Annotated in this window: 99 protein-coding genes, 2 pseudogenes and 1 riboswitch (2 of these 102 only partly in view); of the genes and pseudogenes, 74 read left to right on the top strand and 27 right to left on the bottom strand. The window is 35.0% G+C overall.

Annotation, left to right across the window (positions count from 1 at the left end; genetic code table 11):
• The 12 genes and pseudogenes from AC0ONG_RS14740 to AC0ONG_RS14685 form a co-directional block, all read left to right on the top strand.
• Positions 1 to 364 carry the 3' portion of an S-layer homology domain-containing protein gene (locus AC0ONG_RS14740; protein WP_033668942.1) on the top strand. The gene continues 1,436 nt to the left of window position 1, outside the view, so only the last 364 of its 1,800 coding nucleotides appear in the window; its start codon lies beyond the left edge, outside the window; its stop codon occupies positions 362 to 364.
• Between the two features lie 455 nt (positions 365 to 819).
• A complete protein-coding gene (locus tag AC0ONG_RS14735) occupies positions 820 to 1,596 on the top strand; it encodes a DnaD domain-containing protein (RefSeq protein ID WP_127725878.1) in 777 nt (258 codons plus the stop codon).
• Between the two features lie 112 nt (positions 1,597 to 1,708).
• Positions 1,709 to 5,122 (top strand): DUF4132 domain-containing protein, encoded by a 3,414-nt coding sequence (locus tag AC0ONG_RS14730; protein ID WP_474203612.1) that lies wholly within the window; start codon positions 1,709 to 1,711, stop codon positions 5,120 to 5,122.
• A 102-nt stretch (positions 5,123 to 5,224) separates the two neighbouring features.
• The gene (locus AC0ONG_RS14725) at positions 5,225 to 7,615 is read left to right on the top strand and encodes a penicillin acylase family protein (RefSeq protein ID WP_127725876.1); all 2,391 of its coding nucleotides are present in this window, start codon (positions 5,225 to 5,227) and stop codon (positions 7,613 to 7,615) included.
• A 552-nt stretch (positions 7,616 to 8,167) separates the two neighbouring features.
• Positions 8,168 to 8,995, top strand: a complete 828-nt coding sequence (locus AC0ONG_RS14720; protein ID WP_000762792.1) for a helix-turn-helix transcriptional regulator — start codon at positions 8,168 to 8,170, stop codon at positions 8,993 to 8,995.
• Positions 8,996 to 9,288: 293 nt separating this feature from the next.
• Positions 9,289 to 9,528: a cupin domain-containing protein gene (locus tag AC0ONG_RS14715; protein ID WP_000997179.1), complete on the top strand. Its 240-nt coding sequence runs from the start codon at positions 9,289 to 9,291 to the stop codon at positions 9,526 to 9,528.
• Between the two features lie 201 nt (positions 9,529 to 9,729).
• Positions 9,730 to 10,797 carry a glycoside hydrolase family 113 gene (locus AC0ONG_RS14710; RefSeq protein ID WP_000739768.1) on the top strand — a complete coding sequence of 356 codons (1,068 nt, stop codon included), beginning with the start codon at positions 9,730 to 9,732 and terminating at the stop codon, positions 10,795 to 10,797.
• Positions 10,798 to 10,886: 89 nt separating this feature from the next.
• A complete protein-coding gene (locus AC0ONG_RS14705) occupies positions 10,887 to 11,078 on the top strand; it encodes a DUF378 domain-containing protein (protein WP_000670804.1) in 192 nt (63 codons plus the stop codon).
• Positions 11,079 to 11,285: 207 nt separating this feature from the next.
• Positions 11,286 to 12,368, top strand: a complete 1,083-nt coding sequence (gene serC / locus AC0ONG_RS14700; RefSeq protein ID WP_000442926.1) for a 3-phosphoserine/phosphohydroxythreonine transaminase — start codon at positions 11,286 to 11,288, stop codon at positions 12,366 to 12,368.
• A 12-nt stretch (positions 12,369 to 12,380) separates the two neighbouring features.
• On the top strand, positions 12,381 to 13,553 hold the full coding sequence (locus AC0ONG_RS14695) for a 3-phosphoglycerate dehydrogenase family protein (RefSeq protein ID WP_000490235.1): 1,173 nt from the start codon (positions 12,381 to 12,383) through the stop codon (positions 13,551 to 13,553).
• A gap of 13 nt (positions 13,554 to 13,566) precedes the next feature.
• On the top strand, positions 13,567 to 14,814 hold the full coding sequence (locus tag AC0ONG_RS14690; protein ID WP_098437320.1) for a DUF1015 domain-containing protein: 1,248 nt from the start codon (positions 13,567 to 13,569) through the stop codon (positions 14,812 to 14,814).
• Positions 14,815 to 14,901: 87 nt separating this feature from the next.
• Positions 14,902 to 15,102: pseudogene (locus AC0ONG_RS14685) on the top strand (hotdog family protein); the annotation flags it as partial.
• A gap of 61 nt (positions 15,103 to 15,163) precedes the next feature.
• Here AC0ONG_RS14685 and AC0ONG_RS14680 read toward each other — a convergent pair.
• The 3 genes from AC0ONG_RS14680 to AC0ONG_RS14670 all read right to left on the bottom strand — a co-directional run bounded on the left by AC0ONG_RS14680 (position 15,164) and on the right by AC0ONG_RS14670 (position 16,902).
• Positions 15,164 to 15,559, bottom strand: coding sequence for a DUF3224 domain-containing protein (locus AC0ONG_RS14680; RefSeq protein WP_000454103.1), 396 nt, complete (start codon positions 15,557 to 15,559; stop codon positions 15,164 to 15,166).
• 75 nt (positions 15,560 to 15,634) lie between these two features.
• On the bottom strand, positions 15,635 to 16,666 hold the full coding sequence (locus tag AC0ONG_RS14675; protein ID WP_127725875.1) for a S66 family peptidase: 1,032 nt from the start codon (positions 16,664 to 16,666) through the stop codon (positions 15,635 to 15,637).
• A complete protein-coding gene (locus AC0ONG_RS14670; RefSeq protein WP_098829102.1) occupies positions 16,660 to 16,902 on the bottom strand; it encodes a hypothetical protein in 243 nt (80 codons plus the stop codon). The genes AC0ONG_RS14675 and AC0ONG_RS14670 overlap by 7 nt, the downstream gene beginning before the upstream one ends.
• 35 nt (positions 16,903 to 16,937) lie before the next feature.
• Here AC0ONG_RS14670 and AC0ONG_RS14665 point away from each other — a divergent pair, with 35 nt between their 5' ends.
• Positions 16,938 to 17,579, top strand: a complete 642-nt coding sequence (locus AC0ONG_RS14665) for a F0F1 ATP synthase subunit alpha (RefSeq protein ID WP_016077469.1) — start codon at positions 16,938 to 16,940, stop codon at positions 17,577 to 17,579.
• A 331-nt stretch (positions 17,580 to 17,910) separates the two neighbouring features.
• Positions 17,911 to 18,750, top strand: coding sequence for a YitT family protein (locus AC0ONG_RS14660; RefSeq protein ID WP_000747488.1), 840 nt, complete (start codon positions 17,911 to 17,913; stop codon positions 18,748 to 18,750).
• 213 nt (positions 18,751 to 18,963) lie between these two features.
• Here AC0ONG_RS14660 and paiB read toward each other — a convergent pair whose 3' ends face one another.
• The 3 genes from paiB to AC0ONG_RS14645 are packed head-to-tail and all read right to left on the bottom strand — an operon-like array spanning position 18,964 to position 20,607.
• On the bottom strand, positions 18,964 to 19,587 hold the full coding sequence (gene paiB, locus AC0ONG_RS14655; protein WP_000275827.1) for a protease synthase/sporulation negative transcriptional regulator PaiB: 624 nt from the start codon (positions 19,585 to 19,587) through the stop codon (positions 18,964 to 18,966).
• 23 nt (positions 19,588 to 19,610) lie between these two features.
• On the bottom strand, positions 19,611 to 20,129 hold the full coding sequence (gene paiA, locus AC0ONG_RS14650) for a spermidine/spermine N(1)-acetyltransferase (protein ID WP_000207056.1): 519 nt from the start codon (positions 20,127 to 20,129) through the stop codon (positions 19,611 to 19,613).
• Between the two features lie 25 nt (positions 20,130 to 20,154).
• Entirely contained in the window at positions 20,155 to 20,607 is a 453-nt protein-coding gene (locus tag AC0ONG_RS14645; protein ID WP_000658986.1) for a MarR family winged helix-turn-helix transcriptional regulator, read from the bottom strand.
• A 114-nt stretch (positions 20,608 to 20,721) separates the two neighbouring features.
• Between AC0ONG_RS14645 and AC0ONG_RS14640 the strand changes: the two genes are divergently transcribed.
• The 4 genes from AC0ONG_RS14640 (at position 20,722) to AC0ONG_RS14625 (ending at position 24,277) form a co-directional block, all read left to right on the top strand.
• Positions 20,722 to 21,387 (top strand): YczE/YyaS/YitT family protein, encoded by a 666-nt coding sequence (locus AC0ONG_RS14640; protein WP_000878286.1) that lies wholly within the window; start codon positions 20,722 to 20,724, stop codon positions 21,385 to 21,387.
• Between the two features lie 161 nt (positions 21,388 to 21,548).
• Entirely contained in the window at positions 21,549 to 22,226 is a 678-nt protein-coding gene (locus AC0ONG_RS14635) for a response regulator transcription factor (RefSeq protein WP_000781960.1), read from the top strand.
• Between the two features lies 1 nt (position 22,227).
• Positions 22,228 to 23,604: a sensor histidine kinase gene (locus AC0ONG_RS14630; protein ID WP_097825870.1), complete on the top strand. Its 1,377-nt coding sequence runs from the start codon at positions 22,228 to 22,230 to the stop codon at positions 23,602 to 23,604.
• Between the two features lie 202 nt (positions 23,605 to 23,806).
• The gene (locus AC0ONG_RS14625; RefSeq protein ID WP_000831311.1) at positions 23,807 to 24,277 is read left to right on the top strand and encodes a DinB family protein; all 471 of its coding nucleotides are present in this window, start codon (positions 23,807 to 23,809) and stop codon (positions 24,275 to 24,277) included.
• A 133-nt stretch (positions 24,278 to 24,410) separates the two neighbouring features.
• Here AC0ONG_RS14625 and AC0ONG_RS14620 read toward each other — a convergent pair whose 3' ends face one another.
• Together AC0ONG_RS14620 and AC0ONG_RS14615 are read right to left on the bottom strand one after the other, a co-directional pair.
• Positions 24,411 to 25,670, bottom strand: a complete 1,260-nt coding sequence (locus AC0ONG_RS14620) for an MFS transporter (RefSeq protein ID WP_127725874.1) — start codon at positions 25,668 to 25,670, stop codon at positions 24,411 to 24,413.
• Between the two features lie 69 nt (positions 25,671 to 25,739).
• Positions 25,740 to 26,363, bottom strand: coding sequence for an ArsR/SmtB family transcription factor (locus AC0ONG_RS14615; protein WP_127726078.1), 624 nt, complete (start codon positions 26,361 to 26,363; stop codon positions 25,740 to 25,742).
• A 184-nt stretch (positions 26,364 to 26,547) separates the two neighbouring features.
• On the opposite strand from AC0ONG_RS14615, the gene AC0ONG_RS14610 reads away from it, so the two are divergent.
• On the top strand, positions 26,548 to 27,612 hold the full coding sequence (locus AC0ONG_RS14610) for an ABC transporter permease (RefSeq protein ID WP_000477741.1): 1,065 nt from the start codon (positions 26,548 to 26,550) through the stop codon (positions 27,610 to 27,612).
• Complete coding sequence (locus AC0ONG_RS14605) at positions 27,612 to 28,283, top strand: ABC transporter ATP-binding protein (protein ID WP_000202594.1); 672 nt, start codon at positions 27,612 to 27,614, stop codon at positions 28,281 to 28,283. Before AC0ONG_RS14610 ends, AC0ONG_RS14605 begins: the two co-directional genes overlap by 1 nt.
• Before the next feature lie 50 nt (positions 28,284 to 28,333).
• Here the strand turns inward: AC0ONG_RS14605 and AC0ONG_RS14600 are convergent, their stop codons facing one another.
• Together AC0ONG_RS14600 and AC0ONG_RS14595 are read right to left on the bottom strand one after the other, a co-directional pair.
• Positions 28,334 to 29,437 (bottom strand): LPXTG cell wall anchor domain-containing protein, encoded by a 1,104-nt coding sequence (locus AC0ONG_RS14600; RefSeq protein ID WP_000850999.1) that lies wholly within the window; start codon positions 29,435 to 29,437, stop codon positions 28,334 to 28,336.
• A 150-nt stretch (positions 29,438 to 29,587) separates the two neighbouring features.
• Positions 29,588 to 30,169, bottom strand: coding sequence for an ATP-binding protein (locus tag AC0ONG_RS14595; RefSeq protein ID WP_474203611.1), 582 nt, complete (start codon positions 30,167 to 30,169; stop codon positions 29,588 to 29,590).
• A 215-nt stretch (positions 30,170 to 30,384) separates the two neighbouring features.
• Here AC0ONG_RS14595 and AC0ONG_RS14590 point away from each other — a divergent pair, with 215 nt between their 5' ends.
• From AC0ONG_RS14590 to AC0ONG_RS14565, 6 genes are all read left to right on the top strand, one after another.
• Positions 30,385 to 31,305 carry a class I SAM-dependent methyltransferase gene (locus tag AC0ONG_RS14590; protein WP_000337839.1) on the top strand — a complete coding sequence of 307 codons (921 nt, stop codon included), beginning with the start codon at positions 30,385 to 30,387 and terminating at the stop codon, positions 31,303 to 31,305.
• 362 nt (positions 31,306 to 31,667) lie between these two features.
• Positions 31,668 to 32,426: a DUF975 family protein gene (locus tag AC0ONG_RS14585; RefSeq protein WP_000620770.1), complete on the top strand. Its 759-nt coding sequence runs from the start codon at positions 31,668 to 31,670 to the stop codon at positions 32,424 to 32,426.
• A 171-nt stretch (positions 32,427 to 32,597) separates the two neighbouring features.
• The gene (locus AC0ONG_RS14580) at positions 32,598 to 33,011 is read left to right on the top strand and encodes a DUF6892 domain-containing protein (protein WP_001232168.1); all 414 of its coding nucleotides are present in this window, start codon (positions 32,598 to 32,600) and stop codon (positions 33,009 to 33,011) included.
• A 302-nt stretch (positions 33,012 to 33,313) separates the two neighbouring features.
• Complete coding sequence (locus AC0ONG_RS14575) at positions 33,314 to 34,546, top strand: DUF4073 domain-containing protein (protein WP_000754274.1); 1,233 nt, start codon at positions 33,314 to 33,316, stop codon at positions 34,544 to 34,546.
• 353 nt (positions 34,547 to 34,899) lie between these two features.
• Positions 34,900 to 35,895: a D-cysteate sulfo-lyase gene (gene cuyA, locus AC0ONG_RS14570; protein WP_001046576.1), complete on the top strand. Its 996-nt coding sequence runs from the start codon at positions 34,900 to 34,902 to the stop codon at positions 35,893 to 35,895.
• A 258-nt stretch (positions 35,896 to 36,153) separates the two neighbouring features.
• Entirely contained in the window at positions 36,154 to 36,708 is a 555-nt protein-coding gene (locus AC0ONG_RS14565; RefSeq protein WP_001201794.1) for a hypothetical protein, read from the top strand.
• A 130-nt stretch (positions 36,709 to 36,838) separates the two neighbouring features.
• Here the strand turns inward: AC0ONG_RS14565 and AC0ONG_RS14560 are convergent, their stop codons facing one another.
• The gene (locus AC0ONG_RS14560; RefSeq protein ID WP_000554429.1) at positions 36,839 to 37,432 is read right to left on the bottom strand and encodes a hypothetical protein; all 594 of its coding nucleotides are present in this window, start codon (positions 37,430 to 37,432) and stop codon (positions 36,839 to 36,841) included.
• A gap of 395 nt (positions 37,433 to 37,827) precedes the next feature.
• Here AC0ONG_RS14560 and AC0ONG_RS14555 point away from each other — a divergent pair, with 395 nt between their 5' ends.
• Both AC0ONG_RS14555 and cypD read left to right on the top strand, forming a co-directional pair.
• Positions 37,828 to 39,306 (top strand): DHA2 family efflux MFS transporter permease subunit, encoded by a 1,479-nt coding sequence (locus tag AC0ONG_RS14555; protein WP_000005102.1) that lies wholly within the window; start codon positions 37,828 to 37,830, stop codon positions 39,304 to 39,306.
• A 584-nt stretch (positions 39,307 to 39,890) separates the two neighbouring features.
• The gene (cypD, locus tag AC0ONG_RS14550; protein ID WP_474203610.1) at positions 39,891 to 43,088 is read left to right on the top strand and encodes a bifunctional P-450/NADPH--P450 reductase; all 3,198 of its coding nucleotides are present in this window, start codon (positions 39,891 to 39,893) and stop codon (positions 43,086 to 43,088) included.
• Between the two features lie 211 nt (positions 43,089 to 43,299).
• Here the strand turns inward: cypD and AC0ONG_RS14545 are convergent, their stop codons facing one another.
• Positions 43,300 to 45,411, bottom strand: coding sequence for a TerD family protein (locus tag AC0ONG_RS14545; RefSeq protein ID WP_000798032.1), 2,112 nt, complete (start codon positions 45,409 to 45,411; stop codon positions 43,300 to 43,302).
• 742 nt (positions 45,412 to 46,153) lie between these two features.
• On the opposite strand from AC0ONG_RS14545, the gene AC0ONG_RS14540 reads away from it, so the two are divergent.
• The 8 genes and pseudogenes from AC0ONG_RS14540 to AC0ONG_RS14505 form a co-directional block, all read left to right on the top strand.
• Positions 46,154 to 46,513: a DUF5412 domain-containing protein gene (locus tag AC0ONG_RS14540; RefSeq protein WP_033669673.1), complete on the top strand. Its 360-nt coding sequence runs from the start codon at positions 46,154 to 46,156 to the stop codon at positions 46,511 to 46,513.
• A 364-nt stretch (positions 46,514 to 46,877) separates the two neighbouring features.
• Positions 46,878 to 47,828, top strand: coding sequence for a class A beta-lactamase (gene bla / locus AC0ONG_RS14535; RefSeq protein ID WP_000636467.1), 951 nt, complete (start codon positions 46,878 to 46,880; stop codon positions 47,826 to 47,828).
• A 191-nt stretch (positions 47,829 to 48,019) separates the two neighbouring features.
• Complete coding sequence (locus AC0ONG_RS14530) at positions 48,020 to 48,706, top strand: response regulator transcription factor (protein WP_000444082.1); 687 nt, start codon at positions 48,020 to 48,022, stop codon at positions 48,704 to 48,706.
• A complete protein-coding gene (locus AC0ONG_RS14525; protein ID WP_000800283.1) occupies positions 48,703 to 49,779 on the top strand; it encodes a sensor histidine kinase in 1,077 nt (358 codons plus the stop codon). The genes AC0ONG_RS14530 and AC0ONG_RS14525 overlap by 4 nt, the downstream gene beginning before the upstream one ends.
• 247 nt (positions 49,780 to 50,026) lie before the next feature.
• Complete coding sequence (locus AC0ONG_RS14520; RefSeq protein WP_000595169.1) at positions 50,027 to 50,788, top strand: ABC transporter ATP-binding protein; 762 nt, start codon at positions 50,027 to 50,029, stop codon at positions 50,786 to 50,788.
• 16 nt (positions 50,789 to 50,804) lie between these two features.
• On the top strand, positions 50,805 to 52,634 hold the full coding sequence (locus AC0ONG_RS14515; protein WP_000897824.1) for an FtsX-like permease family protein: 1,830 nt from the start codon (positions 50,805 to 50,807) through the stop codon (positions 52,632 to 52,634).
• 567 nt (positions 52,635 to 53,201) lie between these two features.
• On the top strand, positions 53,202 to 54,548 hold the full coding sequence (locus AC0ONG_RS14510; protein ID WP_000964999.1) for an FAD-binding oxidoreductase: 1,347 nt from the start codon (positions 53,202 to 53,204) through the stop codon (positions 54,546 to 54,548).
• Positions 54,549 to 54,590: 42 nt separating this feature from the next.
• Positions 54,591 to 54,785, top strand: a pseudogene (locus tag AC0ONG_RS14505) (alpha/beta hydrolase); the annotation flags it as partial.
• 473 nt (positions 54,786 to 55,258) lie between these two features.
• On the opposite strand, the gene AC0ONG_RS14500 reads toward AC0ONG_RS14505, so the two are convergent.
• From AC0ONG_RS14500 to AC0ONG_RS14490, 3 genes are all read right to left on the bottom strand, one after another.
• Positions 55,259 to 57,046 carry a helix-turn-helix transcriptional regulator gene (locus AC0ONG_RS14500; RefSeq protein ID WP_103623571.1) on the bottom strand — a complete coding sequence of 596 codons (1,788 nt, stop codon included), beginning with the start codon at positions 57,044 to 57,046 and terminating at the stop codon, positions 55,259 to 55,261.
• Positions 57,047 to 57,160: 114 nt separating this feature from the next.
• Positions 57,161 to 57,739: a sensor domain-containing protein gene (locus AC0ONG_RS14495; RefSeq protein WP_000836849.1), complete on the bottom strand. Its 579-nt coding sequence runs from the start codon at positions 57,737 to 57,739 to the stop codon at positions 57,161 to 57,163.
• Positions 57,740 to 58,097: 358 nt separating this feature from the next.
• Entirely contained in the window at positions 58,098 to 59,435 is a 1,338-nt protein-coding gene (locus AC0ONG_RS14490) for an erythromycin esterase family protein (RefSeq protein WP_136997156.1), read from the bottom strand.
• Positions 59,436 to 59,794: 359 nt separating this feature from the next.
• On the opposite strand from AC0ONG_RS14490, the gene AC0ONG_RS14485 reads away from it, so the two are divergent.
• From AC0ONG_RS14485 to AC0ONG_RS14475, 3 genes are all read left to right on the top strand, one after another.
• Positions 59,795 to 60,679: a CPBP family intramembrane glutamic endopeptidase gene (locus tag AC0ONG_RS14485; protein WP_000600467.1), complete on the top strand. Its 885-nt coding sequence runs from the start codon at positions 59,795 to 59,797 to the stop codon at positions 60,677 to 60,679.
• Between the two features lie 638 nt (positions 60,680 to 61,317).
• Complete coding sequence (locus AC0ONG_RS14480) at positions 61,318 to 62,763, top strand: L,D-transpeptidase family protein (RefSeq protein ID WP_001064071.1); 1,446 nt, start codon at positions 61,318 to 61,320, stop codon at positions 62,761 to 62,763.
• A gap of 347 nt (positions 62,764 to 63,110) precedes the next feature.
• Positions 63,111 to 63,326 carry a hypothetical protein gene (locus tag AC0ONG_RS14475; RefSeq protein WP_001104104.1) on the top strand — a complete coding sequence of 72 codons (216 nt, stop codon included), beginning with the start codon at positions 63,111 to 63,113 and terminating at the stop codon, positions 63,324 to 63,326.
• Between the two features lie 193 nt (positions 63,327 to 63,519).
• On the opposite strand, the gene AC0ONG_RS14470 is transcribed toward AC0ONG_RS14475, so the two are convergent.
• Together AC0ONG_RS14470 and AC0ONG_RS14465 are read right to left on the bottom strand one after the other, a co-directional pair.
• Positions 63,520 to 64,893, bottom strand: a complete 1,374-nt coding sequence (locus AC0ONG_RS14470; protein ID WP_474203609.1) for a sensor histidine kinase — start codon at positions 64,891 to 64,893, stop codon at positions 63,520 to 63,522.
• Complete coding sequence (locus tag AC0ONG_RS14465) at positions 64,890 to 65,564, bottom strand: response regulator transcription factor (RefSeq protein WP_001264526.1); 675 nt, start codon at positions 65,562 to 65,564, stop codon at positions 64,890 to 64,892. The genes AC0ONG_RS14470 and AC0ONG_RS14465 overlap by 4 nt, the downstream gene beginning before the upstream one ends.
• A 271-nt stretch (positions 65,565 to 65,835) precedes the next feature.
• Here AC0ONG_RS14465 and AC0ONG_RS14460 point away from each other — a divergent pair, with 271 nt between their 5' ends.
• The 3 genes from AC0ONG_RS14460 to AC0ONG_RS14450 all read left to right on the top strand — a co-directional run bounded on the left by AC0ONG_RS14460 (position 65,836) and on the right by AC0ONG_RS14450 (position 69,740).
• Positions 65,836 to 66,306 (top strand): hypothetical protein, encoded by a 471-nt coding sequence (locus tag AC0ONG_RS14460; RefSeq protein ID WP_474203608.1) that lies wholly within the window; start codon positions 65,836 to 65,838, stop codon positions 66,304 to 66,306.
• A gap of 20 nt (positions 66,307 to 66,326) precedes the next feature.
• Positions 66,327 to 66,650: a PepSY domain-containing protein gene (locus AC0ONG_RS14455; RefSeq protein ID WP_042598269.1), complete on the top strand. Its 324-nt coding sequence runs from the start codon at positions 66,327 to 66,329 to the stop codon at positions 66,648 to 66,650.
• 1,014 nt (positions 66,651 to 67,664) lie between these two features.
• Positions 67,665 to 69,740, top strand: a complete 2,076-nt coding sequence (locus tag AC0ONG_RS14450; RefSeq protein ID WP_042598267.1) for a serine hydrolase domain-containing protein — start codon at positions 67,665 to 67,667, stop codon at positions 69,738 to 69,740.
• A 315-nt stretch (positions 69,741 to 70,055) separates the two neighbouring features.
• On the opposite strand, the gene AC0ONG_RS14445 is transcribed toward AC0ONG_RS14450, so the two are convergent.
• Both AC0ONG_RS14445 and AC0ONG_RS14440 read right to left on the bottom strand, forming a co-directional pair.
• Entirely contained in the window at positions 70,056 to 70,379 is a 324-nt protein-coding gene (locus AC0ONG_RS14445; RefSeq protein ID WP_000528636.1) for a hypothetical protein, read from the bottom strand.
• A 135-nt stretch (positions 70,380 to 70,514) separates the two neighbouring features.
• A complete protein-coding gene (locus AC0ONG_RS14440; RefSeq protein WP_001145295.1) occupies positions 70,515 to 70,907 on the bottom strand; it encodes a VOC family protein in 393 nt (130 codons plus the stop codon).
• Between the two features lie 111 nt (positions 70,908 to 71,018).
• Between AC0ONG_RS14440 and AC0ONG_RS14435 the strand changes: the two genes are divergently transcribed.
• The 13 genes from AC0ONG_RS14435 to menA all read left to right on the top strand — a co-directional run bounded on the left by AC0ONG_RS14435 (position 71,019) and on the right by menA (position 85,592).
• A complete protein-coding gene (locus AC0ONG_RS14435) occupies positions 71,019 to 73,328 on the top strand; it encodes an AAA domain-containing protein (protein WP_474203607.1) in 2,310 nt (769 codons plus the stop codon).
• A 75-nt stretch (positions 73,329 to 73,403) separates the two neighbouring features.
• A riboswitch (SAM riboswitch) is annotated at positions 73,404 to 73,505 on the top strand.
• An 88-nt stretch (positions 73,506 to 73,593) separates the two neighbouring features.
• A complete protein-coding gene (locus AC0ONG_RS14430) occupies positions 73,594 to 74,799 on the top strand; it encodes a M20 family metallopeptidase (RefSeq protein ID WP_000501375.1) in 1,206 nt (401 codons plus the stop codon).
• A gap of 351 nt (positions 74,800 to 75,150) precedes the next feature.
• Positions 75,151 to 76,407 (top strand): MDR family MFS transporter, encoded by a 1,257-nt coding sequence (locus tag AC0ONG_RS14425; protein ID WP_000871750.1) that lies wholly within the window; start codon positions 75,151 to 75,153, stop codon positions 76,405 to 76,407.
• A gap of 168 nt (positions 76,408 to 76,575) precedes the next feature.
• Positions 76,576 to 76,881 carry an arsenical resistance operon transcriptional regulator ArsR gene (gene arsR / locus AC0ONG_RS14420; protein WP_000046018.1) on the top strand — a complete coding sequence of 102 codons (306 nt, stop codon included), beginning with the start codon at positions 76,576 to 76,578 and terminating at the stop codon, positions 76,879 to 76,881.
• A 100-nt stretch (positions 76,882 to 76,981) separates the two neighbouring features.
• On the top strand, positions 76,982 to 78,022 hold the full coding sequence (gene arsB / locus AC0ONG_RS14415) for an ACR3 family arsenite efflux transporter (protein WP_042598263.1): 1,041 nt from the start codon (positions 76,982 to 76,984) through the stop codon (positions 78,020 to 78,022).
• A 24-nt stretch (positions 78,023 to 78,046) separates the two neighbouring features.
• Complete coding sequence (arsC, locus tag AC0ONG_RS14410) at positions 78,047 to 78,451, top strand: arsenate reductase (thioredoxin) (RefSeq protein ID WP_000428371.1); 405 nt, start codon at positions 78,047 to 78,049, stop codon at positions 78,449 to 78,451.
• A gap of 308 nt (positions 78,452 to 78,759) precedes the next feature.
• Entirely contained in the window at positions 78,760 to 79,416 is a 657-nt protein-coding gene (locus AC0ONG_RS14405; protein WP_000359529.1) for a uridine kinase family protein, read from the top strand.
• Between the two features lie 321 nt (positions 79,417 to 79,737).
• The gene (locus AC0ONG_RS14400; RefSeq protein ID WP_042598261.1) at positions 79,738 to 80,721 is read left to right on the top strand and encodes a phosphotransferase; all 984 of its coding nucleotides are present in this window, start codon (positions 79,738 to 79,740) and stop codon (positions 80,719 to 80,721) included.
• Positions 80,722 to 80,775: 54 nt separating this feature from the next.
• Positions 80,776 to 81,375 carry a DJ-1/PfpI family protein gene (locus tag AC0ONG_RS14395; RefSeq protein WP_042598259.1) on the top strand — a complete coding sequence of 200 codons (600 nt, stop codon included), beginning with the start codon at positions 80,776 to 80,778 and terminating at the stop codon, positions 81,373 to 81,375.
• A 368-nt stretch (positions 81,376 to 81,743) separates the two neighbouring features.
• Positions 81,744 to 82,493, top strand: a complete 750-nt coding sequence (locus AC0ONG_RS14390; RefSeq protein WP_000503231.1) for a metal ABC transporter ATP-binding protein — start codon at positions 81,744 to 81,746, stop codon at positions 82,491 to 82,493.
• Positions 82,490 to 83,356, top strand: a complete 867-nt coding sequence (locus AC0ONG_RS14385) for a metal ABC transporter permease (RefSeq protein ID WP_000706183.1) — start codon at positions 82,490 to 82,492, stop codon at positions 83,354 to 83,356. Before AC0ONG_RS14390 ends, AC0ONG_RS14385 begins: the two co-directional genes overlap by 4 nt.
• A 17-nt stretch (positions 83,357 to 83,373) precedes the next feature.
• Positions 83,374 to 84,309 (top strand): manganese ABC transporter substrate-binding protein/adhesin MntA, encoded by a 936-nt coding sequence (gene mntA, locus AC0ONG_RS14380; RefSeq protein WP_000669597.1) that lies wholly within the window; start codon positions 83,374 to 83,376, stop codon positions 84,307 to 84,309.
• Between the two features lie 371 nt (positions 84,310 to 84,680).
• Complete coding sequence (gene menA, locus AC0ONG_RS14375) at positions 84,681 to 85,592, top strand: 1,4-dihydroxy-2-naphthoate polyprenyltransferase (protein ID WP_000526088.1); 912 nt, start codon at positions 84,681 to 84,683, stop codon at positions 85,590 to 85,592.
• Positions 85,593 to 85,690: 98 nt separating this feature from the next.
• Here menA and satA read toward each other — a convergent pair whose 3' ends face one another.
• On the bottom strand, positions 85,691 to 86,248 hold the full coding sequence (gene satA / locus AC0ONG_RS14370) for a streptothricin N-acetyltransferase SatA (protein ID WP_001050464.1): 558 nt from the start codon (positions 86,246 to 86,248) through the stop codon (positions 85,691 to 85,693).
• 395 nt (positions 86,249 to 86,643) lie between these two features.
• Between satA and AC0ONG_RS14365 the strand changes: the two genes are divergently transcribed.
• The 11 genes from AC0ONG_RS14365 to AC0ONG_RS14315 all read left to right on the top strand — a co-directional run bounded on the left by AC0ONG_RS14365 (position 86,644) and on the right by AC0ONG_RS14315 (position 100,662).
• The gene (locus AC0ONG_RS14365) at positions 86,644 to 87,486 is read left to right on the top strand and encodes a polysaccharide deacetylase family protein (protein WP_000665156.1); all 843 of its coding nucleotides are present in this window, start codon (positions 86,644 to 86,646) and stop codon (positions 87,484 to 87,486) included.
• Between the two features lie 348 nt (positions 87,487 to 87,834).
• Positions 87,835 to 89,427, top strand: coding sequence for a spore germination protein (locus tag AC0ONG_RS14360; RefSeq protein ID WP_002082521.1), 1,593 nt, complete (start codon positions 87,835 to 87,837; stop codon positions 89,425 to 89,427).
• Positions 89,424 to 90,611, top strand: coding sequence for a Ger(x)C family spore germination protein (locus tag AC0ONG_RS14355; protein WP_000052107.1), 1,188 nt, complete (start codon positions 89,424 to 89,426; stop codon positions 90,609 to 90,611). Before AC0ONG_RS14360 ends, AC0ONG_RS14355 begins: the two co-directional genes overlap by 4 nt.
• A gap of 27 nt (positions 90,612 to 90,638) precedes the next feature.
• Complete coding sequence (locus AC0ONG_RS14350) at positions 90,639 to 91,727, top strand: GerAB/ArcD/ProY family transporter (RefSeq protein WP_044798223.1); 1,089 nt, start codon at positions 90,639 to 90,641, stop codon at positions 91,725 to 91,727.
• A 354-nt stretch (positions 91,728 to 92,081) separates the two neighbouring features.
• Positions 92,082 to 92,444 carry a Na-translocating system protein MpsC family protein gene (locus AC0ONG_RS14345; RefSeq protein ID WP_000798170.1) on the top strand — a complete coding sequence of 121 codons (363 nt, stop codon included), beginning with the start codon at positions 92,082 to 92,084 and terminating at the stop codon, positions 92,442 to 92,444.
• A gap of 606 nt (positions 92,445 to 93,050) precedes the next feature.
• Complete coding sequence (locus tag AC0ONG_RS14340) at positions 93,051 to 94,583, top strand: NADH dehydrogenase subunit 5 (protein ID WP_474203606.1); 1,533 nt, start codon at positions 93,051 to 93,053, stop codon at positions 94,581 to 94,583.
• Entirely contained in the window at positions 94,583 to 97,189 is a 2,607-nt protein-coding gene (locus tag AC0ONG_RS14335) for a DUF2309 domain-containing protein (protein ID WP_044798030.1), read from the top strand. Before AC0ONG_RS14340 ends, AC0ONG_RS14335 begins: the two co-directional genes overlap by 1 nt.
• Positions 97,190 to 97,252: 63 nt before the next feature.
• Positions 97,253 to 97,765: a carbonic anhydrase gene (locus AC0ONG_RS14330; RefSeq protein WP_001086244.1), complete on the top strand. Its 513-nt coding sequence runs from the start codon at positions 97,253 to 97,255 to the stop codon at positions 97,763 to 97,765.
• Between the two features lie 85 nt (positions 97,766 to 97,850).
• On the top strand, positions 97,851 to 99,281 hold the full coding sequence (locus AC0ONG_RS14325) for a cryptochrome/photolyase family protein (protein WP_016077499.1): 1,431 nt from the start codon (positions 97,851 to 97,853) through the stop codon (positions 99,279 to 99,281).
• A 111-nt stretch (positions 99,282 to 99,392) separates the two neighbouring features.
• Positions 99,393 to 99,848 carry a TspO/MBR family protein gene (locus AC0ONG_RS14320; protein WP_474203605.1) on the top strand — a complete coding sequence of 152 codons (456 nt, stop codon included), beginning with the start codon at positions 99,393 to 99,395 and terminating at the stop codon, positions 99,846 to 99,848.
• A gap of 103 nt (positions 99,849 to 99,951) precedes the next feature.
• On the top strand, positions 99,952 to 100,662 hold the full coding sequence (locus AC0ONG_RS14315) for an alpha/beta hydrolase (protein WP_000759148.1): 711 nt from the start codon (positions 99,952 to 99,954) through the stop codon (positions 100,660 to 100,662).
• Positions 100,663 to 100,749: 87 nt separating this feature from the next.
• On the opposite strand, the gene AC0ONG_RS14310 is transcribed toward AC0ONG_RS14315, so the two are convergent.
• The gene (locus AC0ONG_RS14310; protein WP_000714889.1) at positions 100,750 to 101,115 is read right to left on the bottom strand and encodes a YxeA family protein; all 366 of its coding nucleotides are present in this window, start codon (positions 101,113 to 101,115) and stop codon (positions 100,750 to 100,752) included.
• A gap of 575 nt (positions 101,116 to 101,690) precedes the next feature.
• Here AC0ONG_RS14310 and AC0ONG_RS14305 point away from each other — a divergent pair.
• From AC0ONG_RS14305 to AC0ONG_RS14285, 5 genes are all read left to right on the top strand, one after another.
• Positions 101,691 to 103,229 carry an alpha/beta hydrolase gene (locus tag AC0ONG_RS14305; protein WP_042598252.1) on the top strand — a complete coding sequence of 513 codons (1,539 nt, stop codon included), beginning with the start codon at positions 101,691 to 101,693 and terminating at the stop codon, positions 103,227 to 103,229.
• A 335-nt stretch (positions 103,230 to 103,564) separates the two neighbouring features.
• The gene (locus AC0ONG_RS14300) at positions 103,565 to 103,951 is read left to right on the top strand and encodes a YflT domain-containing protein (protein WP_000549431.1); all 387 of its coding nucleotides are present in this window, start codon (positions 103,565 to 103,567) and stop codon (positions 103,949 to 103,951) included.
• 74 nt (positions 103,952 to 104,025) lie between these two features.
• Positions 104,026 to 104,427 (top strand): hypothetical protein, encoded by a 402-nt coding sequence (locus tag AC0ONG_RS14295; RefSeq protein WP_000683213.1) that lies wholly within the window; start codon positions 104,026 to 104,028, stop codon positions 104,425 to 104,427.
• A 35-nt stretch (positions 104,428 to 104,462) separates the two neighbouring features.
• Positions 104,463 to 105,488, top strand: coding sequence for a ParM/StbA family protein (locus AC0ONG_RS14290; RefSeq protein ID WP_016077503.1), 1,026 nt, complete (start codon positions 104,463 to 104,465; stop codon positions 105,486 to 105,488).
• A 305-nt stretch (positions 105,489 to 105,793) separates the two neighbouring features.
• Positions 105,794 to 106,744: a magnesium transporter CorA family protein gene (locus tag AC0ONG_RS14285; protein WP_016077504.1), complete on the top strand. Its 951-nt coding sequence runs from the start codon at positions 105,794 to 105,796 to the stop codon at positions 106,742 to 106,744.
• Positions 106,745 to 107,101: 357 nt separating this feature from the next.
• Here AC0ONG_RS14285 and AC0ONG_RS14280 read toward each other — a convergent pair whose 3' ends face one another.
• From AC0ONG_RS14280 to AC0ONG_RS14270, 3 genes are read right to left on the bottom strand one after another with little or no spacing between them, the layout of a single operon-like run.
• Positions 107,102 to 107,578, bottom strand: a complete 477-nt coding sequence (locus tag AC0ONG_RS14280; protein WP_000230643.1) for a small multi-drug export protein — start codon at positions 107,576 to 107,578, stop codon at positions 107,102 to 107,104.
• Between the two features lie 18 nt (positions 107,579 to 107,596).
• The gene (locus AC0ONG_RS14275) at positions 107,597 to 108,031 is read right to left on the bottom strand and encodes a hypothetical protein (protein ID WP_000595642.1); all 435 of its coding nucleotides are present in this window, start codon (positions 108,029 to 108,031) and stop codon (positions 107,597 to 107,599) included.
• The gene (locus AC0ONG_RS14270; RefSeq protein ID WP_000599740.1) at positions 108,028 to 108,240 is read right to left on the bottom strand and encodes a helix-turn-helix transcriptional regulator; all 213 of its coding nucleotides are present in this window, start codon (positions 108,238 to 108,240) and stop codon (positions 108,028 to 108,030) included. The genes AC0ONG_RS14275 and AC0ONG_RS14270 overlap by 4 nt, the downstream gene beginning before the upstream one ends.
• A gap of 229 nt (positions 108,241 to 108,469) precedes the next feature.
• On the opposite strand from AC0ONG_RS14270, the gene AC0ONG_RS14265 reads away from it, so the two are divergent.
• The 3 genes from AC0ONG_RS14265 (at position 108,470) to AC0ONG_RS14255 (ending at position 111,976) form a co-directional block, all read left to right on the top strand.
• A complete protein-coding gene (locus AC0ONG_RS14265) occupies positions 108,470 to 109,900 on the top strand; it encodes an IS4 family transposase (protein ID WP_042598249.1) in 1,431 nt (476 codons plus the stop codon).
• Between the two features lie 534 nt (positions 109,901 to 110,434).
• Positions 110,435 to 110,878: a MarR family winged helix-turn-helix transcriptional regulator gene (locus AC0ONG_RS14260; protein ID WP_000111431.1), complete on the top strand. Its 444-nt coding sequence runs from the start codon at positions 110,435 to 110,437 to the stop codon at positions 110,876 to 110,878.
• A 219-nt stretch (positions 110,879 to 111,097) separates the two neighbouring features.
• The gene (locus tag AC0ONG_RS14255) at positions 111,098 to 111,976 is read left to right on the top strand and encodes a LysR family transcriptional regulator (protein ID WP_086397092.1); all 879 of its coding nucleotides are present in this window, start codon (positions 111,098 to 111,100) and stop codon (positions 111,974 to 111,976) included.
• A 304-nt stretch (positions 111,977 to 112,280) separates the two neighbouring features.
• Here the strand turns inward: AC0ONG_RS14255 and AC0ONG_RS14250 are convergent, their stop codons facing one another.
• The 3 genes in view from AC0ONG_RS14250 to AC0ONG_RS14240 are tightly spaced (at most 13 nt apart) and all read right to left on the bottom strand, a layout consistent with a single transcriptional unit that may run on beyond the window.
• Complete coding sequence (locus tag AC0ONG_RS14250; protein ID WP_000174494.1) at positions 112,281 to 114,116, bottom strand: amidohydrolase; 1,836 nt, start codon at positions 114,114 to 114,116, stop codon at positions 112,281 to 112,283.
• Positions 114,117 to 114,129: 13 nt separating this feature from the next.
• On the bottom strand, positions 114,130 to 114,723 hold the full coding sequence (locus AC0ONG_RS14245; protein WP_000763041.1) for an antibiotic biosynthesis monooxygenase: 594 nt from the start codon (positions 114,721 to 114,723) through the stop codon (positions 114,130 to 114,132).
• Positions 114,720 to 115,343 carry the 3' portion of a hydrolase gene (locus AC0ONG_RS14240; RefSeq protein ID WP_000067162.1) on the bottom strand. It continues 21 nt past the right edge of the window, so the window shows 624 of its 645 coding nt (coding positions 22-645); its start codon lies off the right edge, out of view; the stop codon is at positions 114,720 to 114,722. Before AC0ONG_RS14240 ends, AC0ONG_RS14245 begins: the two co-directional genes overlap by 4 nt.

Below are 115,343 nucleotides of genomic sequence, written 5' to 3'. Positions count from 1 at the left end.
TAAGTCATTTGTAGATATTAATGAGGCACATCCATCACTTCATGACGGTATTAAACGTTGTGCAAGTGCAGGAATTATTAATGGTCGTGGTGAAGGGATTTTTGATCCTAACTCACCAATTACTCGTGAAGAAGTATCTATTATGATTGACAAAGCATTACGATATAAAGGAATTACAGGTGAGTTAGTAGCATTACCATTTACAGATAAGCATTTAATAACATACAAAGAATCGGTTCAACGATTATACAGTCTAAAGGTAGTTAATGGTATTGGAAATAATGAGTTTGATCCTCGAGGCACAGCAACTCGTGGTCAGGCGGCTGCCTTTATTGTGAAGATGTTAGATTCAATGCAAAAATAAAATGAAACTTTAATCAGTGAGGGCCACTCGCATTGCAATCAAGCAGTTTATTCACCAAATTTTGAAATGAGAGTGTTACTGCCCACAAATAGCAGAAGAAATTGTATGTAGAAGCTGACATTGGTAGAAGTAAAAAAATAAGAAGAATTTGAAAGGAGCTATCCAAAATAATAATTTGGAATAGCTCCTATTTAGTAGGAAGAACAATTGTATTTGATAGATTGTAATGTAGAATGCCCTTCCAAGCCCCTCATAAGCCCCTACCAAGTAATAAATCACTAAGAAAAAACAAAAACAATAACAACTACAAGAACAAAACAAGCGCGAAAAAATGAAACCGGTGTTGTAGTAGTAAAAAAATTGTAATTCGAATGCCAAAACCATTCCCGCATTCCTATTTTTATAATGAAGGATTAAAATCTTCCTATTTACTAGCAAAGAGTGGAGGGAAACATATGGCGGTATACCGTAATGTGCAGGTGAACTTTTGGCAAGATGAATTCATATTAGATTTAACGCCAGAGGAGCGTTATTTTTACATATATTTGTTAACTGGTACGAAAACGAAGCAATGTGGTATTTACATATTACCGAAGCGTGTGGCAGAGCTTGAAACAGGTTATAGTATGGAGACTGTTGAGAAGTTGCTAAACAGGTTTGTTGAGTATGGAAAGATTTTATATGATACGGAAACGAAAGAGGTATTCATAATAAACTGGTTACACTATAACCCTATTTCAAATACGAATGTAGAAAAGTGCGTATTACGTGAGTTAAAGACTGTAAAAAGTAATGAGTTCATACATATGTTTTTACGTAAATGCCTTGAAGAAGAATACACGATTCCATTATTATTGCAGCATTTTGGTATGCCAAAAGAAGAGGATAATAGTAGTTCACAAGTAGTTATTGAAGAGAAAGAAGAAGTGGAAGAGGTAGAAAGTATAGAAGAGGACGTTCCAAATAGTGAAGTTTATAAGTTTTATGAACAAAATATTAGTAGTTTATCCCCATATATTGTGAAAGAATTGAAGAATTGGATACAAAAATTTTCTGGAGAGAAAGTGTTAGAGGCACTTAAAATTGCGTTTGAAAATAATAAGAAAACGTTAGCTTATGTGAAGGGGATTTTGAGGAATTGGTGTAGCAAAAAGTTAAAGGATTTTAGTGGGGAGAAGTGTGTAATGGGAAGTTTAGAGAGAAGGAAATGTATGTTGAGTAGTGTATTTTAATTTACATTAATTTAATGTAGAATGTACGTTCGTTTTTTGTGGGTTTTATGCTATACTACCATTAAATAAGGGTATTTTTATAATAGATAAAAAGATGCGGGGGGTACAAAGTTTGACTACTAGTACATCTGAGTTGTTTCAATATATTAATATGACAGAAGAACAGGAACAATTAGCACTACGATATATACAGACAAAAGAAGAAGAGATTTTAAAAGATATTGAACTAACGACGATTCGTGATCAAAAAAGAAGCGATTTTGCGGAGCGATTTATAAACGATTTTAGGAAAGTACATAAACAAGATCCGGGTTTCTTTCGGTTATTTTATCATATACTCGAGGAGCAATTATTAAATGTTCTTGTAGTCCGTTTTGCGCATGTCAGTTTTTCTAAAATGAAGGTTTATTTAGAAAAAAGTGCACTACCTTTGGACAAACTTGTAGCAATTGCATGTAGGTATTTATCTAGTATTTCAAGTTACGTCAATGAAGCAGATGTTTTTCTTAGAGAGTTAACAAAAGAGAAACCGAACTATATAGAGGAACAATTACATACTTTACCAACTAAACAGCAAGTAACATTACTTCTCGTAATGTTTGATGTAGAGTATGAAAAGTTTCGTACATATAGTTCTTTATTGAATAAGAGGTTAGAAGAACATACAGAATTTATATTGAAACTGCTAGGGGAAAAGGAAAAGGTTGAAGCAGTTAAACGGTATTTAAAAGGTGAAGATGATAGTGAAGTATTTATAGGTGGGAATTTACCGGAACATATTTGGCGGCTATTATTTTGTGTTCATAAACATTCGAATGTTGCGAGGCGATATATTGAGATATTGGCGAAGAAAAATGTTTGGGGTTTTATAAACTATGCAACACGTTATATGTGTCACACTCTTGGTCAGTCTCAAAACTACAAAAAAACTGGTAGTGTAAATAGAGAAACATATGAAGAAATTCAAAGTTTTTGTACACAGTTTTGGATTTCTAAGGAAAGATTTTTTGCGCATCGTCTAAGGCAACATGATTTGAATAGTGAGGATTTTTGTAAGACGTATGAATATGAATTGCTATGCTTTATGTTGGAGGGAAATCCTGAATTTATTCAACAAACTTTGCAATATGTAAGTAAAATGAATTATCTCATCATCGCACGAACGCTAGCCGAAAAAGGATATGAGCTAAATAGAGGGAAAATGCGAGAAGAATTTTTTGTTGCTGCTTTGCAATTTAAATTGTCTACATTGCGGGATACATATTGTGATTATTTACTAGGGAAGTTGTCACTTGAGGATATAAAGCAAATACTTAAAAATCCGAAATATAGAAGTATGTATTGGGGTATGCCGGTGTTAGAGGTTGCGCTTCTTTGGGATATAGATGATGTAGCGAAAAGGGAAGCTGTACTTACACTACAGTTTGGAGATGATGATAGTGTTAATTTATACGAACTTCTTTACGAATGTTCTGTCAGAGGAGTAGAGCCGAAACAAGTATTAGAAGATCTGCTTTCGTATGGGTTAAGTAAGGAAAAACTTATCGCTTATGCAGTTGAAGAAGCTGCATGCTACAGTGAAGAGAGAAATAAGGCGAAGGAAGCGCTTGTTTGTGTAATTGTAAAAGAACAAGCATATATAATTGAACGGTTTGATGAGTATTCTGCTATGGCAAAAGCATATATTTTAGAAGAGTTAGCAAAGGATAACATGGTTAAAATGCGTCCGATTTTAATTAAAAGCTTAGGGGATTCATCTAAAAAAATGCGTGAGTCTGTAGTTAAACTGCTTTCAAAAGATGTAGAAGCTGCAGCGGATGTAGCAGTTGAACTTCATAATAAAAAGAAGATTGTTCGTGAAAATGTGATGAAAATACTAATAGAGTATAAGCTTGAAAAATATACGAAACTTGTACAGGAAGCTTTGCAAGAAAGTAAAAATGAATCTTTCGCAGGAAAATTCTCGTTTTTATTTCAAACGGAGGAAGAAAAGATCGAAGAACTATGTGCACGTATTTTAACGGAACAAACAAGAAATTCACTTCTGCAATTGATTGGGGATGAGCCACAAATCCGTTTACGTGACTCTAATGAAATTGCTGATGCTGCAATTCCGTTAGCCTATTTACAACAGTATATCTCAGATGCTGTTATTGAGAAGAAAGAAACGGCAGAAGTAATTGGTAGAGCTTTAAATGAAGAGGACTTAAAAGAATATGTGCAAACGATATATCAAATATGGATTTCTCAAGACGCAGATGTGAAGAAGCGTGGAATTCTTTCGTTATACGGAATGTATAGTGACGACAAAATGGTCGACATACTTATAAAGCAAATTGATGAATGGGTGCTTCAAATGAGAGGAAAGATAGCAGCGGATGCCGTTCGTGCTTTAGGTTTGTCTTCATCTAAGCTTGCACTTATGTCTATTCATGCAATAGCATTTAAATATAAACATAAGCAAGTACGTAATGCAGCAAAAGAAGCGCTAAGTCTTGCTGCGAAAACACGTGGTATAACAGAGGAAGAGCTGGAAGATCAATTGGTGCCGGACCTTGGCTTTACTATACATGGTGAAAAGATAATTGATTTCGGGAATCGAAGTTTTACTGCCATTTTAACTACAGAGTCAAAAATTGAATTAGAGACAGAGGAAGGAAAACGTATGAAGTCACTTCCAAAGCCGAATGCAAAAGATGATGTAGAAAAGGCTGAAGAGGCTAAAAAAGAATTAGCCTCTTTAAAGAAGGAACTCCGAACTACTCTTTCAATGCAAAAACAACGATTGGAAGCGGCACTTTCGTTAAAGCGTTATTGGTCACATAATGCATGGAAGTCTGTATTTATGGATAATCCAATTATGAAGCAATTTTCTATTTCACTCATTTGGGGTGAGTATAAGGAAGGGAAGTTGCTGAACGCATTCCGTTATGCAGAAGGTGGCGTGTTCTGTACAATTGACGGGAAGAGTTATGAACTTTCATTTGGCACTGTTATTGGTTTCGTTCATCCGTTAGAATTGTCTGGGGCGGAGAAGGAATTATGGAAAGAGCAATTAGAAAGTGCGGGAATTGTTCAGCCGTTCCTACAAATTGAGCGTCCAGTGTTTGTAGTAGAAGAGAATGATGAGAGTGCTATTGAGAGATTTGGTGGTATTTTACTAAATGGTCGTTCGTTATTCGGTAAGATGACGAAGCTTGGATGGATCCGTGGATCTGTTCAAGATGGCGGTGTGTATTATATATTTTACAAAGAAGATACTTGTAACGGATTAGGAGTGCAATTGTCATTTAGCGGAGCGCCGATTGGTTATGAAGATGAAGAAGATGTATGTGTATTTGACATTCAATTTTATAAAGCAGGTACAGTGAATCGTGGTTCATATGAATACGATGAAATTGATGATGAAAGACGCATTGTACCAAAAGAAGTAGATAAACGCTTCTTTAGTGAAATGTTATATGATGTGCAAGTAGCGACAGGTGCAAATCTTGGGCATAATGAAAGTTGGCGTAGCAAACGATAAGAAAGACCCCCTTCATTGGTAGGAAAATGAAGGGGGTTTTTTAATGTTTTTAAAAGGTTCATTCTCAAAAAGAAGCGAATAGTGTGAGAAAGGGGTGGTTATATGGAGGTAGTTATAAAGAAGAAACGAAAAAGGGGAAGAAGAATTTTTATTTGGGCTAGTAGTATCGTTCTCCTGTTAGTTATTTCCGCTGCGATTTTTTTGAATATATATACGCTGAAATCTATGCCAAAGATAGATGGAACGATAAAGCTAGAGGATTTACAACACGCTGTTACGGTGAAGCGGGATAGTAAAGGTGTCCCGCATATTAAATCGGAAAATGCACATGATTTATATTTTTCACAAGGGTATGTACAAGCGCAAGATCGGTTGTTTCAAATGGATTTAAGTAGAAGACAAGCTTCTGGTATGTTAAGTGAAGTTGTTGGGGAAGCAGCTGTTGACCGAGATAAATTGTTTCGAACACTCGGTTTACGGCGAGCGTCAGAAGCTTCAGTTAGTCAATATGATGGAGAAGCAAAATATGCCCTGCAGTCATTTGCTGATGGGGTGAACGCTTTTATACGTGAGGCGAAAAAGGAAAAGAAATTACCAGTTGAGTTTACTATATTAGGTTATGAACCTGCTGAGTGGTCAATTGTTGATACTTTAACGATCGGGAAGTATATGGCGTTTGACTTAGGAGGACATTGGCATGGACAGGCGTTTCGATATTGGGCGCTGAAAAACCTTCCGAAAGAGCAAGCAAATGAGCTATTTCCTAAATATCCGAAAGATGCTCCTAGATTGCTAGCTGAACTGAAAAATACAAATGTGGACGTAGCGCAAAGTTTTTCAAAAACGATAATTCCGCCGGAGTTTAACGGTAGTAATAACTGGGTTGTGAGCGGTGAGAAGAGTGCATCAGGTAAGCCAATTTTAGCAGATGATCCTCATTTATCTCTTGCGACGCCTTCTATTTGGTATCAAACGAGACTTGAAATGCAAGGTTTAAATGTGAGTGGCGTTATTTTCGCTGGAGTACCAGGTGTTATATTAGGACACAATGACAAAATAGCGTGGGGCGTTACGAATACAGGGCCTGATGTGCAAGATTTATATATTGAGAAGAGAAATCCTAATAATGAAAATGAATTTCTGTATAACGATAAATGGGAGAAAGCTACCGTTGTAGACGAGTCTATTAAAGTAAAAGGCGGGAAGACAATTCCTTATAACGTTACAATTACGAGGCATGGACCAGTAATTTCAGAGTTTGCGAATAAGGGAAAGGAGAAAACGAAAACCGTATTCTCTTTAAAGTGGACAGCTTTAGAACCGTCAGCTGAGTTAAAAGCTGTATTAAATATGAACAAAGCAAAAGACTGGACGGAGTTTGAAACCGCTCTTCAAGATTTCCATACACCAACGCAAAACTTTGTGTTTGCATCAAACGATGGCACGATTGCTTATAAAGCGAATGGAAATATACCAGTGCGTAAAAAAGGCGATGGTAGCTTGCCTGTTCCAGGATGGACAGATGAATATGAATGGGAAGGATATATTCCATTTGATCAGCTGCCGAAAGTTATAAATCCGAAAGAAGGTTTTATTTCAACTGCGAATAATAAAATTGTTGATAATGATTATCCGTACCATATTAGCAATACGTGGGCACAGCCATATAGGCAAATGCGTATTCAAGAATTTTTGCAAGAGAAGGAAAAGTATACGGTGAAAGATTTAGAAGAGTTACAGATGGATCAAAAGAATTTATACGGGAAAGAGTTTACTCCTATATTTTTAAAAGAGTTAAATAAAGCATCTTTAAATGAGGTAGAGAAAGAAGGTGTAAACCAATTAACAAAGTGGAATTTTTACGATAGTAAAGATGAAGCGGCACCATTAATATTCCATTTATTAATGAAAGAGATTTCAAATACGTTATTTTCAAAAGAAATACCGAAAGATGTAATGAAGTTATTTGAAGGGAAGTCACAAGTTGTTGATGAATTGATTCGAAAAGAAGTAGCGGGAGAAAATAGCGCGTGGTTTACGAAGTACGGAGGTTTCACAAAAGTTGTGCATACATCGTACGAGAATGTAATGAAGAAATTGCAGAAGGAATATGGACCGGATGTTGGAGAGTGGAAGTGGGGCGATTACCATCAACTCGCTTTTACACATCCAATTTCAAAATCATCTAGTATGTTAGCACTACTCGCTTTTAATCGTGAGAAACCAGTCCCGATTGGTGGAAGTCAAGTTACCGTGCAAGCAGCGAGTTACGGCGATAACGGCATTGTAAATCACGGAGCGTCTTGGAGATTCATTATTGATACGAAAGATATGTCAAACGGTTATCATATAGTGGGACCAGGACAATCGGGACATTTTAGAAGTGATTGGTATCATGATCAAATAGATGATTGGGTAAGTGGAACGTATCATACGACTACATTGAATACGGAGGGAATAGAGGGGAAGGTGCTAAATTTAGAACCGAAGTGATAGGGGGTTTTTGTTTGTGGAGGGACTAGTAATAATCTTTTTGATAATGAAAGCTTATCATTTAGAACATAACCCAGTTCTTAAATAATTTTAACAGCCAGCCTACTATCATTTAATTTGATAGTAGGCTGTTTCCATCTTCGAAATACGCTGTAGCAACTTCTTCAGGATTACGATTATTTCCACATGCTGCAAGTGCTGTAACAAATAAAGCCATTACAACTATTAACATGATTATTCCAGTTTTGAGGGGAATTAGTTAACAAAGACCAGGTATTATTTGCAACAGAACGGTCCCTCTGTACCCCTTGTTTCGTCATTTTTCTACGCCATCCAACTTGACAAATGTTTTTTTATCAAACTACAATGAAAATCATTATCAATAATATAGGGAGGATACTTTTGTCAATAAATGAAAAACAATATATTTATAGGTTAATAACCAGATCTTGTTAAGTCGTATGTACTATTTTTAGTTTAGCGTTGCCCAGAATGTACACCAATTAATCTCGCGAATTACAAGAAAATTATTATTGAAATGAGGCGTGCATTGTGAAGTTGGACGTGAATGAGTTAGCAGAGTATCTTGCCAATAATCCTTTCCGAGTAGAAGGAGTATATCGTTATGCTAAAAATCCAGGTGTGCCTTGTGCTGAGTCTACAGATTCTTTCCCAGGATTTGTATTTCCACTTACAGGGAAGACGCAATTTCAATTTAATGGTACGCCGTATATCCTTTCCCCAGGAAAAGTTATACATGGGGGTGCAAAAATGACATTAGCCCATAAAATGCTTGGTGAAATAAACTGGGAATATATTCTTGTTTTATATCAGATAAGCAATCCAGAACGAGAAGACTCTGGCTTTACTCATCAGCATTTTGAATTATTAACAGGACAATCTCCTCGTCTTGTCGAATTACTTATGCGTCTTTGGGATGTGTATAATCAGCGTGGAGGCATTTCGATGCTTCAGACCGAAATGCTGTTTCGCGAAGCGTTGAATGAAGCTTTATTAAGTGTTGTCAATAGAGAAAACAACTATGAGTCGCATACTTTATTCGAACGAATATCTAGTTACGTTCGCAAATACTATTATAAAGATATTACAATACATACGCTTACAGAACAAAATAATGTTAATCGAAATCGTCTTTCTTACGTGTTTAGAAAGCATGCAGGTATGGGGCCAGCAGAATATTTATTGAACTATCGTATAAAGATGGCTCAAAAAATGTTATGTACAAGTGGTGTGCCTGTACAACAAATTTCGCAGGCTGTTGGAATTGCAGACCCTTTTTATTTTAGTAGAGTTTTCAAGAAGCGAGTTGGCATTTCGCCTACTAAATATCGCGAGAAGTTCATCAATAATCCATACTAATGTCAACAGGGGTCCATTCTTATTTGAAAATCACTGTTCTATACTTATGGAGAGTTAAAGGAAACATTGGATTGAAAGAACTTTCATTGAAATCACTCCTTTGTACTATCTGAATGAAAAGTTCTGGCCGGAGCATTTTCTTTTTAAGCGTAATGACGACTTTTTTACTTAGATTATTGTAATATAGTGGAAGTTAAAAATGAGGAGGGATTATTATCCATTACCAACCTATTAAACTAAATGACGAGTTATCTAAAATTAACGATTATTGGTATCCACGAGTGATTGGTGAAATGAATGATGATCAAATTCAGCTTTTTAAAGCTAATGGAGATTTTATATGGCATGAGCATCCTGATACGGATAAGCTATTTATTGTGCTTGAAGGGGAGATGTTCATCGATTTCCGTGATGGACAGGTGAAAATTTCTAAGGGCGAGATGTTTATTGTCCCGAGAGGCGTTGAGCATAAACCTTTCACTGAAAAGGAATCCCACATCATGTTGGTAGAGCCTAAAAGGGAAATGGATTGATAATCGTAAAAAGATAAAAAAGGAGCGGAAATCCGTTCCTTTTTTATTTATCTTACTATTTTTAGGGGCTTAGTATGAGTAAGATGTGAATAAAGGATGAATAGCATTTTTATCAATAAAAATTTATTGGATTTTTTGTGGAATATATATGAAACGTTGTATAAAATAATCAAGAAAGCCAAAAATTATAGGGGGAAAGTTGTGAAGAAAAATAAGAGTTTAATAAGTTTTTTAGGAGTGTTTATTATGTTGTTTTCTTTTTGTTTTCAAGGAAATGTACAGGCAGATGTAAATACTGTTCAATCTGGAAAAATCAAATCAGGAAACGTAACAGTATGGGAAGTTGGAAATGTAGCGAAAGTATTAGCGGATGTGGAGCGCTTAAATTTAAATACAGTAAATGTACCGATTCAGGTAGATATCCCAAATGTGACTTCTACTAACATGGTAATTAATCAAGCGCAAAAGCAACAAGCTATTATTTTAATTCAAGAATTATTAAAGCGTAATATTCAAGTTATAGTGGAACCGTTCCCGTATATTCAGCAGGGGAATGTTGGAGAGACAGAATGGAACCCAAGTAACATTAATGATTTCTTCTGGAATTGGAAGACGGTTATTCTGCAAGATATTTTTAATTCCATTACAAGTAAATACAATGTGTATGGACTAAAGATTGCTTCTAATTTCGTGAATATGGAGTATGCAGAAGGATACTGGAGCGATACAATTGATTTTGTTCGTAATCAGTATAAAGGAAATGTTTTGTATCAAATGAACTGGTGGTTAACAGCAAGCTGGGACCCTTCTTATGAAGCGAAGTTTAAAGAGAAAATCAATCGTCCGTATTTAAAAAAGGTGGATATTGTAAGTATTGATAGTTGGTTTGAAGTTTCAGGAAAAAGAAATCCAACATATGAAGAAGTAAAGAAAAGTTTATTTGCGACGACAGTGTATAATCGTGGGCAAAATGTTGTTCAGCAATTGGAACAATTACATAATGCAACAGGAAAACCAGTTTACTTCGGTGGGTTTAACGTTCCGGCGCGTGAACTTGGATTACAAAATCCATGGAATCCAGATGTTTCAAATGTGTTTTCGAAAGATGTACAATTAAATGGATGGCGTGCTTACCGCGATGTATTAGAACCGAAACCATATTTTAAAGGTTTTTCAATTTGGTTTATTGGCTCTAATGATAGTACACATGCGTATCAAATACATAGTAAAGAAGCAGAGGCAGTTATTAACGGGTGGTACCGAAAATAAATTTTATAAAATAGGTAAGTTTTAAAGTTTACTACATATATTTCTAGTGAAAGGCCTTTCACCATCTTATCACCTAGGGGGCAATCATAATGAAATTTTTGTCTTACCTTACAGTAATTTTGGTGATTCTCGGCGGTTTGAATTGGTTATTTGTAGCGTTAGATTACAATGTAGTTGAGAAATGGTTTGGTTCTATGCCGGCGCTTGTGGACACTATTTATTGGCTCATTGGTCTTTCTGCTATTTATCAAATTTTTGATCGGTTCTTTACGAACGACTAGCTATTATTATTCTATTATTAGAGTGTTAAGTGCGATTATGTACTTAACACTTTTTTATGTATATATAAAAAGTCTGCACTTGCAAGCGATTCCATCGCGTCTTGCGTCGTAATAATAGAAAACAAATTGACCACATATTATATTTTAGGTTATAATTCAGAAAGTTTAAAAAATAATCAAATGAGAAATAGGGAGGTTATGAGGGTAATGGAGAGAGTCTATAATTTTTCAGCAGGACCATCAATACTCCCTTTGCCAGTTTTAGAGAAAGTGCAAAAGGAGCTTGTAAATTATAACGGGACAGGCATGTCTATTATAGAAATGAGTCATCGATCTTCTTATTTTCAAAGTATTATAGAGGAAGCGAGTAACTTACTTCGTGAATTAATGAGCATCCCTGATGAGTATGATATTTTATTTTTACAAGGCGGTGCGTCATTACAATTCTCTATGATACCGTTCAACTTAATGAATACGTATAAAAAAGCTGGATACGTACTAACTGGCTCATGGTCTAAAAAGGCACTACAAGAAGCCGAAAAAGTTGGGGAAGTACAAGTGATTGCTTCTTCCGAGCAAGAGAAGTTTACTACGATTCCTAAACTGGACGGTTTATTAAGTGATGAAAAACTAGATTATGTACATATTACAACGAATAATACAATTGAGGGGACAAAATATGTGGACATTCCACATGTAGAAAGAGTGCCGCTCGTTGCGGATATGTCCTCAAATATTTTATCAGAGCGATATGATGTTTCGAAGTTTGGTCTTATATATGCGGGGGCGCAAAAGAATTTAGGACCTGCGGGCTTAACGATTGCTATTATAAAAAGAGATTTAATTGGGGGAGCAGATCGCTCTTGTCCGACAATGTTAAATTATGAAACTTACAGTAAAAATAACTCCTTATATAATACACCGCCATCCTTTAGTATTTACGTAACAAAACTTGTACTAGAGTGGTTGAAAGAGCAAGGCGGAGTATCTGCGATTGAAGAACAAAATAAAATGAAATCTTCACTTATTTATCATTTTTTAGATGAATCTAAATTGTTTACTTCACCAGTTGACCCTGCGTATCGATCACTTATGAATATTCCATTTACAACACCGTCAGAAGAGCTGAACAATGAGTTTTTACAAAAAACGAAAGAACGCGGCCTTGTTACGTTAAAAGGACATCGCTCAGTCGGTGGTATGCGTGCAAGTATTTACAATGCGATGCCAGTGGAAGGTGTAAAACAATTAGTAGATTATATGAAGGAATTTGAGCTTGAGAATAGATAGGGAGATGGGGATATGTTTCGTGTTCAAACGTTAAATCAAATTGCAGAAAAGGGTTTGCAAGTTCTTGACGGAGAGCGTTATGAAGTAGGGGATAGAATGGACCACCCAGATGGTATTTTACTTCGCAGCTATTCTTTACACCAAGAAGAGTTTTCAAAAGACTTAAAGGCGATTGCAAGAGCTGGTGCTGGTGTAAATAATATTCCTGTCGAGCGATGTACAGAAAAAGGGATTGTAGTATTTAATACACCAGGAGCGAATGCCAATGCAGTAAAGGAACTTATTATCGCCAGCCTTATTATGTCTTCACGTAACATTATTAACGGTGTAAGCTGGACGAAAAATTTAGAGGGTGAAGAAGTACCGCAGCTTGTTGAATCAGGAAAAAAACAATTCGTTGGATCAGAAATTGCAGGAAAACGTCTAGGTGTAATTGGCCTTGGCGCAATCGGTGCTTTAGTTGCGAACGATGCGTTAGCGTTAGGGATGGACGTTATTGGATATGATCCTTATATTTCAGTTGAAACAGCTTGGCGTCTTTCTACACATGTGCAAAGAGCATTTAGCCTTGATGAAATTTTTGCAACGTGTGATTATATTACACTGCATATTCCTCTTACAAATCAAACGAAGGGAATTATTGGGGAACACGCTATAGAGAAGATGAAAAAAGGTATGCGTTTATTCAATTTCTCAAGAGGAGAACTTGTAGATGAAAATGTTCTTCAAAAAGCGTTAGAAGAAGATGTTATTACGCATTACGTAACAGACTTCCCGAATGAAAATGTGATAAAGATGAAAAATGTAACAGCGACGCCTCACCTTGGTGCATCTACGTCCGAATCAGAAGAAAACTGTGCATTCATGGCAGCGCGCCAATTACGTGAATATTTAGAGACAGGAAATATTCGTAATTCAGTAAACTATCCAAACGTAGAATTGCCGTATATCGGAAAGAAACGAATTACAATTATGCATCAAAACGTCCCGAATATGGTAGGACAAATTACAGGATGCTTAGCGGAACATCATATTAATATTGCCGATATGATTAATCGTAGTAAACATTCTTGGGCATACACAATGATTGATATCGATAACGGAATTGATGATATAATAAAAGAGAATATTGTAGAAAATATAAGCAAAATTACAGGTGTTGTAGCCGTTCGAATGATTGTGTAAAGGAGAGAGGAATGTGGCAAAAATACGACCGTTTCGGGCCATTCGTCCAGTAGAGGAAAAAGCGGCACAAGTGGCAGCTTTACCGTATGACGTATTAAATAGTGAAGAGGCAAGGGAAGTTGTAAAAGGGAATCCATATTCTTTCTTGCATGTTGATAAAGCAGAAATTGATTTAGACCCGGCACTTTCACCGTACGATGATCGTGTATATGAAAAAGCGGGTGAAAATTTAAATCGATTTATACGAGAAGAAGTGTTCATTCAAGACGAAGAGCCAGCGTTATACATTTATGAACTGACGATGCAGGGAAGAACGCAGTCAGGCCTTGTCGTTTGTACATCTATTGATGAGTATGAAGATGATACAATTAAAAAACATGAGAGAACGCGTCATGAAAAAGAGCTAGATCGTATTCGTCACGTAGATGTGTGTGATGCAAATACGGGTCCTATCTTTTTAACGTATCGTACAAAAGAAGAGATAAAGCATTTCATTGCCAGCTGGAAAGAAGAACATGCGCCAATCTATACATTTACAGCAGAAGACGGCGTTAGGCACGTTGCTTGGAAAATAGCTGATGAAGAAGTAATTGCAAGTTTAGTAAACTTATTTGAAGATATTCCTAACCTGTACATTGCAGATGGACATCACCGCTCTGCATCAGCTGCAAAAGTAGGGATCATGCGAAGAGAACAATATCCGAATTACACAGGAGAAGAAGAGTTTAATTTCTTCTTATCTGTTTTATTCCCTCAGGATGAATTATCGATTTGGGACTATAACCGAGTTGTAAAAGATTTAAATGGTTTATCAGAAGAACAGTTTTTAAAACAAATAGCGCAATACTTTTATGTAGAAGAAGCGGCTGTTTCTCCGTATAAACCAAATGAGCCAAAAACATTTGGAATGTATGTAAATGAGAAGTGGTATAAGCTTACAGTGAAAGAGGAAACGTTTGATGCGAATGATCTCGTGAAAGGTTTGGATGTATCTATTCTGCAAGATCATTTATTAAGCCAAGTACTTGAAATACACGATCCGCGATCTGATTCACGCGTTGATTTTGTCGGAGGAATCCGCGGGTTAGAAGAACTAGAACGCCTTGTAAATAGCGGTGAATATAAAGCAGCGTTCTCACTATATCCGACATCAATGGAATCGTTATTAGCAATCGCAGACGCTGGAGAAGTTATGCCGCCAAAATCAACGTGGTTTGAACCGAAACTGCGCAGCGGGTTGTTTGTACATTCTTTAAAGTAAATATAGACTTCTACAGTTTTGAAAAACCGAAATGATTATAGTTTCGGTTTTTCTTATTTTAAAAGAGTTTTTGAGGAGGGGCATGGGATGAAATTACAAGTAGGCGAAAAAATCACCTTTGAACGAACGTTTACAAAAGAAGATGTTGCGTTATTTACGGAAGTATCGAAAGATGAAGGTGTTCATCATGTTACACCAGATGAGCAGGGGAGATTCGTTGTACAAGGACTATTAACATCAACGCTGCCTATAAAAATTGGTGGTGACTATAACGTACTAGCTCGTCAACAAAAAGGACATTCCTAGTATTACAAGAAATGTCTTTTCCACTAAATTATAGGATATTTTGCTAAAATTCCAACTCTAAAATTAGTTTACTGGTTTGACCTGTAAACTGATAATTATAGGACCCTCTCAGATTTTCTAAGTTACCAGTAGCTTTAATAATTGTTCCTGGGGAATCTAAATTTCCTTTATCAAATATTCCTTGCTCTATAGCTGTAAATGTCCCTTGTTGCCCCTTATAAATTCCTTCAAAGTGTAAAAATCCAGAAATTTTAGCAGTAGCTAAGTGACCATCATTTATATTTGAGTCTAAATAATATAAGAAGTATTCAACAAAAGCTTTTCCTTTTAATTCACCATCAATATCATATTCGACATGTGCAATATTAATAGGGAAATCTTTTCTAGTATCATCGATTGGTTTTTCATCCCATTTACTTACTGTAAATGTTACTTCCATACACGTAATCTCCCTCCAATTATATACTTTTAAAAAGTACCAATTCACAGACATATCTCATAGGAGTGTTTTTATTCATTCCACGCCACTCTCTAAAATAGAAAAAGATACATTTTCACAATCAATTTCTGCCAACGCGCCGTAAGGTAAAATAAACTTTGGCTCGGTATGGCCAAAATTTAAATTATAAAGAATCGGTAAATCTTCTAAATGATGTTCCTTCATAACCAGCAGTATTTCATGTTTATATTCTTCATAATATTGTTCATCTTTCGGTTTACCGAAGATGATACCTTTTGCTTTTTGCAGAATACCTTGCGCTGCATAATTTCGTAACCAATATTTTATATAACTTGGTTCCGGATGATCTTCAGAGGTTTCAAAGAAAAGAATACTATTCTCCCAATGTTTTTTCTCAGGCCAAAGTTCCGTTCCTTTTGCAAATTCCAGTACTTCTATACAACCACCAATTAAACGCCCTTGTACAGTAGTAGAGCCTTGAAGTAGCCCATATCCTTTGTTTTGCTGCATCGTACGTCTTGTATCCTTATTACTCTCTATCCATTCTAAACGCTCACTCGTCCATTCATGAGCTGGTTGAATTTCGTCAATCGTTTCATTTGAAAAGAGAGTTCGATTTACCATTTCAACTGTATATGGATCCATCTCTACATTTTCAGCAAAATCAGTCAAAATTGCTGGACCGTATAAAGAGGAAAGGCCTGCTTTATGACAAAATAAATGTGAAATAGTAACGTCAGAGTACCCCATAAAAATTTTCGGGTTTTCGCGTATCACATTAAAATCTATATAGGGGAGTAACCGGATGCTATCTTCACCGCCAATATTCGCGATAATTGCTTTCACGCGTGTATCTTTAAATGCAGTCATTATATCTTCCGCACGAGCCTCTGGATTGTTATAAAGGTATTCGCTACCTTTTAAACTATTTGGCATTGGGATAACGGTAAGACGAAAAACCTCTTCTAATCTTTTTACTCCTTGCTCATATCGCCATCTTATTTCAGAATCACCTGCTCCTCCCCATGAAGGACTTACTGTCGCCACGATATCTCCTGGCTGTAATCTCTTTGGTTTTATTAACATATGAATCCCGCTCCTACATAATGTAATGAACTACGGCTATACAAATCGTAGCGCTGAAAAATATGATGCATAACATTAGCTTCTTCATCATCAACAATTTCACCTGCTGTAACTCGAGAATCTAGACTCATTGTTGTATATTTAAAAATTACAGTATGCAACATTGCATGAGGAAAACGGTTGTTATTTTCACGACCTGTAACTATAATGATTACAGGTTGGTCGATACCAATCAAACAAATACAATCATCATGAATGGAGATGTTTCATAATGGGTATGAAAAAAATAATTTTAGCAGGTGCTTTAGGGATCGCAGCATTATCAGGAACAAATTTACCAGGACTAGAAGTAACAAAAGCGAGTGCAGCTTCTATTGAATCGAACTTCTCGACGTTAGAAGGACGAGTAGTAGAAGTAGATAACGGTGTAATTGTCGTAAAATCTAAGCAATACGAAGAACCTGTTAGTGTGTATATTGATTCATTTTCAAATGTGAAAGTAGGAGATGAAGTAAAAGCTACTGGATCTATGATGCGTAATTTTACAGAATATATGGTTGCAACTGCAGTTGAAAATACAACAAACAAGTTAGGTATGCACATGAAAGAAGATGGCTCACCTAATTATGTAATTGGAGAAGTATCAAAAGTAGGAACGATGGAAGATGAGGGAGACGGTGCTACTAAATATGTTGTAGTTGAGTATCCATCGCTAAATGGGAAGAAAGATATTATTGATGTTTTCTTAACAAAGGGACAAGTATTTAATGTGGGTGAGAAAGTGAAAATTGATATGGAGTATGTGGGCTGGGGTGGTATTTCTATTAACTGGAACACAGTTGATCATATTGAAAAAGTTCATGAAGCAAAGACGAACGCTGAAAATAATGATGATGTATGGATTTGGTCTTAATAAGGCGAGTATAGGTCGTTATTTGCAATTTTCTCCAAACAATACATGTAAAAACTAAATGTATCATGCAGTACCCATCTAATTCTCATTGCGTATGACAATTAGATGGGTACTTTTTTATTTGAAATTTGTGCAAGTCAATGTTTAGCATTTCTTTTTAAGAGTAAATTACGGTTGAAATCAAAACTTTATTTGCAGTACATAATAAATAATGTTGATTTTTTATCTTATATTAAAATAAAAACAAACCACTGTTCGATTTGAATATTCCACGATATAATAGTGAGAGTTTATGGCAGAATAAATATTTACATAAGAAGTGAGGTACTGTATGAAAAAAAGAACGACAGACATTATTTTTATTATTATCGGTGCATTTCTTTTTGCGTTAGGTGTTAATTTGTTTGTTATCCCGAACGAGTTTGGTGAGGGTGGGGTAACAGGTATCACGATTATTACGTACTATTTATTTGAATGGTCACCGGGCTTAGTTAACTTAATTTTAAATGCGATTTTGTTAATAGCCGGTTATAAGTTTTTAAATAAGATTACAACAATTTATACGATTATCGCTGTAGTTACGAACTCGCTATTTCTTCATTTGACAGAAGGCTGGACGATTGCTTCGGATGAAATGCTTGTAAATGCCATTTTCGGAGGAATATTTATTGGGTGCGGGATTGGTCTTATTATTCGCGTTGGTGGAACAACTGCAGGTACTACCATCTTAGCAAGGATGACGCATAAATATTTAGGCTGGAGCATTAGCTACGGTCTACTGTTCTTCGATTTAATTGTTGCGTTTTCATCTTATTTCATCATTGGTGCAGAAAAACTGATGATAACAATTATTATGCTATATGTAGCAACGAAAGTGATGGAGTTTGTAATTGAAGGTTTAAATCCGAAGAAAGCCATTACGATTATTTCTGATAACCCGAATGAAATAGCTGGGAAGGTAACTACCTTAATGGGCAGAGGGGTTACTGTGTACTCAGGTCATGGCTATTACACGAAAACTCCAAAGGAAATTCTTTATGTTGTTATTAATAAGCAAGAAGTAGTGAAGCTAAAGCGGATTGTTCAAACTACGGATCCGGCGGCGTTCATCGCTATACACGATGTTCGTGATGTGTTCGGAGAAGGATTTGTTGATATTTCGAAGGCTTAGAAATTATTTTTGATTAAAATAATCTTAATACTAAAACGTAAGAATCTATTTTGAATAATCTTTTTTCAAAATAGATTCTTTTCTAATGGATCTATATTTATAATTAACCCCCATGCACTTTAAGCTCAATCTTTTACGTTCTAAAGAAAACTGCCGATAAAGCCCTCCAGTCTTTTCTTTAATTTTGAAATGTGAGAGTTGAATTACAATGAATTATATGTGATTGTTTAATCTATTCCCCATGAGTTTTGCCATTTGTTTCGCATCTGGATTTCCTTCATCGTACAATTTATCAATAATATTACTATAATCCCTCTCATTCCGATTTTGACTTAATTTATATGCAGCCTGGATGTCTCCTACTTTAATTTTAAACCCAACTATCCCTTTCAGTTCATTTTCTAAGAGAGTGGGGGAAAGTTTATCCCATAATATTGGATTTTCACGATGTTCTTCATATTTTTTCAACATTGTTGTTAATTCATCTATTAATTCCTGTTTATCTAAAATACTTGCTTTACCATATATATGAACGGCTTGATAATTCCATGTTGGAACTTCTTCATTTTCATACCAAGAAGAAGAGATGTAAGAGTGCGGTCCCTGAAACATTACAAGAACATCTTCGCAGGTTTCAAATGTTCTCCACTGGGGGTTCCCATAAGCCATATGTCCAGTAATAAAATAGTCATCACCTTGTTTAGTTAATCCAAAGGGCAAATGAGTTGCGATTGGTTTCTCTTTTTTAGTTGTGACGATTGTTCCAAAAGAGTTTTTTTGAACAAAATCCCAAATTTCATCAACATTTGTGACTTTAAAATACTTTGGAATATACATAATAGCCCACCTTTCAAAAAAAGTTATATGAGTGTTTTGATCATTATAAGGTCAACTTGTTCGTCATCGCCCATATAAAAGGAATGAGAGCCAGCTTGTACAAAACCTAATTTCTTATAAAAAGCAATAGCATTTTCATTTTTCTCCCATACGCCTAGCCAAATATTCTTTTTATTATGTTCTATTGCAATTTCAATAGCATTATTTAGTAGATATTTACCAAGACCATGTTTTTGAAAGGAGCTCTTTATATAAATTCTCTCTACTTCAAGTGATTCATTTCCCATTTCTTCAGACTGAGCATCATCAATATTGACCTTTAAATATCCAGCAATTTCATCGTTAAAGTAGACAAAAAAGAATTGAGAAGAGATATTGGATAATTCTTTTTCTAATTGTTTTAAGTTAAATGCCTTTTCCAAATAGTGATTCATACTTTCGGGTGAATTCTGATGTTTAAAAGTCTCATTAAATGTTTCATAACTAATATCTTGAAGTCTGTGTATATCTTCAAGGGTGCACTTTTCTATATGTGTAGTCATTTGAATAGTTCGCTCCTTTATATAATCAATAATTTCTCTTATTTCCCTTTTTTACAAATTCCCAATCTTTTTCTATATTTTTTCTTACTCTTTGAAGAAGATTAGAAATAGTTTCCGCTTCTGTTTCCGAAAATCCCTCTAATGCAACAGTATTTGAATAATCGTTTTCTCTTTTAATAAAAGGATAGACATTTTTCCCTTTTTCTGTTGGGAAAAGTTTTTTGATTTTCTTGTTAGATTCATCTTCTTTCTTTTCGATAAATCCATTGATTTCAAGCTTTTTGATAGCACGGGCTGCGGTTGTACGATCTACTTTTATCATCTCAGATAGCTTTTCTTGAATGATTCCTGGGTTTTCACATATTCGCACAAGGTACAAATACTGACCTTTTGTAAGCTCATATTCTTTAAATTCTATATTACTAATAGAATCTAATGCTCTTGCAATCATGCCAATTTCACGAAGAATTTCTTTCATAATGAACTCCTTATCTTTTGTTTTTATTGCAAATGCAACAATTTGAAGTTACATTTAATATAAAATATTTTTATTGTAAATGCAACAAAAATGACGATGAAGAGGTTGATTAAAATGAAGTATGTTTTTTATGTATTAGGAATTTTAATATTAACCCTTGGTATTTCTGTCACAATACAATCAGATTTTGGCACTTCACCTTTTGATGCACTTTTAGTAGGACTTTCTTTAAATGTGGGGCTTACTGTGGGAAGCTGGGAAATAATAATAGCTTTATTATTAATATGTTGTAATTCGAAATTAAAAAGACAAAGACCAGAGGTACTAGGGTTGTTAACAGCATTCATAACGGGTATTGGTATTGATGTGTGGCTATTTTTATTACGCGATTTAATTACACCTGAAATATGGTACAGTAAAATGATTTATTTTGGAATCGGATTAGTTATTACAGGATTAGGAACTGCAATATATTTACAAACAAATTTTGCTCCCATTCCAATTGACCGATTAACTTTAATCATACAAAAATTAACTAGAACGAATATTTTTATAGCACGAACATTTATTTACCTTATATTCTTAATAATGGCAACGATTTTACATGGACCAATAGGTGTTGGAACTATATTAACTGTTTGTTTAGGTGGGTTATTGCTGAATTTCTTTATACCACTTACTAAAAAAGTAATAGATCACTTATTCGTACACCAGAGTACGTCATCAAGTTATAAGAAAAATAAAGCAGCTGACCATAATGATAACAAAAGTATCTTCTAAGGAATCCTTTTCTTTAAATTACTTATACATTTGAAGACTGACTGTTTTTGAAACCTTCTTCAATCCACCAAGAACTTATAAATTCTGTTTTTCTTTTTCTTGCAAAAAATCCAATTGTTTCTTAATGTAGTGATGTAGAAGGATGAACGAGAGAGGGTTTAATGAAGATGATACATATTTTATTAGCTGATGATGATAAACATATTAGAGAGTTATTGCATTATCATTTACAAAAAGAGGGGTTTAAAGTTTTTGAGGCTGAAGATGGAAAGATAGCGCAAGAAGTATTAGAGAAGGAAAATATTCATCTTGCGATTGTAGACATTATGATGCCGTTTGTTGATGGTTATACGTTATGTGAAGAAATTCGTAAGTATCATGATATTCCTGTTATTTTATTAACTGCGAAAGACCAGTTAGTGGATAAAGAAAAAGGATTCATTTCTGGTACAGACGATTATATCGTAAAACCATTTGAGCCAGCTGAAGTCATTTTCCGTATGAAAGCATTACTTCGTCGTTATCAAATGCTGAGTGCTGATATTATTACGTTGCACGGTACAACAATTGACCGAAAAGGCTTTGAAGTGAAGTGTAACGGACAAACGATTTTGCTTCCACTGAAGGAATTTGAATTGTTATCGCAACTGGCTAGTTATCCTGGAAGAACATTTTCAAGGGAAGAATTAATTGAATTAGTATGGGGAATGGATTTTGAAGGGGATGAACGAACGGTTGACGTTCATGTAAAGCGATTAAGAGATCGTTTTTCAAAACGAACGGATGATTTTCAAATTACAACGGTGCGCGGCCTCGGGTATAAGTTGGAGCTGAAATAAGATGAAATCACTATATTCTAGATTTGTATTTATGACGGTCGGCATTATGCTACTTAGTAGTATTATAGGCTTTTTATTAACGAACGTATATTATCAAGTGAAGTTAAAACCGTATAATAGTGAAAAGATTTTAAAGTATGCTGAAGAAGTAAAATCGTTATATGAAAAGCAAAGTGAAGAAAATCAAGAGGCATACTTACGGTCTATTGCGAAGCTAGGATATGAAATTTATATTGTCGATGATCAAAAGAATGGAAAGCGTATCGGAAATGCATTTCGTAAGACGACAATAAGTGATGATACCGTTCATAAAGTATTGCAGGGGGAGACATTTAATGGTGTTTCTACTTATCCAACGCGCCTTTTCATTACAGGATTTTTCGATAATGAATTAATTAATAGCGTCGGTGTCCCGGTAAAACACGGTGATAAACAGTACGCTTTATTCATTCGCCCTGACATTCAGCAACAATTTGGCGAGATGCGAATTTTCTTAGCGGTATTACTTGGGTTTATCGTTTTACTAAGTATTATTTTTATAGCGATTGCAGCAGGTTACATCGTTCGTCCCATTCGTAAATTTACGAAGGCTACGCAAAAAATTGCGAGTGGGGAATATGAAATTGAATTAGACGTAAAACGAAAAGATGAAATAGGAACGTTATCTACAAGCTTCCAAAAGATGACGAAGAGTATTAAAGAACTAGATGAAATGAGACAAGAATTCGTTTCGAACGTTTCACATGAATTTCAGTCGCCACTTTCTTCCATACAAGGTTTTTCAAAGACGTTGCAAACAGAAAAGATGAGTGAGGAAGAAAGAAATCATTACTTACAAATTATTGAGGGTGAAAGTAAGCGAATGTCTAGTTTATGTAAACAGTTACTTACGCTCGCTTCATTAGATAAAGAGGAAAAGGTTCTACAAATAAGAGAATTCAATCTACAGAAGCAAATTAAAGACGTCATTTTTATGCTTGAGTGGAAATGGCGGGAAAAAGATATCGCCGTTGAATTTGATGTGCCAGATATCACTATAAAAGGTGATGAAAACTTACTTCATCAAGTATGGAGTAACATTTTCACGAATAGCATTAAGTTTTCAAACGATGGTGGGACGATTGAGTTTTTCGTCGAAGAGTTAGAGTCTAGTGTCATTATCTCTATATCTGATAACGGAATTGGTATGGAAAAAGAAGAGATGGACCGTATATTTGATCGTTTTTACAAAGTAGATACGGCAAGAGCGAGAAACGTAGAAGGTAGTGGTTTAGGATTATCGATTGTGCAGAAGATTGTGGAACTGCATAACGGAGACGTTTCAGTGTATAGCACGAAAGGGGAAGGGACTACTGTTCGGGTGGAGCTTCCGAAATAGATGGAAGAGGCTGTTTGGAAACGGCCTCTTCTTTTTTGGGGCGCTAGTATACGTGTAAAGTGAAAGAATGGGAGTCATTTTAATTACATAATTGGACCGATTTGTGGCATAAGATTAGCAGGAAGTTTATTTAAAAATGTAGAATCTCTACAGAGTTATAAGGATTGTATTAAAACTTGAACCGTGTAGGGAGGAAATTAATTTGAAACGAACTGACTTGTTATTAAACGCACTAGATTCAACATTCGATAAAGAGAGTTGGTATGCACCGTTTAAACATGCTATAGAAGGACTTACAGCCGAACAGGCTATGTGGAAACCATCTGGTGAGGAAACGAATACCATTTGGGAGAACGTTAATCATCTCATTTATTACAAAGAGAGGCTTGCTGCAAACTTGGAAGGTCATGGATGGGCACATAACCTTGACGGTAATGACACTTTTTATCTTACTAAGCAATCTAATGATGACACGGAATGGAAGGAAGTCGTTGAACGTTCTGAAAATGCTCAGCGTAATTTAAGACAGGTATTGAGCGTGATTTCTGAAAAAGAGCTTGAACAAAATTCACTTGAAGAGAAATTACTGGACATCATGCTTCATGATGCTTATCATACAGGCCAAATTATTCAATTAAGGAAAATGCAGGGGGCATGGCCAGCAAAGCGTTAACGGAACGTATTAGTTATTCCATTAAAGGGTGCTATTTTGCATCAAAAAGTAAACAAGCATAACTTCGTTCGAAATTTCGAATAGGGTTATGCTTGTTTGAGCTTTGTAACAGAAAGAAAATATTTTCTTTCTGTTACAAAGCAGTACCTTTCACCTGTTCTTCCTTAAACCGAAGCTCAAAAGTATCCGCCGTAATTTCATCAGCTTTCGGCAAAGCCCGTAATTTTGGATGAAGCAGCCATACGAGGGAGATGAATAAAATCCCGATGCTAGCGAGCGCAAAAATGATTTGGCTACTATATACATTCGCAGTGTATCCGCCAATTAAAGAACCGAACGGCATAGCAATTGTGCCCATACTCCGTGTGACTGAATTGATACGCCCAAGATATTGGTTTGGAATTACAATTTGACCAATAGTCGCAAATAATATGTTGGTCGCACCAATTGGTATCCAAGCTAAGCCGAATAAAAAAATAGATAACCATTGAAACGGTACAACCGTAGAGAGAAACCAAAAGAAAGCACCAGTGGCAAAGCTAATAATGGAGACACGGCCAACATTATATTTACCAACCGATGAACTGAATAGTGCTCCAATTAAACAACCGGCGGATATAGCGGCTAAAAAGAAACCATATAATTTCACACCGCCTAAAGAATCAGCGAAAGAAGGGAGTATTGCCATCGTCATACCGATTGAAAAATTAGCGACAACGGAACCGATTAAGAAGACGCCCATCAATGAACGAAAGACGATTGAAAAGCCTTCTTTTAAATCAGAGAAATATTGCTTTGTTGAAAGTGTTGTGTCTGCTTCAGTTTGTTTTGGCATTTTTAATGAAAAGAACAAAAGGGCAGTAATCGCGAATGTAAAGGAGTCGATCACATATAAAGTAATTGCGCCAAATAGTGCTACTAATATTCCAGAAAGAGTCGTACAAATTAAATCAATGCCTTGATATGCAAATGAAAAGAGTGAGTTTCCTTTTAATAATTGTGTTTTATGCAGTAGAAGTGGTAAAGCTTTCGATTGTGCGGGATAGGCGAATTGTTCGATAAAAGCTACGATGGGCATGATGATGAGTAGTAGGTGGACTGTTAGTAGGTCGAAGTAGTGTGTAATTGGAATGATTAAAATAAGAATGCATTGCAAAACTTGTGTGATGACGAGGGTGTTTTTTATTGACCATCTATCAACGAATGGACCGGTAAAAAATTGAAGTGCAGAAGGTAATAGTGTAAGGAAACCAGCCAATCCAGAATAAAAAGGATTACCACTCAGTTTATATACGAGCCACATCGCCGCTACATAATACAAGCTATCTCCTATGTTTGTAAAAATTCTCCCTAAAAATAATAAGAGGAAATTCCGGTTTTTTAATATGTCCACTTTATCTACTCCTTTATAATAATTTTATTCGGTAAAATAAAATTGACCGTCTCGGTAAAAAAAATCGTATTACGATTTTTCTTCTTTTTTAATAAATTGCTGCATTGTTCTCTCGGCGATTTGAAGTGCAGTAGTAGAAATATAATAAGGTTTGCTATTCGGATTTTTATCTGCACCTTTTGTGATTTCGTTTAATTCAGCCATTAATTCATAAAACTTTTTCACCCACACTTGAAATTGTTCTGGCGTAGCATCAAATTCCCAGCAGGATGAAACGTAATTCCACTTAGCTGGATCTTCACTTGCATTTTGTAATGTAAAAGCTTCTTCTGGTGCAGCAAGAATTTGGCTTTTCGTTCTTTCTATCATTTGTAAAAAGATTTGGCGACCTGATTCGCTTAATATTTCTAAATGAGGTAATAGATCTGCGGCAGGGGTGAAGCCTTTAGCGACAGATTGATAAAACTTTTGAACAATGCCATTCTTTTCTTCTGTATAAACAATCTCTATAAGACCATTCTTTTCTAATTCTTTTAAATGATAATGAATTTTCGCCCTTGAAATGCCGAATTTCTCAGATAGTAATTGTCCAGTATAAGGACGTTCGCATAGACGTATCATCATTTCGGCACGTAGTGGATCGCTTAATGCTTTTAGTTGGCTATAAGTGGTTAGTGTTAATACGGGCTTCAACATGATCAACTCCTTTAATAAAATTACTCGGTCAATATTATTTGACTGAATTGTATCAAGGATTCTATTTATTTTCAATACTTTCAGAAAATTTATTTTTTACTCTGTAATCTTCTGTTCATATTCCGTTCATATTTCTTTTTTATGATAAGTGCATAGAAAGAAAGAGGAAGGAGCGAGCATAATGTTTTTAGCTCTGCGTGAATTGAAACAATCAAAATTAAGATACGGATTAATCGGACTTATCATGGTTTTATTATCATTTTTAGTTCTTGTTATTTCAGGATTAGCAAATGGATTATCATATGATAATGCTTCATCGATTCAAAATATGGAGGCGAATAAGTTCGTTTTAGCAGATGATGCGGAAAATAAATTACTTCGTTCACAAATTAAGAAAGACGATGTAGATAACGTAGTAAATCAAGTGGACGAGAAAGAGGCAGTTCCATTTCGGGTGAAAGTTTCAACGTATGAAAAGAAAGATAGTTCGAAAAAGGTTGATATCGCTATTTTTTCAAGTGAACGTGATTCATTTTTAGAACCGAACATTGTAAAAGGTGAGAAATTAGGTACAGCAAATAATGAAATGGTTGCTGATGAATCAATTAAAGAAAAAGGAATCGATATTGGGGATACAATTATCGATCCTGTTTCAAAGAAAGAATTTACAATCGTCGGATTTACGAAAGATCAAATGTTTAGCCATACACCAGTCGTTTATGTAAATGAAGACGTATGGGGCGCTATTTCACAACCAAACCAAAAAGATTATAGTGCAATCGCACTTAATACAGATAAAGAAGTAAAAAATGCACACGTAATTGACAAAAAAGAAGTGCTGCAAAGTATTCCAGGGTTTAAAGAAGAGCAAGGAACATTAACAATGATCATTGCATTCTTACTTGTTATCGCTGCATTACTAATTGGTGTATTCTTCTACGTCATTACACTGCAAAAAACACAGCAATTAGGTGTATTAAAAGCAATCGGTACAAAGAACTCGTATTTAGCAAATAGCTTAGTCGTGCAGGCGTTATTCTTATCAGTCGTTGCGATGGTAATCAGTATCGTTCTTGTACAAGGGTTAGAACAAATTTTACCAGCAGGTATGCCGTTCTTATTAACAACACCGATGATTGCACAATATGCAGCAATCTTTATCGTAATTAGTATTTTAGGAACACTTATTTCGTTATACCAAGTATTAAAAGTTGATGCGCTAGAGGCAATTGGAGGCGGGATGTAATGACTTCATTATTAAAATTAGACAAAGTAAGTAAAGTGTACGGAGAAGGGAATACGGAAGTAACAGCCCTTCATCCGATATCGCTTGATGTGAAAGCCGGAGAATTTATCGGAATCGTCGGTCCTTCTGGATCAGGGAAAAGTACGTTATTATCAATCGCGGGTGCATTATTATCACCATCAAAAGGGGATATTTACATTCGTGAGCAAAATATTACACAGTTATCAGAAAAGGAAATGACAGACATTCGTTTGAAAAAAATCGGCTTCATTTTCCAGTTTGCAAATCTTGTTCCATATTTAAATGTGAAAGAACAATTGCTTTACATTGCAAAGCTGAAAAAAGAAAGTAAACAAGAATCGGAAAAGCGTGCAGATCATTTATTAGCGGCATTTGGATTAGGAGAAAGAAAGAATCATTATCCAAATCAACTATCTGGCGGGGAAAAACAAAGGGTAGCAATCGCTCGTGCGTTCATGAACAACCCAGATTTAATATTAGCGGATGAGCCAACGGCAAGCTTAGACTCAAAACGTGCACGTGAAGTTGTAGAAATGATGAAACGTGAAGTGAAAGAGAGCCAAAAAGCAGCAATTATGATTACACATGATGAAAGAATGCTTGATGTATGTGATCGTATATTGATGCTTCGAGATGGACAGTTAATATAAAAAAAGGAAACCCGTACATGTATGTGCGGGTTTCCTTTTTTTTAATGGATTTATTTAGAGAATAACGTTTTAATTTTATTACGAGTAAGTAATAAAACACCGCCTAATACAGATAGCATTCCTAGAGCCATATTGTTTGATTGCTCGCTACCAGCGTTAGGAAGTTCTTTAGCGTTATTGTTTTTAGTACCATTAGTTTGTTTAGCCTGTGATACTTCATTAATCTTATTATCAACATTTTGCTTCGTTGTATGTATCTCAGCTAATTTGTCATCAATTTTTTTCTCAGTGTGTTTAAAGTCGTTGATTTTAATATCTAAGTCTTGTTTTTTCTTTGATAAATCGTCTGAAACAGTTTGTTTTGATTGTTTAATTTCGTTAATTTTATTGATTAAATCTTGTCTAGCTTCTTGTAATGCAGCTAGTTTGTTTTTCACATCTTGTTTAGCTAGTTCTAAGTTAGCGGAAAGACTGTCTAAATTGCCTTTAATTTTCTTAAGTTCCTCTAACGTGTTACCAGTATTCGGCTTGTTTTCTTTTAACTCAGCAAGTTTGTCCTCAGCAGTTTGTTTCGCTTTCTTTAACTCAGCTAATTTTTCATCTACTTGTTTTTTTACTTCCTTAAGTTCATTAACCTTTTGATCGATGTTCTCTTTATGTTGCTTCATTTCATTCACTTTTTCATCGACAGTTTGTTTATGTTCTTTAATCTCATTCACTTTGTTATCGATATTTTGCTTATGCTCTTTTACTTCAGCAACTTTATCTTCTACTTGTTTTTTATGCTCTTTAATTTCAGCGATTTTATCTTCGGCGATTTGTTTGTCTTGCTGAAGTTTTGCATCTAACTCTTGTTTATGTTGTTTAATCTCGTTAATTTTTTCATCAGCAACTTGTTTACGTTCATGTAGTTCATTCACCTTCGTATCAACATTTTCCTTAACCTTGTTAAGTTCATTCAATGTTTGATCCACGTTTTCTTTGTGTTGCTGCAATTTCGCATCTAACTCTTGTTTATGTTGCTTAATTTCAGCTAATCGATCTCCCGTACTTTGCTGAGGAGTAGCATCATTTACTTCCGCATGAGCAGGGTTCGCGCCAGCAATCATTGCTAAAGCTAGTGTAGACGCAGCGATTGTTTGTTTTGTTTTCATATTTTTGTACCTCTTTTCTTTCATATGCATGAACTGTTTTGTGTAAAAATGAGCATATAGAAGTAGATTATCTTATTATTATATACTATGTTAGGCGCTTAGAGGAAGGATTTGCATAATAATCTATGATTATGTAATTTTTATAATCTCTTATTTGGGGGTAGGGGATAAACCTTTAGCTAGATGAACAATTTCTTCTATAGTAAAGCTTACATCTTTATTATTGCGAATAACAAACAAATAATCAGCCTCGTTTTCTACAGGATCTACCACATCATCGTGAAGTGATTCAGTTTGTTGTCGATCAAGTACTTCTTTGAAACTAGAATATCCACCTCTAAAAATATTCGAACTTCGCGTGCTTCGAGCCACTCTTTCGTAAAGTACATCATCTGGAATGTCAAAATGAACTAATATGCGTACATATTCATTCTGTGGAAATAATTCGTTTAGTAAATAGAATCTTCCGCTTTTACTGCGATTGGAATTACAAATAATAAGGTGTAAATTTGTATGTTCTTTCGCATAATCAACAATGAATTTTGAAAGACCGTGCTTTAGTATATTTGAACCTTCTGTCGGCTGTAATTTTTCATAATGTGTGTTAATAAATTCAGCTTGGTTGTCCTGGTCCATAATAAAAGAATTAGGTAACTCTTTTTCTAGCTCTTTTGCAAATGTAGTTTTTCCACTGTGTGTTTTTCCAACTGTAATGATGACTAATCTTTTCATGACGCCCTCCATTTGTATTGTTATGAACTGGAATATTCGGTGTAGATCGAAATCTTCCTGCTAGAGATTACACAAATTATTGGAGCGTTAGTAGGCTGAAAACTTGACAAAAAAACTTATTTATTCTATAATTTACCAATATAAAAATAAGGTGTATAATAGGGTTCTCCTGGCCAGGGGAACCCTATTTTTGTTGTGAAAATGAAGGAGAGTGTATGTGTGTGAAACAAGGTGAAGCAAGTGTAACGTCGTTAGTATCAGCTTTCGGAAGGGCGTATCATAGTGAATTTGATAATCCTAAAATCTTTGATGATTATGTAGCTAAAGATTTCATTTCACAAAAAGAACGTAACAATATTGAAACGAACATGGTTCAAGGGATTCACTTTTTCAATAAAGAAATTGCAGAGCAGTTTCAAGACAATCCAAAAGAAATATTAAAATGGATTACGCAAGTTCAGTTATCACCAACACCTTTAGCACGTGCCGCATATTGTGAAAGAGTATTACTACATGAAATTACATTAGGAGCGAAACAATACGTCATACTCGGTGCAGGCTTAGATACGTTCAGTTTTAGACACCGAGAATTAGAAAATAAAATAGAAATATTTGAAGTGGATCATCCTTCTACGCAGGCGTTTAAGAAGGAAAGAATAAAAGAAGTAGAACTTGAAGTTCCAAATAACCTTCATTTTGTTTCGATGGATTTCACGAAAGGATTTTCCTATGAACAGTTACGCAATGAAGGATTTGAAAATAAAAAGACGTTCTTTAGTCTATTAGGTGTAACATACTATTTAACGAAAGAGGAACTTGCTAGTTTAATAGAGTGCTTGTTTGAGATAGTTCCAGTAGGGAGTTCTATCGTTTTCGATTATCCCGATGAAAACTTATTTAAGAAAAAAGGACTGTCCAATCGAGTTGAAAATATGGTGAAAATGGCTGCGGTAGGCGGAGAACCGATGAAATCATGTTATTCTTATGCTGAAATGGAAGAACTGTTAGAGAAGGCGGGCTTACTCATTTATGAGCATTTATCACCAGAGGATATTGATGTATTATATTTTGAAGGACGAAACGATTATTTAGAAGCTTTTGAGACAGTACATTATGTACATGCGGTAAAAAGGTAGGAAATTAGTAGGCATGGGGAGGAATCTCTGTGCTTTTTTGTGGAAAACAAGAGGATAGGGTTTATTGGGAAAGATAATGATAAATATATTGCTATATAAGTTATTATATCTAAATGAACATCAGGAAGAGTTTCGGGTATATTTGTCGGAAAACATAGAATATTCAACAAAAATCCATGATTATATTATATAATGATTTTAATAAACCATATTTTAGAAATTACCCCCGATTGTGTAGAAGGTATATTTTGTTTTGATAAGCTAAAATGTTTAGCTAAAAGAACTTGTAGTGGGGCTTGCTACAAGTTTTTTATTTGTAAAATTTTTATTGGCTAAAATATGGAAAAAAGGAGGATGCAAGTTTGATAAGAAATTTAAAGAAAGCAGCACTTAATTCGTTAGATGGGAAATGGGGAGTAAGTATAGGGATATCGGCGTTATACTATTTTGTACCAACTTTAAGTGCATCAGCAATCGCTAGTTTTATATATTTAATATTTGGCTTGTTTATTGGGATAATTGGTTTGGATGTTTTCTTTATTTATTCAATGGGTGGGCAACTACAAGTAGATCTAACAGCACTAGTTTTACTTATTCTAAGTTATTTTTTTATAGGACTGATTTGTTTCTTAATTTACAGTGTCATACAAGGTATCTTTAATTATGGGTATTCTGTTTTCACCTTACGCTTAGGTAAAAATGAAGATGCTAAGGTGGACGATGTATTTGTGGGGTTTAGGAAAAATAATTTGTGTAAATCAATGAAATTAGGAGTGTTGCAGGCTGTTTTTCTATTTTTATGGAGTCTGTTATTAATTGTTCCAGGTATTATTAAATATTTTTCTTATTCAATGGCATATTATATTTTAATAGAGAATCCGGATTATACAGCAAGTGAAGCATTAAGGGAGAGTAAAAGAATAATGAAAGGACATAAGTTCAAGTTATTTGTTCTTTGGTTATCTTTTATTGGTTGGTTTTTATTAACTGCATTTATAGGCATGTTTACATTTAATCTGTCATTCATATTCATTTCCCCTTATTACAACACAACTGTCTCGCATTTTTACTTAGACTTAATTAAGAAACAAGATGCTAGAGAAGCGAAGGTAAGTATATAAAGAATATAATTAGTAAGAAAATATGTATAATGTATATTTTCTCGATTGTGGACATGCAATTAAGCATATCCCTTTTTAATGTGATATTGAAAGAAATAAAGAAGCTGCAATTGGATATGTTTTACTTATAATAATTTGGACAAGGATGTTATAACATTGGAGGAATTTAAAATGAGGAAGAGTAAAATGTTTCAGGATTTTAATTTTAAGTTAGTGGTAATTGAAGCTTTATTAGATAAAGAGCCACTATTTCTAAAAGAATTGAAAGACTTAATAGAAAAGCATACGAATTATTTTGAATGGTATTCAGGAGCTGGGCCAATTGTTGAAATCAAAGCTTTTTTAGAAGCGTTAACTTTGGAAATAAGTGATTTGGAAAAGATTGAGTCCCTTTGCTTTGATGGTGGGAATGAAATTTATCATATTTTAAAGCCTGATTGGGACGGTGAAGACAGTTTATTTGATGTTATATCTGTTGAAGGATTTCAAAATCTAAAAAATTTAAAAACAGTGGAATATATTTCAATGTGTTACCCGAAAGTATTAGAACCATTAAAACAGGCCGGAATAGAAGTTGAGGATTAATGAAGAGAATTTAAAATGGTAAAGTACTTTATTGAAATTGTGTAAAGGAAATTAAAACACAACATATTAAACGAAGTGATTTATCGTATAAATTTACATTCAGTTAATATTAGTAGGTTAATAGAAAAATTAGTGTTAATTGTTAAATGGGGCGTGTAAAAAAGACAAAATCTCTTAAAAAACACTTAAATTTTTACTCCATTAATCTTTACAATCGCCCCCTATAATGTGAATTGGACAAGCACCTAAGAGAAAGCAGAACATGTCAGTTTGTACATTCTATTATTAGGGGGAGAATTTGTATGAAAAAGACAGTTGCTTCGTTAGCAGTTATGGCGGCATTATTACCGACGTTTTCAGCACATGCGGAAGGGAAAGAGCAAGTCCGGAAATCAGCTACAACTTTTAACGTTATTAGTGATATTCAAGGGGATTTAGGGGATTTTGATCATGTGCTAAAAGATATGAACAAAGTGACGCCACTTTCTAGAGCGCTTATTATGAATGGGGATATAACGCCAACTGGACAACAGTCACAATATGATGATGTAAAGCGTGTGTTAAATAAAAATAAGCATCCAGAAAATGTATGGTCTACTGTTGGGAATCATGAGTTTTATGCTGGGAAATGGACAGCAGATGGGAAACTCTCTCAAAGTACATGGCCAAATGGTGTAACTGAGGAAACTTTATTTAACCGCTATCTGAAATTTAGTGGACAAGAAAAGGTATATCATAAAAAAGAATTAGATGGGTATCCGCTTCTATTTTTAGGAACTGAAAAATATATGAAATACCACGATTCAAAAATGTGGGACGAAGTATATATGAGTGATGAGCAATTAGGTTGGTTAAAACAAAATTTAGAAGAGTATAGTCAAAAAGATAAAAATAAGCCAATCTTTATTTTCTCTCATCACGTTTTACCTGATACGGTATCTGGATCAAGACAATCGCCGTATTTACAAGATTATTTAAACGTGGATAAATTGTACGATATATTAAAAGACTATCCGCAAGTTGTTTTCTTCACGAGTCATACGCATTGGGATTTAAACTTACCTGACTGGGCTGGTAAAAAGAAAATTAAAGGCGGAGATGAAAAAGGTTTCACTGTTGTAAATACGGGCGGGATTGAAACAGGCTGGATGTCAGCGGGACCAAATGGAGGAGAGAAAACTGCTCCAGATGGCTATTCATTTAAACAAGGGTTACAAGTGAAAGCATATGGTAACGATGTAATTGTGACAGCTTACGATTACAAACGTGATAAGGATATAAAGAAGTTATTAATTAGTGATTCAAAAATTGCGCAGATGGCACCAAATGTAGCGGCAGATGATAGTAAAAATATAATTGTCGGTGCAACTGAATATATGGAGTATTCTATAGAAGGAACGAATGAGTGGCATACGTATAGTAAAGCAAACCCTCCGAAATTTGATGGGGATAAAGTGGTATATGTACGCCATAAAGGTGAAATGAATTTAGAGCCGGGATTAACACAGTTACTTCGTTTTTCGATAAATAAGTGATTGGAGGGAGTCTGCATTTGAATGTGTGGGCTCTTTTTGTTGATGAGAAATGGCTGCCTGTCTGTCGTTTTTTGTCGATAGATTGATATATTAAGAAAATCGTTGATATATTGCAAGTTACGATAGATATATTTGAAAAATCGTTGATATATTGTAAGGAATGAACGATATATTTAAAAAATCGTTGATATAAATTTCATGTACCGTAATTAAGTTAAAATCATTAATACGGTTTTACTTATCAAAACGAAATTCTAATACATTTTTAACCCAGAAAGATGACTTCACCATTTTTACGTGTAATAATAGTAACGTTACATATATTGTGAAAGAAGTACAAAAGGAGCGTTACAATGAATTTAGCTAAATTCCCGAGAAAAAAATATACAGAATCATATACACCAATTGAAAAGTTAAACAACTTTTCTGAAGCACTTGGTGGGCCGACTATTTATTTTAAACGAGATGATTTACTTGGTTTAACAGCTGGTGGTAATAAGACGAGAAAGTTAGAGTTTCTAGTTGCGGATGCAGAGGCAAAAGGTGCAGATACGTTAATTACAGCTGGTGGTATTCAGTCAAACCATTGCCGTCTAACACTGGCAGCTGCGGTAAAAGAAAAAATGAAATGTATCCTTGTATTAGAAGAAGGGCTTGAACCAGAAGAGAAGCCAGACTTTAACGGAAACTATTTCTTATATCATTTACTAGGTGCTGAAAATGTAATTGTTGTACCAAACGGGGCAGATCTTATGGAAGAGATGCATAAAGTAGCGAAAGAAGTTAGTGAAAAAGGTAATACACCATATGTCATACCAGTTGGTGGATCAAATCCTACTGGTGCAATGGGATACGTTGCTTGTGCGCAAGAAATTATGGCACAATCATTTGACCAAGGAATTGATTTCAGTACAGTCGTTTGCGTAAGCGGTAGCGCTGGTATGCACGCTGGTTTAATTACTGGTTTTGCTGGAACACAAAGCCACATTCCTGTAATTGGAATCAACGTAAGTAGAGGAAAAGCTGAGCAAGAAGAGAAAGTAGCAAAACTTGTAGATGAAACTTCAGCACACGTTGGTATTCCAAACTTTATCCCGCGTGACGCTGTTACGTGCTTTGATGAATATGTAGGGCCAGGATATGCGTTACCAACACCGGAAATGGTAGAGGCAGTTCAGTTACTTGCGAAAACAGAAGGTATTTTACTTGATCCAGTGTATACAGGTAAAGCGGTAGCGGGATTAATCGACTTAATTAAAAAAGGTACATTTAATAAAGAAGACAATATTTTATTCGTACATTCAGGTGGTTCACCAGCTTTATATGCGAATACGTCTTTATTTGCGTAAGTGTAAAAGCATTGGGTATCCAATGCTTTTTTTGTTATATACTGGAATTATTGAGAGGTAGGAGGATGATATGAATTCAAATTTAAAATGGATTATATACAGTACTCGGCATTTCTATTCTATTAATCTTATTTGCGGCTTATGGGGTGTATTCTTATTTTGCATTTTAAAAGCGTAATGGAAGTGAACCATAATGTAATGTATGTTATAGTTTGATATGTTAATTACTTACAATAATTTCTACAAGGAGAATACATAATGAGAGCAAAGAAACTAGTAACGTTAGCAGTTCCATTTATGCTGTTAGTCGGATGCGAGGCAGGAGATAAAGATTCTACTCATAAGACTGAGCAAACTAGTAAAGCAATAACGAAAACAGTACTTTCCGAACAACAGTATCCGTACTACATATGTGAGCAAGTGGTAGAGTTCCAATTTAAGAAGGATGAACTATTACTAAACTTAGGAGAATCCTTAAAGGACAAAGAAAAAGCAAAAGCTGTTTTAAAAACATCAAACGAGATAGATAAAATTTTAGACAATATGGAACACATAAAAGTACCTGATACATACAAAGACATTCACAAATCCATACAAGAAGGGGTAACAGAGGCAAGAAAAGCAACGAAGTTAATTAAGGATGCTGGTAAAGAAGATAAACAGAAGGTTCAAGAAGCTACAATGAAAGGTACTGAATTTTTATCAGGTGTAGACGGAGAGCATTGGAAAAAAGCAATTTATGAGTTATCGCAGGAAAACAAAGATGCTTATAGTAAGGCACTTGATAAGAAAGTAAAGGAGCACTCAAAGTAAAACAGTAACTTGTAACAATACATATCCACCTAAAATTTCCGCGAATGCTATGCTAGGAAGTTAGGTGGGAGATTACTGTCCTTAAATGTGGTTGATTAAAGCTACAGCCACATTCTCCTGTTCTAATTAACTAAAAGAAGAACTTCCCCATCCCGATTAGACTACTAATCATTCCTATTCCACTCATGGTGCCTTTTCCTGCTGTAAATAAGTTTCCAAGCATTCCTAGCTGACCGTTACCTCCGTTATTTCCCCATCCCATTGGGGCCCACGGACTACCCCATCCTGGAGGGTTTCCAAAAACACCCGAGTTATTGGTATTGATATGAAAAGGCTTAGCTGGCGGCGATAATAAAGCGGCAAGATGACCTTGTGCGAACATCCCTGTATGATTGAATGGTTGGGCCCAGGGGAAGGGAGGTTTTTGAAAATTAAAACCTGCATGACCTGGTAATGGAGGCCAATTAGTAGGGTGACCTTGTGGCATTATCCCTGCATAATTGATTGGTTCCCCCCAAGAGAAGGGAGGGGGTTGGGGAGTGAATCCCGTATAATTGGCTGATGAATCCCAACTAACTGGATAGACTCGGTAACTCCAATTCTCAGGAATCTTCAAATCATTCATTACCTCAGATTTAGTTATTTCGGGCTGTGAATATAATGAAATTTGGTTAGTATATTGTTCCCCGTTTCCCTTTGAATTCAAATACCAATATTGGTGCATACGCTTATTCTCCTCACTTTAAAAATGTAATGTTAGACTTAGCCTATGTAATATTCCTTTTTATGGATGGTTACATAACTAGATCTACAAGCCTGTATTTAAAGGAATAGGTGTGTGGCCTTGTTGATTTAAAGTTTCACTTTATTTTAGAAGGGTATTTTCAGTCGCTTCTTTTATATATTTCAGCCTAATTTAAATTCCGTTAACAAACGTTTTTATAAAGGTTTAATCAAAAAAAGATTTTAAAATGTTATGTTGGGCAAGTGGAATTGCTAAAAAGAGAATATCCATTCGAAGAGTTTGGCAAAATACTGCAAGGGTAATGTTTTCTTGTGCAAATATGTAAACGATTTAAACGAATCAATGAAATTTATAATGAAGGGGCAATTAAATATATGAGTGAAACATTACATAAAAGAAAACCACCATATTTAATGCTTGTAATCCTTTTTATTGGGGCATTTGTTTCATTTCTAAATAACTCGCTTTTAAATGTAGCCTTGCCATCAATAATGAAAGATTTAGACATTCAAGATTATTCAACGATCCAGTGGCTTTCTACAGGGTATATGCTTGTAAGTGGTATATTAATTCCGGCATCAGCATTTTTAATAACGCGTTTCTCGAATAGAAGCCTATTCATTACATCTATGGTGATTTTTATTCTTGGTACTGCCTTAGCAGCTGTAGCGCCGAATTTTGGTTTATTACTTACTGGTCGGATGGTTCAAGCGGCAGGCTCTTCAGTTATGGGGCCTTTGTTAATGAATATTATGCTAGTAAGCTTTCCAAGAGAAAAAAGGGGAACAGCAATGGGGATTTTTGGACTAGTTATGATTACAGCTCCAGCAATTGGACCGACACTATCAGGTTATATTGTAGAGTATTATGACTGGCGTTTGCTTTTTGAAATGATTTTACCGTTAGCAATCATTAGCTTACTGTTAGGGATTTGGAAATCTGAGAATGTCATGAAACAAAACAAAAATGCAAAACTTGATTATCTCTCATTACTATTATCTTCTGTCGGTTTTGGCGGTTTGTTATATGGATTCAGTTCTGCAAGCTCCGATGGTTGGACAAATAAAGTTGTCTTAACAACCTTAATCATAGGCGCTATTGCCCTAATTGCTTTTATTATCCGCCAATTAAAAATGGATGAGCCGTTATTGGATTTACGTGTTTACAAGTACCCAATGTTTGCACTTGCGTCTGTAATTGCAATTGTCAACGCAGTGGCCATGTTTTCGGGGATGATTTTAACACCAGCTTATGTACAAAACGTCCGCGGTATTTCACCGCTGAGCTCTGGGCTGATGATGCTTCCAGGTGCGGTAATAATGGGGGTTATGTCACCAATTACAGGTAAACTATTTGATAAATATGGCCCTCGGATTCTTGGTATAGTAGGACTTTCCATTACAGCCGTTTCAACTTATATGCTGGCAAATCTGCAACTCGATTCTAGTCACACACATATTATTCTTATTTACACATTGCGGATGTTTGGGATGGCGATGGTGATGATGCCACTTATGACAAATGGCCTCAATCAATTGCCAACGCGCTTAAATCCGCACGGTACAGCTGTTAATAATACAGCTCAACAAGTGTCCGGTTCGATTGGTACTGCTATTCTTGTTACGATTATGAATTCTGTAACAAAAACAAAAGCTGAAAGTCTAATGGCTGATGTAGATCCAACAACCTTCACAGAGGCTACGAAGGCAATGTTAACTCAGAAGGCTTTATTATCCGGAATTCAATATTCATTCTATGTAGCGCTTGGCATGAATGTTGTTGCACTACTATTAGTTTTTTTCGTTAAACGTGTAGATACAAGTGCGGAAGCTGTCGAGAAGTTAAATCGGTAGAGAAGAATAAAACGCTAGATAATGATTCCTACAAGTTTTTTTGCTGCTAAGGCGCCGATATTTAAAGCTGGAAAAGAGCTGAAAGAAGCAGTGAAATAATTATATATAGTGAAAGAGGACCTGACGTTCATATCAGGTCCTCTTTCATTAGTAACACGGTATACTTGCTTATCGTATTGGTTTAACTAAACTACTGATTTTTCGAATACTACAATCTTAAGCTCGTCAACTTCTCTATTTTGGGGTGTTTTAGAAGAAAATAAATCAAAATGATCGTTTTATAAACAAATGCAAGAGATGAGATCCGTTTGCAAATTCTCATAAACATTATAATTTTAGCTTATCTTTTAACGCCAATATTAAAAGGATCCAATTATATTTATTCGCTTCATTTTAATTTAGTATTTTTCTACAATTTATAAATCTAATTGCCAAGCTTATACTCAATATCATAATCATGAATAGTTAGGGAAAAGATAAAATAAGGTAATCAATTACATATCTGTATCCCAGGCAATTAGTTGCTATTTCCTCTTTATTAAATGGGATATGCTATTTCATGCTTTTTTGAAAGGGTGTTTTAAATGGAAAAAAAAGTATCTGCCATTCCCCAGCCGAAAACATATGGACCGCTGGGTAATCTCCCATTAATCGATAAAGATAAACCGACTCTATCGTTTATTAAGCTGGCGGAAGAGTATGGTCCCATTTTTCGAATTCAAACTTTAAGTGATGCCATAATTGTCGTTTCTGGACATGAACTGGTAGCAGAAGTTTGTGACGAAACGCGGTTCGATAAAAGCATAGAGGGTGCTTTGGCAAAGGTTCGTGCCTTTGCTGGAGACGGATTATTTACTAGCGAGACTCACGAGCCTAACTGGAAAAAAGCTCATAATATTTTGATGCCTACATTTAGCCAACGGGCAATGAAAGATTACCATGCCATGATGGTCGATCTTGCTGTACAACTCGTTCAAAAATGGGCACGGCTTAATCCGAATGAAGACGTAGATGTTCCGGAGGATATGACTCGCCTTACGTTAGATACAATTGGTCTATGTGGTTTTAATTACCGATTTAATAGCTTTTATCGTGAGACCCCTCATCCTTTTATCACTAGCATGAGCCGTGCTCTAGATGAGGCAATGCACCAATTGCAGCGGCTGGATATAGAAGACAAACTCATGTGGAGAACGAAACGTCAATTTCAGCATGATATCCAATCTATGTTTTCTTTAGTAGATAATATTATTGCTGAACGTAAAAGTAGTGGAGATCAGGAAGAAAATGATTTACTTTCCCGTATGTTAAATGTACAGGATCCGGAAACTGGTGAAAAATTAGATGATGAAAACATTCGTTTCCAAATTATCACTTTTTTAATAGCTGGGCATGAGACAACAAGTGGATTGTTATCTTTTGCAATTTACTTTTTATTAAAGAATCCGGATAAGTTAAAAAAAGCCTATGAAGAAGTAGACCGTATTTTGACAGATCCTACTCCAACATACCAACAAGTTATGAAACTGAAGTATATACGGATGATTTTAAATGAATCGCTACGTCTATGGCCTACCGCTCCAGCATTCAGTCTCTATGCAAAAGAAGATACAGTGATTGGCGGGAAATACCCAATTAAGAAAGGAGAAGATCGTATTTCTGTTCTTATTCCACAGCTGCATAGGGATAAAGATGCATGGGGAGACAATGTGGAAGAATTCCAACCTGAACGATTTGAAGAGCTGGATAAGGTTCCTCATCATGCTTATAAGCCATTTGGAAATGGCCAGAGAGCATGTATCGGTATGCAATTTGCACTTCATGAAGCCACTCTTGTAATGGGAATGCTTCTTCAACATTTTGAATTAATCGATTATCAAAACTATCAGCTGGACGTAAAACAAACATTAACGCTAAAGCCCGGTGATTTTAAGATTAGGATTCTACCCCGAAAACAAACTATTAGTCATCCTACTGTTCTTGCACCTACAGAGGACAAGCTGAAAAACCATGAAATTAAGCAGCACGTTCAGAAGACACCTTCTATTATTGGGGCTGATAATCTTTCACTTCTTGTTCTGTACGGCTCGGATACAGGTGTAGCAGAAGGTATTGCAAGAGAATTAGCAGATACAGCTAGTTTAGAAGGGGTTCAAACGGAAGTGGTAGCTCTTAACGATCGAATTGGAAGTCTACCGAAAGAAGGAGCGGTTCTTATTGTAACTTCTTCTTATAATGGAAAACCGCCAAGTAATGCAGGACAGTTTGTGCAATGGTTGGAGGAACTAAAACCAGATGAGCTAAAAGGTGTTCAATACGCAGTTTTTGGTTGTGGAGATCATAATTGGGCTAGTACCTATCAACGGATTCCAAGATACATTGATGAGCAGATGGCTCAAAAAGGAGCAACAAGGTTTTCTAAACGCGGAGAAGCAGATGCAAGTGGTGATTTTGAGGAACAGCTCGAGCAATGGAAACAAGGCATGTGGTCTGATGCGATGAAGGCATTTGGATTGGAATTTAACAAAAATATGGAGAAAGAGCGTAGTACTTTGAGTCTGCAATTTGTCAGTCGTCTTGGAGGATCTTCTCTTGCACGAACATATGAAGCAGTTTATGCAACTATACTAGAAAATCGTGAACTCCAATCATCCAGCAGCGATAGAAGTACACGACATATCGAGGTATCCTTGCCAGAAGGCGCTACATATCAAGAAGGAGACCACCTTGGAGTGCTGCCAATTAATAGCGAGAAGAATGTTAATCGAATTTTAAAACGCTTTGGATTAAACGGAAAGGATCAAGTCATACTGAGTGCAAGTGGACGAAGTATAAATCACATACCTTTAGACAGTCCTGTTAGTTTATTGGACCTTCTTAGTTATAGTGTCGAAGTTCAAGAAGCAGCCACTCGTGCACAAATACGAGAAATGGTAACATTCACAGCATGCCCTCCTCATAAAAAAGAATTGGAAGCATTATTAGAAGAAGGGGTCTATCATGAACAAATACTAAAGAAACGTATTTCAATGTTGGATCTTCTTGAAAAGTATGAGGCTTGTGAAATCCGATTTGAACGCTTTTTAGAACTGCTTCCTGCGCTCAAACCGCGTTACTATTCTATTTCAAGCTCTCCACTTGTTGCACAGAATCGTCTGAGCATTACGGTCGGTGTTGTTAATGCGCCTGCATGGAGTGGAGAAGGGACATATGAAGGAGTCGCTTCTAATTATTTAGCTCAGCGTCATAATAAAGATGAGATTATTTGTTTCATTCGAACGCCACAATCAAACTTTGAATTACCTAAAGATCCAGAAACACCAATTATTATGGTTGGGCCAGGTACTGGAGTTGCACCATTCCGTGGATTCTTGCAAGCGCGTCGTGTTCAAAAGCAAAAAGGTATTAATTTAGGACAAGCGCATCTATATTTTGGTTGTCGTCATCCTGAAAAAGATTATCTCTATCGTACAGAGCTAGAAAATGATGAAAGAGATGGATTAATCTCTTTACACACAGCTTTTTCTCGTCTAGAGGGACATCCCAAAACATATGTACAGCATTTAATAAAACAAGATAGTATCAATTTAATTTCGTTATTAGATAATGGAGCTCATCTTTATATATGTGGTGATGGCAGTAAAATGGCTCCGGATGTAGAAGATACCCTTTGTCAAGCATATCAAGAAATTCATGAAGTCAGTGAACAAGAAGCAAGGAATTGGTTGGATCGTGTGCAAGATGAAGGGCGATATGGAAAAGATGTTTGGGCTGGTATATGAATGTTTCTTAATTAGATACGTATTAACTAATGAACTTCTTTCGAATAAATTTCACTTTATTAGTATCGTGTATTTAGCTGAATAATGATTAACCGGACTATTTAGTATCTACTAAATAAAAAACAGGACCTGATATGCATCTATCAGGTCCTGTTTCACATAGACATTATACATGGATATTTTCCACACATTATCAATGTTTGTAATGTAGTTAGCCTTGTGGGTCAGCTATAAAATCAGATATTATTTTTTCAATATCGAAAGGAGTAATCCCTTTATCCAAAGAGAAAATAGTTTCTGCTTCTTCGATGTCTTGAACGAGTTCACCTCTAGCTTCAATATGTAATCGGAACAAGTCATATAAATTCGGTTTAACTAAATTAGTTAAAGCCTTTCCAACTAGTATCATACCTTTTTGATTCGCCTCGATGGTATTATCATAAGTTAGATCTCTTGTAAGAGATAAATCTGTCCAAATCAATTTTCGTTCCTTTAAGTCTAAGATAACTGGAATAGAGATTTGGGTGTCGGCAGTAATATCCACTTTATCTTGAACAGTAGAAGGTTCAAATATTTCACCTGAACCAGGATATTGACGAACCATCCAACCAGTAAAGCATTCTGGTAAATCTTTATATGGTTGGTCTGTGTAAGAAAGCAAAGTCATGACTACATAGCGTCCACCATATTTCAGCACAGACGGAATATCGAAATCAATGAATTCAGATGCCCCCTTTGGTGCAGAAGTAATGTCTCCGCTATGGTAGGCTTTGAAATTTTTTGAACGTAAGTTCGTGAAGGATACATGTTCTTTGTATTGCCAATCTTCGTCGTACATTGCAGCAGACAAATCAATGTCAACGCGTCCTGTATGTTGTCCATTCACATAGCCTTCTTTCCACCATAGGAAAAAACGAATCGTATCTCCTTCTGGCAAATCTACTTTACTTCCTCGAGATAATGTGCGAAGCGCTTTGCTGGCTGAACGTTGAGAGAAGGGAACTAAGTGATTTTTTAACTGTTCATCCAAAAATACTTTTCCGAGACTTGGAAGTTTTGCGAAGCGATTTTTTAAAGTATCTTCACACATTTTTACAATCATTAAACAAATATCCTCTGAGATAAATGGAAGTGTATTTTCAATACCTATAGCTTTTGCTACATTTCCCTTTGGAAAAAAGGTACGAAATTCATTTTTATCATTTCGATGCTTAAAATGAGCTGTGAGTTGAAGTAATACAGGAGTAGAAACGTCTCCTATTATACTTAGAAACTCTTCGAGAATATGGAAAACATCTGTTGACTTATCACTACATAAACGGATTAAATGATCCAAGCGTCTGGCAAATTCCCCAGGGCGAGTTTTTAAAAGATTTTTCGCTGTCATGATATCACGATTCAACAAAGCTGCTTCTATTTTTCCATTAAATGTTTCAACTTTAATGTTGTTGCGAAGAATCTCAAATGCTCGGTGGGTTTTTGGGAAACGAGTATGATATTCTGCTGGATGAAGAATTTCACCTAGACGAATCCAACGTTTTTTGTATCGAAGCATATCTTCGGTAATGTTTCCGCATTGCTCTAACAATCCTAAAAGGAAGCGTCTTTCTGCTCGGTTAAACTTCTTGAATCGAACGGAAGATGCTAAACTCACATCGCCTTCAGATAAAGCAACTGCAAGGCGAAGAACATCAGTTGCTGTTTTAAAATACTTTGCAGCAGCATCGGCTGATATTTTTCTGTTTATTAATAAAACTCCAATTATAAAAGACATATTTTCCTTATGAGGAATTACATTAGGTAGAAAACAGGAAACATCTTCAGTGTGTGTAATAGCCCATTCTACATCTGTCTTATCAGTTGAGGAAATAGAGCTGTTTGCACTAATCAATTGAGAAATCATTTGATTGAAATCTTCTTCACTTCCTAAGTTAATAACTTTCAAATCAACGCTATCTAAAAGAGGAAGTCGTTCTTCTACTTTTGATACAGGTAGGCGCAACGTCACATAATGAATAATAGCATTAATGTATAAATCAGCGTCACTTAAATCCATCATTTGTTGCGGAAAGTTTGGATACATAGGAGCAAACTGAATATGTGCACCAACCATTTCTTTTAAATGTTTTACCAACTCTTTGTAAAACGATGTGAATGTATCAACCGAAAGTGTTTGCAACTCTTCTATTAAAGGCTCGGAAAAAGTAAATCCTAAACTTTCCAAGTTTTTTAAAACAGTGGCTAAATAAATGTTCGGTAGTTTATTTTCTTCTCTTTTTATAATTACTTTCAAACTTCTTCTTATGTAAATAGAATTTTTCATGAGAACGCCAGCTATTCACTCCTTATAAAAGAGGGGAATAGTCTGACTGTCCTCCTTTCAGTGGTAGATTTTTATTTTTACATGCATAAACACACTAATTATAGAGAAATGCACTGAGGGTACATAGCTATTTTTTAGTGGAAAATTAGGGGTATAACATTTAGTTGTTAAGTGGTAATTTGTTAATTAAGAAAAGAAAACCTCTACATCAATGGTTGATAAACTAAAGTTTATTCAATCCCAAAGAAGAAAGAGGTTTTATAGTCTAATTATTTTCATAGGAAATTGACAACTCTAAAACAATTTGAAATTTCTACAAAGAAGGAAGAATTGTCATAGCCTATGTGTTTAGCAGGAAAGTAACATCCCTATTTGGTCAAAGAAGTTAGAAGGAAGGAACGTCATAGCCTGCTTTATTAGTATATTCTCTTGCGAAGAGCAATTCAAGTATACTGTCTGATTTTTTATATTTTTCTTAAAGGGGAATTTTCATGTTTATCCCGCATTAACGGGTAGCCCGATTGGTGAGTGGGATTAAAGTTTCACTTTATAAATAGGGAGACCATCACATGCCCTTTTTATAATACTATTACGGGAGGATTTTTATTTTTGATATATTATACCATTTATTTAATGGTATAATATGGTATTAGTTCTATGGAATGGAGTTGAATGAGTATTATAAATACAAAAGGTGAAATTAAAAAAAACAAAAAGAAAAGTATTACTAACTATAATTACTATGTTAGTAATTATAGTTGGGTTTGGATATTGGAAATTTTTTAGTTTGCAAGGTGTTCCAAAAGGGGAATTAATTCGAACAGTGAAATCTCCAGATGGAAAATATCTCATCAAGACTTATTTTCATAATGCAGGATCATTAAGTGCGGATGCTGTTAGGGGTGAATTAGTTAACCTTGATACAGATTCAGAGAAAAATATATATTGGAATTATCCAGATACCGATCCATATATTGAATGGGTAAATAAGAATATTGTTAGAATTGGAGATCAAACTTTAGATATTTCACAGAAAGAAACCTATGATTGGCGTGATGATGATAAGCACGTTAAAGAAATGCCTAAACAGTTTAGTAGATAAAGCAAGAAAATTTAAATTTATTTAATCTTATTCGTTTAACTATAGATAGGATTATATGAGTAAAAAAGTCCATTTAGATCTTCTAAATGGACTTTTTTAGGTTTCTAGATACGACTACTGATAAAAATGGAACAAACTTGTTACTTAAGTTGTCTATTAAGTATACGTATAAAACAGGTGTTCATGATAATTCGCTCATTTTATCCCGCTATTTACCCGTAAAAGCCCGATTGGTGAGGGCTTCTTGCATTTCACTTTATGAAAAGTGAGATGCAAGAAGAGTGATATCCGATAGACTTTTTCATTGTGTCGGTATGTATAACACCTAGAAAAACTATATATTCTTGAAAGAGGTTGAAAATGTATGATAGTCTTAAACAAGTTTTTTAACATTTTACATTACAAAAAGATGGTACCTGTAGTATTTCTTTCATGTGCAACGCTTATAGGCTGTTCCGATGGTAATACTCAATCTGAATCACTTAAACAAACGAAACAAACAAATCAAATCAAACAAGAAACTACTGGTAATGATTCTTTTGCTAAACTTGAAAAAGAATTTGATGCTAAACTTGGTATTTATGCATTGGACACTGATACGAATCAAACCGTTACGTATCAATCAGATAAACGGTTTGCATACGCATCTACCCACAAAGCTTTAGCTGTGGGAGTACTTTTACAAAAGAAATCAATAGAAGATCTAAATCAAAGAGTTTTGTATACTCGTGAAGATCTTGTTAATTACAATCCAATTACAGAAAAGTATGTTGATAGGGGGATGACTCTGAAAGAGCTTGCAGATGCTTCCCTTCGATATAGTGATAATACTGCACAAAATCTTATTCTTAAACAATTAGGTGGACCTAGCGAATTCAAAAAATCACTGAGAGAAATAGGAGATACCGTTACAAATCCTGAACGTTTTGAACCAGAGTTAAACGAAGTGCATCCAGGAGACGTACATGATACTAGTACCCCAAAGGCATTAGCTACTAGTCTTCAGGCTTTTGCGTTAGGAGATGTACTTTCAACTGAGAAACGGGATTTATTAATAGATTGGATGAAAAGGAATACTACCGGAGACAACTTAATTCGTGCTGGAGTTCCAGGAGGATGGGAAGTAGCTGATAAGACGGGCTCGGGATCTTATGGAACCAGAAATGATATCGCAATTATTTGGCCACCAAATAAAAAGCCAATTGTTCTTGCGATACTTTCTAATCATGATAAAGAGGATGCTAAATACGATGATAAGCTTATTGCAGAAGCAACCAAAATAGCGCTGGGTGTCTTAAAAACTAAAAATAAATAATAATAGTATTAGTTATTGAAATTTTCCTGTTTTTCCGTCACAATACTGTGACGGTCTTTTTGTGTATTTTACAAAGAATCGTCTTAATTAAAGAAAAAAAGATAGAAACTATCTCTAGTAAGTTTATTAATTAAGTAACAACAAATATATGCTTTATTGTATACTTATTGCATTTAATGTGGAGGAATAATATGGAGTCAAAAATTCTTATTGTTGATGATGATAAAGAGATTAGAAATCTTATCTCTGTATATCTAGAAAATGAAGGCCTAAAAACTCAAAAGGCAGAAGATGCTATACAAGCTTTACAACTGTTAGAAGAAAAGGAATTTGATTTGGTTATTTTAGATATTATGATGCCGAATATGGATGGCATTGAAGCATGTATGAAAATTAGGGAAGATCGCAATATGCCTATCATTATGCTATCTGCAAAATCTGAGGATATAGACAAAATTCAGGGCCTAGCCTCTGGTGCAGATGATTATTTATCAAAACCGTTTAACCCATTAGAATTAATCGCTAGAGTGAAATCCCAATTAAGAAGATTTAAAAAATACAATACGTCCGTAGAACATAATAAAAGCATTCTAGAAATTGGTGACTTAACCGTAAATACAGATACACGTCAAGTATGGGTAAGAGGAAAAGAAACAAGGTTAACTCCAAAAGAGTTTGCTATTCTCGAACTACTTGCCCGCAATAAAGGGATTGTCCTGAGTGTAGCAAAAATATATGAAGCAGTTTGGAAAGAGGTTTTTTATAAATCAGACAATACCGTCATGGTGCATATTACAAAAATAAGAGACAAAATTGAAGAGGATTCTAAACATCCCATTTACATTAAAACTGTTTGGGGAATTGGGTATAAAATATGAAGAATGTTAGTTTCAGAAATAAGATCATTATAAAACTTCTTGGTGCTGTTGCAATTAGTTTTTTTATTTCATTTGGTTTAACAATCCTCATTTTGGCATACGTCATAGATCCATTATTTATAAAACACGAAGAATTTGGTATGTTTGAATTCAATGTCGCAATGTTGTTCTTATTCGCGTTCGCAATCTTTACCTTTATTATACTTTTTTTGATATTGGTTCGAAAGAAAATAGTATATTTGAAGCTTATTTCTGATAACGTGAATGATATTGCCAATGGAAAACTAGGTCTAACAATTGGGATTAAGGGGAAGGACGAATTGACCCAACTTGCTAAAAATATCAACTATATGTCTAAGGAATTGGAAAATACATTTGAACAAGAAAGACGATTAGAACGTACAAAAAATGAGCTCATAACTAACGTATCTCATGACTTACGCACACCGTTGACATCTATTATTGGTTATTTAGATTTATTAAAAAGAGGGCAATACAACAATAACACACAATTACAGGAATACCTTGAAACCACTTATTCAAAGTCACAGAGACTGAAATATTTAATTGATGAGCTGTTTGAATATACTCGTTTATCAGGCATAGATGCTAAGTTAAATCTTAATGAAGTTGATTTATCAGGTCTGTTGGAGCAAATAGTTGGAGAATACATTCCTATATTTGAAAAGGAAAGTTTAATCGTTCAAAAATCAATTACACAAGAAATAATACCTATCTTCATAGATGCAGAAAAAATGGTACGTGTATATGAAAATCTGTTTATGAATGCGATAAAGTACAGCATGAAACCATCCCAATTATTCATATGTCTTGAATTAATGGATAACAAAGCAATTTTAAAAGTATCAAATAAAGTCGAGAGATCGCCTGTTAGCGATCCAAATAAATTGTTTGAAAGGTTTTTCAGGGGTGATAAGGCAAGAAAAAATAATCAAGGAAATGGACTGGGACTTGCTATCTCAAAAAGAATTGTTGAACTTCATGATGGTAATATACATGCAGAATATAAAGATGGCTGGATGTCCTTTATTGTTGAACATCCAATCAAATAGAACGGCTTATGGAATTACAGGTTCCATAAGCTTTTTTTATAAAACTTAAGAATTCTTAAGGATTTTACAGGGTGTTTCCTAATTTTTATAGTTTATCATGGGTGTATTCAAAGTGATGAGGTGAGCAAAGAAGAAAAAAGGAAAGACTTCATTGTAGCTTTAGGGTGAATGCAATATGACTATTTTATTAGTAGTAAACAAACGTAGTAGCTTATTGTAATGAAATAAAAAATGTAGGAGGATATAAATGATAAAGCCAGTTGTAGATGTAAAAAACATTCAAAAATTGTACGGTAAAAAAGGTGAGAATCAATCACATGCATTAAAAGGTGTATCATTCTCAATTCAAGAGGGGGAGTTTGTCGGTATTATGGGGCCTTCTGGTTCTGGTAAAACAACATTATTAAATGTAATTTCAACGTTAGATAAAGCGACAGGCGGCGTTGTTGAAATTGCAGGAACGGATATTACGAGGATGAAGCAGGGTGAACTTTCTGATTTTCGTTCACAAAAGTTAGGATTCATTTTCCAAGACTTTAACTTATTGGAGAATTTATCTATCTATGAAAATATCGCACTCCCACTTTCACTTCAAGGTGTTTCATCTCGTAATATTGGAAAGAAAGTAGAAAAAGTAGCTGATATGTTAGGCATTACAGCTATACTTCAAAAATATCCTTCTGAAGTATCTGGTGGACAAAAGCAACGTTCCGCAGCAGCACGTGCGTTAGTTCATGAACCAGCAATTATTTTGGGAGACGAGCCGACTGGAGCTCTAGATTCTAAAAATGCAACGAGTTTACTTAATGCCATGACAAGCTTAAATAAAGAGCAAGGTGTATCCATTATGATGGTTACGCATGATCCTTACAGCGCAAGTTACTGTCAACGTATTTTATTCATTCAAGATGGTGAGTTATATAAAGAAATTCATCGCGGTAGTACCCGTGAAGAATTCTATAAAGAAATTTTAGATGTGCTTGCAAACTTAGGCACAGAAAAAGCGTAAGGAAGGAAGTTCAATCATGTTATTTAAGCTTTCTATGTCAGGCCTAAAAAGTAAGTTGCAAGATTACATTGTTTTACTTGTTGGTCTTATTGTCTCTATTTCAACTTTTTATATGTTTCAAACGCTAGCATCCAATAAAACGTTCCTTGAATCTAACTCTTCTATTAGGGATATTGTGGCTGTCTTTAAAATTGGTTCCGTTTTGTTAGCGATTATCACATTTTTCTATATTTTATATGCAAACTCTTTCTTATCAGCTCTTCGTCAAAAAGAATTTGGTATGTATATGATGTTAGGAGCAAAAAAGCATAAAGTTACCTTACTTATGTTCATTGAAACAATCATATTAGGTGCCACCTCTCTTTTGATTGGAATTACAATTGGTGTAGGACTTGCAGAAGGTATCGGTCAGCTATTAATGAAACAACTCGAGTTTGCTGGTAAAGGTTATAAAGCATTTTATCTGCCATCAATAGCTATTACTTGCGTCTCCTTCTTTGCACTATTTGTATTATCTGCAATTATGAATAGTATTAAATTATCGCGTATTTCTGTACTGCAACTTGTACATGCAGATGCACAAACAGAACGTGTTGCCATAAAAGGAAAAATGACAGTTGTAATTGCATTCCTTGGTATTCTTTTATTAGGTATTGGTTATGCATCACTGATCTATATGTCATATGCAAATCCGCTAATTGCTTTGGGATTAATGGCCGTCGGATTAATCTCAGCAACCGTTGGTACTTACCTTATATTTGGATCCCTTCTTCCAGTTATGATTAACAAGCTAAAGAGTAATAAAAAACGTAGTGAAAAAGGCCTCAATGCTTTTACTTTTGCACAATTAAATTTCCGCATTAATAGTCTAACAAATGTGCTTGCAACAGTAGCAATTTTAGTGGCTCTTGGTGCTGGTGGAATTGCTTGTGGTATGGCATTTAAAAACAACATTATAAACATGACAGATCAAATGCGAATTTACGATTCAGTCATTCATAATCCAACTGCGGAAGAAAAGACAATTTTGGGTGGTATCTTATTTCAAGAAAAATTTGAATACCATTACAAAGTTGATGATAGGTATGTTTATTATCTTAAAGAAGATGTAGAAAAAAATCGTCCTTTCTTGCAAGGTATGAAAATAGAGAAAGTTTCAGAGGAAGTACCAATTGGTGCATTTTCAATAAAATGGGTTAAAGGAGAGATCGACACAAAACAATGGATTCAGGCTTTCAGAACGATCCAGCCAAATTATATGTATCCTGATTATGAAATCAAAATTGTAGAACAAAACATATACGATGGGTTGAAGGGTAAAGAAAGTACTGTATTTATAGGGAAAACAGATGATTTTGGATCATACATAAAAGAATGGAAAAAACTTGATGAATTACAGATAGCAAAATATAAAAATGTGAAAGCGGAAGAATTGGATAGTAAGTATCAAAAATATATTACGAGTCATGATTTTTCCAGCGGACTAATGTTTATGGGCTTTTTCGTTGGAGTTGCATTTTTAGCAATGATGGCAAGTTGCTTAATGTTTAAAGTTCTGTCGGGAGCATCAAAAGATGTAGCACGTTATCAAATGCTTCGTAAAATTGGTGTTCGCCGAGAATTATTAACAAAATCAATCTATAAAGAGTTATTCTTCATATTCTTATTCCCAGCAATTGTGGGGATTACTCACATATTAGTTGGTATGAACATGTTTGGATCGCTTTTAATCGATCCGTACTTTCGTATTTGGTTACCACTTGTTATTTTTGTAGTAATTTACTCGATTTATTACTTGATTACAGTTCAATTATATAAAGGGATTGTACTCCCGAAAAAAGATTAATGTAATGATGTTATTTATACGAAGTATAGACATAATCGGACCTCGTTTTATTGATTATTTTGAATGGGTACAAGAAATTTAGAAATAATAGGTGGACTAGCACTACAGTCCATAAACTATTTATTTTAGATTTTAAATTAAAAATTTATCTTTTATCTAAGAAGGGGCGCGGCAACGATTACTACTTTTAGGGGCCATTGGCAAGTTTTATTTAATAGGATTAATTTGTATGAGTTTTCTTTAAAGCTTGTAATGCTATAATCTCATAAGTTAAAGTTTCACCCTGAAAATCTATTATTTATAATGAGTAGCCCGAAAGAGAAAGGATTGTTGCCGTGTCCTATCACCATCAAGCAAGGTTGATAGGTATGTATGCGTCACTACGCCATATAGTAAAAATAAAGGCTCAAAAACGGCTTTTGTCGATTTAAAAGCTGCAAGGATTTGTTTAATTTTATGAAAAAAAGTAAGAATCACCAATATAATTGGCGGTTCTTACTTTTTTTTACATACATATTATTAGCATGATAGCATTAAAAATTTTTGTACGGAGAGAGAGGTTTCTATATGCTCTATGATGAAAATATAAGTTTAACAGGACGTATTGTATCGCCTGGTGAAGCGCAATATGATTCAGCACGTCAGGCGTTCAACACATTTTTTAATAGATTCCCTTTTGTTATTGTCTTTGCACAAAATACTCAAGACGTTGTGAATGCAGTACGATGGTCGTTACATAATAACGTACCTATCCGAGTACGTTCAGGAGGGCACAATTATGAAGGCTTGTCAGTTTTAGATGGTGGTATTGTAATTGATGTCAGTGAGATAAATCAAATAAAAATAGATCCAACATCAAAAACTGTTACAGTAGGAGCTGGTTGTAAAAATCTCCATCTAGCTGAGCTTCTTGGGAAAGAGGGATTAGCTATTCCTAATGGGGTCTGTCCTAAACCAGCTATCGCAGGAATAGCGCTAGGTGGTGGGCAAGGTATTCTTTCTCGACCATTAGGACTACTACTTGATCATGTCGTAGAAATAGAAATGGTTGATGCTAACGGCTGTGTATTGCAGGTTAATGATCAGGAGCATCCTGATCTATTTTGGGCTTTACGTGGTGGAGGCGGAAGTTTCGGTATTTGTACATCTTTTCGCTTTCGTACTCAGGAAATTAAGACTGTTGGTTTTGTTGAAGTTAGTTGGAGGCATCAAGATTTAAAAGCCGTTATACAGGAATGGCAAAAGTATACTCTACCTACTTCTGATAAACGCTTTACTCCTACATTATTATTGTCTTCAGAAAAGACAGCTCCTGTGTTGATGCATGGGATTTTTCATGGATCAGTTACAGACTTACAGAAATTGATACAACCACTTCTCAAAATTGGATCACCTATAAAGGTAGACATAAAAGAACTCTCTTATTTAGAAGCTATAACGTTAATATCCAATCATCAGCCTACAACTCCTTTTCCATTTAAAAGCGTAGCACCTTTTATGGATTCTTTATTACCTGAAGAAGGTATTGCTACAATTCAACATTTTATGAGTCAATCTCCACCTAATTCTACTGTTTCTATATTTTTTCAGGGCTTAGGGGGGACTGTTTCTGCAGTACCCGAGGAAGCAACTGCTTATTTTTATCGAAAAGCTCTAATGAATATGGTGTTATTTTCCACTTGGGACAAACCTGAGGGAGCTGCACAAGGGATTCGTTGGGTAGAAGCTTTTCGTCACGCGTTAATTCCTTTTACGAAAGGTGTCTATGTTAACACACCTGACCTCTCAATGAAAGATTGGTCGGATTTATATTATGGTGAAAACTTTAAACGATTGACTCAAGTGAAAGCTAAATACGATCCAGAAGATATTTTCAATTTTCCACAAAGCATTCCACCTGTTTATAAAAAATAGAAATCCTTTTCTGACCTTAAATTTTGCAATTTATAAAGAATGATAGATAATCCTTTTTGGAAATAACAATTAAAAGAGAGAGATAACATTGATTATTGACTGTATCAAAAGTTAAATCACTTCTTTACAGAAGGAGAAGGAGAATTAAGTCAATCGGATGAATAGTATAGTCCTGCTAATATCCCAGAGTATGTTATAAATGATATTGCCACTTGGGTGCAAGGAAGAGTGAAATGAAATTAGCAACTATATTTTTAAATGACTATTTTCAGAGACAACAAGTGAATTAGGGGGACTGGTTTAGAGGAATCCCCACATGAAAAGACCTGAAACTGTCTTCCGTATAGCGATAATAAAGATGTTTAATTTCTAATATAGAAAACAATAGCGTTGCTACATTCAATATGTAGTAACGCTATTTAAATTTTTTAAAACAGGGTTAAATTTTTCGAAAAAATTACCTATCAAAAATGATATTCAATTAAATTCATAAGTTTATCCCGCATTAACGGACAGTGAGACCCCCACCTCAAAATTCAGCGAGAGCAAAGAAGTGAGGTGGGGCGGGCTGCCCGTAAAAGCCCGATTGGTGAGGGCTGATAATCAGTGGGGGATGAACAAAATTCCCACTGATTAAAGTTTCACTTTATCCTTTACTGTATCTTGTAACTACATTTTACCTTGCTGTAGAGAAACAAAAAACATTTTTCTTATTCAATAATTCCAATTTCTAGAGCCTTTTGAACAGCTTCTTCTTTGTTGCGGACTCCTAGCTTTGTATAAGCTGTGGAAGCATAATTTCTGACCGTACCATTCGATAAATATAACCTTGATGCTATGGTAGTGTATCGAAGTCCCTTTGCCACTAGCTGCAATATTTCTATCTCCCTAGCTGTTAGCTCATAAGCGGTTGCTTTTGATTGTGGTGTCTCTTTTTGCTCATCAAACTTCTCAAATATTTTGTGAGACATTCCCTGATCAATCAGTGTCCCACCTTTGTGAATAAGTCGGATCGTATTAGCTAGCTCCAATGTTTCAATAGATTTGAGTAAAAAACCATCCGCACCGTTGCGAAGGGATTCCAACGCCTGTTCGGTATCCTGAAAAGTTGTGAAAATCAATACGCGGATATGTGGCCATTGTTGCTTGATTTTTTTGGTTGCTTCGACTCCATCCATGTGCTGCATATCTAAATCCATAAGTATAACATGGGGTTGAAGGCGCCCACACAAATCGATGGCTTCATTGCCATCCTCAGCTAAACCGACTACATTTAAATCTTCATATCTATCGAGTAGTGTCCTCAAACTTTCCCGAACAAATGGTTGATCGTCTACAATTAACAAACGAATAAGTCCATCTTTTATTTCAGTTTGTCGCGGTATGGTACATGTAACAAGCATTCCTTCCTCTGGCTTTGTATATACAGACAATTGACCTTGCAAGTTCATTGCCCGTTCTTTCATCGCATTCATACCAAAGCCTTCCTGCCATTCTACATTTCCTTTTCCATTATCTTGAACTTCTAACCTCGTATATTGTTCGTCAAACTGCAATGAAACTATAATTTCAGTCCCCTGACCATGACGTACTGCATTCGTAAGGGACTCTTGTAAACAACGAATGAATGCGATCTTCGCTTGCCGAGACAGTGGATATTCCTCTCCGAATGTCCTAAAACTTACATTTACCTGAGCGTGCTCCTGAAATTCGACCCCAAGATTTTGTAGAGATTGAATCAAGGAAGGCGATTGACACGGAGACTCCATTTGATGTAAGTAACCTCTCACATCTTCGATGCTTTTACGTCCCATTTCAAGCAGAGAATCTAGCCTCTGTATACCCATTTCAGTAGCAATTTCGATACGCAACGTTTCCATCCCCATAATAATAGAAGTATAAGCGTGACCAACTGTATCATGAAGCTCACTCGACAGTCTGTTTCGTTCTTCCGCCAGTGTAATGCGTTCAATCTGAGACATATATTGCTCAAGTACCGCGTTTTGTTTACGAATCGCTTCATTTTGCTTATGATTGACGATTAATAAATGGAAAGCGAAGCCCATTACATAAGCAAGTCCATAGTAGGTAACTAAAATCCAATAGCTATTACTTGGCGCAACCGCATAGAGAATTCCAGTTGTTATAAAAACTGTTGTTGGAGCTGTCCAATAATAGGACAAATGCTTACTATTCGCAGCAATTAGAAAAGCCGATATCAGAAATGTAACGTTAGCTTCCGGAAATAAAGAGGTTAAATATATACACAGTCCACCATATAGCAGTATTTCTGTGAACAAGTAATATTTGTAATTGAACAGTAAGGCTACCCATGGAATCGAGAAGGCAACAACCTCCCAAAAAATAACAATCCAAAGTGGCAATGTTAAACTATCCTGAAAATCGAATGTGGTTATGGCGATAGAGACACTAACAAGTATACGGACTCCTAACATAATCCAATCGTACCAAAACCAATACTTAACCATATCTAACAAGTCATTTACCCCCTAAGTAGCCTACCTTTTTACTTCATATATTATAATTTAATCCTTCATGCCTATTATACTTTTAAATTTAAAACTGCGATACTACTCACAGATTGCAAACTTCTATTGATTTAGTTGCTGAATCATACTACGTGTATAGCCCCCAATTTTCTGTGTCAAACCTTCTACTATTCTAATACTTATGGCGGTAAATACTATACCCATAAACATTACAAAGAGTGACTTGGCAAACGTATCTATCTGTATGAATATAATATTCATATCGATGTATCGATACAGTAGTGGTGCCAACAGGAACATAAGTGGCATTACATAAAAAATGATTGCACTAATAAGACTGAAAATGCCAATCACAAATTTCTGCATTAACCAATAGACAGCAGACCAAGTGCGACGATCTGTAAGCACTAATTTCACCTGAGCCCAGTTCGATGTATCCATTGTTATATTTCTATCGTAAGAGTCTGTTGAAATATCTGTATAAATTTTCGTCTGTATGCGCTCGAATTGGATAAAGTGTGTGGTAGTCTGTAGTACGCGCATAATTAATGGAATCCCAACAACAGTAAATGAAAGGGTGAAACTAAATAGCAGAGCTATTAGATAAAAACAAAAATAAAACAATCCTGTAACGAAAGTTAGCAATAAAAAATAACCATTCTGGATGAATTTTGATTTCATAAAGTTCATCGCTCCTATCTATGTAATAACCGAATCATACTGCTTTTTTTGTCATTCTCACTAGTGTAAAAGTGTCATATGACATTTCTAAATGATGCTAAAAAGGGGAGAGCAGCCTACTGCTGGTTAAAAAGATGCTTATATCCCGCTATTTGCCGGGCAGTAAGACCCCCACCTCAAAATTCAGGTGGAAGCAAAGAAGTTAGGTGGGGGTCGGGCTGTCCGTAAAAGCCCGATTGGTGAGGGCTGATAATCAGTTGGGATGAACAAAACCCCTACTGAATAAAGTTTCATTTTATTAATCCTCCACAAAACAATCCCGTTTTTGCATTTGCAAGAACGGGATTGTTTTGTACTTTTATTTAATATGAGATGGACTTGTTTTTCGAATGTGAAAAATAATATCAAATTGCTCAAGCAATGATTTATCAAAGTATGTCGATTCGTTTGGGAATATTTGTCCCCCTATACTTAGTAATGGTCTTTTGGCTTTAACCCATTTCTCTGCTTGTCCTTTAAGGTGACGGTTATCCAATAAAAACATGTTATATGGTACTTTTCCGAGGGTATAGTTAAAACTATTTACATTTTGTGGAATCGAACGCGTTGTAATCTTACCTCCAGTAGAAGGATCATATTCGCTGTATAAGGTGAAATTCCCCTTCGTAGTTGTACTACCAATTGTGACATAATTATTGTCTAAACGTTCCTTCAAAAATTGCCCCGCAACATAAGGGTATAATTTCTCATCGATAATTCCTTTAGCAATATGAATATTGTGTCCCCATACCATCGTTTTACCACCAAATGTTTCTTGTGCCCACATTGCATGATCGGCCAAGTATTGCTCATGTAGCTTTAACATACTTGGATAGTCGTTAGGAATTAGCATTGTGGTAAATTTCTCTATTGCACTTGCCGTTGCTTTCGCCCAGATGTACTCGGGTGAAACTATTTCTGTGTTGGCTTGTTTATTCTCATCTTTTAGTAATCGAGCTACTCTCTCAGCGTTTGTTTTGAACTTTTCTTTTATTTCAGGAGCAAGGTCCATATATTCCTGTGTACTTCCATTAAAAGCCGACAATTCTTTATAATTTTCTTCTACTTCTGCCAGCAAATTTGGTCGATGCAGCTTTACATAATCAATTACTTTATTAAAGCAACCTTGGTCCAATTCCTTTAAGTCGAGCCCGATAAATTGGATCTTTTTTTTATTGGATGGATCGGCATTATAATCTTTCATCCACTCAATCATGGCTATAATTTCATCAGTAGGATATAACAAGTTTAAAAACTCCCTAGGGTTTCCTTTTCCTGTTTGGATATATTCATTTAGCTTTAAGCCGTTTCCCCAATCTTCTTCCATTGCGAAATTTGTAAAACCCATCTCAGTAACCAAATATTTCACAAGGCGAAATTTCATAGTGAAAATTTCAGAGCTTCCATGAGTATTCTCTCCTAATCCCACATATTGCGCGCTCCCAATCATTTTCTTAAGTGGTTTTAAATCCTCAAATGATTTTGACGGCTCTATCGTTTTTAATGGGTAAGCCTGTGATTGTATGGATTTAACTATATTTTTTTGTATTGATTGACCTGAATTTTCGACTGCTACTGTTTGAGCCTTTCCTACTTCTACACATCCTGTGACTAATAAAGCTGTACTAACCATTGCAATTATGCTTTTCTTATTCATTTTTTCCACCTCAATTGAATTATTTGTAAAGCAAGATTGATTCATTGTACTTGAACGAATCAATTGCCTTAATTCAATTGTTATCTATTCCATATCATATTTTCTAGTTACATATTGTCATAAGGTTAATTGACACAGGTCATAGACTAATCATTACACTTTTGTACTATCGGTTATGACAACTTATAAATAATAATTACATTGATGAGTCGTAAGTAAGACTAGACTATAAATTGGGGAGGGATTTTAAAGATGAATGAATCTGTATACAAAAACATTTTTATTCTAAGTTGTGTCTGTGGAAATGACAAGAAGTAAATTCGATAAACAAGTGAATGAAAGGGGAAGGGCGGATTAAAATGATATTACACGCAAAATCGTTCCACAATAAAGATAAAATCCAACGTGCTAAAATAGGACTTCAACTCTTTTTGAGTATCTTAATCATTACTTCTATTATCCTAAATGTAGTAGTAATAATTACGAAAAGTATGCCGCTTATTGTGGTATATATGTTTACCCCAGCATTATCTTCTATTTTGACTCGCATAATACTGAAAGAAGGGTTTAAAGATGTATCTTTTAGTCTCGGTAACTTAAAGATATGGAAAGGGATTGGTTTTGCTCTGCTAATCCCTATGATTATTTGTGGAATTACTTATTCTATCGCCTGGTTGAGCGGAATTGCGGGGTTTCAGTATCCCGAAGTTGGTATGTTTATTTTAGAACCGATCTACAATATGCTTGGGCTTCAGTATGTAACGGCACCATTCAACTTCATTTATCTAGTAGTATTGAGCGGCATTTTCGGAAGTTTGCTTGGCTTAATCCCGGCTTTGGGAGAAGAAATGGGTTGGCGAGGTTATATGCTCACAAGGCTAGTCGATGCAGAGTTTTCACGGCCCATCCTTATTAGTGGATTGATTTGGGCAACGTGGCATGTTCCAATAGTTATTGCTGGTCTATATGTAGCGGGACCATCTGTCGTTCTTTCAGTACTTGGTATCTATCTTTGTATTGTACCATTCGGTTATATTATAGCTTATTTACGACTTATCACAGGTAGCATTTGGCCTTCGGTTATCATCCATGCTACTTGGAATGCCATTATTCAAGGACCTTTCACACGTGCAAGTACAGGGTATCAAACTGAGATTTGGATTGGAGAATCTGGCTTGATAACCGCTATTATTATCTTGATTACTGCAATAATTACGTCTCGAATCGTAAATTTTACTAAATAGCATACGGATGTGTTTTAAATTCAATTAGTGAAATATGACGAGGCGAAATAAGATGCACCTAAAAATATTAGAAAAAATCTAGTTGAATGGACTCTTACTTAATCTTAGGCTGCTGGATATATGGGAGGCATCAAGCTAAGGGTTTAATTTATAAAAATAAACTTGATTGTCATAAAAAACATAATGTTTTTCATTTAAAGGCTATGAGATGAAATTTCATCATCTTCATCACGTTAGACCTTCAGGAAATAAAAAGTTAAACGATTATACAAATACTCTAACTGAAAAAACGATAGTCCTTTTATCAAAAATGTAGAAGGACTATCGTTTATTTTTTTGACAAAATTAGGGGTTGATGTTCATAAAATGGAGAATATAATTCGTATTTTACGTAAAGAGGAAAAATTTTCCGAATAAGATTTAGCTAATTTTCTTGATGTATAACGATTGATTGAAATTTCACTTTATGACTTGTAAAGGGATGTTCAATGCATCGTACCATTAAAAAATCTAAATTTAATCGATGAATTGCGATAAAATGTGGTCGGAAATAATGAAATTTTAGGAAAAATAAGGTACACTAGTCTATGATTTTAGTTGAAAATCGTTTGACGTTAATGCATACGGGGGAAAGATTGATGAACAACAATACAACAAATGAATCAGTTGAAGAAATTGATCAAAAACGAGTAAGATCAAAAAAACGTTATACAAATTGGAAGTTTATCGCAGTGGGTATTGGTGTAATTGCACTTCTTATTGGGGGAATGAGTTATTATCAGGCAACTCACTTCAATTCGAATGTTACAATTAATGACACAAAAGTTGGTGGTCTGAGCGCTGATCAGGCAATACAGAAATTAAAGACATCTGGACTAGCAAACAAAGTCTATGTTGATCAACAACAAATTTTAGATGAAAAAGATACAAAAACGGAACTTACGGAAAAAGATTTGCCTCAAGTTAAGAAACTATTAAAAAGTCAGTGGACATTTTTCCCTTCCTCAAAGGGAGAAAATTATTCATTACTACCAGAGAAGGCAGATCAGTATCGTAGTGAAACGATGAAAAAACTTGTAGAAGAAACGCTCATCTCTATGAATGCAAAATTAAAAGCGCCTCAAGATGCTATGGCGAAGCTAGAACAAGGAAAAATAGTTATTTCGAAAAGTGTTGAAGGAAAACAGTATGACGTTACTAGTCTACTAAAAGATTACGATAAGCAAAAATATAAAAGCGAAATTCACCTGAAGTCTGCATACATAAAACCTATTAAAGAAGACGATCCAATTGTCAAAAAAGAGGAGAAAGCACTACAGAATCTTCTTGGGCAGTCTGTTGAGTATAAAGTGCAGAATGAAGTTTATCCTTTAAAAGCGAAAGATTTAATTCAAAATGCCTCTATGTCAAAGGATATGAAAGTTACAATTGACGCGAGCGACATTAAGAAGAAAATTATTGAAATTAATAATGCCAAATCAACATTAAATAAAGATTTCTCATTTAAAACGCATTCCGGTTCAATCATATCAGTAAAAGGGCAAGGCTACGGCTGGGCACTAGATGTTGAAAAAGAAACTAAACAAGTTCAACAAGCCTTTGAGAAAGGCGAAAAATCGCTTTCTGCTTCTAATATTCATGGAAATGGTTGGGAGAAGGAAGGTATCGGTTATAAAACAACATCGAATAATGGCATCGGAGACACATATGCAGAAGTTTCAATTGCAGAGCAACAAATTTGGATTTATAAAGATGGAAAATTAGTTGTTACAACAAATGTAGTAACTGGTAAACATAGCACGGGTGAAGATACATCACCAGGTGTTTGGTACGTCCTATATAAACGAACACCATACACGCTCAGAGGCAGCGCAGTAGGTAAAGCTGATTATGCAGTTAAAGTAGATTACTGGGTCCCATTCACAAATAGCGGTCAAGGGTTCCACGATGCCGGTTGGCGAAAAGACTGGGCAAATAATGCTTATTTAACAGGAGGATCAGGTGGGTGTGTGAACCTTCTTCCTAATGTTGCAAAAACTGTATATGATAGTTTGAACACTTATGATCCAGTTATCGTGTACTAAAAAATAGCTAAGTATCAAGAAATAAACAAAGCAGGAAATCTTACCTGATGGTATATGAAAAAAACACCTCTTGCATTCGCATACTAAGTGTGCAAATGTAATGGAGGTGTTTTTGTTTGAATATAAAAGTGTATTGCTTATAAGAAACAAAGTAGAAAGAGATTAAGAATAAGTATTCAAATAATCAATAAAATTGACAATGAATATCATTTTCACTTAATATAGAATCGTCGCATTTAATTAGACATGAATTTTTTGTTAATATAATAGATTTCTATTAAGTTGTCACATGTAAGAACTATCATTAAATATTTTAAGAATTTAAACGTAGGAAAGGGTAATATAAAATGAACTGGAAAAAAGGCGGGTTATGGGTTATTATTTTTTTCGTTGTAAAAGGCACGATTTCTACACTTTTAATCGTTACAGGTGCTAAATATTTTGATTTATCATTTATGCAACTTATCTTATTAATTCTGACCTTATTAGTGATTTCTCTAATAAGCCGAAAATTGCTGTATAGACATAAACAAAACAAAAAGCAAAAAGAGCTAAATATATAATGGAGCCCCAGAGACCGTTGGATTTCTGGGGTTTTATTTCGATAGTTTTTTCGCATGTATATCAATTTAACAGAATAGGTTGTCCAAAATGATAAAATCGATGATGTTTAAAATGCGTCAGTTATTTTTACATAAGGATTGTAGAGAGCCTTTAAATATCAATCTTTATTTTGAAGCGACAGATGCGCATAAATTATGCTTGTTTTTCAATTGGTAGTTTAAATGTAAAAGTACTGCCTTCTCCTAATTCACTTTCAACTGTAATTTCTCCTCCGTGTAGTTCGACAATCCATTTTACCATAGACAATCCTAAACCTGTGTTTCCGATGTTTGAAGATGTTCGTGCTGCGTCAACTCGATAGAAGCGGTCCCATATTTTAGTAATATGTTGCTCGCTGATGCCTATACCATTATCAGAGACTTTACCTATTATGTTGGTTTCATCACGGAATAGTTGCATATTCACAGTTCCACTCGCTTTGCTATATGCAATTGCATTCGTTAGTAAATTCATTAATAAACGCATCATCAATGTTTGATCTGCTTTAATAAAGAGGTCTTCCTCTATATTAGTTGTTATATCAATCGAAGCCTCTTGCACCATTAATGAGAGCTCTTCTACGACGATTTCCGTTAATTCACTCATATTGATACATTCAAATTGGAAAGTATTATGTTTCCCTTGGTCAGCTCTTGCCAATAATAAGAGTTGTGAGATTAGAGTGGACATTTTACGTGATTGCCTTAAAATTACTTCTAACGATTCTTCCGTTTCTTTCGGATTATTCCCCTGTGATAAAGCGTATTCGCATTGCGAAATAATAACAGATGTTGGTGTTCTTAATTCATGAGATGCGTCAGATGTAAATTGTTTTTCACTTTCAAATGATGTCTCCAATCGCTCGAACATTTTGTCAAAGGTTTGTGCTAAATGATACATTTCATCTTTTGGTGAACCTTGTAAATTAATTCTTTTCGAAAGGTCTTTACCATCACCAATTTTACTAGCTGAATCACTCATTTGTTGCACAGGTCGAAACGCTCTTTGCGTAATAAAATATCCTCCGACTGCCGCAATGAGAATAAGTAATGGGAATGAGATGATTGTTACCACGATAAGCGTATTCATCGTTGATGATAATTGGTTCATAGTCATTATTCCACGAACCCAGATTTGCTCATCGCCGCCTGCATTATGGAGAAAATCATATACTATCCATTCTTTATTGCCGTCTTTAATGGTTTGTATTTCATCGGATTTAAGCGATATCTTTTTATTAAAGCTTGTTGGACTATGTCCTACTAACAGCTCACCTTGTTTACTATAAATACTAATATTTACGCCATCTTCTAAGGTTTCAAAATCATCGTCAATCTTTAACTGCCCATGCTTATATTTGATATCTTCCATGCTTTCTTTTACTGTGCTCTTTAATTGATCTTTCATATTAAAAAGCAAAACTTTATCTGAAGAAGTTAAAATAAAAGCTAACACGAGTGCCATAATAATTACAATTAGCCCCGTATACCACAGGGTTACTCTCATTTTTATTGATAGTCTTTTCATGATTCTACTCGCAATACGTAACCAGTTCCTCGTACTGTATGAATTAACTTCGTTTCAAACTGGCTATCAATTTTTTTGCGAAGATAGCGGACGTAAACATCAATAATATTCGAGCCACCTTCATAGTCGTAATTCCACACATGTTGCTCAATTTTATCTCGTGTCAGCACAACTTCTTTATTACGAATCATATATTCTAAAATAGCAAATTCCTTACTGGAAAGAGTGATAACTTGGTCTCCTCGTGTTACTTTATGCATATTGCAATCTACCACTAGGTCAGCGATTTCAAACACATTAGATGTATTTCCTGTTTTTCTTCGCATTAACACTCGAATTCTTGCTAACAGTTCGTCAAAAGCAAACGGCTTTACTAAATAATCATCCGCACCTAAGTCGAGTCCTGTTACACGATCATCAATTGTATCTTTAGCTGTAAGAAGCAAGACAGGAGTTGTATTATTGTCCGCGCGTAATCTTTGTAATACTTGTAAACCATCTATTCCTGGAATCATAATGTCAAGCACAATCAAATCGTAGGTAGCCATGTTTATATAATCCAAGGCATCTTCTCCATTCCCACATGCATCGACACTATAATGTTCTGCATTTAATCGTTTTACCAATATATTTTGTAAGTCTTGTTCATCTTCGACAATAAGAACTCGCATTAACATTCTCCTTTTCTTCTTATTAATATGTATCACTATAATTCCAAAACATTAAAGCAAGATTAGAAACGATTTAATTATATCATTTTATCCAGCATTAACGGGCAGTAAGACTCCTCCTTCAAAATTCGGCGAATGCGAGGGAGTTAGGGGAAGTCGGGCTACCCGTAAAAGTCTTCACTTTATTTTTTTATACATTAATCTTCCTTTAATGTTTGTTCAGTAATATAAAGGCAAGGATAAGGTGCACATGTAAAGGGAGGAAAACAGAATGCGAAAATGGATGCTGATTGGAGCGATATCTTGTGTATTGTTAACAGCTTGTTCTACTCAAGCTGTTAACAATACAGAAGTGCAACAACTGAAAGTGGAAAATGATAAATTACAAAAAGAAGTTGCTCAACTACAACAAGAACCAAACAAAACAGAGCCTGCTACGAATGATACGAAGCAAACACAAGATTTCAAAAACGAAGTCACATCTATTGTAGAAAAGGCAAATAACACGAAACCAGTTGGAGCAAAAGAAGATAACTTAAATATGTACTTGGCAACAAAAAAAGAAATTGACCAATTGGATGACAAGATAGATCTATCTGATAATCAGCTAGAAGCAGATTATCACGCTGGAACGATAACTGTTGAACAATATCAAACGCAAGAAAAAGAACACGATATACTGGAAGATCAATTAGAGCAAGCAGAAAATGCACTTGAAGCAAGATTTGGAATAGAGGATTAATCATTAAGGAGTAGATGGAAATGTTAAAACATAAAAAGAAAATAATTATAAGTGTAATTACTATTTTAGTAAGTGGTATTGCTATTGTTGGTGGATATTATGGTATGGGTTACAATTATGCAAAAAAGAATGAAAACTACACAGAGAAACAAGTTCGTGAAATTTCTTTAACTCATACAAATGGAGAAATTATTAATGTGAAAAAAGAATTCGAATTAGAAGATGACAACTTAGCACAATCAAAATTTGAATATGAAGTGGAAATTAAGACACCTGATAATCTGTTAAATATTTTAAAGGTTAGTGCTAGAACGGGTACAATAGAAATCGATAATGAAGATTGAAAAAATATCGACAAATAAAATATTACGTACTTGATTTTTGTTATCGATAGCGAAGAAAAAGACGGTTCCCTAATTTTACAAGGGAATCGTCTTTTTTTTGTTCTATGGATCTATGCTTTTTTTATACTTTCCTATCCTGGTGCGGTTTTAGGGTTCTTGTCTGTTATTGGATTAACTGAAAAACTGTATAAAACCTTGTATACCCTTAGTGTGGTTTTTTCCGAAATACTGGCGGTACCCCGTCGCTATCAATCAAAGCTCATACAACGTCAATTATATTAGGGGGTGTTTCAGTTCTCGTTTTATCTTTTTACAATGATGAATATGAAATAATGACTTCCACTTATAAGAATGTGAAGAAGTGTTGATGCCAGTTGGAACTGTGGTAAAGGTTGAGGGTGGAATCTAAGGGAATATTAGAGATGTGCATGAAAGGTTATTAATCCATCTTCTATAAAATCGTGGGATTATATATGCACTTATTATCCTGGAGATTTTAAAATAAAACCTATCTAATTATAGAAGTGATTTGAACGTAAGGAAATTGTAAGAAATGGATAAGAAAAAAGAAATTTTTATTGTGTAGGATACAAATATAGAGAAGCGTAAAAGAGGGAGGGTAAATAGGATACATTTATACGAAAAACAAACTAGTAATAAGAGCATTCTATTGGTGGCAATTACTGAAAGAACAGAATACTCACTACAGTTCCTACAGGAAAGGGAAGAATCAATGGATATGGTCTAGGAATCTATGAAATTATATTTCCTAACGGTGTCCCGATATGGGAACATACAGATGTTATTCTAGGATTTGATACTTTTGCTGGAGGGGCATATGTTGACGGCAATTTGAACAGTATGGGTAGAGCCGAGAATACTGGTCTTTTTAAAAGTATTTTAATTGTTGAATATAGACAGTAGGGATAAAGCCAGAATAGTAGTTTATGTGATGTTTGTAATTGAACAAATAAAAGATGAAATCGATCATTTATCTAAGGAGGAATTTTTCTTATGGAAAATAAATTATCTGGAGTGTTAGCCGCTACCTTAGCTCTAACGATGAGTCTACCAACAGGAGCGATAGCGTCTTCTAGCAGTAAGACTCCGGTTGTATCTAGCCAAGAAGTTGCTAGCAAAGATTTAGAGAAGATTGCTGCAGAGAACGCTGCACTGCTCACGAAGTCCTATGAGACGACTAGTGTACAGTATGCGCTGATTGATAATGGTAAACTTATTTTGTCGGGGCAGACAGGTAAGAACGACATAGAAGGGAAAGAGCCACTAACCAAAGATACTCTATACGGGATTGGTTCAACCAGTAAAGTATATACAGCTGCGGCTGTTATGAAACTGGTAGACGAAGGAAAAGTTGATTTGGATGCTCCTGTTGCCCGCTATATTCCTGATTTTAAAATGAAAGATAAACGATATAAGCGTATTACACCGCGTATGCTGTTGAATCACTCCTCGGGTTTGCAAGGTTCGACGTTCAATAATGTATTTTTATTTAAAGATAATGATGCTTATGCCCATGATATATTATTGCAACAATTGTCCAACCAAAACTTGAAGGCAGACCCTGGTGCGTTCTCAGTATACTGTAATGACGGTTTTACACTGGCTGAGATCTTGGTAGAAAGAGTCAGCGGTATGAGTTTTACTGAATTTCTACATCAAAAGTTTACAGAGCCATTAAAACTGAATCATACGATAACATCGCAAGACAAATGGGAAGACGAAAAGCGGGCTGGACTGTATTCTCCGACATACCAGGGACAGCTACCAAGTGAAATGGTGAATCTAATTGGTACGGGAGGAATCTCTTCTACTGCAGAAGATGTGGTGCGATTCTCACAAATATTTATGGGACAGGGAAAAGAAATTCTCTCTAATAAAGCAGTCAAGGCGATGGAACAAGAAGAATATAAAAAAGGAATGTGGCCGGGAGATAGCGGAAATGTGTTCAACTATGGACTTGGCTGGGATAGTGTAAAACTATACCCATTCAGTGAATATGGGATAAAAGCGTTGACTAAGGGTGGGGATACGATACTGCAACATGCTACATTGGTCGTGCTTCCAGAACAGAAGATGGCAGCAGCTGTATTGTCCTCCGGCGGCAGCAGCATGACAAATCAACTGTTGGCAAATAAATTACTGCTAGCTAGGCTTAAAGAGAAAGGGACAATTAAGGATATAAAGCCAGATAAATCCTTCGGAAAGCCCGTCAAGGCTAAAGTACCTCAAGACGTGGTAAAAAAAGCAGGATTTTATGGAAATAGCTATAGCCATTTCAAAATAGAAATTACGAAGAAGGGAGAACTGGTTTTACCAACTAAACCGGAAGAAAAATATGTATATACGGCGGATGGAAGCTTTATAAATGAGAAGGGTACTTCCAAGCTTAACTTCGTCACAGAGAAGAATGGAAAAGTTTATTTGAGAGAGAGCACATATGAATTATCACCGGGATTGGGGCAAAATGTGCTGACTCACTATTTAGCCCAGAAATTAGAAAACAATGTGTTACCGAAGAAAACAGCTGCTGCATGGGCGAAGCGCGAGGGTGGCAAGTTCTATCTCGTTAACGAAAAATTTAATTCTATGAACTATCTAGGACAACTAATGCCTCTTAACACACAAATTACGATCAAGGATGGATATTGGGACGGCAAAAAAATTACAGGTCCGAATACGGCGACGCATCAAATTCAAATTCCTGTGATGAATGGGCGGGATACAAAGGAAGCCCATTTCTATACAGAGGATGGTACTGAATATATGGAGATGTCCAGCTTTTTATACGTCAGTGAATCTAACGTAAAACCCCTTGATACAGGTCAATTATCGAAAGTTACATTGCAAAAAAATGGGCATGCGAAATGGTTTACGGTCCCGCAAGAGGCAGCAGGGAAAACGATGAATGTGGAGTTGCCATCAGGAAGTTCATTCGCGGTGTATGATGAGAATGGAGTATGCGTCAATTTTACCGTCGTTAGTGATAATAACAAAGTGAAACTACCAGAGAACGGAACGGTTGTATTTGCTGGCGCACCGAACTCCGAATTTACAGTCGCATTGAACTAGCTACAACTCGGGATAGACTTCAATAAAACAGTGCGACATGGAAAAGATATTTTATTTGTATCTTAAGTATTACCTTAAATGATATTACAATTAAATTCTTAGCTTAATAGCAATGGGATAGCACCACATGCCTATCAGCCTAAGAAAATAAATCACCCCCATGTCCATCAAGCTAGTAAAAATAAATACCCAAAATATAGTAAAATTGACATCTCCAGAGTAAAAATGTAAAAAATTATTGTTTAGGGGCAACATAAAACCTTAGTTTGATAACGATATGGCGCTACTCATAAAAAAGAAATAGGAGAGAATATCCTATTTCTTTTTATTGATATAATAAAATGTAATGAATAGATCCAAAGTAATGATAATAATTAGAAGTAACAAGTGTATAAGTGCATCAGTTTTTCCGTTTAGTAAAGACTTTACAAAGAAATCCCATTCTGTTTCATAGGGAGGTTCTACCCAATTTCGTTGCAGACCTAATACCATTCCATTTATAAAATAGACAATACTTAATAGAATCCTTCCAACAAATAAGGCAGCTGTTTTTATATTCCAATCCTTTATCTTGATTACATAAAGGATTGGAAATAGTATCAGTATCCAAAAAACAATAATAAAGACTGTATTTCCCATTCTCTCCTCCTAACAAAATGATTGTATTTTTAATCTTGGTAAATTCTTAGGTTGGAGGTATGTTTCATTGTTACTGGTTAAAAACAAGGACCGTAATTCCGGCTCCTTTTCTATCCCGCAAAATAAAGGTTTGCTTTATCTCTCCGTCTCAAAAAACTCAATCCACTCTCCATCAGGACCAGCGAAGAATATGTAACGTGTTCCATCTGGTAATGTTTCGACTTCTTCTCCTAGTAAAAAGGTTACTGTGTGTTTCTTTAGTCTTGTGATTTCTTCTTCTAATGAATCTACCTTAAAGCAAATGTGATGTACTTTTCCTTCTGCCGGAAGAGAAGAATTGTAGCCTTCAATTAATTCAAGTATCGTTTCCTTCGATTCTTCTACACCTAAAAAAGCGAGTTTTAAGTCTGGGTTTGGGTGTCCCATTCGCTTAATGAGCTGTAAGCCAACTACTTTTTCATAAAAAGTAATAGATGTTTCTAAGTTTGCAACCATAAGTCCTACGTGTTCAATTCTTCTAACTGGCATGTAGATTCCTTCTTTCTGAAAATTATATACAATATATTATTGAAAATTAAGAAAATAAGCAAGATAAAAACCTTACAAATTTAAGCGTGTTGTATGGTATAGTGAGAAAGTATGTTTGGGGAGAAGGAAGGAGATTATACGATGAATATACCTACTCAAACTCCTTCATTATCGGAAACGATGAAAGAGTGGCATTATGCATTAGCATATGAAATTAAACATTGGAAAACGATAGGTGGTAGTAAAATTTCTATCATGAACGGTCGTTTTTTATATACAGATTATGAGAATACAGTGTATGTATTTCAGCTTATTTCGGAAGTAAGTTTACCTGAAGGTTCACCAATTCGAATTGAGTTCGATGGTGAGGAAGCGACAGGAGAAGTATTATCTGTACATGGATTAGAAATAGAATTGAAATTAAATGATTATATACAAGGTGAAATAAGAGAAGCGGTTTTATACAGTGAACCGTGGCAACTTTTAGAGCAACTGCAAGAGCGATTGAAAGAAGCACGTAAAGATAAGCTAAAACGTAATCGTATAAAGCGTCTCGTTGATGGGACGAGCAGTCCGAAGCATATTGAGAAGATGAAAAATCCGAAAAATGAACTAGCATATCGTTCGTTTTACAATCCGACAACGTACGTATGGGGACCGCCTGGAACAGGGAAGTCGTACAATTTATCACGTATTATTTCGGCTCATTACCAAAAAGGAAAATCGGTACTTGTGTTAGCTCATAGTAATGCGGCAGTGGACGTATTAATGAGCGAAGTAACGAAACAAATTGAGAAGAAAAAGAAATGGACACCTGGCGAAATTGTTCGTTACGGTTATAGTCAACATGAACATATACGAAATCATGAAACATTACTTACGTCGAAGCTAGTTGAAACGACGAACGGATCTTGGGGAGAAGAAAGACTCTATTTAGAAGAAACACGACAAGATCTTCGTGAAAAGATTTTATCATATAAAGCGACTTCTGCTGATAAGAAGCGTATACAAGAGATTGAAAGTGATCTTCGAAAGCAAAAAGCGAAAATTAAAGAAGTAGAAAAAGAATATATTGAAAATGCGAAAGTAATTGGTGCAACTCTATCAAAATGTGCAATTGATGCGCTAATTTATGAGCGTACATTTGATTTAGTTGTTGTAGATGAAGTGAGTATGGCGTTCGTTCCGCAAATCGCATTAGCTGCTTCACTTGGAAAACGTATCGTTGTTTGTGGCGACTTTTTACAATTACCTCCAATTGCGATGGCGAACCATGAACTTGTTCGCAAATGGCTTGGGGAAGATATGTTTTACCATGCTGGGATTGTTGAGTCTGTTAATAAATCAGAAGCACATCCGAACCTATTTATGTTGCAGGAACAAAGACGTATGCATGCGAATATATCGAAGTTTACGAATTCGTTTATTTATAAAAATAGAGTATACGATCATCCTTCTGTTTCAGAGCGTAAAGAACTTGCGCAATTGCAGCCGTTCGCAAATGAAGCGAGTGTTTTATTTGATACGAGCCAAATGGGAGCTTTTTCGTTAAAAGATGCGGCTTCTGGTTCACGTTTTAACATTATGTCTGGTTTAGTAGCGATGCAAATGATGTTAATCGGATTGTTAGACGGTGTTCAGTCGATTGGTGTTGTGACACCTTACAGGGCGCAGTCACGCTTTTTATCAACGTGTATTAGAGAAATGTTGCAGAGAACGAAATATCAAAACATACCAGTTTTAGCGGCGACAGTTCATAAGTTCCAAGGTTCTGAAAGAGATATGATGATCTTTGATACGGTTGACAGTTATCCGCAAGAACGACCTGGCGTATTATTCTTTGATCACAAAAACCATCGCCTCGTCAATGTAGCAGTGACAAGAGCGAGAGGGAAGTTCATTCAATTATCAGATTGCCATTATATGCGTAAAAACCTTTCGAGAAAACAAGCGTTATCACAATTAACAGCTCATATAGAACGTCATGGAGATGTGTATGATCGCACGACATCAAGACAATTGTGGGAACGGAAAATTTCGAAACGTTTACGCTGGTTTATGGAAATGAATCTTGAAGAGCCGAAAGGGTTATTAAAAGATATTTTAGCCGCAAAACGAAAAATTATTATTTCACTTCCAATTACAAAACAAGTGGATAAGCGAGTATGGCAAGCGTTAATGCGTACAAATGCACAGATAACAGTTTATAGTGATGGACCAGTTCCACTGAAAAATGTAAAGTTACAAAGACAAAATAAAGCATTCCCGTTTATCGTAATTGATGATGAAATCTTCTGGGCAGGCGCACCGCTTACATCTCAAATGATGTTTGAAGGTAGTACAGAATTTCCGTACGTATGTGCCAGACTGCAAGCGCCAGAAACAATTGGTGTATTAAAAGGATTTTTAGATATTCGGTAAATTCGGATAGGAATTCCTTGACTTTTATTTGGAATGAACTTAGAATGAATGTAATTTAATATAATTTTATGAAAATTCTTATCACGAGAGGTGGAGGGACTGGCCCTATGATACCTCGGCAGCGGATTCGTTATGAATACTGTGCCAATTCCAGCAAGGTAACTTGAAAGATAAGAAAGAAGCTCATTTTGATTGTATATACAGAAGCCTCTTTCTATCTTTTAGAAAGAGGCTTTTTTACGTGAAAATAAAAGGAGGAAGAACAATGGGAGCGACAGGAGTAACGTCACAAAGAAAAACAATTGAAGAGAGTATCGAAAGAAATAAGGAAAAGTACATAGAAACAAGTCATGATATTCATGCGAATCCGGAGATTGGAAACCAAGAGTTTTACGCATCCAGAACGTTAAGCTTATTACTAGGTAGTGCAGGATTTCAGCTGCAACACAATATAGCTGGACATGAAACAGGTTTTATCGCGCGAAAAAGTTCAGGAAAACAAGGACCAGTCATTGCATTTTTAGCGGAGTATGACGCTTTACCAGGACTAGGTCATGCGTGTGGTCACAATTTAATTGGCACAATTAGCGTTGCAGCAGCAATCGCATTATCAGAAACGCTTGAAGAAATTGGCGGGGAAGTTGTCGTGTTTGGTACACCAGCAGAAGAAGGCGGGCCAAATGGTAGCGCGAAATCAAGTTATGTAAAGGCAGGTTTATTTAAAGACATTGATGCGGCGCTTATGATTCATCCGAGCGCAAAGACAGCGACAACGAGTCCTTCATTAGCAGTCGATCCACTTGATTTTCATTTTTACGGAAAAACAGCTCACGCTGCAGCCTCACCAGAAGAAGGGATTAATGCATTAGATGCGGTTATTCAGCTTTATAACAGTATTAACGCACTTCGCCAACAACTTCCGTCAGACGTGAAAATTCATGGCGTTATTACAGAAGGCGGAAAAGCACCTAACATTATTCCTGACTACGCCGCGGCAAGGTTCTTCATCCGCGCAGCAACGCGAAAAAGATGTGCAGAAGTAACAGAAAAAGTAAGAAACATTGCTGAGGGAGCAGCGTTAGCAACAGGTGCAAAAGTAAAAATTCATCAATTCCAAAATGAAATCGATGAATTACTCGTAACAAAAACATATAACGATATCGTAGCGGAAGAATTAGAACTATTAGGTGAAGAGGTAAATCGTAAAGAAAGAGTAGGGATCGGTTCAACCGACGCAGGAAACGTAAGTCAAGTCGTACCGACAATTCATCCGTACATTAAAATCGGACCAGATGACTTAATTGCACATACGAATGAATTTAGAGAAGCAGCACGTTCAGAACTTGGAGATAAAGCATTAATTACATCGGCAAAAGCATTAGCAAATACGGCGTATCGATTAATTACGGAAGAAGGGTTGTTAGAGAAGGTGAAGGAGGAGTTTAGAGAGGCACAGAGGAATCAGGGGTAAGGCACTTTTTCGAATATAAATCTAATTCATATGCAGAAATAATAGAAAAGAACATTGAAAAAAATCAATGTTCTTTTCTATTTATGAATCATTTGTTTCTTCATTAATTTTGAGGATGAATTTCTTTAGTGATATCTTGGATCTAGTCTAGTCTAGTTTAATAGTAACGGTGATCTGTGAGTTCGAATTGCATTAAAGGATAATAACTAGAGAATGTGTTGTAATTAAAATTTATATTTCTATATTAATTTGTAAAATAAATTCACTTTATGTTATTATATTTCCCTTGGACTGACAGTTTATAAAATGTATAGTGAATATTTGAAAAGTTAAAATAGGAGATGTATTACGTTGAAATGGTTATCTTGGGACAGAAATTTAAAAACTAGATTGATTGGCGAAACTATGTTCAATACATTGTTTTGGATGTATTTTCCGTTTATGGCAATATACTATAGCGATGCTTTTGGTAAAGCAATTGGCGGAATTTTAATGGCAATTATACCTCTTGTAGGCATAATAGGTAATTTGTTAGGTGGATATTTAGCTGATCGATTAGGGCGTCGACCTGTCATGCTATTAGGCACAATCATACAAGTAGCAATGTTTGCAGTTTTTGCTTTATCTCATTCACATTGGATTAATTATTTAGCCTATATCGGTATTGGAATTAGCGGGGCAATATACAGTCCAGCAAGTTCTGCAATGATAGCTGATATAGTGCCAGAAAAGGATAGAAGGGTGGTCTTTGCCACTTTTGTTACAGCAAATAATATTGGTGCTGTATTTGGACCAGTGTTAGGTTCATTTTTCTTCTTTCATTATCGAAGTGAATTGTTATGGACTTGTACAATTGTTACATTTATTTATTTTATAGCAATCTATTTCATAATTAGAGAAACGCTGCCCGAAGCTTCTAAAAATGATGGAGATAACAATCCAATATCAAAAATCTTTAAAGAACAATGGAATAATTATATGAAAATTTTTAGTGATAAAATTTTCTCTCTTTACATATTTGCGGGAGTTTTGATTATGATAGCTTTCATGCAGCTAGATCTTTATCTTGCATTATATGTAAAGGAATTTGTACCAACTCAATCTCTTTTCTCATGGAATATTGGTTCATTCTCTTTGAGTAATACTGAAATTTTCGGATGGATGATGGGGTTAAATGGCATTTTGTTTGTTTTATGTTCTTTACCTGTTGCAAAATATTTTGAGAATTGGAGCGACCGAAACGTTTTAATTGTCTCTAATATATTATTTGGAATGGGTATGTTTCTAATAGGGTTAACAACGAATATATGGCTACTATTTGGCTTTATGGCAATATTAACTATTGGGGAATTGATTCGTTCGCCAGTTGTACATAGTTTTGTCAGTAAATATGCACCTGAAAATTCTAGAGGACAGTATATGGCAGCATCTAATTTACAATTTACCATTGGGCGTTTTATTGCACCAATAATGATTGTATTTTCTACATGGCTATCTCCAATTGTTGTGTTCGGAATTATATTGCTTTGTACCCTTGTTAGTGCAGTTTTCTATGTGAAAGTATTTCGTATGATTTCAAATACAAACATGCATAATTCTACAAAATAGCCCTGTTATGCAGGGCATTTTGTAATTTAATAACTTAAAAGTTCTGTTAAGGGAAAGAAGAGAAGAATATATTAATCAAAAAAAATTGATTAATTAGTTGCATAAAGAGCTAAACTACATATATACTATAAATATCAAAAAAAATTGATGAAGGGAGAGTGAACTAAAATGGCACAAGATTTTCAGCTCTATGAGAAAAAATTTAAAGCGTTGGCGGATCAGAAACGTTTAGAAATTATGTATGAGCTTTGTCAGCGAGGTCAGACGTGTGTATGTGATTTAACTGAAGTTTTTGAAATGACGCAATCCAAGTTGTCCTATCATTTAAAAATCTTATTAGATGCAGGTTTAATTGTAAAAGAAACAAAAGGTACGTGGAGTTATTATGATTTAAATGATGCGGAAGTAAATAATTTATTATCAGAAGAATTATGCTGTATCTTTAGAAAAACAGGCAAAGGTAGCTGCTGTTAAAATTTTATTCTATTAATCAAAAAAATTGATTAATTACATATAAAAGAGAGAAATTATCTATGAAATATATTTTGGTTTTTCATAGAAGAAGGGGGATAAAATGAAACGTTTATCTTTTCTAGATCGATATTTAACACTATGGATTTTTCTAGCTATGGCAGTTGGAATTGGTTTAGGGTTTGTGTTTCCTAGTGTAGTAGATGGACTGAATACATTACAAGTTGGAACGACGTCTATTCCGCTTGCTGCTGGTTTAATTGTCATGATGTATCCACCATTAGCAAAGGTTCGTTACGAGGAAATGGGCCGCGTATTTAAAGATGTAAAAGTATTGGTTTTATCTTTAGTACAAAACTGGATTATTGGACCTGTACTTATGTTTGTTTTAGCAATTATTTTTCTTCCTGATAAGCCAGAATACATGGTCGGGCTCATTATGATTGGTTTAGCACGTTGTATTGCAATGGTAATTGTTTGGAACGACCTTGCTGATGGGGATAAAGAGTATGCGGCAGGTTTAGTGGCTTTTAACTCAGTATTCCAAATGTTATTCTTCTCCGTTTATGCATACGTGTTTGTAACAGTCATTCCAGAATGGTTAGGAATTGAAGGTGCTATTGTCGATATTACAATGATAGAAGTAGCGAAATCCGTATTTATCTATTTGGGAATTCCTTTTATAGCAGGTATGTTGACACGCTTTGTACTCGTTAAGTTAAAAGGAAGACAGTGGTATGAAAAGGTGTTTATACCGAAAATTAGTCCACTTACATTACTTGCATTACTATTTACAATCATCATCATGTTCTCCTTAAAAGGGGAGATGATTGTTAGCGTGCCACTAGATGTGGTAAGAATAGCGATTCCGTTACTCATTTATTTTATTGTAATGTTTTTTGTATCTTTCTTTATGGGAAGGAAAATTGGTGCCAACTATCCGGTAACTACAACGTTAGCATTTACAGCAGGTAGTAATAACTTTGAGTTAGCAATTGCTGTAGCAGTTGGGGTGTTTGGTATTCATTCAGGCGCAGCATTTGCAGCTGTTATCGGACCGTTAGTGGAAGTACCTGTAATGATTGCACTTGTAAACGTCGCTTTTTGGTTTAAGCGTAAATATTTTAATAATCAACCAGTATAATTAAAAACAAAGGCGGAAAACAACATGGAAAATAAAAAGACAATTTATTTCTTATGCACAGGAAATTCATGCCGAAGCCAAATGGCAGAAGCATGGGGCAAACAATATGTAGGGGATAAGTGGAATGTATATTCTGCAGGTATTGAAGCACATGGAGTAAATCCAAATGCTATTAAAGCGATGAAAGAAGTTAATATTGACATAACGAATCAAACATCAGATATAATTGATGTAAATATTTTAAATAACGCTGATTTAGTTGTTACCCTTTGTAGTCATGCGGATTCGGTTTGTCCTTCGACACCTCCGCACGTAAATCGTGTTCACTGGGGATTTGATGACCCGGCAGGAAAAGGGTGGTCTGAATTTCAACGTGTTCGCGATGAAATTGGAAAACGTATAAAGAGATTTTCTGAAACAGGGGAGTAAATAAAGGAAAGAGTCAATCTTCTATTGTATGATTGGCTCTTTTTTTATTGTACATAGTTATGACTGCATTGGTTCGCATAAATTACCGAAAAGCAGAGGATATTCTGTTGGGTTTATAAAGTTAGAAATGTATTTAATCATGTAGGTGTTCATAAATAATAAAGTCATATAAAAGATAATAAAGTTGCTTAGAATTAGAGGTGGTATGATGAATAATCACACTATCTTTCCCTTTTTATGTATAATTAAATAAAGGGATTTTTGGATATTGAAATAAAGGGTAGTATATTAGCGCAAGGGGGATAATGATGGATAAGTTGTTACAAGAAATCATAAATTGGTTAAAGATGAGAGATGAACAAATTGTTATCGGTATTTCAGGACATGGTGCAGCTGGAAAAACAACGTTTACTAATAGACTCGTAAACCTACTAAATCAAAATGAAGTAAATTATATTAATACAGATCCTTACATTGTTAGTTCGGATATCCGTAAGCATGCAGTGATTCACTATACATATCAAAATGAAAATCATCGTTATAAAATGACAGCTTGTCATCCAGCTGCGCACCATTTGGCAGCTTTAGAAAGAGATATTCATATGGTTAGAGCTGGGATAGATTTTTATACGATAGATACGCATTATATGAAAAGTAAGTTGATTTCTTCGGAAAATAAAGTAACGATTGTGGAAGGAATGAGCGCCGCATTTATTAATCCTGATTTATTTGATTTGAAAATTTATTTTTATACAGATGGCGAAACGGAACTAATAAGAAGATCAAGCCGGGATATAGCTGAAAGGGGAGCCGATATAAATTATTTAAGGCAGTCTCATGAAGAACGCCGGATTCAATATGAAGTATTTATGCATTCGTATAGTCAGCGTTTTGATATCATTATCAAAACCTCTGATGAAACAATATGTATAGAAAAAAATACATTTGAGTTTTATAAAGTTTAAATGAAAATCCTCAATTTGTTAATTGCATTATAACGGTTATTTTTTCTTATTTAGTACTTGTATTAAACAAATGTATTATTTAATCAATAATACATTCACTATGAAATAACTAGATTTTTAAAAAGATTTAGTAGCCTTCTTTCATCTACATAGATAGAAGGCTATTGTAATTTTGGCGACAAAATTACATAACTTTATTATTACTCCACAGTAGGATAGAATTCTTTATTTGAATACATTAGGTGTATCTTAAAAATCCTCACTTTAAAAGGTTTTTATTCGGAAGTACAAGAATGAATTTTTGCATGAAAGGGGAATAGGGTGAAACGTATAATAAGAAATGTAGTAATAAATTATTTTAAAGAAATTCATTCACTAATAGTGGAAGAAGAATTACATAAGAACAGTTGGCATACCGATCTACACTATAAAATTATCGTAAATGGAGATCGGTATTCCGCACGGTTTATCAATAGCGATCGAACAATCAATCCAGCTTTTGGGCCGTTATCAAATGAACAATTGAAAGAGCAAGTACGATTTACGTATTATTTACGAGAGCATGGAATCCCATTTATGCAGATTAAGGAGAATCAGGCGGGAGGGTCATTTACATTTGTTACTTGGAATGATGAACAGTACCGGTTTGTATTGTCTACTTGGATTGAAGGGGAGCATGTTACTCATTGTACAGAAACAATGGCAGAGATTTTTGGAAAGGAAGCAAGAAATATACATGATATTTCTAGTACATTTCAAAGCTCGACTTTTCAAAAGAAATCGCATTTAGATGGATATGGTGAGTTTATAAAGCTATTAGAAAATAAAGGTGGTACATGTAAGGAATTGCGGGGGTATATAGAGCTCGCTAAGTGTCATATAGAATGTGTATATACGAATGATTTGGAGTTTATTGTACAAACCGATTTAAATCCTTTGAATGTTTTATGGGGATTAAGTCAAAAGGTAAAAGGAATTGTGGATTTTGAATCTATTAGTTATGTTGACCGCGTTGAAGGGTTAGCCTTTTTAATAAAGTGGTATTCTCGAACAGAAGGAATACATTCGCATGAAGTATGTTCAAGTGTTGCTAGTTCATTTTTAGAAGGATATAAGGCTAATAATATTTTAACCTCAAACAATTATAAAAGACTGTCTTCATTATTATGGTTATCTGGTAGTTTGAATTGGAATTTTGTGAAGAAAACGCTAAATGTATTAGAAGATGCGGGGCAGCTAGAGGAACATTTTGAAGTTTATAGAGTGAGAGGAGAAAGACTATCTTCATTGTTAATTTGTAGATAACATTTATTGTCCTAATTTACGATTCAAAAAAGAAACTATATGGGGTGTCCGAAAATGAAAATACAAATTGTATTGTTTGATGGCTTCGGAGAACTTGTCTCTTTCGCGCCGTTTGAAGTACTGAAAAGAGCAATAGAAGAAGGGGCTCCGTTTACAGTTGAACTCGTATCAAGTGAACGAAAACAAGAAGTTACTACCTCGTTTGGAGTTACGGTTACACTACATGATTTTTTACGAATGGATAATCGCCCAGATTTGTTAATTGTACCTGGTGGTGGCTGGAATCATAAAGCAAAGCATGGGGCACGAAAACAAGCAGAGCTTGGTACTTTGACCGAAATGATTAAAGAGATGCACAAAGCAGGAACGATCGTTGCTGGAGTTTGTACAGGAGGTATGCTACTAGCAGCCTCAGGTATATTGAATGGTAAAAAGGCGACGATGCACCATTTGGCACAGGGTGAAATGAGTAAATATGGGGCAGAACTTCTTTATTACCGAATTGTAGATCAAGGCGATATTATCACTGCAAGAGGAGTTACTTCAGGAACTGATTTAGCTCTTTGGATTACGGAAAAGTTCGCAAGTTCTAAAATTGCAGCTGCTGTTGAATATAGAATGGAATATGAGAGGCGAGGTGTTGTTTGGAAGTAATTTAATTATATTTTTTGCTGCAGAGCGTATCAAATATTGTAAAAGAGAAAGAGCCAACTCATACGAGTAGGTTCTTTCATTTATATACTATATTGCTTATTTTTTCACAGTAATATCTTTTTCAAAAAATCATAAAATAGATAATATATTTTGTTCCACATTGATAATTATTTTCATTATATATTTATAAATTAGTAAAATTTAGTTTACAAATTTTCATATAGCTTATATAATTTGACTCATATAAAAAAGTTTCCTTAAGGAAACTTAAGCGCGGGTTTACATTCGCTTTATATTTTTTTGCTTAAAAGTTGCCTTTGTGCAAAATAATTATATACACGAAAAAAAGAAAGGGGAATGCATAAAAAATGGGTGAGGCTATAATTGTTAAAGATTTGTTTGTATCGTATCAAGGGAATCAAGTAGTTCAAAATGTCTCCTTCGATATTGAAAAAGGGAAGCTCGTTGGAATTATTGGTCCAAATGGAGCGGGGAAATCTACTTTAATGAAAGCTGTATTAGATTTAATCCCAAATGATAAGGGATATGTCCAAATTCTTGGAGAGGATATTCGAAGCGTTAGAAAGAGTGTTGCATATGTACCGCAAAGAAGTGATATAGATTGGGACTTTCCGATTACAGTTTTAGATGTCGTGCTAATTGGAACGTATCCATCTTTAGGTATGATGAAAAGACCGAAGAAAGAGCATCGGGATTGGGCGTTTGATTGCTTAAAAAAAGTCGGAATGGAAGAGTTTAAAAATCGCCAAATCGGTGAGTTGTCAGGTGGACAACAACAACGTGTCTTTTTGGCGAGAGCTTTAGCGCAAAAGGCGGAAATATTCTTCTTAGATGAGCCGTTTGTCGGAATTGATGTAACAAGTGAAGAGACAATCATTAAAATTCTTAGGGAACTACGTAAAGAAGGAAAAACGATTGTCGTTGTCCATCATGATTTAAGTAAAGCAGAATCGTATTTTGATAAATTACTATTAATGAATAAAAGCTTAATTCATTACGGAGAAGTACGCCAAGTATTAGAACCAACTGTTATGTCAAAAGCGTATGTGAATCAAGGAATATTGTTTAATAATGCAGCGGAGGTACATTCATCATGAAGATTGTAGAATTTATAGATGCATTAACGCAGTATAGTTTTCTGCAGAAGGCGTTATTAACTTCCGTTATGGTAGGAATTATCTGTGGTGTCATTGGATGTTTTATTATTTTACGAGGTATGGCATTAATGGGTGATGCCATTTCACATGCTGTTCTTCCAGGAGTAGCGCTTTCTTATATGATTGGAATGAACTATTTTATAGGAGCGGTTTTAACAGGTGTTATTACTGCAGTAGGAATCGGATTTGTAAGTCAAAATAGTCGTATTAAACATGATATGGCGATAGGAATTATGTTTACATCTGTTTTCGCTGTAGGGATTATTTTAATTACCTTTATGAAGAGTAGTTCTGATTTGTATCATATTTTATTCGGGAATGTCTTATCGGTTCGTTCTTCTGATATGTGGATGACACTGATTATTGGAGTGGTCATTATTGGTCTTGTAATGTTGTTTTACAAAGAATTACTCGTATCCACGTTTGATCCAACGATGGCGCAAAGCTATGGATTACCGAATAAATGGATTCATTATGGCTTAATGATTCTCCTTACAATGGTTACAGTAGCTTCACTTCAAACTGTTGGAATTATTCTAGTCGTTGCGATGCTTATTACACCAGCGGCTACAGCGTATTTATTAACAAACCGTTTATGGGTCATGATTTATTTAGCAGCAGGCATTGGTGCGCTTTCATCTGTAGTAGGGTTATATTTTAGTTTCTCTTATAATCTTGCTTCAGGTGCAACAATTGTTCTTGTCGCAACATTCTTGTTCGGATTGGCATTCTTTTTCTCACCGTCACAAGGTTTGTTTTGGAGAGCTATCAAAATTAGAAAAAATAGAGCAGAGTTGTCATAATTGATTGGAGGATAATGATGAAATTTAAAAATGTTGTATTATCGGTAATTTGTATTTTTGTATTTGCATTAACAGCGTGTTCGAGTAACACAAATGGAAAAGAAGAGGGTAATGGAAAATTAAAAGTTGTAACTACATACTCCATTATATATGATATGGTGAAGCAAATTGGTGGAGATAAAGTTGAGATTCATAGTCTTGTTCCAATCGGAGCTAACCCGCATGAATATGATCCACTACCAAAAGATGTTATGAAAATGACAGATGCAGATATGGTATTTTACAATGGGCTAAACCTAGAAGAAGGTGGAGCGTGGTTTAAAAAGCTATTAAAAACGGCAAATAAATCAGCGAAAGATGCACCGGTTTATAAAGTAAGTGAAGGTGTAGAAGCTATTTACTTAGAAACAAAAGGATTAGAAAAAGAACCAGACCCACATGCTTGGATGAATATTAAAAATGGTATTTTATACGCTGAAAATGTGAAGCAGGCATTAATTAAAGAAGATCCTAAAAATAAAGAGTTCTATACTAAAAATGCTGATGAGTATGTAGCAGAACTTCAAAAGTTACACGATGAGACAGTAAACAGAATTCATCAAATTCCTGAAGAAAAACGTTTCTTAATCTCTAGCGAAGGTGCTTTTAAATACTTTGGAAAAGCATATGACATTAAGACGGGATACATTTGGGAAATTAACTCAGAGAATCAAGGTACGCCAGATCAAATTAGAGATGTTGTAAGTTTAATTCAAACAAACAAAGTGCCAGCTTTATTTGTTGAAACAAGTGTAGATCGACGTAGTATGGAAACTGTTTCAAAAGAAACAAACGTGCCAATTGCAGGGACAATTTTTACAGACTCACTAGGTAAATCAGGTGAGGATGGAGATACTTACTTAAAAATGATGAAATGGAATATAGATACCATTATTAATGGGCTACAAAAGTAGGATTTATCTGTTTTTCAATGTAGCGTAACTATTGAATTTTTATAAAATAAGAGATGAAAGAGCTAGCTCATATGAGTTGGCTCTTTTATTTATCCCAATATTTGCGGGCGGATAAGATTTCCTCCTTAAAAATTCAGCGAATGGGAGGGAGGGCTGCCCGTAAAATCCCACTGAATATGTACTAATAATCAGTGGGGGTGACAAAACTTCTACTAATTAAAGTTTCATTTTATAATTTTTACTTTATTAAAAGTAGATTTGTTAGAAAGGATAATCATTTATTGATATAATGAATGGATGCGTGGCAGGAAATAGATAGAAAGATACTGCTAGTAATTTATACTTAAAATGTAGGGAGATTGAACAGAGTTATGGGGAATGAAAAAGAAATTAGTTCCGCTAAATTAATATGGAAGATGACGCGCCCACATACATTAACGGCGACGTTTTCTCCTGTAATTTTAGGAACAGTGGCATCACTTTATGTTGCCAAAATTGATTGGCTTTTATTTATTGCGATGATGCTTGCATGTTTAGCATTGCAAATCGCAACGAATTTATTTAATGAGTACTATGATTTCAAACGTGGATTAGACACTGCTGAATCCGTTGGCATCGGTGGCGGAATTGTCCGTCATGGATTGAAGCCAAAAAATGTGTTAACAGTTGCGCTTTTATTATATGTCGTAGCAGCTTTTATTGGCATTTATATTTGTATGAATAGTAGTTGGTGGTTAGTGGTTATTGGTTTAATTGGAATGGCGGTTGGCTATTTATATACAGGTGGTCCATTACCAATTGCGTACACTCCGTTTGGAGAATTAGTTTCTGGATTGTTAATGGGGACATGTTTTGTACTTATTGCTTTCTTTATTCAAACAAATACGATAACGATTGAAAGTGTATTGATTTCCATTCCAATTGGGATTTTAGTAGGTGCAATCAACATGTCGAATAACATCCGAGATATCGAAGAAGATATTAAAGGTGGAAGAAAGACGTTGGTAATCCTCCTTGGGAGAGAAAAAGCAATAGTAACACTAGCTGTAGCCTTTTTCATTGCTTATTTATGGATTGCGGTGATTGTATTGATGGGTTATATAAGCCCTTGGGCATTAGTTATGTTCCTAGGTTTGAGAAAGCCAATCTCTGCTATTCAAAGTTTCCAAAAAGGAGCAAAGGACCCTGGGTATATGCGCATCGCAATGAAATCAACAGCAATGACAAATACGATTTTTGGCTTCTTATTATCGGCAGGATTATTAATTAGTTATCTGTTTTAGATAAAAAATCTTGTTAAATAACTTAACCCCAATTTCTCAATTTTAATATGGAGAAATTGGGGTTTTTATTTTGACTTTGTTTAATGCTAAAAACAGTTTCATTTGAAATATAAATACCAATAAATTGCAACTTCATCATTTTCAATATCTAAACCTTTATAAACAAGAAAATCAAACCCACCAATTACAAATCCACATTTTTCATAAAATTTACATGCTGCGACATTATTATTTTGCGTTTCAAGCATGATCCCGGGCATGTTGCCTTCTTTTGCCCATCGCTTTGCCTGATCAACCAATCTTTTACCAACTCCGAGTGTACGATATTTTTTATCCACCGTTATATCTTCTATGTAAGCATAGTGATTCCAATTCTTTTTCAATACCATTAATCCAATGATTTGGTTATGTAACAGTGCTATGTAAATGACTTGATTAGGTTTATTTATATATTCATTGTAAGCCAGTTCTTCATTATCATCTTGATTTTGTAAATAACTTTTTTCATAACTTGGAACGTCTTCTACTGTATATTCTATGCGTCTATTTACTTTGGAAAGAGAAAGAATTAACCGAGCATTCACTATAAAACTGTCATCGATCTTCGGGAAATTGTCTAAATCATTTTTTTCTAACTCTCTAATTAAAAGGTTCATCGGAGCACCTCCACATAATAATATTTCTTCTAGTTCTTTATTTGATTCAAATTAATTCCAATTACAAAATTATAATAGAATTTCAATAGTATGGCTAACTCAGTATTTTATCTTTATAACAGTATACTATTATCTTGATATAAAAATTTTGTTTAGAAAGAGTAGTATTTTTTATTTTGGATGTATATCCAGTTTTCAAATTTAACTGTATTAGAGAAAACAATATTTTTCTAAAGAGTGGATGCAGTACGCTATTCTTTAACTAATTTCGACATTATCTGCATTTTATCTTCACCTTCCTCTATTAATCTATTTATTGTAAATATCAACTGGAGTTAATGCTTAGCTGTATAAATAATGAATATGAAAATTAGTAGGGAAAGGATCGAAACATAATGAAAGAATCACAAAATAAGAAAAAAACAAATGTAGGAACTAAGGCAATACTATCTCTAGGGGTTGTTTTAGCAACGACCTTTTTCACATTCTTTTTAATTGGGAAATGGAACTCTATCCCAGCGAAGGGAGTAGCTAATGAAAGTAGTAATCAAGTTAATACGCAACAACAAGAAAAGAAAAAGGAAACACCACCAGCAAAACAGAAAAGACCTGATGGAAAACCGGTAGGAAAGGTTGTTTATTTAACATTCGATGACGGTCCTAGCGAATTAACTGGGAAATTTTTAGATGTACTAAAAGAGCAACATGTTGCTTCGACATTTTTTATGCAAGGTAGCAATTTACAGAATACCGCTTTTCAGGAAAACGTAAAGCGAGCAGTAAAAGAAGGACATTATATTGGTGCTCATAGTATGACACATAATAGTGATAAGTTATACAAAAAAGGACAATTTGTACCGGAGATGAAAGAAACGTTAGCTCTTATCCATAATATTACGGGTACAACTCCTAAACTAGTTCGTCCGCCATATGGATCTGCACCAGGATTAAAGGGCGAGGAAATTCGTAACCAAATTGTAGAAGCAGGAATAAAAGTTTGGGATTGGACGATAGATTCAAATGATTGGAAATTAAAAGGTAATCCACAGCAAATTATAGAGAATGTAAAGCGTACAACAACAGAAGATGTGGAAGTAGTTCTAATGCATGAAAAACCACAAACATTACAAGCGCTTCCTGAAATTATTAAATTTTATAAGGAAAAAGGATATGAATTCGGGGTATACAATGAAGCGGATCATTTTCAACTAAACTTCCAGAAAGATCAACGTCTATAGTATCAAATAAATAAATTAAGAGCATGTTCTGATTCATCTTTCTTCAGGACATGCTTTTTTTGCTTGTTTCTATAAGCTCATTAGTACCAATTTAACAAAGCATCAGTTACAAGTTACTTTATGGATACCTCATTTTAGAATAACTAACTTATAGAAAAAATTGAATAATTTTCATGTGTAAGGAGATTTTAAGAAGGATATAGAGGGGATATTTTCCTTTTGTTTTCTAGATAAATGATTACTTACCCAAAACATTATAGTGGAACGGTTTCTAAAGCTTGTCTGTCAAGAAATCCTAACACTAAAGTTCAAGTATAAAAACATAAACCACTCGATAAATGGGGTAGTATGATGAAAAAACTTAGTAGAAAGCGTTTGAGAAAAGATATTCAGGAACTTGAGAGTGCAAGTATGCTGCTCCATAATAATCAAGAGTGTGAACTCAAGCAGAATGTATCTGCGAATGAAGAAGTTTTGAGACAAGTTTTTGAAAATTGTTCCGATATTGTTTTTCGTCCAATAATCATAGATAGTCAAAATGAAATTCTTTTTATTTATATAGATGGATTAGTCGACACTAAAGTTGTGGAACAAGTTGTTTTGAAACCAATGATGTTCGAAGGTCTGCCTAGTGGAGTAAAGAGTGTGGATTCGGTAGGAGAAATTATACAAAATCAGCTAATTGCGGTTTCTCAAGTAAAGACAATCTCTAAAGTTCGTGAGGTTATAGAAGCAGTATTGAAAGCGAATATCGTCATTTTAACAGAAGGAGAGAGTCAAGCTCTAGTCGCTGATTTAAAAGGTTTTGAAAAACGAGGTATTGAAGAGCCGGCTGCCGAGATCTCTGTTCGTGGCCCTCGGGACGGGTTTACGGAAACAATAAGGGTCAATACGAGCCTGATTCGCCGAAGAATTCGAAGCCAAAAACTAAAAATGGAACCTTATTCGATTGGGGAATTGTCACAGACAGATGTGGTAATTGCCTATATTGAGGGAATTGCACCTGATTCGGTTTTGGATGAAGTTCGCCAAAGGGTAAAGCGAATTCAAATTGATGGAGTGTTGGAGTCAGCTTTCATTGAAGAGTTTATTGAGGACCAACCCTTTTCTCCCTTTCCACAAATTCAAAATACTGAGCGGCCAGATGCGGTTTGTGCAAGTTTATTAGAGGGGAAAGTCGCCATTTTAGTAGATAACACACCTTTCGTTTTGATCGTTCCTATGACATTTTGGACAGGTCTGCAAGCAGCGGAGGATTATTATGAACGCTCCATCTACACAACTTTTGTTCGATGGATTCGTTTAATATTAATTAATATTTCATTATTTCTTCCTTCTCTCTATGTTGCTATTACAACCTTTCATCCTAAATTAATTCCGACAAATTTGCTTATTAGTATTGCAGCTGCGCGAGAAGGCATTCCTTTCCCGGCTGTCATAGAAGCGCTAATGATGGAGTTTTTATTTGAAGGTTTGAGGGAAGCGGGGGTTCGGTTACCAAAACCTGTTGGATCCGCAGTTAGTATTGTCGGAGCACTTGTTATCGGGCAAGCTGCTGTGCAAGCAGGTATTATTTCGGCACCTTTGGTCATTGTTGTGGCGACGACCGGTATTGCGTCATTTGCATTCCCGCGCTACAACTTAGGAACAGCTTACCGGATGTTACGCTTTCCTATGCTGTTATTGGCAGGAATGCTCGGGCTATACGGTGTTGCAATAAGTACCCTTGCGATTTTGATTCATTTAACTAACATTCGTTCTTTTGGCATTCCGTATTTAAGTCCAGTTGCACCTCAGACTCCTCGTGATTTAAAGGATGTTTTTCTCCGAACACCTCGTTGGAATATGACCCACCGCCCAATAATGGTATCTGGTGAAGAGAAAGTCCGTTTTCCAGGTGGACAAAAGCCAGATGAGAAACGGGGAGGGGAAACAGAATGAGCCTGCACAAGGCACTCTGTATGATACTGGTCATTTCTTTATGCTTCTTGACGGGATGTTGGGATCGGACAGAATTAAATGATTTGGCAATAGAATTAGGATGGGGACTTGATCAAGCGAAGAATAATAAGATTGAAATTAGTGCTCAGTTTATTATTCCATCAAAAATGGGAATGGGACAGAGCGGAAGAAGTAATGCAGGAAAAGCGTTTTTTACAGAATCGGGAACGGGAAAGGATACACATGAAGCTATACAAATGATGCAAACAAAAATGTCGAGAGAAATTTTTCGAGGGCACCAGCGTGTAATATTGATTGGAGAAAAAATGGCTAAAAGTGGTCTTGCTCCAGTTTTAGATGCATATAGCCGCGATCCTGATATTCGATTACGAGTAGGTGTGTTCGTCATAAAAGGGAATACTGCAAAAGATTTTCTGAAAGCGTCCATCCCTTTAGAGTCTATCCCGGCACTTGGGGCACTTAAAGAGCATATGCAAATAGAGGCAGCGGGAGATATGTCTTTATTAAATTTTCTTATTGCTGGTACGAGTGATGGAATCACCCCGATTTTGCCCGTTATTAAACTAAATGTGTCTCATGAAAAAGGTAAAACCGTGGTCAAAGGATTTCAAATTGTAGGCGGTGCTATATTTAACAACGATTTCAAATTGGTAGGATACTTGAACATGCAGGAATGGTTAACTACTCTTTGGATAGTGAATCGTTTAAGTAAACAGACAGTTACAGCAACGGCCTCTAAAGGAAATGGTAGTGCAAGTTTATATATGACAAAGATCAATAGAAAAATCATACCTACTATACAAGGGGACACAATTAAGTGTGACATTGTTTTTTCTGGTGAAGGAACAATTCAGGAGAACAATACGAATTTAGATCTTTCGCAGCCAAAAAATCTTACTCTTTTAGAACATGTATTGGAAAAACAGTCCGAAAAGGAAGCTCTCCAAACTATTAAAAAGGTTCAAAAACAATACGGAACCGATATCTTTGGATTTGGAGAAGCCATTCATCAAAAATATCCATCCGAATGGAAAGGGTTAAAAAAGAATTGGAGTAAACAATTTCGAAAAGTGGAGGTTTCTGTTCATACAAAGCTTACTATTCGGCGAGTAGGACTGACTGGACCACCGTTGCAGTTGAAGAAAAATGAAATGAAAAAATAAGGAGGAATATAGAGTGTGAGAAATTCGATGAAAATCTCTGGCAGGCAAATCTTTTGGATGATGTTCACATTTGAAGTGGGACAATCACTCCTTCTAGTTATTCCAGCGACGATTCGTACTGTCAAACAAGATGCGTGGATCTCGATTTTGATTGCAGGAGTGATAGGGGTTGCTCTTACTTTTTTGGCAACTACACTTGGTTCGCTTTATCCGAAACAAACTCTCATTGAATTTAGTCAAACTATTCTTGGTAAATGGCTAGGAAAGCTACTGATGATTCCTTACTTCTTTGGGTGGTACATGATAATTTGGATAACCGTCCGTGAATTTGGTGAATTCATTATTATCGCTTTGTTTCATAATACACCTTTGTGGGTCATTGTCTTTACTGCGATGTTATTGCTCATTTTTATCATTTACCAAGGAGGGGTGGAAGGTATTGGACGTTTAAGTGAAATCATAGGGCCAATTGTACTTTTAATGATAACGTTTATAATCATTTTGAATGTTGGCAATATGAATTGGGATTATATGCGGCCTATTTATCACGATTCTGGCTGGCTTCCCATCCTTAAAGGTTCCTATACCCCTGTAGCCGCATTTTTTGGAGAGGCTGTTATGATGATGATGTTCGTTTTCTTTATGGATAAACCAGAGCAAGCGCCATCAAGGGCGATGTTGGGGGTAGGATTAGCCGTTTTCATGGTAACAATCGGAACATTAGCGGTCATTTTAACATTCGGTCCGAATTTATCTTCAAGTTTTTTGTATCCGGTTTACGATTTGAGCCGATACATATCTGTCATGGAGTTCATTCAAAATGTGGATATTTTGATAGTTATTATTTGGTTTTTTAGTATTTTTGTGAAATTGGCGTTATACATGTTTATCGCTTGTTATGGAACAGCACAAATATTTCATTTGAAGGATTGGCGAAAAGTAGCGTTAGTTCTTGCTCCTATTTCGTTCATCATAGCTGTGTCAGTTAAAAATATCCAAACATTTACCCATTATTACTACATATTTTTCGTAATTCCAATTGCATTTCCCGTTTATGAGCTAGGGATTCCTTTACTGTTATTGGTGGTTGGCAAAATTCGAAGGAAATATGCATAAGCCCAATCGGTAATATATTTGGAGGACAGGTATACTTTTAGTTTTTTGACTAATATAAAAAGAGAAAAATCCTACTTATAAGTGTAGGATTTTTCGTTTGTATATTACGTTACAAGAGTTTTCTTATTTTCTCCGGAATGTCCTTTTTAGAAATGTATGCAACAGAGTCTTTATAGTAAGAGTATTATGTTGGAGATAATCAAAAAAACGTATATTGCAATATAAAAATTCACTTTAATACTAAAGGATACATGACAACGATTCCTATAAATTCTTCTCAATAATTGAAAATAAAATCAATCCAGATTATTATATTGTTATTGTAATTACATTTTATTGAAGGAGGATACAAAGATGAAAAACTCAAAAGGCTCTATTGAATCAGAGATAAGCAAAGCAATTACTCACTGGGAAAAGGACTACCTAGGACGCGGGTCTATATCCGTTAAGACAGATATATTACGGGATATGATTATCGTAAATTTACAAGGTGTTTTAACGCCGGCTGAATATACGGTTTGTGAAACAAAAGACGGTATGCTAACGATAAAGAAAAATCGTTCGGAGCTAGTTGAATCTGGAATTGATGATCTGAAAGAGATTATACTAGAATTAACTGGAGAAAAAGTGAAAAGCTTTCATACGGATATAAGCTCCCGTACAGGCGAACGAGTAATGATTTTTAAATTGCTTCATAATCTTGAGGAGAAATTTTAAAAATACCTTAAGGTTAGTGGAAGGATTAAGAAACCTACAAGTTTTGCACTTTATTAACAGGCTAATAATTAAAAACTTGAAGTTATTTAGGTATAATAAATCTTAATTCTAATAACTCTTAAAAAACGGATAAAGAAATTGACAAACTGCTTAATATGGTTTATCTTATAATTGTTTTAAAAAATTGATAGATGCTCATTTTAACAGTTTGCTATAATTAAGGCTTTAGCATTTTTTTAATATGTAATATTGACTAAATGAAAAAGTTTCTTAATTAAAAGATAGCTTATAACATAAATTGATATATTGATTGCATAGTCTAGGAGATCAGAAATATACATTTCTTTTTAACAGGAGTAATACATACATTATTATCCTCTATAAAATGGGAGCTCTTCAAAAAACTTTATTGAAGTTAGTTGAAGGGAAACCGACAATCTCCATAATTCAATGATGATATAAAATCATTGAATTATGGAAGTTGTCGGTTTTTTTTATGGGAAAAAACGATGTACTAAAAAGAGTGAATGAAACTTGAAATTAAAGAACTATCTTACTTAAAAGGAATTTTTATAGGTTATTTTCGTTTGGAAGGGAGTATTGTACATGTTAATTTCGCTGAGTTCATCAACACTGTTAACATTATTTTTTATGGCGCTTAGCGCTTCTTGGCTAAGTGGATTATTGTTTTTACATGCAAGGATACCTTTACGTTTTGTTCATATCCATATTGGTATCGCTGCATTGCCTTCATTGGTTTCTTTACTCGCACTTGTTAATCACAATGAAGATAGAGTTGTAGGGCCTTGGCATCTAGATACTTTAGCTTGGTTCATGGCTTTCTTTGTTCTTACAATTGGTTTAATCATTCAGCGTTTTTCTATACGTTACTTACTGGGAGATCGCTCATATCGAAAATACTTTGCACTTTTTACATTTACTACAGGTGTATCTTCAGTCGCATGGTTAAGTAATGATCTTCGTTTCATGATTATTTGTTGGGGAGCAACTCTTATAGGATTGGTTCTACTCATAGGGCTAAATAAAGGTTGGAAAGTAGTTAGTGAAGCAACAAAAATTTCTAGTTATTTATTTACAATAAGCTGGATCGCCTTGCTATCAGCTATCATTTGGCTTTTTCAAGGCACTGGACAGTGGCAATTAACATCAGTTTTAACGAATGAAAATGTAGCTCAATTTGGAACGTTGGAGAAAACAGGAATTAACTTATTGATTATAGTAGCTGTGATGATTCCAGCAGCACAATGGCCTTTTCAAAGATGGTTAATTGAGTCAGCTGTAGCTCCAACTCCTGTGTCTGCTATTATGCATGCTGGTTTAGTAAATGCTGGCGGTATCATGTTAACTAGATTTTCACCTCTTTTTCATGATGATATTGCACAAATCATTTTACTAATTTTCTCAAGTATTTCTATCTTAATCGGAACAGGAATTAGCCTAGTTCAAGTTGATTATAAACGTCAGCTAGTGGGATCAACTATTGCACAAATGGGGTTTATGCTTATTCAATGCGCATTAGGAGCCTATTTAGCGGCTGTTATTCATTTGATTTTACATGGTTTGTTTAAAGCTACACTGTTTTTACAAGCTGGTTCTTCCGTGCAACGTTTTGGGGCAGTGAAGCAGTCTAATGAAAAGATATCTGATTTATGGATTATGGTCGGACGTGTTTTCGGATTATTTATAGCGATTGCTTTTTGGTTTACGACTTCTGGAGAAGGGTATGAATTAGTTAGTGCGTTCATCTTAGGGTGGTCATTATACTTTTCATGGAAACAGCTTGTTGTTTTTGGAGAGGGAAGAATGGGACGAATTGTTGGCGTATTTATTTTAGCTGGTTTTTCTCTCATTTATTTTACCGTTCATAATTCTCTTTACAAATGGTTGCATACTGACATGTATCAAAGTGTTCAACCTTCAGCTCCAGCTGTTATCTTTGTTATATGTATTTTACTATTTAGTAGTGCTATTAGTACTTTCGTTACTCGTAATCAATCTTCTACTTTATTCGCTGTACTTTATCTTTGGTTAGTTCGAGTAGGTGAGGCGAGAAGAAAGTCAGTAGAAAGTCACCCAGGCTATCTGAAACATTATGTATCAAAGGGAGGTAATTCGTGATGAGCATATTGTCAATATTAAAGAAAGATACAAATATTGATATGCAAGAAAATAATATAAATGATTTAGTTGCATCTGCTAGCCGAGTGATTGCACCACTTTGGCCTATCTCTACGTTTGCAGCTCACCACCCTTGGATGGGACTTGAAAAACAATCATTTGAACAAGTTGCAGATTGGTTAAAAGAAATTCGTAATGTGGATATATATCCGAGTGCTGCTATGATTCATTCGGCAAAGGCAAAAGGGGAGATTGAGGAATCATTTTTACAAAGTGGCTTGTCTCGTTGGCTTGATTCACAATCTTTTCATATCCCGCGAAAGAAAGTGGAGCAGTTTTGCCAAGTAGCTTTAAAATTAGAGGAATTACCTTCTAGTCTATTATCATTGCCAGAAGTAAATAAACTGGCAGAAGAAATGAGTTATATAAATACAGAGAGTATGAAAGACTCTTCTTTGCAACCTGTAAGTTCACTTATAGAGAACCAAAAGGGTGAAAACCTATCTGATATTCTTAATTATCATATCATTAAATGGTGTAAATTATATCTTGATGACTCCGGATCAAGTTGGACGATGCCAAATCGAGAGAAAGGTTTTTATCGTGCATGGCAACACCTTATTAAATTTGATCCAGCGCTCAGTAAAAATGAGCGTAAAGTTTTAAAAGATTGGCCACAAGATGCCCAAGTAGCTTTAGCGAGAGCATTATCTGAACTAGGAATTTCTGAATCTAACATACAAGCTTACCTTGAAGGGCACTTACTTTCTTTGCCTGGGTGGGCAGGAATGATACGATGGCGCTCACAACAATCAATTCAGGAACAGGAACTCCTAATAGAATATTTAGCAGTTCGAATTTCTATGGAGCTGGCTATTACAAAGCCTTATTTACCTTTAAAAAATCAAAAGGTTGAGAAAAAAGTTGCAATCGTCCCGCTTATAGCTTCTTGGATCTATTGGGGGAATATTTCAACACGGGAATGGTTACAAATGCCTGCTGCTGAACAAAGTGAATTATTAGTATTCGCTTATCGTTTTGATGAAAATATTCGTAGGAAACTTTGGCTGGAAGCTTGGGAACAGACGCATGCAGAGCAATTAAGGAAGAAGATTGCTTCTAAACAACGTGCAACTAATGATAAAAAGCATGTATTAGCTCAATTAGCATTCTGTATTGATGTACGTTCAGAACCGTTTCGTCGCCACCTTGAAAAATTAGGTCCGTTTGAAACATTTGGAATAGCTGGTTTCTTTGGATTACCAATTGCAACTAGTGAACTAGGTAGTAATAACAACCATCCTTCTTTGCCAGTTATACTCAAACCGAAACATCAAATAAAAGAGCTCACAAATGAAAATGAACTTAAATCTTATGAGCAACGTAAGAGGGTAGGCAGTTCGGTACGTTATACATTTAAAACGATGAAACAGAACGTACTGACGAGTATGGCGCTACCTGAGTTAAGTGGTCCTTTATTTGGTCTACAAATGGTGACAAGAAGCTTTGTCCCAAGAGGAGTTGGTGGTTTCATTCGTAACCTTCGTAAAACTATGTTACAAAAACCTGATACAACATTCTCCCTTAATCATGTTCATGACACAAAAGGTGAGATACCTATTGGTTTTACGAAAGAAGAAAAAGTGAATTATGTGCGTCAAGCTTTAAAAATGGTGGGACTGACAGAAAAATTTGCTCCTTTAGTTGTAATGTGCGGACATAGTAGTCAAAGTACGAACAATCCTTATGCGGCAGCACTTGAGTGTGGTGCTTGTGGCGGAGCAGCAGGAGGATTCAATGCAAGAGTTTTTGCGACTTTATGTAATCTTCCAGAAGTGAGAGAGGCGTTGTTTGCTGAAGGTATTAAAATTCCTGAGGATACCATTTTTGCAGCAGCTGAACATAAAACAACAGTGGACGAATTGGAATGGATTTACGTCCCAAAACTTTCGAAAACTGCGCAAGAAGCGTTTGATTGTATTGAGACGATTATGCCAAATGTGAGCCAACATGCAAATAGAGAACGTTTAACGCAATTACCTAATTTTAAAACGAAAATAAAAAATCCGAGTAAAGAGGCACATCGATTTGCAGAAGATTGGAGTGAAATACGTCCAGAATGGGGATTAGCCCGTAATGCATCTTTTATTATCGGACAGCGTGAATTAACTCAAGATTGTGACTTAGAAGGTAGGGCTTTCCTTCATAATTATGATTGGAAACAGGATGAAAGTGGGGATATATTAGCTAACATTATTGCAGGACCAGGAACAGTTGCGCAGTGGATAAATCTACAATATTACGCATCAACTGTAGCTCCTCATTATTATGGTAGTGGAAATAAAACAACCCAAACCGTAACGGCGGGTCTCGGTGTTATGCAAGGGAATGCTAGTGATCTGTTGCCAGGCTTACCTTGGCAATCGGTTATGCAGTCAGATAGTGAGACGTATCATTCACCACTTCGTTTACTAATTGTCATTCAAGCACCTATTGAATATATAGAACGTTTGTTAAATAATGATTTCACATTTCAAGAAAAAGTTCAAAATGGATGGGTTAGACTTGCAAGTGTTGATCCAGAGGGACGCTGGAAAAACTGGTAACAATTATTATTGTTACTAGCTTAAAAGTTTCATAAATACAATAATGAAGAAGGAGTGCTCCATATGAATTCAAAGAATAAAAAAGTTTTATTATTAACAGACATTGAACACGGAATAGAGCCTAGCATCCAACAAGTAACTAACATTCAACAAGAAAACATGTTGACTATACACAGCTATGATTCTGTAATTGTACATCCTTATGGAGATATAATGAGATCTATTATTATTGCTATTTATCAAGAAAATGTTGAAGAAATTTTTGTTGTAGGAATAGAGGATAAAGAAACTTCTCCAGTTAATCTACAAATTCAACGTGATTTCATAAAAAATAACAGGGAACTAGACTATCTCTTTGAAAATTGCATGCCTGAATTTTCAAGTGGTAGCCTCGATGAATGGCTAAGTGGAAAAGAAAATGTTAGTGAAAATATTGAGAAGAGTATAGATATGATTTGTCATCATCCACTAGTACCGTCTGATGTTAAAGTTCATGGTTTCAAGATTGATAGAATAGGGGAAAAAGAAACGGTTGTTAAAATTCCTACTAATAAAATAGTTGAAAAAGTTAACTAATTTATTAAAGACAAATAAATTCTTATGTATAAATTGCTGTTGTATAATAAATTTTATTATGTTTTAAGAATCAGAAGAGGTAGCCATGCAAAATAAAATTATCGTTATGTTTCAAAAAGATTTTCGTTTATATGATAACCCAGCGCTATTTGAGGCTGTTCAGTCCGGTGAGGTTCTTCCGGTATATGTACAAGATGAAGATTTTTTAATGGGGGAGGCGTCAAAGTGGTGGTTGCACCATGCTGTAATAGATGTAAAGAAGCAACTTGAGGCATTGGGCTCTACTTTAATAATTCGTAAAGGACGTACGGAGGAAGAAATACTTTCTCTCATAGAACAATTAGATATAACGGCTGTATATTGGAATATTTGCTATGATCCGGACAGATTACAATCTAATCAAAAAATGAAAATGATGTTAGAAGATAAAGGTATTATTTGTAAGGAATTTAATTCGCATTTATTATTAGAACCGTGGATTATAAAAAAGAAGGACAACACTGAATATAAGGTGTTTACGCCTTTTTACAATACATTTCAAAAGCAGGTAATACCTAAACCTATTAGCAAAGTGCAGAGTATAAAATGGGGAAGCTCTTTACCAGCAAGCTTATCTGTTTCAGAATTACACTTGCTGCCAACTATACCGTGGACATCTCATATTGAATCAATATGGGAGCCTACAGAGGAAGGGGCATACAAAACATTCAAGAAATTTTTCTCTAGCAAATTAGCCTCTTATAGTGAAGGAAGAGATTTTCCAAATCAAAATGCTCATTCGATGTTGGCGCCATATCTTTCATTTGGCCAAATATCAGTGAAGTTAATGTATCGTTACTTAATAAATAAAAGTACCGAAAGACAATGTAGTCTTTTTGAAAAACAAGTGAATAGTTTTATACGCCAATTAATTTGGCGAGAGTTTTCTTATTATTTGCTATATCACTATCCGTTTACAGTATATAAACCTCTTAATAAAAACTTTGAACATTTTCCGTGGAATAAGGAAGAGGAGTTATTAAGAGTATGGCAAAAAGGTGAAACTGGTTATCCGTTTATTGACGCGGGAATGCGGGAGCTTTGGCAAACAGGTTTTATGCATAATCGGACAAGAATGGCTGTAGCCTCTTTTCTTGTAAAGCATTTGTTAATTCCGTGGCAAGAAGGAGCAAAATGGTTTATGGATACACTACTAGATGCTGATATTGCAAATAATACAATGGGATGGCAATGGGTTGCTGGAAGTGGAGCAGATGCATCACCGTACTTTCGTATTTTTAATCCTATCACACAAGGAGAAAAGTTTGATAAAAATGGAGAGTATATAAGAAAATGGGTACCAGAATTAAGAGATATACCGAATAAGTATATACATAAACCTTGGGAAGCACCTGAGCATATTTTACAAAAGGCCAATATAAAGCTTGGTAATACATATCCTTTGCCAGTCGTTGATCATAAGGCAGCAAGAGAGAGAGCACTGTGTGCATATAAAAGTATGAAAGAGTTCGTATAAAATAGATTAAACGATATGTATTTGAAATTTAAATATTAGAAATTTATCCATTACAAGGGCATACTAATCATATAAAGTTTCTATAATCTTCTAGTAAAAAGGAGAATGTTTATGAAAAAATCTAGTATTATAGTATTTTTACTAACATATAGTTTGTTTTATGTTTCTAGTGTTTTATTCCCTATTGATCGTACTTGGTATGATGCGTTAGAAAAGCCGTCTTGGACACCTCCTGGTATAACAATCGGAATGATATGGGCTGTATTATTTGGACTTATTGCATTATCAGTTGCAATTATTTACAACAACTATGGATTTAAGCCAAAAACATTTTGGTTTGTATTCCTTTTAAATTATATATTCAATCAAGCATTCAGCTATTTTCAATTTAGCCAAAAGAATTTGTTTTTAGCAACAGTAGATTGTTTACTAGTCGCTATTACTACGTTACTTCTCATTATGTTTTCTTCCAATTTATCTAAAGTATCGGCATGGTTGCTAATCCCTTATTTTTTATGGTCTGCATTTGCTACATATTTATCTTGGACAATTTATAGTTTAAATTAAAGACGGAACTAAAAATTTGAGCACAATAAAAATGCTCGAGTTTTTATGTTTATTAATGATAATCTAAAGTATAGAATATATACATCTTAGGGAGGTCATACATATGAAGAAATGGATGAAAATTGTTCTGTACTCTTTACTTGGTATTTTACTTATAGGGAGTATTACTTTTTTTACTTGGTCCCAGTTTACTTACAAACCAACGAAAGAGGCTTTGTCGTTAGTGGATGATAAAAAAGATGAAGATAATATAGTTTTTGGACAGAAAGATGCTAAAATAGGGGTTATTTTTTATCAAGGTGCTAAAGTAGAAGCTGAAGCTTATAGTTACTTAGGAGAAGCTCTTGCAAAAGATGGGCATTTTGTAGTAATGCCTAAGTTACCATTAAACTTAGCGATACTTGGAATCAATGCGGTAGATAGTGTAATTGAACAGTACCCTGAAGTTCAAAAATGGTACGTTGCTGGACATTCAATGGGCGGAGCTATGATTTCTAAGTATGCCTTTCAGAATGAAGACAAGGTAGATGGGATCATTTTCTTAGGCTCTTATCCTGCAGATGATTTCTCTACAAAATCGATTCCAATGTTATCTATTTATGGAGAAGTAGATGCTTTAGCAACTGTAGAAAAAATAGAGAACAATAAAAAGTTAATGTCAAAGAATACAACTATGCACATGATAAAAGGCGGAAACCATGCTCATTTTGGCATGTATGGTGAGCAAAAAGGTGATAATGCAAGCTTAATTACGTCAAAAGCACAACGGGATGAAACAGTTAAAGTAATTGAAGAATGGTTGTTAAAACAATGATAACGAACTTAATAAATCGATCGAAAGAATTCTCCAAACGGTAGATGGGAGCGATAATAAAGAGCCAACTCGTACGAATTGGCTCTTTTATTTCTTTGCTATCTCCAATTGTCCCCTTATTTTCTCTGGAATGTCCTTTTCAGAAATAATATCGTAGGAATAGACATACTTACCTTTCACATGAATTTTTAAGTAAATTTTTCTTGTAAAATCATTAGGCGTGTTCGTTCCAACTTTATATTCTTTTTCATTGCTTAATTCATCAACACCTTTTAGTGAGTACATAGCTCTTCCTTTATGATGATAATCTGGAACACCATATCCTTTCGCAACGGCATATACATTCTTTTCTTCAGCAATCGGATTAAATCTGTCTAAATCTCCGCGTAATATGAAAGGTAGTAAGTATATAGGGAGGCCTATTCCTAGTATGCAAATTACAAATTTCTTCATGATCGTTTCTCCTCTTGTTCATTTACATGATTCAGTATAGAAAAAAATTCTTATAAATATAGAGGGAAATTCCTTAAGGTTTTCTTAATAAAGTTTAACCGTGTGAAAAAAGACTAACTTGAGCAGTAAGCTTACGGAATGAATAGCCAAATAACCTGTTTTCTTTATTTTTTGAGGATAGGTTATTAGGTTTTATATTGGTATGAGTGAATTAAGAAATAAGTGAGATTTAGGAAATAGAATAAATTTATTTTACAGTAATAAGAGAATTAACTAAATAAATGAGAGTGAGAACAATTAAAGAAAGCATCTAGTGGGGTGCTTTTTTCTTTTGAAACAGAGAATCTCATGGGTCATTTACATGTAAATTAGTGCTGTGCTTCTAAGTCCTTGGAAAATCCAACAATAAAAAAAGAGGGGGAGGGCATTTTTTATTGAAGTTTGTTAATGATAGATTTTTAATTAGTTAGGGGGGATCGTAAAATAGATTATTAATCTCTTTGATAATTTTTATTTTCCTTATAGTTGGCATACTGTATTAGAAATTTTAAATTTTGAAAGGAGAATCAATAAGTATGGGTAAGAAAAGAAGAACAAGTAATAAGTTATTACTTGTTAGTGCGATTTTTTCAATAACAATTCCCTCAGTCTCATATGCGGAGGAAGTAATTTTACCTGAAAATTTTACGAGTTCTTCAAGTTTGTATGAGGGACGGAATACGGAAGTATTGAAAACAGGCTTATATCCTGATACATATAATTATCCGTTTAACCATCAATTTATTTCGAAATTAAAGGAAGCAAACACAACTATAAAAAAAGTAGAAAATAGTGATGATGAAAATCCTATTATATCTACTACTCTTTCATTTATTCGCCATATGAATAGTGAAGATTATAAATCTGCATTTGATTTAACCTCAAGGTCATTACAGAAAATAATATCCGAAGAATGGCTGAAGAGCTATTGGGAGGGACTCCCAGTTCAATTACAAGCAGGTTCTTTTATAGAAATTGGAGAGGTTACACAAAAAGAGACAAATCCTGTTCATACAAATGTGGAGATTCAATTAGTTTTTGAAAAAATGACTGTACCTTTACTAATTAAACTAGATCCATCTGGAAAAATAGACGATTTTCAACTCAGCATGTCGTTTAGTCCTGTTGCTGAGCGTCCGTCATATAGTAAGCCTGAATCATTTGTTGATAAAGAAGTAGTAGTTGGAAGTGGTGCATTTCCATTACCAGGAACATTGTCGGTTCCAAAAGGAAATGGTCCTTTTCCAGCGGTTATTCTTGTTCAAGGATCAGGAGCAACTGATCAGGATGAAACAGCGTTTGCTTTAAAACCGTTTCGCGATTTAGCTGAAGGTCTTGCATCGAAGGGAATTGCTGTCCTTCGCTATAATAAAAGAACTTATGAACATGGGTTGAAAACACAATTTAGTCCCTTTTATACAGTTGATAAAGAGACAACAGATGATGCTCTTCTTGTAACTCAATTTCTTAAAAATGAGCCTCTAATAAATAAAAATCAAATTTATATTTTGGGTCATAGTCAAGGTGGAATGATGCTTCCGAAAATGATTGAAAAAGACCAAAATAATAATATTGCTGGGGCAATTGTAATGGGTGGGCCAGCTCGTACGATCCAAGACGTTGTTTTAGATCAATTTGAGTACCTTTTTTCTATTGGAGCAATGAATCTAGATGAATATAAATTCTACAAAGCACAATTTGAATTATTAAATGATCCAAATTTCTCTAGTCAGAATCCCCCAAAAGATTTTTACTTAGGATCAGCAATATTTTGGGATTCTATCCGAAAAATTAAAGCAGCCGAAATGTCAAAAGAACAAAAGACACCGCTTCTTATTATTCAAGGGGAAAGAGACTATCAAGTTCAATCAAAAATCGAAATTCCTCTTTGGAAAGAACAATTAAAAGAACGAGATAACGTCGATTATCGACTATATCCGAAGTTAAATCATTTCTTTACAGAAGGTGATGGAGAAATAAGTAAACCGGATGAATATTATAGTCCTGCTAATATCCCTGAGTATGTTATAAATGACATTGCTGCTTGGGTGCAAGGAAGATCGCAATTAAATTAGCAACTATATGTTTTAATAAAGACTTTCTTTCTGTAATCAAAATAGAAATATTTTTATTAGGTTATATGTTTTTTTTTAGCACTCTTTGAAAAGGAGTGCTTTTTTATTTTTCTATGATTTCTATAAAACAATGTGCTTACCTTCCAAACAAATCGTTATTTGGAGCGCTTTTATCAAAGCAAAGTTCTTGTGACATTTCTTTGATATTAAAAACATGAATAACCTATTGTGTAAAATTTTTCGAAAATTTAGGTTTAACATCTTTAAAATAGGTGTATTACATATTACATAACAACTAAATAAAAAAATAAAAAATCTAAAGGAGGAAAAATACAATGCACAAGAATGAAAGAAAACCGGTGGTTCATGAATATGAAAATGAACAGGAAGTAGTTATGAAAGTAAAAGAGCTAGAATTGCAAGGGATTCACCAAGATGACATGTATGTCTTAACACATGAAAAACATCTAACAAAAAAGATTGCGGATGATACAAACACAAATACGATTGGAGTAAAAGAACAAGGATTGGGAACAAGTATTATCAACTTTTTCTCCAAAAAAGGGGACGAACTTCGAAATCAAATGGAAGAAATGGGATTGTCGAAGGAGGAAGCTAACTTATATGAAGAAAAACTAGATCAAGGGAGGATTTTACTCCTAGTAACAGCTGAAACACCAATGGCGAGTGATAGGAAGTCGCAAACCTATCATTCTCTCTAATAGATTGCAATAGGTAAGGTAATTATTTTAAGTTGTAGCATTGAAGAAAATAAAAGTAGAGAAGGGTGAGAAAAATGAAACATACAATATTTAAATATGCTGTGATTGGGATTACGACCGGAGTCATCGTCTCCCTATTAAAAAAAGAAAATCGGAAAGCTATACAAACAAAAGGAAAAAGCGTAAAAGAAAAACTACAAGAAGGAAACATAAAGGAAACATTGGAGAAGGTAACTGAGACAAGTAAACAATTCTCTGCAACTGCAGCTAATGTTGCAAAACAAACATTACCACAATTGCTTACAGCCACACCAGTTGTCATTTCTACCATTAAAGACTTAACAGAAAACGAAAGTAACAAAAAGAAAAAAGATGAAAAGGATTACGAAATAAATGAAAATAGTAGGAACCTAGACGGAGAAAAAACGAAAAATGAAAAGAAATATGTGAAAGAAGGGAAAGAAGAGAGTGCCTAGATTTAATTCTTAAAAGAGAAAGTGAGGAAAAAAGTATGAAATCTCTGTATGCAATTGATGTAGGAATTGGCTTTACCAAGCGGGCATATCGACAGGATGTAGATTCTGAGATGACGATTAAGAGTGAAGCTTCCACACTAGCCCCTGTACCTAATCATACTGACAGTGAAGATTTAACAAAGGTGAGTTTTATAGACTTAGACTTTGCATACTACATGGGAAATGAAGCACATCAATCTGACGCTTCATTGCTTCCTCCATTTAATGAAGAAATAGAAAATTATTATGAAAGCGAACGTTTTAAACAACAAATATTTGGTTGCATTGCAAAGGATTATAAAGAAAATGTCGTGTTACCTTTAGTTGTTACCGGGCTTCCAGTCACTTGTTTTGGTAGTCAGCACGAGCAATTACAACATGCACTAAAAAAAGAAACTTCCGTGCAAATTGATGGGAAATTTATTAATATTACGGTGGAAAATGCTTTGATTCTTCAGCAACCAGTCGCTTTACATGCCTATTTCTTAAAAGAGGGAATTATTCAGGAACAAGATCGCATCTTAATTATTGATGGTGGATTTCGTACATTAGAAATGGCAGATATGAAACAGAATCTCATTTTAAATCATTATGAGACGGAACTAGGATGTAGCAAGCCTTTGAAAAATATTAAGAATATCCTGCAGAATCATGCGGGTGAAAGTAATCAATTGCATATTAACGACATGCCAAAAATATTAGAAAAAGGATATGGAGATCGAGACGAAAATTATGAGACAAGTCAGGTTCATACTTTGATTCAAAAAGAGTTGGATGCACACTTCCAAGACGTCATACGTGTATTACAAGAACAATTTACGTTAGAACAGTATGATACTATCATTTGGACAGGAGGAATAGTAGATCTCCACAAAAAACGAATTGAAAAAATGCAAAGTGAAATTGCTTCTTTCCGTATGGTAGACGCTTCGAAAGAGGCTGCACTTCATGGATACTACATTATTGGGAGTCAAGTATTTGACGACATCACCAATCAATCTGCATATGAATCCAAATTATAATAACGACTGAAATGGAGTTCATTGAATAGACGTGCCAAATTATGTAGCTTCTTTTCCACATATAATAAATTCTTTATAAGAAAAGATAAAAAGTGCTTGTATAGAGGAAATGTTTAAAATTGAAAATAAAAATAACTAATATATAGGGGGTCTTCCTTTTAAAAGAATAAGACCTCCTATGTCATTTATTTTGTAATTTAGATGATCTAAAAACTTTTCCTTCAAGACATGAATACCTACATACAAATTTCGTATTACGGATATGATTCGATCAAACATAAAACTATTTAGAAAGGAAGAATAATATGGAATGCATAAAAATGACGAAATGGAGTTGGTATCATGTGAAAACTAGTAAGCTTGAAAAACTTTCTTCTATAATCCCCCGTGATGTAACATCTTATTTCTCTCAATTTGTAAAGAAAATAAATTCTCCCTGTGAAAATGGATTATATGTTTATACGTTATCACCAAGCCAAACTTGTGTATATGGTTCGTTTTTATATGATCAAGATAAAAAGGACGCCAAAATTCAAAAATTTCTTCATTATTTTGTAGCTCATGGAATACTGATAACGGTCCAAGAAAAAGAGGAAGAGGATTTTCAAGAATTAATACATAATTTCCCTATGGGTACAAAAAATTGTAATAGTTCTGCTGAAGGATTATGTGCTATCTTATCAATGTTTATATCTCATTATTTGCGAAAGGTTGACTACTTTGAAAACAATTTCAGAAATGTATTATGGGATTTTTATCATCATAATAACATAGCAGTTTTAGAAAGGATTTATCATATTCGTCATGAATTATTTATGAACACACATGTGTTTCGCTTAATACAGGAAGTGTTACAAGGCTTGGAGGAAGCTTGGTTAGAAAACTTAACAAACACCCTTTGTTATAAACAAACACACGTAAAATTAGAGCGTGGATTACAACTTGTTAAAGAGTACCAAGAAGAATTAGACACGATGATTCATTTACAAGAAGTTGTTTCTTCTCATCGTGGGAATGAAATTATGAAAGCTCTTACTGTATTAACTGCTGTGAGTACGCCTTTGACAGCTTTAGGAGCATTATGGGGAATGAATTTTAAATACATGCCTGAACTAGAATGGAAATATAGCTATTTAATCGCTCTCTTATTTATTATTTTCACAACGGTAGGTATGTATATGTATATGCGATTCAAAGGGTGGACAGGTGATTTATTACGAGTAAAGAAAAAGAAATCTTTTTTTAAATCTAATTAGTCCTGTTTATAAAAAATATGATAGATATATAGTTAATAATATTTATTAATTGGGGTAGTGCCACATGCCCATCAACCTAAGGAAAGCAAATACCCCAAAACGAGAAAATTGACATTTCCAGATGAAAATGTACAATTTTTTTGTTTTGGGGATGCTTCAAAATATTAGTTTGATAGCAATGTGTCTCTATCCATATAGGTTCGTGAATTACGGTACTATGACCATATCGTACAGCTAGTTGAGTGTTCAAATGTTTTTGGTCAAAGCTTTTCTCCTAATATCATATGAACTCACTTCATCACTCCATAATTTTTAGGTAGTGAACGATTTTAGATTACCTAAAATCACTATGATATCCTAAATAATATTTAAAAAGCTAAGTCCATACATCGCAGCAACTGTAAAAATGACTGTCCATACTGCTAGACTGACCGTCATCCAACTTATGACGTGTGTCCGGTTAGATCCAAATGTTAAAGCTAATACGGCTGCAATATCAGTTCCTACGAGAATTGGAGCTAGAAGAGCCAAACCTGGAATACCATATCGATCCCATATTTTTCTTGATCGGGTTTCTTTTTTAGAAGGTGTTGTTATACCTTTTTTTTGTTTTCTTGCTGCTTGCCATTTTGCATACTGTTTAAAGAAAAAACCGAGTAATAGAACCAAGATAAGATTTCCTGCAAATGCTGTTACTCCTACTGCGAATGGTTGTAATCCCCATGCGATACCAAGTGGTACAACAATTGATACATCCATCCATGGGGCAAATGCTAAAAGAAATAACACTACATATTGCCATAATGCCCCCGCATTTTGAGCCCACTCCACCATATTGTTTCATCCCCTTTGTTAAATACGATTTAAAATAAAAATAGTGGTTAACCAATAGACAATATATTGACCTGCACCTAGTAAACCAATGCACAATAATGGAACAAAATTATGTTGAGAAAAGAGAAAGCAAATCCCTGCCGTTACTGGAAGCGCAATACTATAGTAAATATACACATTTCGGCAAGCCTTATAGGTTACCCACTGCTGCCCTTCATCTATTTCACGAAATTCGGATGGTATAAAACCAAATAGCCTAATCTTATCATGAGGATTCTTTCGGTTATAAATCCTTGTGAGAATGAGCCATAAAAAAGTAACCGTCACTAAAATCCCGAAACATAACTTAGCTAAAATGACTTGTGTATTCATAAGAGAAAATAGTAAAAATGCAATAATCAACACAAATATACTGGCCCCTATAAGTGGAGATCTTAAAACCTGTTTTATCATAATCGTTCCTCTCCCTTTAAATAAAAAACCTCTTCTACGGTAACTTGAAATACAGCAGCTAATTTTAACGCCATAGTGACAGATGGAGAATAATCACCTTTTTCTATTAATCCAATTGTCTGCCTTGTGACCCCAATTGCATCGGCCAAGTCTTGCTGAGTCCATCTAAATCGTGCTCGTAATTCTCTAACTCTGTTTTCTAGTATCATAATTCCCCTTTCCTCATTTACAATTACTGTAATTGTAAATGATTACTAACAAAATGTAAATAATCATTTGCATTATGTAATGAATAATTGCTAAACACGACATAAATTACCCTTATGTTAAAAAGGGAGTCCACTCCATCGCTATCAAGATACCAAAACAAAATACCCCATAAAATGAAAAAATACGCTATTCTTTCTGTAGAATCATAGGAAAGGATGGCGTTTTTGTATGTCTATTTCTGTATCTGATGAATTACAACTATTAGCTCAAGAAATTCAAAAATTCTTATCTCCAAATATCTTACGAGATCTTGCTAGAGATGTTGGTTTTGTACAAAGAACTAGTAAATACCAAGCAAAAGATTTAGTCGCTTTATGTGTATGGATGAGTCAAAATGTCGCTACAACTTCTTTAACCCAGTTATCTAGCTGTTTAGAAGCATCGACAGAAGTGCTCATCAGTCCTGAGGGACTGAATCAACGATTTAATAAAGCGGCTGTCCAATTTTTACAACACATATTATCTAAACTACTAAACCAAAAATTGGCCTCATCTATACCTATTCCTTCTCCATATACTTCTGTTTTCAAACGTATTCGTATTTTAGATTCAACTGCATTTCAACTTCCAGATCCCTTTTCATTTGTTTATCCAGGTGCAGGAGGATGCAGCCATACAGCGGGGGTGAAGATTCAGCTAGAGTATGATCTATTAAGTGGCCAGTTCCTGCATATCCATACAGGTCCAGGTAAACAACATGATCGAACCTACGGTTCCCTGCGTGTTCCAACTGTGACAGCGAATGATTTATGTATCCGAGATTTAGGGTATTTTCATTTGAAAGATCTTAAACATATACAAGACCAAAAGGCTTACTATATCTCTCGTATCAAGTCGAATACACGTATTTATCAAAAAAATCCCAATCCTGATTATTTTCAAGATGGAAGAATTAAGAAAGGTACAGAGTATATTCAAATAGATATGGAGGGTTTAATGAGCTCTCTTCAACCAGGACAAACATGTGAAATAGCTGACGCTTATGTAGGAATGACTGATAAAGTGCCGACTCGTGTGATTGTTCATCGACTAACAAAAGAACAACAACAAAAACGATTACACGATCAAACTGTAAGAGAAAAAAAGAAAGGAATGAAGTATTCTGCTCGTAGTAAACGACTTAGCGGTATCAATGTATATATGACAAATACCTCTATAGATATTGTCCCGATGGGACAAGTACATGATTGGTATTCTTTACGTTGGCAAATCGAGCTTTTATTTAAAACGTGGAAATCATTCTTTCATATTCATCATTGTAAAAAGATAAAACGAGAACGATTAGAATGCCATTTGTATGGGCAACTGATTGCCATTTTACTTTGTTCTTCTACCATGTTTCAAATGCGACAATTGCTTCTTATGAAAAAGAAACGAGAACTGAGTGAATATAAGGCCATATATATGATTAAAGATTACTTTCTTCTTATTTTCCAAGCTATACAGAAAGACACCCAAGAGCTATCAAAGATTTTAATTCGCCTGTTCAACCTCCTACAGCAAAACGGGAGAAAATCTCATCGATATGAGAAGAAAACAGTCTTTAATATATTAGGTGTCATTTACAATTGTACCATGTTTGATAATCAAGCGGCTTAAATCAAAAAATTGAAACCCATTAGGGTTTATTTCGTATGCAAATCTTTAAATTCCCTACACGTAGCTTTTAAAAAAAAGAAACAACCTCTATTATAATTAACGTTTTATGGTCTTAGCTTGATAGCGATGGGGTAGTGCCATATCCCTATCAAGTTAAAGTTTTGATTTCCCCGCAATGATAAAAATTGTGAATATTTATATGAAAGATTAGAGCTCTCCTTCTTGTAGGAGGGCTCTAATCTTTGTTTAAAAACTATAGCATATACATGGGCAGACTCAATATGTGAACTTTGTCCGGATTCAATTTAGAATATAAAAAAGGAGAACTTGCGTTAGAATACAAGCTCTCTTTAAAAGAAATAACGTAATTGAGATACTTATATATTAACAATTTTTTCTTCTAATTCCATATTTCTTATGTTGAGAAATAAATGATAAGGGGCTTAATAAAACTAAAATGAATTATTGACATAATATTTCGACGATAATATAATAAATCTCGAATTCAAGATAACTTGTAAAGGATTGGTAATTATGAGTGTGATTAATGATGAGAGCTTATCTTTAAAGTTATTTGTTACATTATCAAGGGCAGCACAGGCAATTACTAAGCGTATTGAAGAGGATATAAAAAGTTATGGACTTAATCCAACTGAATTTGCAGTGCTTGAGCTACTATATAGTAAAGGCGATCAGCCTATACAAAAAATTGGAGGGAAAATATTACTTGCAAGTAGTAGTATCACGTATGTAGTGGATAAGTTGGAAAAGAAGAGGTTCTTAATACGAAAACCATGTCCAAAAGACCGCCGTGTCACGTATGCGTCAATTACTTCAGATGGTATTCAGTTAATGGATAGTATTTTTCCTCAGCATAAAGAGGCGATTCGGCATATATTTGGTGGTTTGGACTATATTGAGAAAAAAATGATAATCGAAAAGTTGAAAAAATTAGGGTATTATGCACTCGAACTATAAATTTTTAGAAATATATCTCGAATTAGTAATGTCCTAATTAAATCTAATTTAAATAAATAGGAGGAAAAATTAATAAATGGTAGTAAATTTATTATAATACAAAATGAATAAACCATGTAATTTCAATTGGTATAACATGAAATAAAGTTGTTATGTTAACGTATACATATCGTCCTTTAAATTATAAATCTTTCATAAAGCGGAGAGTGGGTATCAAGAATGGAATTACGTCATTTAGAGTATTTTATTCAAGTTTGTAATAATAATAGTTTCACTAAAGCTGCGGAAGTTCTAGGTATTTCACAGCCGACTTTAAGTCAACAAATCCGTGTTTTAGAAGGGGAACTTGATACACCCTTGTTTCATCGAGTTGGAAGAGGTATCAAAATGACAGAAGCGGGTAAGCTGCTATTTGATAAAGGAAAATTTATCATGCAACAATTTGATGACGTGTATAATGAAATTTTTGAATTAAAGGGTGTAAAAAGAGGTGTGATTACTATAGGAGGTTTATTAGAGGATCTCACTTATTTAACACCTTATATTATGAAGTTTCAACAACATTATCCCAACATTGTAGTAAAGATTATAGAATCCGAAGTTGCTGTAAATCAAATCGTTGACAAAAATATTGATTTCGGGATTACACGTAGTGCTCAAATTCCAGACATATTAACAAGCACCCTTTTGTATAGTGAAGAGCTCGTCCTTGTAATTCCAAAAAATCATCCTTTGAATGAAAAATCATTTGTTTCTTTTCGAGAATTAGTAGGGCTGAGTAGAATAATGGTTTCATGTAGTTGTCGTGAATCTATTAAGATATATTGTGAGAGTTTAGGGTTATCTTTATCTGAAGCAAATATAGAAACAAAATCTTCTATTTCTCTATTGAGCCTTGTATACAATGGACATGGGGTTGCCATAATACCTCTTTCACTGGTTAACTTTGTTAATAATGATACTTTGAGCATAGTTCGTATTACTGATCCAACACCAGGCCAAGATATTAATCTTATTCACTTTGATGATAAATTTTTAAGTTTTGCAGCACGTATCTTTATGCAGAAGTTAAATGATTCGCAAAAAGTATCAGTGTAATAGAAATAATAATGATTCTAGTGTAACAATTGAAAAATTAAGATCTATATTAAAGTCAAAGGGCAGTGGATTTATATGTGTGGTGTAGTCGATCAAGAGGGGGATACCATTGACTTTTAATTAAGGAAAAAAGGACAGACTTTGCAAGGAGAGAAGGCTATCAAAAACAAGTTAAGTTAATCAATCAATTCTTCGGTCTTATCGCATAGTAACACATTCCATGTAGGGATATACAATGCTATTTCGAATCTACATACCCTTATTGCAGAAAGAAAACCACCGGCATTATACCGGTGGTTTTGACTTAGAAAGCAAAGCAAGTACAACCGATACCCCATGTAGTTCCATCTTTTCCTATTACGGTATGAGTGTGTTGATGGAGAGGGTTACTGCAACTATGTAACTTGTTATCATGGGAATCGTGGGAAAGTATAGTGTTGGCTAGGTTAGCACCACCATAACCATAAACGCCCGTCGGTGACCAATCAGGTGATGCTGGCGGCAATTCAGGTGATAAATTTTTAAATTCATCATTTCCATAAACAACCTGCCCACCCATAATGGTGAGTAATGATTCAAGGTTTTTGATTTCTTCTTCTGGCACAGTAAAGTAGTCAGCAGACAATACAGCAAGATCAGCAAACTGACCTACTGCCAGGGTTCCCTTTTTACCTTCATCATCAGAGAACCACGCACTTCCTTTTGAATATAATTCCAGGGCTACTTTTCTATCAAGTTTATTTTTTTCATCGTATATGGAAAGCCCACCAATGGTTTTTCCGGCAACCATCCAGTAAAGGGCAACCCAAGGGTTATAGCTGGAAACCCTAGTTGCATCACTACCGGCGCCAACAGGTATACCAAGGTCTAACATACGATAAATCGGAGGAGTACGCTTTGCAGCTTCCTTTCCGTATAAATCAACAAAGTATTCACCTTGAAAAGCCATGCGGTCTTGGATGGCAATACCGCCATTTAAAGCCTTAACACGTTCCATACTACGATCTGAGATTGTTTCTGCATGGTCAAACCACCATCGTAGACCATTAAAAGGAATTTCACTGTTAACTTCCTCAAATACATTTAAGAAACGTGTGATTGACTCATCATAAGTTGCATGTAAACGGAAGGGCCAACGGTTTTCCACCAATAGAGAAATTACTTTCTTTAAGTCAGCTTCCATCATCGTAGCTAGTTCAGGCCGTGGCATTTGAAATTTTTCAAAATCGGCTGCTGAGAATACTAACATCTCTCCGGCACCATTCATTTTATACTTATCACTTCCTTGACCTGGAGAAACAATTTTTGCCCATGAAGCAAAGTCTTCATATTCATGATTTGGATTTTGCGTAAATAGATTATAAGCAATACGCAAAGTTAATTGTTCCTTCTCGGCTAAATGTTCAACAACTTTGTAATCATCCGGATAATTTTGGAATCCACCACCTGCGTCAATAGCACTTGTAATACCTAATCTATTTAATTCGCGCATAAAATGGCGAGTTGAGTTAATCTGGTCGTCAAAATTAAGTACTGGTGCTTTACCCAAACTTGAATAAAGAATAGAAGCGTTAGGATTCGCAATTAAAAGGCCTGTTGGATTACCTCGTTTATCCCGCTCAATTAAGCAGCCTGGAGGGTCTGGTGTATCTTTCGTATATCCCAGTGCATGCAGCCCTGCACGATTTACAAGTGCTCTATCGTAAAGATGTAGCACAAAGACAGGAGTGTGTTCAGAAACGGCATTAATTTCTTCCAAAGTTGGCAACCGTCTCTCTTTAAATTGAAATTCAGACCAACCTCCAACTACTCTTACCCACTGAGGAGCAGGTGTACGCCTTGCCTGTTCTTTGAGCATTTCTAGAGCAATAAAAAGTGATGGCACGCCTTCCCAACGTAATTCCATATTATAATGTAGACCACCACGAATAACGTGTATATGAGAGTCATTCAGGCCTGGAATAGCTCTCTTTCTTTTAAGGTCTATTTTCTTTGTTTTTTCCGTGGCACTATTAAGAAGCTCATCTCCACCTACTGCAGTGACTAAACCATCAGTTATGGCGATAGCAGATACCTCAGGTTGAGAAGGGTCAAGGGTAGTAATTTTTCCGTTATATAAGATCATATCCGGTAAAGTCATGTTCACACCTCGTCTACTTTCTATTATTTTGTAACCATGGATGAAATAATTTACCGAAAATCGGCATGACTACCCATGATAGCAAGGACACTATACATACAGAAACAAAAAAAGCTGACATAATAGGATTCATATGTTTTATAATAGGTCCTATCAATTTAGGAACTAACATGCTAAGAGGCCATACACCCAAAAGGGTAACGATAGACATTTTCCATTTTGGCGGTGGAACTGGCGTTTTCGGAGTAACAAACCAATAAGCCAAACTGCTTTCAGTTTTGTAAGTTGGATTAGTGGCTTGAAATTGCTCGGCCGTTTTTAACAAATCCCGGCGAACATCTGATTCTTGCCAAGCACGTAGATGCTCATACGTATCAAAGCGAAAAATAACAGTATACTCTCTGGATTCGTTACTTGGGACTATTAGATTTACACCTAAATGTCCTGGGAATTTAGTAGCCGCAGCCTCAATTTCATGTCTCCATGTTTCAAACTGTTTTTCTTTACCCTGTTGAATTTCCCATGTAACAATCGTTGTTACTGGATTAGCAGCATCCATTGTGTTCTCTGTATGAGTCTCTTCGACAGCTACTCCTTCTAGTTTCATATTTTTCTGCTTGGAAGCGCGCCGTGAACCATAGTATATGCGTATTCTACACCTTGACCATAAGCGCCAGTGTGTTCTTTTACAATCTCCATTACAGCATCATAAGTGTCTTTGTGTGCCCAATCACGTTGGTATTCAAGTAAAACTTGAATTGCTGTCACTGGAATTGCACCAGCTTGTTCTACACGACGCATAGCAGCGTTATGTGCTGTCAAACTAGTACCACCTGAAGCATCATCAACTGCATACACCTCATAGCCAGCTTTAATTGCTTCAAGCACAGGGAATGCAAGGCAAACTTCAGTCCAAAGTGCTGCAAATATTAATTTCTTTCTACCTGTTGCTTTAACTGCTTCAACAAATTTTGGATCTTCCCAAGAATTCATTGAACTGCGTTCTATAATTTCATGGTTTGGGAATATGTCAAGAATTTGCGGCCAAAAATAACCAGAAAAGCTGCGTGTTTCAACTGTAGTAAGAATAGTAGGTACGTTAAAAGTTTTTGCTGATTTAGCAAGCAGCATAACGTTATTAATCAATGTTTGTCTATCAATACTTGCAACTCCAAAAGTCATTTGAGGCTGAAAATCAATCAAAATTAAGGCACTGTTCTCCGGATT

It is taken from the genome of Bacillus sp. TCT6, from assembly GCF_056033845.1.
The sequence above is the reverse complement of the archived record's forward strand: the minus strand, read 5'-3'. Positions and strand labels throughout refer to the sequence as shown.

Bases quoted from the DNA above. Each gene is read 5' to 3' on its own strand.
- AC0ONG_RS14735 (WP_127725878.1), top strand. From the start codon at position 820: ATGGCGGTATACCGTAATGTGCAGGTGAACTTTTGGCAAGATGAATTC.
- AC0ONG_RS14725 (WP_127725876.1), top strand. From the start codon at position 5,225: ATGGAGGTAGTTATAAAGAAGAAACGAAAAAGGGGAAGAAGAATTTTT.
- AC0ONG_RS14715 (WP_000997179.1), top strand. From the start codon at position 9,289: ATGAATGATGATCAAATTCAGCTTTTTAAAGCTAATGGAGATTTTATA.
- AC0ONG_RS14705 (WP_000670804.1), top strand. From the start codon at position 10,887: ATGAAATTTTTGTCTTACCTTACAGTAATTTTGGTGATTCTCGGCGGT.
- serC (WP_000442926.1), top strand. From the start codon at position 11,286: ATGGAGAGAGTCTATAATTTTTCAGCAGGACCATCAATACTCCCTTTG.
- AC0ONG_RS14695 (WP_000490235.1), top strand. From the start codon at position 12,381: ATGTTTCGTGTTCAAACGTTAAATCAAATTGCAGAAAAGGGTTTGCAA.
- AC0ONG_RS14680 (WP_000454103.1), bottom strand. From the start codon at position 15,559: ATGGAAGTAACATTTACAGTAAGTAAATGGGATGAAAAACCAATCGAT.
- AC0ONG_RS14675 (WP_127725875.1), bottom strand. From the start codon at position 16,666: ATGTTAATAAAACCAAAGAGATTACAGCCAGGAGATATCGTGGCGACA.
- AC0ONG_RS14665 (WP_016077469.1), top strand. From the start codon at position 16,938: ATGGGTATGAAAAAAATAATTTTAGCAGGTGCTTTAGGGATCGCAGCA.
- AC0ONG_RS14660 (WP_000747488.1), top strand. From the start codon at position 17,911: ATGAAAAAAAGAACGACAGACATTATTTTTATTATTATCGGTGCATTT.
- paiB (WP_000275827.1), bottom strand. From the start codon at position 19,587: ATGTATATTCCAAAGTATTTTAAAGTCACAAATGTTGATGAAATTTGG.
- paiA (WP_000207056.1), bottom strand. From the start codon at position 20,129: ATGACTACACATATAGAAAAGTGCACCCTTGAAGATATACACAGACTT.
- AC0ONG_RS14645 (WP_000658986.1), bottom strand. From the start codon at position 20,607: ATGAAAGAAATTCTTCGTGAAATTGGCATGATTGCAAGAGCATTAGAT.
- AC0ONG_RS14640 (WP_000878286.1), top strand. From the start codon at position 20,722: ATGAAGTATGTTTTTTATGTATTAGGAATTTTAATATTAACCCTTGGT.
- AC0ONG_RS14635 (WP_000781960.1), top strand. From the start codon at position 21,549: ATGAAGATGATACATATTTTATTAGCTGATGATGATAAACATATTAGA.
- AC0ONG_RS14630 (WP_097825870.1), top strand. From the start codon at position 22,228: ATGAAATCACTATATTCTAGATTTGTATTTATGACGGTCGGCATTATG.
- AC0ONG_RS14610 (WP_000477741.1), top strand. From the start codon at position 26,548: ATGTTTTTAGCTCTGCGTGAATTGAAACAATCAAAATTAAGATACGGA.
- AC0ONG_RS14605 (WP_000202594.1), top strand. From the start codon at position 27,612: ATGACTTCATTATTAAAATTAGACAAAGTAAGTAAAGTGTACGGAGAA.
- AC0ONG_RS14600 (WP_000850999.1), bottom strand. From the start codon at position 29,437: ATGAAAACAAAACAAACAATCGCTGCGTCTACACTAGCTTTAGCAATG.
- AC0ONG_RS14595 (WP_474203611.1), bottom strand. From the start codon at position 30,169: ATGAAAAGATTAGTCATCATTACAGTTGGAAAAACACACAGTGGAAAA.
- AC0ONG_RS14590 (WP_000337839.1), top strand. From the start codon at position 30,385: ATGTGTGTGAAACAAGGTGAAGCAAGTGTAACGTCGTTAGTATCAGCT.
- AC0ONG_RS14580 (WP_001232168.1), top strand. From the start codon at position 32,598: ATGAGGAAGAGTAAAATGTTTCAGGATTTTAATTTTAAGTTAGTGGTA.
- AC0ONG_RS14575 (WP_000754274.1), top strand. From the start codon at position 33,314: ATGAAAAAGACAGTTGCTTCGTTAGCAGTTATGGCGGCATTATTACCG.
- cuyA (WP_001046576.1), top strand. From the start codon at position 34,900: ATGAATTTAGCTAAATTCCCGAGAAAAAAATATACAGAATCATATACA.
- AC0ONG_RS14565 (WP_001201794.1), top strand. From the start codon at position 36,154: ATGAGAGCAAAGAAACTAGTAACGTTAGCAGTTCCATTTATGCTGTTA.
- AC0ONG_RS14560 (WP_000554429.1), bottom strand. From the start codon at position 37,432: ATGCACCAATATTGGTATTTGAATTCAAAGGGAAACGGGGAACAATAT.
- AC0ONG_RS14555 (WP_000005102.1), top strand. From the start codon at position 37,828: ATGAGTGAAACATTACATAAAAGAAAACCACCATATTTAATGCTTGTA.
- cypD (WP_474203610.1), top strand. From the start codon at position 39,891: ATGGAAAAAAAAGTATCTGCCATTCCCCAGCCGAAAACATATGGACCG.
- AC0ONG_RS14545 (WP_000798032.1), bottom strand. From the start codon at position 45,411: ATGAAAAATTCTATTTACATAAGAAGAAGTTTGAAAGTAATTATAAAA.
- AC0ONG_RS14540 (WP_033669673.1), top strand. From the start codon at position 46,154: ATGTTAGTAATTATAGTTGGGTTTGGATATTGGAAATTTTTTAGTTTG.
- bla (WP_000636467.1), top strand. From the start codon at position 46,878: ATGATAGTCTTAAACAAGTTTTTTAACATTTTACATTACAAAAAGATG.
- AC0ONG_RS14530 (WP_000444082.1), top strand. From the start codon at position 48,020: ATGGAGTCAAAAATTCTTATTGTTGATGATGATAAAGAGATTAGAAAT.
- AC0ONG_RS14525 (WP_000800283.1), top strand. From the start codon at position 48,703: ATGAAGAATGTTAGTTTCAGAAATAAGATCATTATAAAACTTCTTGGT.
- AC0ONG_RS14520 (WP_000595169.1), top strand. From the start codon at position 50,027: ATGATAAAGCCAGTTGTAGATGTAAAAAACATTCAAAAATTGTACGGT.
- AC0ONG_RS14515 (WP_000897824.1), top strand. From the start codon at position 50,805: ATGTTATTTAAGCTTTCTATGTCAGGCCTAAAAAGTAAGTTGCAAGAT.
- AC0ONG_RS14510 (WP_000964999.1), top strand. From the start codon at position 53,202: ATGCTCTATGATGAAAATATAAGTTTAACAGGACGTATTGTATCGCCT.
- AC0ONG_RS14495 (WP_000836849.1), bottom strand. From the start codon at position 57,739: ATGAAATCAAAATTCATCCAGAATGGTTATTTTTTATTGCTAACTTTC.
- AC0ONG_RS14490 (WP_136997156.1), bottom strand. From the start codon at position 59,435: ATGAATAAGAAAAGCATAATTGCAATGGTTAGTACAGCTTTATTAGTC.
- AC0ONG_RS14485 (WP_000600467.1), top strand. From the start codon at position 59,795: ATGATATTACACGCAAAATCGTTCCACAATAAAGATAAAATCCAACGT.
- AC0ONG_RS14480 (WP_001064071.1), top strand. From the start codon at position 61,318: ATGAACAACAATACAACAAATGAATCAGTTGAAGAAATTGATCAAAAA.
- AC0ONG_RS14475 (WP_001104104.1), top strand. From the start codon at position 63,111: ATGAACTGGAAAAAAGGCGGGTTATGGGTTATTATTTTTTTCGTTGTA.
- AC0ONG_RS14470 (WP_474203609.1), bottom strand. From the start codon at position 64,893: ATGAAAAGACTATCAATAAAAATGAGAGTAACCCTGTGGTATACGGGG.
- AC0ONG_RS14465 (WP_001264526.1), bottom strand. From the start codon at position 65,564: ATGCGAGTTCTTATTGTCGAAGATGAACAAGACTTACAAAATATATTG.
- AC0ONG_RS14460 (WP_474203608.1), top strand. From the start codon at position 65,836: ATGCGAAAATGGATGCTGATTGGAGCGATATCTTGTGTATTGTTAACA.
- AC0ONG_RS14455 (WP_042598269.1), top strand. From the start codon at position 66,327: ATGTTAAAACATAAAAAGAAAATAATTATAAGTGTAATTACTATTTTA.
- AC0ONG_RS14450 (WP_042598267.1), top strand. From the start codon at position 67,665: ATGGAAAATAAATTATCTGGAGTGTTAGCCGCTACCTTAGCTCTAACG.
- AC0ONG_RS14445 (WP_000528636.1), bottom strand. From the start codon at position 70,379: ATGGGAAATACAGTCTTTATTATTGTTTTTTGGATACTGATACTATTT.
- AC0ONG_RS14440 (WP_001145295.1), bottom strand. From the start codon at position 70,907: ATGCCAGTTAGAAGAATTGAACACGTAGGACTTATGGTTGCAAACTTA.
- AC0ONG_RS14435 (WP_474203607.1), top strand. From the start codon at position 71,019: ATGTTTGGGGAGAAGGAAGGAGATTATACGATGAATATACCTACTCAA.
- AC0ONG_RS14430 (WP_000501375.1), top strand. From the start codon at position 73,594: ATGGGAGCGACAGGAGTAACGTCACAAAGAAAAACAATTGAAGAGAGT.
- arsR (WP_000046018.1), top strand. From the start codon at position 76,576: ATGGCACAAGATTTTCAGCTCTATGAGAAAAAATTTAAAGCGTTGGCG.
- arsB (WP_042598263.1), top strand. From the start codon at position 76,982: ATGAAACGTTTATCTTTTCTAGATCGATATTTAACACTATGGATTTTT.
- arsC (WP_000428371.1), top strand. From the start codon at position 78,047: ATGGAAAATAAAAAGACAATTTATTTCTTATGCACAGGAAATTCATGC.
- AC0ONG_RS14405 (WP_000359529.1), top strand. From the start codon at position 78,760: ATGGATAAGTTGTTACAAGAAATCATAAATTGGTTAAAGATGAGAGAT.
- AC0ONG_RS14395 (WP_042598259.1), top strand. From the start codon at position 80,776: ATGAAAATACAAATTGTATTGTTTGATGGCTTCGGAGAACTTGTCTCT.
- AC0ONG_RS14390 (WP_000503231.1), top strand. From the start codon at position 81,744: ATGGGTGAGGCTATAATTGTTAAAGATTTGTTTGTATCGTATCAAGGG.
- AC0ONG_RS14385 (WP_000706183.1), top strand. From the start codon at position 82,490: ATGAAGATTGTAGAATTTATAGATGCATTAACGCAGTATAGTTTTCTG.
- mntA (WP_000669597.1), top strand. From the start codon at position 83,374: ATGAAATTTAAAAATGTTGTATTATCGGTAATTTGTATTTTTGTATTT.
- menA (WP_000526088.1), top strand. From the start codon at position 84,681: ATGGGGAATGAAAAAGAAATTAGTTCCGCTAAATTAATATGGAAGATG.
- satA (WP_001050464.1), bottom strand. From the start codon at position 86,248: ATGAACCTTTTAATTAGAGAGTTAGAAAAAAATGATTTAGACAATTTC.
- AC0ONG_RS14365 (WP_000665156.1), top strand. From the start codon at position 86,644: ATGAAAGAATCACAAAATAAGAAAAAAACAAATGTAGGAACTAAGGCA.
- AC0ONG_RS14360 (WP_002082521.1), top strand. From the start codon at position 87,835: ATGATGAAAAAACTTAGTAGAAAGCGTTTGAGAAAAGATATTCAGGAA.
- AC0ONG_RS14355 (WP_000052107.1), top strand. From the start codon at position 89,424: ATGAGCCTGCACAAGGCACTCTGTATGATACTGGTCATTTCTTTATGC.
- AC0ONG_RS14350 (WP_044798223.1), top strand. From the start codon at position 90,639: ATGAAAATCTCTGGCAGGCAAATCTTTTGGATGATGTTCACATTTGAA.
- AC0ONG_RS14345 (WP_000798170.1), top strand. From the start codon at position 92,082: ATGAAAAACTCAAAAGGCTCTATTGAATCAGAGATAAGCAAAGCAATT.
- AC0ONG_RS14340 (WP_474203606.1), top strand. From the start codon at position 93,051: ATGTTAATTTCGCTGAGTTCATCAACACTGTTAACATTATTTTTTATG.
- AC0ONG_RS14335 (WP_044798030.1), top strand. From the start codon at position 94,583: ATGAGCATATTGTCAATATTAAAGAAAGATACAAATATTGATATGCAA.
- AC0ONG_RS14330 (WP_001086244.1), top strand. From the start codon at position 97,253: ATGAATTCAAAGAATAAAAAAGTTTTATTATTAACAGACATTGAACAC.
- AC0ONG_RS14325 (WP_016077499.1), top strand. From the start codon at position 97,851: ATGCAAAATAAAATTATCGTTATGTTTCAAAAAGATTTTCGTTTATAT.
- AC0ONG_RS14320 (WP_474203605.1), top strand. From the start codon at position 99,393: ATGAAAAAATCTAGTATTATAGTATTTTTACTAACATATAGTTTGTTT.
- AC0ONG_RS14315 (WP_000759148.1), top strand. From the start codon at position 99,952: ATGAAGAAATGGATGAAAATTGTTCTGTACTCTTTACTTGGTATTTTA.
- AC0ONG_RS14310 (WP_000714889.1), bottom strand. From the start codon at position 101,115: ATGAAGAAATTTGTAATTTGCATACTAGGAATAGGCCTCCCTATATAC.
- AC0ONG_RS14305 (WP_042598252.1), top strand. From the start codon at position 101,691: ATGGGTAAGAAAAGAAGAACAAGTAATAAGTTATTACTTGTTAGTGCG.
- AC0ONG_RS14300 (WP_000549431.1), top strand. From the start codon at position 103,565: ATGCACAAGAATGAAAGAAAACCGGTGGTTCATGAATATGAAAATGAA.
- AC0ONG_RS14295 (WP_000683213.1), top strand. From the start codon at position 104,026: ATGAAACATACAATATTTAAATATGCTGTGATTGGGATTACGACCGGA.
- AC0ONG_RS14290 (WP_016077503.1), top strand. From the start codon at position 104,463: ATGAAATCTCTGTATGCAATTGATGTAGGAATTGGCTTTACCAAGCGG.
- AC0ONG_RS14285 (WP_016077504.1), top strand. From the start codon at position 105,794: ATGGAATGCATAAAAATGACGAAATGGAGTTGGTATCATGTGAAAACT.
- AC0ONG_RS14280 (WP_000230643.1), bottom strand. From the start codon at position 107,578: ATGGTGGAGTGGGCTCAAAATGCGGGGGCATTATGGCAATATGTAGTG.
- AC0ONG_RS14275 (WP_000595642.1), bottom strand. From the start codon at position 108,031: ATGATAAAACAGGTTTTAAGATCTCCACTTATAGGGGCCAGTATATTT.
- AC0ONG_RS14270 (WP_000599740.1), bottom strand. From the start codon at position 108,240: ATGATACTAGAAAACAGAGTTAGAGAATTACGAGCACGATTTAGATGG.
- AC0ONG_RS14265 (WP_042598249.1), top strand. From the start codon at position 108,470: ATGTCTATTTCTGTATCTGATGAATTACAACTATTAGCTCAAGAAATT.
- AC0ONG_RS14260 (WP_000111431.1), top strand. From the start codon at position 110,435: ATGAGTGTGATTAATGATGAGAGCTTATCTTTAAAGTTATTTGTTACA.
- AC0ONG_RS14255 (WP_086397092.1), top strand. From the start codon at position 111,098: ATGGAATTACGTCATTTAGAGTATTTTATTCAAGTTTGTAATAATAAT.
- AC0ONG_RS14250 (WP_000174494.1), bottom strand. From the start codon at position 114,116: ATGACTTTACCGGATATGATCTTATATAACGGAAAAATTACTACCCTT.
- AC0ONG_RS14245 (WP_000763041.1), bottom strand. From the start codon at position 114,723: ATGAAACTAGAAGGAGTAGCTGTCGAAGAGACTCATACAGAGAACACA.